Annotated in this window: 85 protein-coding genes and 2 pseudogenes; 37 read left to right on the top strand and 50 right to left on the bottom strand. The window is 71.4% G+C overall.

The annotated features are described in order from the left end of the window. The first annotated feature begins 59 nt into the window (after positions 1 to 59). Positions 60 to 773, top strand: coding sequence for a wHTH domain-containing protein (locus V6U90_RS17575; RefSeq protein ID WP_442933605.1), 714 nt, complete (start codon positions 60 to 62; stop codon positions 771 to 773). A 6-nt stretch (positions 774 to 779) separates the two neighbouring features. On the opposite strand, the gene V6U90_RS17570 is transcribed toward V6U90_RS17575, so the two are convergent. Next, entirely contained in the window at positions 780 to 2,072 is a 1,293-nt protein-coding gene (locus tag V6U90_RS17570) for an acetyl-CoA C-acetyltransferase (protein ID WP_334437337.1), read from the bottom strand. A gap of 91 nt (positions 2,073 to 2,163) precedes the next feature. Here V6U90_RS17570 and V6U90_RS17565 point away from each other — a divergent pair, with 91 nt between their 5' ends. Both V6U90_RS17565 and V6U90_RS17560 read left to right on the top strand, forming a co-directional pair. Next, positions 2,164 to 3,549: a 3-oxoacyl-ACP reductase gene (locus V6U90_RS17565; RefSeq protein ID WP_334437334.1), complete on the top strand. Its 1,386-nt coding sequence runs from the start codon at positions 2,164 to 2,166 to the stop codon at positions 3,547 to 3,549. Between the two features lies 1 nt (position 3,550). Next, positions 3,551 to 4,438, top strand: coding sequence for a MaoC/PaaZ C-terminal domain-containing protein (locus tag V6U90_RS17560; RefSeq protein ID WP_334437331.1), 888 nt, complete (start codon positions 3,551 to 3,553; stop codon positions 4,436 to 4,438). A gap of 45 nt (positions 4,439 to 4,483) precedes the next feature. On the opposite strand, the gene V6U90_RS17555 is transcribed toward V6U90_RS17560, so the two are convergent. The 3 genes from V6U90_RS17555 to V6U90_RS17545 all read right to left on the bottom strand — a co-directional run bounded on the left by V6U90_RS17555 (position 4,484) and on the right by V6U90_RS17545 (position 7,770). Continuing rightward, positions 4,484 to 5,458 carry a zinc-binding dehydrogenase gene (locus V6U90_RS17555; protein ID WP_334437328.1) on the bottom strand — a complete coding sequence of 325 codons (975 nt, stop codon included), beginning with the start codon at positions 5,456 to 5,458 and terminating at the stop codon, positions 4,484 to 4,486. Positions 5,459 to 5,614: 156 nt separating this feature from the next. Beyond that, the gene (locus V6U90_RS17550; RefSeq protein ID WP_334437325.1) at positions 5,615 to 7,033 is read right to left on the bottom strand and encodes a hypothetical protein; all 1,419 of its coding nucleotides are present in this window, start codon (positions 7,031 to 7,033) and stop codon (positions 5,615 to 5,617) included. 98 nt (positions 7,034 to 7,131) lie between these two features. Then, positions 7,132 to 7,770 (bottom strand): TetR/AcrR family transcriptional regulator, encoded by a 639-nt coding sequence (locus V6U90_RS17545; RefSeq protein WP_334437323.1) that lies wholly within the window; start codon positions 7,768 to 7,770, stop codon positions 7,132 to 7,134. Between the two features lie 72 nt (positions 7,771 to 7,842). Here V6U90_RS17545 and V6U90_RS17540 point away from each other — a divergent pair, with 72 nt between their 5' ends. From V6U90_RS17540 to V6U90_RS17525, 4 genes are all read left to right on the top strand, one after another. Further along, on the top strand, positions 7,843 to 8,295 hold the full coding sequence (locus V6U90_RS17540) for an SCP2 sterol-binding domain-containing protein (RefSeq protein WP_334437320.1): 453 nt from the start codon (positions 7,843 to 7,845) through the stop codon (positions 8,293 to 8,295). Between the two features lies 1 nt (position 8,296). Next, a complete protein-coding gene (locus V6U90_RS17535; RefSeq protein WP_334437317.1) occupies positions 8,297 to 9,511 on the top strand; it encodes an acyl-CoA dehydrogenase family protein in 1,215 nt (404 codons plus the stop codon). Positions 9,512 to 9,661: 150 nt separating this feature from the next. Further along, positions 9,662 to 11,227 (top strand): AMP-binding protein, encoded by a 1,566-nt coding sequence (locus V6U90_RS17530; RefSeq protein ID WP_334437314.1) that lies wholly within the window; start codon positions 9,662 to 9,664, stop codon positions 11,225 to 11,227. Then, positions 11,224 to 12,534 (top strand): MFS transporter, encoded by a 1,311-nt coding sequence (locus tag V6U90_RS17525; RefSeq protein WP_334437311.1) that lies wholly within the window; start codon positions 11,224 to 11,226, stop codon positions 12,532 to 12,534. The genes V6U90_RS17530 and V6U90_RS17525 overlap by 4 nt, the downstream gene beginning before the upstream one ends. Before the next feature lie 202 nt (positions 12,535 to 12,736). Here the strand turns inward: V6U90_RS17525 and purD are convergent, their stop codons facing one another. From purD to V6U90_RS17510, 3 genes are all read right to left on the bottom strand, one after another. Further along, positions 12,737 to 13,987: a phosphoribosylamine--glycine ligase gene (gene purD / locus V6U90_RS17520; protein WP_334437308.1), complete on the bottom strand. Its 1,251-nt coding sequence runs from the start codon at positions 13,985 to 13,987 to the stop codon at positions 12,737 to 12,739. Positions 13,988 to 14,140: 153 nt separating this feature from the next. Next, on the bottom strand, positions 14,141 to 15,073 hold the full coding sequence (locus V6U90_RS17515) for a type IV toxin-antitoxin system AbiEi family antitoxin domain-containing protein (protein ID WP_334437306.1): 933 nt from the start codon (positions 15,071 to 15,073) through the stop codon (positions 14,141 to 14,143). Positions 15,074 to 15,314: 241 nt separating this feature from the next. Further along, on the bottom strand, positions 15,315 to 16,604 hold the full coding sequence (locus tag V6U90_RS17510; protein WP_334437304.1) for an adenylosuccinate synthase: 1,290 nt from the start codon (positions 16,602 to 16,604) through the stop codon (positions 15,315 to 15,317). Between the two features lie 129 nt (positions 16,605 to 16,733). Here V6U90_RS17510 and V6U90_RS17505 point away from each other — a divergent pair, with 129 nt between their 5' ends. Then, positions 16,734 to 17,819, top strand: a complete 1,086-nt coding sequence (locus tag V6U90_RS17505; RefSeq protein WP_334437302.1) for a hypothetical protein — start codon at positions 16,734 to 16,736, stop codon at positions 17,817 to 17,819. Between the two features lie 353 nt (positions 17,820 to 18,172). Beyond that, complete coding sequence (locus tag V6U90_RS17500; RefSeq protein ID WP_334437299.1) at positions 18,173 to 20,500, top strand: MinD/ParA family ATP-binding protein; 2,328 nt, start codon at positions 18,173 to 18,175, stop codon at positions 20,498 to 20,500. Positions 20,501 to 20,600: 100 nt separating this feature from the next. Here V6U90_RS17500 and V6U90_RS17495 read toward each other — a convergent pair whose 3' ends face one another. Further along, entirely contained in the window at positions 20,601 to 21,029 is a 429-nt protein-coding gene (locus tag V6U90_RS17495; protein WP_334437297.1) for a DUF3151 domain-containing protein, read from the bottom strand. A gap of 246 nt (positions 21,030 to 21,275) precedes the next feature. Between V6U90_RS17495 and V6U90_RS17490 the strand changes: the two genes are divergently transcribed. Then, positions 21,276 to 22,496 (top strand): LOG family protein, encoded by a 1,221-nt coding sequence (locus tag V6U90_RS17490; RefSeq protein ID WP_334437295.1) that lies wholly within the window; start codon positions 21,276 to 21,278, stop codon positions 22,494 to 22,496. A gap of 137 nt (positions 22,497 to 22,633) precedes the next feature. On the opposite strand, the gene fbaA is transcribed toward V6U90_RS17490, so the two are convergent. After that, positions 22,634 to 23,659, bottom strand: a complete 1,026-nt coding sequence (gene fbaA / locus V6U90_RS17485) for a class II fructose-bisphosphate aldolase (RefSeq protein ID WP_334437293.1) — start codon at positions 23,657 to 23,659, stop codon at positions 22,634 to 22,636. Between the two features lie 178 nt (positions 23,660 to 23,837). Continuing rightward, positions 23,838 to 24,221 (bottom strand): phage holin family protein, encoded by a 384-nt coding sequence (locus V6U90_RS17480; RefSeq protein WP_334437291.1) that lies wholly within the window; start codon positions 24,219 to 24,221, stop codon positions 23,838 to 23,840. 130 nt (positions 24,222 to 24,351) lie between these two features. Between V6U90_RS17480 and V6U90_RS17475 the strand changes: the two genes are divergently transcribed. Continuing rightward, the gene (locus V6U90_RS17475; protein WP_334437289.1) at positions 24,352 to 24,564 is read left to right on the top strand and encodes a hypothetical protein; all 213 of its coding nucleotides are present in this window, start codon (positions 24,352 to 24,354) and stop codon (positions 24,562 to 24,564) included. A 79-nt stretch (positions 24,565 to 24,643) separates the two neighbouring features. Here V6U90_RS17475 and V6U90_RS17470 read toward each other — a convergent pair whose 3' ends face one another. Both V6U90_RS17470 and V6U90_RS17465 read right to left on the bottom strand, forming a co-directional pair. Then, positions 24,644 to 25,711 carry an LCP family protein gene (locus V6U90_RS17470; RefSeq protein WP_334437287.1) on the bottom strand — a complete coding sequence of 356 codons (1,068 nt, stop codon included), beginning with the start codon at positions 25,709 to 25,711 and terminating at the stop codon, positions 24,644 to 24,646. Continuing rightward, the gene (locus V6U90_RS17465; protein ID WP_334437285.1) at positions 25,712 to 26,191 is read right to left on the bottom strand and encodes a SigE family RNA polymerase sigma factor; all 480 of its coding nucleotides are present in this window, start codon (positions 26,189 to 26,191) and stop codon (positions 25,712 to 25,714) included. 106 nt (positions 26,192 to 26,297) lie between these two features. Here V6U90_RS17465 and V6U90_RS17460 point away from each other — a divergent pair, with 106 nt between their 5' ends. The 3 genes from V6U90_RS17460 to V6U90_RS17450 all read left to right on the top strand — a co-directional run bounded on the left by V6U90_RS17460 (position 26,298) and on the right by V6U90_RS17450 (position 31,169). Continuing rightward, the gene (locus tag V6U90_RS17460) at positions 26,298 to 27,788 is read left to right on the top strand and encodes a 3' terminal RNA ribose 2'-O-methyltransferase Hen1 (protein WP_334437282.1); all 1,491 of its coding nucleotides are present in this window, start codon (positions 26,298 to 26,300) and stop codon (positions 27,786 to 27,788) included. Further along, positions 27,785 to 30,313, top strand: a complete 2,529-nt coding sequence (locus V6U90_RS17455; RefSeq protein ID WP_334437280.1) for a polynucleotide kinase-phosphatase — start codon at positions 27,785 to 27,787, stop codon at positions 30,311 to 30,313. Before V6U90_RS17460 ends, V6U90_RS17455 begins: the two co-directional genes overlap by 4 nt. Before the next feature lie 142 nt (positions 30,314 to 30,455). Next, positions 30,456 to 31,169, top strand: a complete 714-nt coding sequence (locus tag V6U90_RS17450; RefSeq protein ID WP_334437278.1) for a DedA family protein — start codon at positions 30,456 to 30,458, stop codon at positions 31,167 to 31,169. Between the two features lie 128 nt (positions 31,170 to 31,297). On the opposite strand, the gene V6U90_RS17445 is transcribed toward V6U90_RS17450, so the two are convergent. The 13 genes from V6U90_RS17445 to clpB all read right to left on the bottom strand — a co-directional run bounded on the left by V6U90_RS17445 (position 31,298) and on the right by clpB (position 43,038). After that, on the bottom strand, positions 31,298 to 31,675 hold the full coding sequence (locus tag V6U90_RS17445; RefSeq protein ID WP_208813944.1) for an ArsR/SmtB family transcription factor: 378 nt from the start codon (positions 31,673 to 31,675) through the stop codon (positions 31,298 to 31,300). 57 nt (positions 31,676 to 31,732) lie between these two features. Next, positions 31,733 to 32,272: an orotate phosphoribosyltransferase gene (gene pyrE / locus V6U90_RS17440; protein ID WP_208813945.1), complete on the bottom strand. Its 540-nt coding sequence runs from the start codon at positions 32,270 to 32,272 to the stop codon at positions 31,733 to 31,735. A 178-nt stretch (positions 32,273 to 32,450) separates the two neighbouring features. Beyond that, on the bottom strand, positions 32,451 to 33,242 hold the full coding sequence (locus tag V6U90_RS17435; RefSeq protein WP_334437270.1) for an SDR family NAD(P)-dependent oxidoreductase: 792 nt from the start codon (positions 33,240 to 33,242) through the stop codon (positions 32,451 to 32,453). A 58-nt stretch (positions 33,243 to 33,300) separates the two neighbouring features. Continuing rightward, entirely contained in the window at positions 33,301 to 34,026 is a 726-nt protein-coding gene (locus V6U90_RS17430; RefSeq protein ID WP_334437267.1) for a hypothetical protein, read from the bottom strand. A gap of 228 nt (positions 34,027 to 34,254) precedes the next feature. Next, a complete protein-coding gene (locus tag V6U90_RS17425; protein WP_334437264.1) occupies positions 34,255 to 34,992 on the bottom strand; it encodes a hypothetical protein in 738 nt (245 codons plus the stop codon). Positions 34,993 to 35,122: 130 nt separating this feature from the next. After that, on the bottom strand, positions 35,123 to 36,745 hold the full coding sequence (locus V6U90_RS17420; RefSeq protein ID WP_334437261.1) for a polyamine aminopropyltransferase: 1,623 nt from the start codon (positions 36,743 to 36,745) through the stop codon (positions 35,123 to 35,125). A 21-nt stretch (positions 36,746 to 36,766) separates the two neighbouring features. After that, complete coding sequence (locus V6U90_RS17415; protein WP_334437258.1) at positions 36,767 to 37,453, bottom strand: hypothetical protein; 687 nt, start codon at positions 37,451 to 37,453, stop codon at positions 36,767 to 36,769. 38 nt (positions 37,454 to 37,491) lie between these two features. Continuing rightward, complete coding sequence (locus V6U90_RS17410) at positions 37,492 to 37,917, bottom strand: DUF350 domain-containing protein (RefSeq protein WP_442933604.1); 426 nt, start codon at positions 37,915 to 37,917, stop codon at positions 37,492 to 37,494. A 110-nt stretch (positions 37,918 to 38,027) separates the two neighbouring features. Then, positions 38,028 to 38,453: a DUF4247 domain-containing protein gene (locus V6U90_RS17405; protein WP_334437256.1), complete on the bottom strand. Its 426-nt coding sequence runs from the start codon at positions 38,451 to 38,453 to the stop codon at positions 38,028 to 38,030. Continuing rightward, positions 38,450 to 38,983, bottom strand: coding sequence for a DUF2617 family protein (locus tag V6U90_RS17400; RefSeq protein WP_334437253.1), 534 nt, complete (start codon positions 38,981 to 38,983; stop codon positions 38,450 to 38,452). Before V6U90_RS17400 ends, V6U90_RS17405 begins: the two co-directional genes overlap by 4 nt. Positions 38,984 to 39,040: 57 nt before the next feature. Then, a complete protein-coding gene (locus V6U90_RS17395; protein WP_334437250.1) occupies positions 39,041 to 39,673 on the bottom strand; it encodes a DUF4178 domain-containing protein in 633 nt (210 codons plus the stop codon). A gap of 142 nt (positions 39,674 to 39,815) precedes the next feature. Further along, positions 39,816 to 40,295 carry a hypothetical protein gene (locus tag V6U90_RS17390; RefSeq protein ID WP_334437247.1) on the bottom strand — a complete coding sequence of 160 codons (480 nt, stop codon included), beginning with the start codon at positions 40,293 to 40,295 and terminating at the stop codon, positions 39,816 to 39,818. A 151-nt stretch (positions 40,296 to 40,446) separates the two neighbouring features. Then, a complete protein-coding gene (clpB, locus tag V6U90_RS17385; RefSeq protein WP_334437244.1) occupies positions 40,447 to 43,038 on the bottom strand; it encodes an ATP-dependent chaperone ClpB in 2,592 nt (863 codons plus the stop codon). Positions 43,039 to 43,229: 191 nt separating this feature from the next. Between clpB and V6U90_RS17380 the strand changes: the two genes are divergently transcribed. Then, positions 43,230 to 43,490, top strand: coding sequence for a hypothetical protein (locus V6U90_RS17380; protein ID WP_334437242.1), 261 nt, complete (start codon positions 43,230 to 43,232; stop codon positions 43,488 to 43,490). Positions 43,491 to 43,770: 280 nt separating this feature from the next. Then, positions 43,771 to 45,258, top strand: a complete 1,488-nt coding sequence (locus V6U90_RS17375; protein ID WP_334437240.1) for a hypothetical protein — start codon at positions 43,771 to 43,773, stop codon at positions 45,256 to 45,258. On the opposite strand, the gene V6U90_RS17370 is transcribed toward V6U90_RS17375, so the two are convergent. Continuing rightward, entirely contained in the window at positions 45,259 to 47,841 is a 2,583-nt protein-coding gene (locus V6U90_RS17370; protein ID WP_334437237.1) for an NACHT domain-containing protein, read from the bottom strand. 186 nt (positions 47,842 to 48,027) lie between these two features. Between V6U90_RS17370 and V6U90_RS17365 the strand changes: the two genes are divergently transcribed. The 3 genes and pseudogenes from V6U90_RS17365 to V6U90_RS17355 all read left to right on the top strand — a co-directional run bounded on the left by V6U90_RS17365 (position 48,028) and on the right by V6U90_RS17355 (position 50,389). Continuing rightward, entirely contained in the window at positions 48,028 to 48,528 is a 501-nt protein-coding gene (locus V6U90_RS17365) for a cation:proton antiporter regulatory subunit (RefSeq protein ID WP_334437234.1), read from the top strand. 5 nt (positions 48,529 to 48,533) lie between these two features. After that, positions 48,534 to 49,739 carry a cation:proton antiporter gene (locus tag V6U90_RS17360; RefSeq protein WP_334437231.1) on the top strand — a complete coding sequence of 402 codons (1,206 nt, stop codon included), beginning with the start codon at positions 48,534 to 48,536 and terminating at the stop codon, positions 49,737 to 49,739. A 235-nt stretch (positions 49,740 to 49,974) separates the two neighbouring features. Further along, positions 49,975 to 50,389, top strand: a pseudogene (locus V6U90_RS17355) (hypothetical protein). A 162-nt stretch (positions 50,390 to 50,551) separates the two neighbouring features. On the opposite strand, the gene V6U90_RS17350 reads toward V6U90_RS17355, so the two are convergent. The 6 genes from V6U90_RS17350 to dnaK form a co-directional block, all read right to left on the bottom strand. Beyond that, complete coding sequence (locus V6U90_RS17350; RefSeq protein ID WP_334437228.1) at positions 50,552 to 50,683, bottom strand: hypothetical protein; 132 nt, start codon at positions 50,681 to 50,683, stop codon at positions 50,552 to 50,554. Positions 50,684 to 51,022: 339 nt separating this feature from the next. After that, positions 51,023 to 51,220: a hypothetical protein gene (locus tag V6U90_RS17345; protein WP_334437225.1), complete on the bottom strand. Its 198-nt coding sequence runs from the start codon at positions 51,218 to 51,220 to the stop codon at positions 51,023 to 51,025. A 138-nt stretch (positions 51,221 to 51,358) separates the two neighbouring features. Further along, a complete protein-coding gene (locus V6U90_RS17340) occupies positions 51,359 to 51,808 on the bottom strand; it encodes a heat shock protein transcriptional repressor HspR (RefSeq protein ID WP_334437222.1) in 450 nt (149 codons plus the stop codon). Between the two features lie 27 nt (positions 51,809 to 51,835). Then, on the bottom strand, positions 51,836 to 53,032 hold the full coding sequence (gene dnaJ / locus V6U90_RS17335; protein ID WP_334437220.1) for a molecular chaperone DnaJ: 1,197 nt from the start codon (positions 53,030 to 53,032) through the stop codon (positions 51,836 to 51,838). Positions 53,033 to 53,104: 72 nt separating this feature from the next. Then, positions 53,105 to 53,872 (bottom strand): nucleotide exchange factor GrpE, encoded by a 768-nt coding sequence (gene grpE, locus V6U90_RS17330; protein ID WP_334437218.1) that lies wholly within the window; start codon positions 53,870 to 53,872, stop codon positions 53,105 to 53,107. Next, on the bottom strand, positions 53,869 to 55,734 hold the full coding sequence (gene dnaK, locus V6U90_RS17325; RefSeq protein WP_334437215.1) for a molecular chaperone DnaK: 1,866 nt from the start codon (positions 55,732 to 55,734) through the stop codon (positions 53,869 to 53,871). Before dnaK ends, grpE begins: the two co-directional genes overlap by 4 nt. A 224-nt stretch (positions 55,735 to 55,958) precedes the next feature. Between dnaK and V6U90_RS17320 the strand changes: the two genes are divergently transcribed. From V6U90_RS17320 to V6U90_RS17310, 3 genes are all read left to right on the top strand, one after another. Further along, the gene (locus tag V6U90_RS17320) at positions 55,959 to 57,794 is read left to right on the top strand and encodes a GTPase domain-containing protein (protein WP_334437213.1); all 1,836 of its coding nucleotides are present in this window, start codon (positions 55,959 to 55,961) and stop codon (positions 57,792 to 57,794) included. A gap of 17 nt (positions 57,795 to 57,811) precedes the next feature. Further along, positions 57,812 to 59,476, top strand: a complete 1,665-nt coding sequence (locus V6U90_RS17315) for a GTPase (protein WP_334437343.1) — start codon at positions 57,812 to 57,814, stop codon at positions 59,474 to 59,476. Between the two features lie 95 nt (positions 59,477 to 59,571). Then, entirely contained in the window at positions 59,572 to 60,798 is a 1,227-nt protein-coding gene (locus V6U90_RS17310) for a hypothetical protein (RefSeq protein ID WP_334437211.1), read from the top strand. A gap of 20 nt (positions 60,799 to 60,818) precedes the next feature. On the opposite strand, the gene V6U90_RS17305 is transcribed toward V6U90_RS17310, so the two are convergent. Together V6U90_RS17305 and V6U90_RS17300 are read right to left on the bottom strand one after the other, a co-directional pair. Next, the gene (locus V6U90_RS17305; protein ID WP_334437209.1) at positions 60,819 to 61,730 is read right to left on the bottom strand and encodes a hypothetical protein; all 912 of its coding nucleotides are present in this window, start codon (positions 61,728 to 61,730) and stop codon (positions 60,819 to 60,821) included. Then, a complete protein-coding gene (locus V6U90_RS17300; protein ID WP_334437207.1) occupies positions 61,727 to 62,902 on the bottom strand; it encodes an SPFH domain-containing protein in 1,176 nt (391 codons plus the stop codon). Before V6U90_RS17300 ends, V6U90_RS17305 begins: the two co-directional genes overlap by 4 nt. 78 nt (positions 62,903 to 62,980) lie before the next feature. Here V6U90_RS17300 and V6U90_RS17295 point away from each other — a divergent pair, with 78 nt between their 5' ends. Then, positions 62,981 to 63,679, top strand: a complete 699-nt coding sequence (locus V6U90_RS17295; protein ID WP_334437205.1) for an NUDIX hydrolase — start codon at positions 62,981 to 62,983, stop codon at positions 63,677 to 63,679. A 45-nt stretch (positions 63,680 to 63,724) separates the two neighbouring features. Here the strand turns inward: V6U90_RS17295 and V6U90_RS17290 are convergent, their stop codons facing one another. Both V6U90_RS17290 and V6U90_RS17285 read right to left on the bottom strand, forming a co-directional pair. Continuing rightward, positions 63,725 to 64,327 carry a phosphoesterase PA-phosphatase gene (locus tag V6U90_RS17290; protein WP_334437203.1) on the bottom strand — a complete coding sequence of 201 codons (603 nt, stop codon included), beginning with the start codon at positions 64,325 to 64,327 and terminating at the stop codon, positions 63,725 to 63,727. Then, positions 64,324 to 65,196: a hypothetical protein gene (locus V6U90_RS17285; RefSeq protein ID WP_334437201.1), complete on the bottom strand. Its 873-nt coding sequence runs from the start codon at positions 65,194 to 65,196 to the stop codon at positions 64,324 to 64,326. The genes V6U90_RS17290 and V6U90_RS17285 overlap by 4 nt, the downstream gene beginning before the upstream one ends. Positions 65,197 to 65,669: 473 nt before the next feature. On the opposite strand from V6U90_RS17285, the gene pdhA reads away from it, so the two are divergent. The 7 genes and pseudogenes from pdhA to V6U90_RS17250 all read left to right on the top strand — a co-directional run bounded on the left by pdhA (position 65,670) and on the right by V6U90_RS17250 (position 75,248). Then, entirely contained in the window at positions 65,670 to 66,854 is a 1,185-nt protein-coding gene (pdhA, locus tag V6U90_RS17280) for a pyruvate dehydrogenase (acetyl-transferring) E1 component subunit alpha (protein WP_334437199.1), read from the top strand. Further along, positions 66,854 to 67,844: pseudogene (locus tag V6U90_RS17275) on the top strand (alpha-ketoacid dehydrogenase subunit beta). Before pdhA ends, V6U90_RS17275 begins: the two are co-directional and overlap by 1 nt. After that, entirely contained in the window at positions 67,841 to 69,358 is a 1,518-nt protein-coding gene (locus V6U90_RS17270) for a dihydrolipoamide acetyltransferase family protein (protein WP_334437197.1), read from the top strand. The pseudogene V6U90_RS17275 and the gene V6U90_RS17270 overlap by 4 nt, the downstream one beginning before the upstream one ends. Before the next feature lie 225 nt (positions 69,359 to 69,583). Beyond that, positions 69,584 to 69,721, top strand: a complete 138-nt coding sequence (locus V6U90_RS17265; RefSeq protein ID WP_208812230.1) for a hypothetical protein — start codon at positions 69,584 to 69,586, stop codon at positions 69,719 to 69,721. A gap of 477 nt (positions 69,722 to 70,198) precedes the next feature. Continuing rightward, a complete protein-coding gene (locus V6U90_RS17260) occupies positions 70,199 to 72,658 on the top strand; it encodes a hypothetical protein (RefSeq protein WP_334437192.1) in 2,460 nt (819 codons plus the stop codon). A gap of 222 nt (positions 72,659 to 72,880) precedes the next feature. Further along, a complete protein-coding gene (locus V6U90_RS17255; RefSeq protein WP_334437189.1) occupies positions 72,881 to 73,345 on the top strand; it encodes a hypothetical protein in 465 nt (154 codons plus the stop codon). 73 nt (positions 73,346 to 73,418) lie between these two features. Continuing rightward, positions 73,419 to 75,248, top strand: a complete 1,830-nt coding sequence (locus V6U90_RS17250) for an NHL domain-containing thioredoxin family protein (protein ID WP_334437187.1) — start codon at positions 73,419 to 73,421, stop codon at positions 75,246 to 75,248. A gap of 53 nt (positions 75,249 to 75,301) precedes the next feature. Here V6U90_RS17250 and V6U90_RS17245 read toward each other — a convergent pair whose 3' ends face one another. Genes V6U90_RS17245 through V6U90_RS17235 form a run of 3 tightly spaced genes read right to left on the bottom strand, consistent with a single transcriptional unit; the run spans position 75,302 to position 77,539 of the window. Continuing rightward, positions 75,302 to 76,051, bottom strand: coding sequence for a LamB/YcsF family protein (locus tag V6U90_RS17245; RefSeq protein WP_334437184.1), 750 nt, complete (start codon positions 76,049 to 76,051; stop codon positions 75,302 to 75,304). Beyond that, positions 76,035 to 76,886, bottom strand: coding sequence for a biotin-dependent carboxyltransferase family protein (locus V6U90_RS17240; RefSeq protein WP_334437181.1), 852 nt, complete (start codon positions 76,884 to 76,886; stop codon positions 76,035 to 76,037). Before V6U90_RS17240 ends, V6U90_RS17245 begins: the two co-directional genes overlap by 17 nt. After that, entirely contained in the window at positions 76,883 to 77,539 is a 657-nt protein-coding gene (locus V6U90_RS17235; protein ID WP_334437179.1) for a 5-oxoprolinase subunit B family protein, read from the bottom strand. The genes V6U90_RS17240 and V6U90_RS17235 overlap by 4 nt, the downstream gene beginning before the upstream one ends. Before the next feature lie 74 nt (positions 77,540 to 77,613). Here V6U90_RS17235 and trhA point away from each other — a divergent pair, with 74 nt between their 5' ends. After that, on the top strand, positions 77,614 to 78,291 hold the full coding sequence (trhA, locus tag V6U90_RS17230; RefSeq protein WP_334437176.1) for a PAQR family membrane homeostasis protein TrhA: 678 nt from the start codon (positions 77,614 to 77,616) through the stop codon (positions 78,289 to 78,291). Between the two features lie 102 nt (positions 78,292 to 78,393). On the opposite strand, the gene V6U90_RS17225 is transcribed toward trhA, so the two are convergent. Next, positions 78,394 to 78,666 (bottom strand): DUF6458 family protein, encoded by a 273-nt coding sequence (locus tag V6U90_RS17225; protein ID WP_208812247.1) that lies wholly within the window; start codon positions 78,664 to 78,666, stop codon positions 78,394 to 78,396. A 117-nt stretch (positions 78,667 to 78,783) separates the two neighbouring features. Between V6U90_RS17225 and V6U90_RS17220 the strand changes: the two genes are divergently transcribed. Then, entirely contained in the window at positions 78,784 to 79,326 is a 543-nt protein-coding gene (locus V6U90_RS17220; protein ID WP_334437170.1) for a SixA phosphatase family protein, read from the top strand. 50 nt (positions 79,327 to 79,376) lie between these two features. Here V6U90_RS17220 and V6U90_RS17215 read toward each other — a convergent pair whose 3' ends face one another. The 4 genes from V6U90_RS17215 to V6U90_RS17200 all read right to left on the bottom strand — a co-directional run bounded on the left by V6U90_RS17215 (position 79,377) and on the right by V6U90_RS17200 (position 83,689). After that, positions 79,377 to 79,646: a DUF6458 family protein gene (locus V6U90_RS17215; RefSeq protein WP_088996804.1), complete on the bottom strand. Its 270-nt coding sequence runs from the start codon at positions 79,644 to 79,646 to the stop codon at positions 79,377 to 79,379. A 145-nt stretch (positions 79,647 to 79,791) separates the two neighbouring features. Further along, on the bottom strand, positions 79,792 to 81,648 hold the full coding sequence (locus V6U90_RS17210) for an acyl-CoA dehydrogenase (protein ID WP_334437161.1): 1,857 nt from the start codon (positions 81,646 to 81,648) through the stop codon (positions 79,792 to 79,794). 177 nt (positions 81,649 to 81,825) lie between these two features. Beyond that, positions 81,826 to 82,953, bottom strand: coding sequence for a PP2C family protein-serine/threonine phosphatase (locus V6U90_RS17205; RefSeq protein WP_334437159.1), 1,128 nt, complete (start codon positions 82,951 to 82,953; stop codon positions 81,826 to 81,828). Positions 82,954 to 83,044: 91 nt separating this feature from the next. After that, on the bottom strand, positions 83,045 to 83,689 hold the full coding sequence (locus tag V6U90_RS17200; protein WP_334437157.1) for a septal ring lytic transglycosylase RlpA family protein: 645 nt from the start codon (positions 83,687 to 83,689) through the stop codon (positions 83,045 to 83,047). Between the two features lie 163 nt (positions 83,690 to 83,852). Between V6U90_RS17200 and V6U90_RS17195 the strand changes: the two genes are divergently transcribed. Both V6U90_RS17195 and V6U90_RS17190 read left to right on the top strand, forming a co-directional pair. Further along, positions 83,853 to 84,401 carry a phosphoribosyltransferase family protein gene (locus V6U90_RS17195; RefSeq protein ID WP_334437155.1) on the top strand — a complete coding sequence of 183 codons (549 nt, stop codon included), beginning with the start codon at positions 83,853 to 83,855 and terminating at the stop codon, positions 84,399 to 84,401. Between the two features lie 168 nt (positions 84,402 to 84,569). After that, the gene (locus V6U90_RS17190) at positions 84,570 to 84,992 is read left to right on the top strand and encodes an ASCH domain-containing protein (protein ID WP_334437153.1); all 423 of its coding nucleotides are present in this window, start codon (positions 84,570 to 84,572) and stop codon (positions 84,990 to 84,992) included. A 107-nt stretch (positions 84,993 to 85,099) separates the two neighbouring features. Here V6U90_RS17190 and V6U90_RS17185 read toward each other — a convergent pair whose 3' ends face one another. Next, on the bottom strand, positions 85,100 to 85,996 hold the full coding sequence (locus tag V6U90_RS17185) for an LLM class flavin-dependent oxidoreductase (protein WP_334437151.1): 897 nt from the start codon (positions 85,994 to 85,996) through the stop codon (positions 85,100 to 85,102). A gap of 241 nt (positions 85,997 to 86,237) precedes the next feature. Between V6U90_RS17185 and V6U90_RS17180 the strand changes: the two genes are divergently transcribed. Continuing rightward, positions 86,238 to 86,657, top strand: coding sequence for a VOC family protein (locus V6U90_RS17180; protein WP_334437148.1), 420 nt, complete (start codon positions 86,238 to 86,240; stop codon positions 86,655 to 86,657). Between the two features lie 57 nt (positions 86,658 to 86,714). Here the strand turns inward: V6U90_RS17180 and V6U90_RS17175 are convergent, their stop codons facing one another. From V6U90_RS17175 to V6U90_RS17155, 5 genes are all read right to left on the bottom strand, one after another. After that, the gene (locus V6U90_RS17175; RefSeq protein ID WP_334437145.1) at positions 86,715 to 87,533 is read right to left on the bottom strand and encodes an immunity 22 family protein; all 819 of its coding nucleotides are present in this window, start codon (positions 87,531 to 87,533) and stop codon (positions 86,715 to 86,717) included. 59 nt (positions 87,534 to 87,592) lie between these two features. After that, on the bottom strand, positions 87,593 to 87,967 hold the full coding sequence (locus V6U90_RS17170) for a hypothetical protein (RefSeq protein WP_334437143.1): 375 nt from the start codon (positions 87,965 to 87,967) through the stop codon (positions 87,593 to 87,595). Positions 87,968 to 88,057: 90 nt separating this feature from the next. Next, the gene (locus tag V6U90_RS17165; RefSeq protein ID WP_334437140.1) at positions 88,058 to 88,309 is read right to left on the bottom strand and encodes a hypothetical protein; all 252 of its coding nucleotides are present in this window, start codon (positions 88,307 to 88,309) and stop codon (positions 88,058 to 88,060) included. Between the two features lie 113 nt (positions 88,310 to 88,422). After that, complete coding sequence (locus tag V6U90_RS17160) at positions 88,423 to 88,776, bottom strand: hypothetical protein (RefSeq protein WP_334437137.1); 354 nt, start codon at positions 88,774 to 88,776, stop codon at positions 88,423 to 88,425. A 319-nt stretch (positions 88,777 to 89,095) separates the two neighbouring features. Further along, positions 89,096 to 89,500: a hypothetical protein gene (locus V6U90_RS17155; RefSeq protein WP_334437135.1), complete on the bottom strand. Its 405-nt coding sequence runs from the start codon at positions 89,498 to 89,500 to the stop codon at positions 89,096 to 89,098. Between the two features lie 457 nt (positions 89,501 to 89,957). Here V6U90_RS17155 and V6U90_RS17150 point away from each other — a divergent pair, with 457 nt between their 5' ends. Together V6U90_RS17150 and V6U90_RS17145 are read left to right on the top strand one after the other, a co-directional pair. After that, positions 89,958 to 90,437: an immunity protein Imm33 domain-containing protein gene (locus tag V6U90_RS17150; RefSeq protein WP_334437133.1), complete on the top strand. Its 480-nt coding sequence runs from the start codon at positions 89,958 to 89,960 to the stop codon at positions 90,435 to 90,437. Positions 90,438 to 90,777: 340 nt separating this feature from the next. Further along, positions 90,778 to 91,383, top strand: a complete 606-nt coding sequence (locus tag V6U90_RS17145; RefSeq protein WP_334437130.1) for a hypothetical protein — start codon at positions 90,778 to 90,780, stop codon at positions 91,381 to 91,383. Positions 91,384 to 91,859 lie beyond the last annotated feature (476 nt).

Raw genomic sequence — 91,859 nt, 5'->3', positions numbered from 1 at the left:
CGACCTCGGCGGCAGGCAGCGCGAGCGTGAACCACTGCCCGCGATAAGCAGCGCCTCGTATAGGGAGATCGGCTACCCGACCAGGCATCGGCCACCCGACCTCACCCCTGACCGGCACCGACGCGACCCTGATCAGCAGGGATCTGGACGGTGCTGATCCCTGGTTGACCGACGACCGTGTCGTCCCCCTGAGTCACCTGCTGGGCGCCTCCGTCGCCACCAGGCTCACCGTCGGTCAGATCACCCGACGCCTCACCGAACTCGGCTACACCGTCCGGCACCACCTGCCGGAGCACGTCATCGCTGACTCTTCGGATCAGCTGCTCCTGGATCGACAACGGGCTGTCACGGCGCCCCGAGAAACCATCCCCCGGTTCACCCCAGGCCGGATCGGTGACCTGCTCGATCCGGCGCAACCCGTGCCAGCCGGGCATCTCATCGCGGCAGCGGCCACCACCGGACTCACCATCGGCCAGGCTCTCCGACGCCTACGGGAGTTCGGCTACACCGTCCAGCACCGGTTACCGGACGAACTCCGGACAAGCCACACCGACGCAAGACTGGTGAGTACGAAACTCATGCGACCTGGCTCCTGGCTCGACCCTGGGCAACCGGTCCCGGCCGCACACCTGATCGCCGCGATGAACTGGACCGGCCTCCCGATCGACCAGCTCGTCCGGCGCTTCACCGAACTGGGCTATCAGGCGTCGGACGTCGTCGACATCCCACCCGGGCTCGGGCTACCGGAGGGCGTACGGATCAGGTTGCGGTAGTGCCCGTCAGCGCTCCAGGATCGCGGTGACGCCCTGCCCACCGGCGGCGCAGATCGAGATCAGCCCCCGACCACTGCCCTTCTCCGCGAGCAGCTTGGCCAGGGTGGCCACGATCCGCCCGCCGGTCGCCGCGAACGGGTGCCCGGCGGCCAGCGACGACCCGTTGACGTTGAGCTTCTCCCGGTCGATCGCGCCGAGCGGGGCGTCCAGGCCGAGCCGCTCCTTGCAGAACTCCGGCGACTCCCAGGCGGCCAGGGTGGCCAGCACCTGCGAGGCGAATGCCTCGTGGATCTCGTAGTAGTCGAAGTCCTGGAGGGTCAGGCCGGCGCGGGCCAGCATCCGGGGCACGGCGTACGCCGGGGCCATCAGTAGGCCCTCGTCGCCGTGCACGAAGTCGACGGCGGCCACCTCGCTGAACGAGAACCAGGCGAGCACCGGCAACCGGTGCGCGGCGGCCCACTCCTCGCTGGCCAGCAGCACAGTGGAGGCACCGTCGGTGAGCGGGGACGAGTTGCCGGCGGTCATGCTCGCCTTCTCGGCATCGGCGCCCCGGGTCCCGAAGGCTGGCTTGAGGCTGCCCAGCTTCTCCAGGCTGGTGTCCGGCCGGAGGTTCTGGTCCCGGGTGAGCCCCAGGTACGGCGTGATCAGGTCGTCGAAGAAGTCGCGCTCGTAGGCGGCGGCGAGGCGCTGGTGCGAGCGGAACGCCAGTTCGTCCTGGGCGGCCCGGTCGATGCCCCACCGCACGGCCGTGATCGCGGCGTGGTCCCCCATCGACAACCCGGTACGCGGCTCGGCGTTGCGCGGAATCTCCGGCCGGAACGGCTGACTCGGGCGGAGCTTCGCCGCGATCCTCAACCGTTCGCCGAGCGTACGGGCCGAGTTGAGCCTGATCAGGTTGCGCCGCAGCTCCTCGTTGACGGCCAGCGGGGCGTCCGAGGTGGTGTCCACGCCACCGGCCACCCCGACCTCGATCTGCCCGAGCGCGATCTTGTTGGCCACCAGGATGGCCGCTTCGAGACCGGTACCGCAGGCCTGCTGGATGTCGTACGCCGGGGTGTGCGGGTCGAGCCGGGAGCCGAGCACCACCTCCCGGGTCAGGTTGAAGTCCCGGGCGTGCTTGAGCACCGCACCGGCCACCACCTCACCGAGCCGCTGGCCGGCCAGCCCGAACCGGGCGATCAGCCCGTCCAGGGCGGCGCCGAGCATGTCCGCGTTGGAGGCGCTGGCGTACCGGGAGTTTGACCGGGCGAACGGGATCCGGTTGCCACCGATCACCGCGACCCGACGGATGGTCTGCACGATCCCGCCTCCTCGAAACTCGGCCCGGCGAATCGGAAACTCAGCCGGGTGAAAGCCTTGCCGATACCCTACTCGCCAGTAGGCTACGCCTATGAGCGACAGGTACGCGAGCTTCGTCCAGTCGGGCCCCGGCCGCGCCTTGGTCAAGCGCCTCGGACTCCCCGACCCGCCCCGACTGCGCCGGCACCGACCCGGCGACCCGCTCGTCACCGCCCCGGTGGTGCTCGGCACGGCACCCGGCGGTCGACTCGCCGGACAGGTCGGCGCACTGCTCACCGCCGCCGGGGTCGAGCTGCGCGACCCCGCTGCCGTCGCACCCGGACCGGCCACCGACCCGGCCGCCCGGAACGCGGCCCTGGTCTACGACGCCACCGGCATCACCGACTCGACCGGGCTACGCCCGCTCTACGACTTCTTCCACGCCCACGCCCGGACGCTGCACCCGTCCGGCCGGGTGATCGTGCTCGGCACCCCACCCGAGGAGTGCGGCTCGCCCCGCGCGGCCACCGCCCAGCGCGCCCTGGAAGGGCTGACCCGCAGCATCGGCAAGGAGTTCGGCCGGGGCAGCACCGCACAACTCGTCTACGTGACCCGGGAAGCCGACGCCGGCACCCTGGTCAGCCTCGAATCGACCCTGCGCTTCCTGCTCTCCGGCCGCTCCGCGTACGTCTCCGGGCAGGTCGTCCGGGTCGGCCGGCCGGCCGGCCCGGGCCAGGCGGTCGCGCCCGCCGACTGGGACCGTCCACTCGCCGGCAAGGTCGCCCTGGTCACCGGTGCCGCGCGGGGGATCGGCGCGGCGCTCGCCCGGCTGCTGGCCCGCGACGGCGCGCACGTCGTGGTCCTGGACATCCCCGCCGCGGGCGACGCGCTCGCCGCGGTGGCCAACGACATCGGCGGTACGGCGGTACAGCTCGACCTGACCACGGCGGACGCCCCGACCCGGCTGGCCGAGCACCTGGCCACCAGACACGGCCACGTCGACATCGTGGTGCACAACGCCGGCATCACCCGGGACAAGACCATCGCCCGGATGGACGCCGACCGGTGGGACCAGGTCATCGACGTCAACCTCGCCAGCCAGGAGCGGATCAACGACGTGCTACTGGAACGGGACCTCATCCCGGCCGGCGGACGAATCGTCGCGGTCTCCTCCATCGCCGGGATCGCCGGGAACCGGGGACAGACCAACTACGCCACCAGCAAGGCCGGAGTGATCGGGCTGGTCCAGTCGATGGCCCCGGTGCTCGCCGAACGCGGCATCACGCTCAACGCGGTCGCCCCCGGCTTCATCGAAACCCGGCTGACCGCCCGCATCCCGCTGATGATCCGCGAGGCGGGCCGCCGGATGAACAGCATGTCCCAGGGTGGCCTGCCGGTCGACGTGGCGGAGACGATCGCCTGGTTCGCCTCGCCGGCGTCGGGCGGGATCACCGGGAACGTGGTCCGGGTCTGCGGCCAGAGCCTGCTGGGGGCGTGAGATGGCCGCCGCCGCAGAGTCCCCGCAGACCCGCCGGACCGTCGTACTGCCCGCGATGCCGGCCACCGGGGCGCTCTACCGCCGGGCGCTGACCGGGCTGCTGCCGGGGGTCGGCTCCCGCCGGGCCGACACGCCGCCGGACGTGGAGCTGACCGTACGCGGGGCCACCGTCGACCGCTCCCACCTGGCCGAGTACGACCGGGTGTGCGGTTTCCGCCTGACCGAGACACTGCCGGCGACGTACCCGCACATCATGGGTTTCCCGCTGGCCCTGCGCCTGATGACCGCCTCCGACTTCCCGTTCCCGCTGATCGGCCTCGTGCACGTGGGCAACCGGATCACCGTGCACCGGCCGATCGGCGCGGACGAGACCCTCGACTTCGCGGTACACGCCACCGACCTGCGCCCGCACGACCGGGGGCGGCAGCTCGACGTCATCCTCACCGGATCGGTGGACGGGACGGTGGTGTGGCACGGCGTCTCGACGTACCTGAGCCGGGAGCGGGGGGCCACCGTCGGCGCCCGGCGCGACCCGGGCGACCGACCGGCCCCGCCGGCCCCCACCGCCCGTTGGCGGGTCGAGCCACGCGTCGGTACGGACTACGCCCGGGTCTCCGGCGACCACAACCCGATCCACACCTCCCGGGCGGGCGCCCGGCTGCTCGGCTTCCCCCGCCCGATCGCACACGGCATGTGGAGCAAGGCCCGCTGCCTGGCCGCGCTCGCCCCCCGCCTGCCGGACGCCTACACGGTGGACGTCTCCTTCAAACTGCCCGTCCCGCTGCCGGCCACGGTCGCCTTCAGCGCCGGCACAACCGGCACCGGCTGGGAGTTCGCCCTGCACGACGCCCGCAGCGGCAAACCCCACCTCACCGGCACATTGATGTAAGGAAGGGCCCCCTATTAACGCTTTCGGTAGAGGAAGGGCCCCTTCTTAACAGGTGGTGATGCCCTGCACCATCAGCAGGGTCTTGCCGAGGGTGGCCCGGGACTGCATCGCCGCGTGCGCGTCCGCCGCCCGCTTTAGCGGGAAACGCTGCCCGATCACCGGCCTCAGCCGTCCCGCCGCCGCCTCGGCCAGCGCACGTACGGTGTCCGCGCGCAGCTCCTGCGGGGACGGCCGGGGGCGGACCAGGGTCACCCCGCGCGCCTGCGCGACCTCGTCCGGAATGTCGGCCCACTCCCCGCTGGCCAACCCGAAGCTGACCATGCGCCCACCCGGGCCGAGCAGGTCGAAGGCGGCGCGTCCCAGCCCGCCACCGACCCCGTCGAAGACCACGTCCACCATGGCGACGGTGGCGCGCAGCCGTCCGGTCCAGTCCGGATCGTGGTAGTCGACCACCAGGTCGGCACCGAGGTCCCGGACCAGCTCGACCTTGCGGGATCCGCCGGCCGCCGCGATCACCCTGGCCCCGGTCGCCCGTACGAGCTGGATCAGCAGGGTGCCCACCCCGCCGGCCGCCGCCTCGATCAGCACCCGGTCACCGGGCCGTACCCTGGCCGCCCGGACCAGCATCGTCGCGGTACGGCCGTCCGCCAGTAAGGCCACCGCCGCGTCCAGCCCCAACCCGTCCGGTACGTCGTACAGCCCGGCCGCGTCGACCAAGGCCCGTTCGGCGTACCCGCCGTTGCCGCCGGTCGACCCGACCACCTGGCGGCCGATCAGTCCCCGGTCTACGCCCGGCCCCACCCCGACGACGGTCCCACCGACCCCGTTACCGGGGATCATCGGCGGTTCGCCCCGGAACGGCCCGGACGCCAGACCCGCACGGAACTGGGTCTCCACGAAGGTGATGTTGGCGTAGGCGACCTCCACCACCACATGCCCGGGGCCGGGGGCCGGTTCCGGGGCCTCCCCCGGTACGAGCACCTCCGGCCCACCGAACTCCGTCAACCACACCGCGCGCACGAGCCCTCCCGAGGTCCGATCCCCGGTCAGCCTCCAACCTCAACCGTGGTTGATGTCAACGCCTGCCACCGCCGGGCCCGGCGACTGTCGCCTGCCAGGCACCGTCGCGGCTGTCGCCTGTCAGGCACCGTCGGGCGCCACCGACGGTTGCTGCCGTCAGGCACCGTCGATCGCTCCGGCGGCGAGGTAGGCGCGCAGCCCGTCCCGGCTGGTTGGCAGCCCGTACGCACCGACGAGCCCGATGAAGTTGCCGAACAGCCGGCCGTCGATCAGCCACGTCTCCGGGGACCGTACGAGCACCTCGACCAGCCGCTGCTGCCGGGCGGTCAGGGCGGTGAACGGGGTGCCCTCCGGGATGCGACCGTCGGGGAACGCAACCCGGAACGCCTCCCCCGCCACAGGCATCGCCTCGATGCCGGAGACGGTGGGCAGCCGGCTCAGCAGCGCGTCGAACGCCCGGTCGGTGTGCTCCGGCCCCACCTGTTGCAGGGCCAGCCCGGCGTGCCCGGACAGGTCACCGCCGAGGAAGGGCACATACCCACCCAGCTGGTCCGGCCCCACGCCCGGCTCGTCCGGTGGCCGGGCCGTCCAGGTGACGAGTTCCGCCACGGTGCCCGGGTCCACGTCGACGCCGAGGGCACCCGCCCGACCAACCGCCGCAGCCCAGCGGACCGCCGGGCGCGGATCGGCCAGCAGAGCGGCATCCGGTACGCCGCCCAGCAGCCCGGTCGCCACCAGGCCGGTCGCGACGACGCCGGCCTGACCAGCGGCAGCAGTGGCAGCGGTGCCGGCCTGACCAGCGGCAGCAGTGGCAGCGGTGCCGGCCTGACCAGCGGCAGCAGTGGCAGCGGTGCCGGCCTGACCAGCGGCAGCAGTGGCAGCGGTGCCGGCCTGACCAGCGGCAGCAGTGGCAGCGGTGCCGGCCTCGTCACCGGCAGCGGCTTCACCCGTGGCGACGGCGGACCGGACGAGGGCGGACAGGGCGGACAGGCTGCCGGTCGCCTCCTCCGGGAACCAGGCCAGGACGTACGCGGCCGAGATCCGTACCGCCGGATCGGCGTGGGTCAGCAGACTGCGGAACAAGGGCACCCCGACCCGCACCGCGTCGTACGCGGCCAGCGCCACGTACGTCCCGAGCCGCTCCTGATCCGCGCCACTCAACGATTCCACGTAGTCGTATTCGCTGTAATCCTCGTCGTACCCCTCGTCACCGGGACGCGGTGCGGCGGCGAGCAGTGCCGCCTCCGCCGCCCGCCGGAACTCGGCGACCGGCAGGCCGGTCGGCAGCCAGGTTTCGTCGTACCCGATCGCGATGGAGACCAGCAGCTCGATCAGGGGCGCCGGTTCCGGGGTCGCCGGATCCGCGAGCAGCTCCAGCAGGAACGGCACCGCGTAGGCGGTCGCCTCGTAGCGGGTGCCCTGGTGGAAAATGTTCCCGTACAGCTCCCAGCGGGCCCGTTCCCGGTCCTTCGGGTCCGTGGAGCGGAGCCTCCGGATTTGCCCCGGCACATCGTCGGCGGGCCCGTAGGCGTGGACCAGCCCCGCCCAGTTGATCTCATCAAGCGTGTCAAGCACGGACGTCATCGTGCCAGCCGCGTGCGACACCACCCGACAGCAAGGAAGGGCCCCTTCTTAACGCTTTCTGCGGTAAAAGGGCCCCTTATTAACAACGCTCATTCGCTGGCCGGACGCCAGACCGCGCCCTCGATCAACTGACCGGCACCGAGCCAGGCCACGTTCATCATCCGGGTGGCGGTCTTCTCCGGGTCGGCCGTCGGGTGGTCGGCGAGCCAGTCGGCCAGCGACTCACTCGCGCCGACCAGGGCGTACGCGATGACCTCCAGATCGGTCTCGCGGGCCTCGCGCCCCTGCGCGCGCAGCGCGTCGTCGAGCATCCCGGCGATCACCTCGACCATCCGGGCGCGCATGGTGGCCAACTGTCCCGCGAACGGCGGCTCGCCACGGGTCTGGCGGTAGAGCACCGACCAGCCGTCCCGGTGGGCGCCGACAAAACCGAAGAACGCCCGGAGGCCACGCCAGAGCCGCTCGTCGGGCGGCAGGTCGGGGGCGGCGGCCCCGGCGATCGCCTCGATCATCCGGGTGCACTCCCGGTGCAGGCAGGCGACGAAGAGATCCTCTTTCGGCCCGAGGTACGCATAGACCATGGGCTTGGAGATGCCGGCGTCCTCGGCGATCTCGTCCATGCTGGCGGCGTGGTAGCCGCGGCGGGAGAAGACCTTTACGGCGGCGTCGAGCATCTGCTGCTCGCGGACCGCGCGGGGTAACCGCTTGAAAGCGGGGGTGGTGGACACCTTGCCAGCATACCTACTCGTGCGTAAGGTTACGCCAGAGTAACTAATGTCCCGCCCGGAAGGTGCACACCGATGACGGACTTCGATCCGGAAACCCTGGCCACGGCCGACTCCAAGGAGCTGCTCAAGATCGTCAAGTCGACCCCGGATTCCAAGATCGCCGAGGTCATGCAGAGCGACCTGCGCAGCAAGGTGCTCGACGAGGTGTTCAACCGGATGCCGACGCTGTTCCGGGCCGACCGGGCCGGCTCCACCAACGCCGTCATCCACTGGAACATCACCGGTCGACCGGACGGCGGGACCGACACCTACGAGGTGGTCATCGAAAACGGCACCTGCACCGCCTCGTCGGCCCCGGCACGGGACCCGAAGCTCTCCCTCACCATGGGCCCGCTGGAGTTCCTCAAGATCGTCTCCGGTGGCGCCAACCCGGTAATGATGTTCATGACCGGCAAGCTGAAGGCCAAGGGCGACCTCGGCCTCGCCGCCAACATCGCCAACCTGTTCGACATCCCCAAGGGCTGACATGGCCGAGTTCTCGCTCGACCTGACCGAGGAACAGCGGGATCTGCGCGACTGGGTGCACGGCTTCGCCGAAGAGGTCGTGCGCCCGGCCGCGGCCGAATGGGACGCCCGCGAAGAGGCTCCCTGGCCGATCATCCAGGAGGCCGCCAAGATCGGCCTCTACGGATTCGAGTTCCTCGCCAACTGCTGGGCCGACCCCACCGGCCTCTCCCTCCCGATCGCCAGCGAAGAACTCTTCTGGGGTGACGCCGGCATCGGGCTCGGGATCTTCGGCACCTCGCTCGCCGTCGCCGCCATCTACGGCTCCGGCACCCCCGAACAGCTCGTCGAGTGGGTTCCCCAGTGCTTCGGCACCATCGACGAGCCGGCTGTCGCCGCGTTCTGCACCACCGAGCCGGAGGCCGGCTCGGACGTCGGATCGATGCGTACCCGCGCGACATACGACGAGGCCACCGACGAGTGGGTACTGCGCGGGCAGAAGGCGTACGCCACCAACGGCGGGATCGCCGGCGTGCACGTGGTCACCGCCTCGGTGGACCCGTCCCTCGGCTCCCGTGGGCAGGCCGCCTTCGTGGTACCACCGGGTACCCCCGGACTCGTCGCCACGAAAAAACTCAAGAAGCTGGGGCTGCGTGCCTCGCACACCGCCGACGTCTTCCTCGACGACGTACGCATCCCTGGGCGCTGCCTGCTCGGCGGCCGGGAGGCCCTGCTGGAGCGGCTCGACCGAGCCCGTTCCGGGCAGCGGGCCGCCTCGCAGGCGGCGATGCGGACCTTCGAGCTGTCCCGCCCGACGGTCGGCGCACAGGCGATCGGCGTGGCCCGCGCGGCCTACGAGTACGCGCTGGACTACGCCCGGGACCGGGTGCAGTTCGGTCGACCGATCATCGAGAACCAGGCGATCGCGTTCGCGCTGGCCGACATGAAGATGGAGATCGACGCGGCCCGGTTGCTGGTCTGGCGGGCCTCCTGGATGGGCCGGAACAACCGGCCGTTCGCCGCCGGTGAGGGCTCGATGTCCAAGCTGAAGGCGGGCGAGGTCGCCGTCGCCGTGACCGGGCAGGCGGTACAGATCCTCGGAGGTGCCGGTTTCCTCCGCGAGCATCCGGTGGAGCGCTGGTACCGGGACGCCAAGATCTACACGATCTTCGAGGGGACCTCCGAGATCCAACGTCTGGTGATCTCCCGCGCGATCTCCGGAATGCAGATCCGCTGACGGTACAGACGGCAGTGCCGGCGGTGTCGCCAGCCGACGCACCACGGGCGACACCGACCACCGGCACTGCCGACGGTGCCACCGACTGACCGGGCCGCTGGTTAAGAAGGGCCCCTTCCTATACCGAAAACGATAAGAGGGGGCCCTTCCTTGCAGGACCTCGCCTTTGTCGTCGCCACCCTGGCCCGGCGCGGGCTGCTCACCCCGGGCCGGCCCGTCCGGGTCGCCGCCCAGCTCAACGCGCTGCGTAAATGGGGCTGGAGCATCGCCGGTGAACTGCGCCAGGCGACGGCCCGGGACCCGGACCGGGTGGCGGTCGTCGACGAGAACGACCGTGAGCTGACCTACCGGGAGCTGCTGGACCGCACCGAACGGCTGACCCGGGCGCTGCGCACGGTGTACGGCGTACAACCCGGGGACCGGATCGGGGTGCTCTGCCGCAACCACCACGGTCTCATCGAGACCATCGTCGCCGGCACCCTGCTCGGCGCCGACACGGTACTGGTCAACAGTGGGCTCTCCGCCGCCCAGCTCACCGTCGTCGCCACCGAGCAGCGGCTCAGACTGCTGGTGCACGACGACGAGTTCGCCGACCGGGTGCTCCCACTGCCGGCCGAGGTGCAGCGGGTCGACGAGCAGCAGCACGCCGGGCTGATCGCCGGTGCGTTGTCGAGCACGCTGAAACCCCCGCCCCGGGACGGCCGGACGATCGTGCTCACCTCGGGCACCACCGGCACGCCGAAGGGTGCCCGCCGCCCGACCCCGAACGGGTTCGGCCCGCTGGTCTCCATCATCGACCGGATCCCGCTGCACGCCCGCGACCGGATGATGATCGCCGCACCGATCTTCCACACCTGGGGGTACGCCGCCCTCCAGGTCGCCTTCGCGCTGCGGGCCACCATCGTGCTGCACCGCCGCTTCGAACCGGCCACCGCACTAGACGCACTGGTCCGGCACCGCTGCGACGCCCTCTTCGCCGTACCGGTCATGCTGCAACGGATGCTGGAGGTGACGCCGCCCGACCCACGGCCGCCACTGAAGGTGGTCGCGGTCAGCGGATCGGCCCTGCCCGGCGGCCTCGCGCCGCGGTTCATGGACACCTACGGCGACGTCATCCACAACCTGTACGGCTCGACCGAGGTGTCCTGGGCCTCCATCGCCACCCCGGCCGACCTGCGCCGGGCGCCGACCACGGCCGGTCGTCCGCCACACGGCACCCGGCTGGCGATCCTGGACGCGGTCGGCGGCCCGGTGCCGACCGGCCAGGTCGGCCGGATCTTCGTCGGCAACGAGATGCTCTTCGAGGGGTACACCTCGGGTGCCGGCCGGGAAAGCCGGGACGGCCTGCTCAACACCGGCGACCTGGGTAGGATCAACGCCGACGGCCTACTCTTCGTGGATGGCCGCGAGGACGACATGATCGTCTCGGGTGGAGAGAACGTCTTCCCGTCCGAGGTGGAAGACCTGATCGCCCGGCTGCCCCAGGTCCGCGAGGTCGCCGTCATCGGCGTACCGGACCCGGAGTTCGGCCAGCGTCTCGCGGCGTTCCTGGCCCTGCATCCCGGGGAGACGCTGGACCCGGAGGCGGTACGCGAGTACGTCCGCCACCACCTGGCCCGGTTCTCCGTACCCCGGGATGTGATCTTCGTGAATTACCTGCCCCGTAACGCCACCGGCAAGGTGCTCGCCCGCGAGTTGCGCCGGTACGTCGGTTGAGCGTGCCGGCACCCCGCCGTCGTCTCCCCCTCCTTCTTGTCGAGGGCGCCACCCTGCTCTCCGGTACCGGCAACGGGGTCGCCACCGTCGCGCTGCCCTGGCTGGTGCTGGAACGTGGTGGCGGCCCCACCGCAGCCGGGCTGGTGGCGGCGGCCACCGCCCTGCCGCTGCTGATCGCCAGCCTGGTCTCCGGCACCGTCGTCGACCTGCTCGGCCGGCGCCGTACCGCGCTGTTCTCGGACGCTCTCTCCGCCGCCTCGGTGGCCGCCATCCCGCTCGTCGATGCCACCATCGGCCTCAACCTGGCGTGGATCGTCGTGCTCGCCGCCCTCGGGGCGGTCTTCGATCCGGCCGGCCTGACCGCCCGGGAAACGCTGCTGCCCGCCGCCGCCCAGGCCGCCGGTTGGCGGATCGAGCGGGCCAACGGGGTACACGAGGCGACCTGGGGCCTGGCGTTCCTGGTCGGACCGGGCATCGGCGGCGTACTGATCGCCACCATCGGCCCCGGGTCGACCCTCTGGGTCACCGCGGCGGGGTTCGCCCTGGCCGTACTGCTGATCGCCGCTGTCCGGCTACCCGGCGCCGGCCGTCCGGAGGCTCCGCCCGCCGGGGTCTGGCAGGGCACCGTGGAGGGACTGCGCTTCGTCTGGCGGGACCGGCTGCTGCGTGCCGTCGCCCTGCTGACCATGGCGCTGGTCGCGCTCTATTTGCCGGTCGAGGGGGTGGTACTGCCGGCGTACTTCGTGGCCGAGGGGGCACCGGCGCGGCTCGGCAGCGTCCTGATGGCGATGAGCGCCGGCTCGATCCTCGGCGCCCTCGCCTCCGGCTGGGCGGTACGCCGGCTCCGCCGCCGGACCCTGTTCGTCGTCGCGCTGGTCGTCACCGGTCTGGCCCTGGTCGGGCTGGCGGCACTGCCGCCGTACCCGGCGATGCTCACCTTCGCGGTCGTCATCGGGCTGGCGTACGGGCCGATCAACCCGCTGGCCAACTACGCCATGCAGACCCGCACGCCGGAGCGGCTGCGCGGGCGGGTGGTCGGGGTGATGACCTCCTTCTCGTACGCCGCCGGACCCGCGGGCTACCTGCTCGCCGGGCCACTGGTCGAGTGGCTCGGTCTCCGGGCGGCCTTCCTGGCGCTGGCCGGCACCCTGCTGGTGGTGGCGGTGGCCGCCGTGCCGATGCGGGTACTGCGGGCCCTGGACGACCCGCCGCGTCACCCGCCCGCACCGCCCGGCGGCACCAGCGGACGTACCGAGGGACCGGTGCCCCTCGGGGAGCAGTGGGCGCCCTCCGCCCACCGCGACTGACCGCCCACCGCGACTGACCGCCGATTCGGCGCCCGCAGGCCCGGCCGCGAACGACCGGCGTCGCAAACGATCGACGTCGTGCCCGATCGGCATCGCGAATGATCGATGTCGCGAACGATCGACGCCGTACCCGGTCGGCATCGCGAACGGTCGACATTGCGAGCGACCGGTGTCGTGCCCGGCCGGCGTCGTGCCCGGTCGGCTACCGCCCGGGTATCTCGATCCGCCCGTCGACCGCTGCGGCGGCGATGTCCCGCCGGTGGTGCGAGCCGTCCAGGCGTACCCCGTCCACCAGGGCGTAGGCCGCGTCCCTGGCGGCGGCCAGGTCGGCGCCGGTCGCGGTGGCGCAGATCACCCGCCCACCGGCGGAGACCAGTTCCCCGTCGGACCGCCGGGTGGTCCCGGCGTGGATGATGCCGGGCCGGTCGGCCCCGGTGATCACGTCACCGGTACACGGGGTATCCGGGTAGCCGGCCGAGGCGACCACCACGGTCACCGCCGACCCGTCCCGCCAGCGCAACGGCGGGTGCGCGGCCAGTGTCCCGGTCGCGGCGGCGTGCAGCAGCCCGGCGAGCGGAGTCTCCAGCAGCGCGAGGACGACCTGCGTCTCCGGGTCGCCGAACCGCGCGTTGAACTCGATCACCTTCGGCCCGTCGGCGGTCAGCGCCAGCCCGACGTAGAGCAGCCCGGCAAACGGGGTACCCCGACGGCGCAGCTCGGCCAGGGTCGGGTGAACCACGCTGGTCAGCACCTCGTCGACCAAGCCGGGCGGGGCCCAGGGCAGCGGCGCGTACGCCCCCATGCCACCGGTGTTCGGCCCGGTGTCGCCCTCACCCACCCGCTTGAAGTCCTGCGCCGGCAGCAGCGGCAGGGCCGCCTCACCGTCGGTGACCACGAAGAGGGAGACCTCCGGGCCGGCCAGGTACTCCTCGATCACCACCCGGCCGCACTCCCGGGCGTGGGCCAGGGCAGCCGCCCGGTCCCCGGTGACCACCACACCCTTGCCGGCGGCAAGCCCGTCGTTCTTCACCACGTAGGGCGGGGTGAAACTGTCCAGTGCGGCAGCCGCGCCCGCCTCGTCGGTGCAGGTCACCGCGCGGGCGGTCGGTACGCCAGCCGCCGTCATGATCTCCTTGGCGAACGCCTTGGAGCCCTCCAGCCGGGCCGCCTCGGCAACGGGTCCGAAGACCGCGATGCCCTTGGCGCGTACCGCGTCGGCGACCCCGGCGACCAGCGGCGCCTCCGGCCCGATCACCACCAGGTCGGCGGCGGTCTCCACCGCCAGCCCCACCACCGCTGCCGGATCCATCGGATCCACCGAGCGCAGCTCGGCGATCGACGCCATTCCCGGGTTCCCCGGTGCCACGGTCAACTGCTCGACGGCCGGATCCGCGGCCAGGCCCAGGGCGAGCGCGTGCTCGCGCCCACCACCACCCAGAAGAAGTACGTGCACGAGCCCCGATCCTACGCGCCCCACCCTGGACAGGCTCTGATCATGGCCTCGCCGTCCCACTGACCGGGTTGATCATGAAGTTATTGTCACGACACGCCGGGTGGGCCAACAACAACTTCATGGTCAACGGAGCAGAGGGTCAGCAGCGGACGGTCAGGCACTCCGGGCGGCAGTCCGGGCGGCAGCGATGGCCTGCCGCACCGTGTACGGGATGTAATCCGGCCGCAGCGTGTCGACCCAGGTGAAGCGGAGCACCGTCCAACCGGCGTTGACCAGTCGGTTCTGCCGCCGACGATCGGCGAAGACCGCCTGTGGCGAGTCGTGCGCCGCTCTGCCGTCTGCCTCGGCGATCACCCTCGGTGCCCGCCAGCCCAGGTCACCGACGCCGAGCAGGTAGCCGTCGCGGTCACGGACGGGCAACTGGAGTTCGTCCGGCGGCACTCGGCCGTCTACGCAACGCAGTCGGGTACGCGTCTCCAGCGGAGACTGCGCCCGTCCGTCCGCCTCGCCGAGACAGCCCCGGGCCGCCACAGCACCCCGGCGGCCCCTGATCAGAGCTGGCACCAGCGCCAGGTCTTCCGGAACGAGAAGCCCACGGTTCAACGCCGAGTCGAGCAGTGCGACAGCACGGTACCGGTCCTGGCGAAGTATCAGGTCAGCCACCGTCCGGAGCACATCGGTGACCGGAATCCCACCGACCCGGCAGAGCTGGCCAGGATTGATCACCAACTGATGGACCACCACCTCGGAATGAGCCACCCGGACTGGCCGTGCGGCCGGACCCGGCACCGAGAGATGGATCGCCCCGGTCGTGGGCAGACCGGCAATGTGGTGCAGTTCCGCAGCCGTGTCGAGCACCGCCACCGCACCCGGACCGTACGACCCGACCACCGCCCGGATCCGGGCACGCCGTGGGACCTCGTCGTACACATCGGCATCCACCAGATACCCGGCCCTCGCCAACGGACGCCACCGGCCCGAGCGGCACAGCCGATGCACCTCGTGCACCGTGAGGCCGGCTGCCCGGGCCTGCGTCAGCGTGACTGTGCCGTCCTGGTCGGCAGCGATCCGTCGGACGATCGACATGGCATCCATGCCGACGATTTGTTCCGAGGCTCAGAGATCAATCAAGCCCCTGTGGACAACCCGCCCCATCCGCCGCAGGACGCCCTGTGGATAACTCCTCAGACCTGGGTGTTGATCATGAAGTTGTTGTCACGACACGCCGAAGGGAGTGACAACAACTTCATGATCAACGACCGCAGGCGAACGCAGGCAGACGTCAACGACGGTCACCGACCGTGGGTGAGGGTGGGCGAGTGGGGTCTCAGGGGAGGAGGGGGTGGCGGACCACGTTCTCCTCACGGCCGGGGCCGACACCGACGATGCTGACCCGGGTGCCGCACAGCTCCTCGATCCGGGCGATGTACCGGCGGGCGTTCTCCGGCAGTTCCTCCTCGGTACGCGCCTTCGTGATGTCCTCCCACCAGCCGTCCAACTCCTCGTAGATCGGCGTGGCATGGTGGAAGTCGGTCTGCGTCATCGGCATGTCGTCGAACCGCTCGCCGTTGATCTCGTAGCCGACGCAGATCGGCACCTTCGACATGCCGGTGAGCACGTCCAGCTTGGTGACGACCAGGTCGGTGACCCCGTTGAGGCGGCAGGAGTACCGGGCGACGACGGCGTCGAACCAGCCGCACCGGCGCTCCCGACCGGTGGTGGTGCCGTACTCGTGGCCGATCTTGCGTAGGTGCTGGCCGTTGTCGTCGAAGAGCTCAGTCGGGAACGGGCCGGAGCCCACCCGGGTGGTGTACGCCTTGCTGACCGCGATCACCTGGTTGATCGCGGTCGGCGGGATACCCGCGCCCACGCACGCCCCACCGGCGGTCGGGTTCGACGAGGTGACGAAGGGGTAGGTGCCGTGGTCCATGTCGAGCATGGTCGCCTGGGCACCCTCCAGCAGCACGGTCTCGCCGCGGTCGAGCGCGTCCCAGAGCATCACCCGGGTCTCCGCGATGTACGGCCGCAGCCGCTCCGCGTACCCGAGGTACTCCTCGATCACCGCGTCCACGTCGAGCGCCTTGCGGTTGTAGACCTTGAACAGGAGCTGGTTCTTCTCCCGCAGCGCCAGTTCCAGCTTCTTGCGCAGGATGCCCGGGTCGAGCAGGTCCTGGAGCCGGATGCCCATCCGGGCGACCTTGTCGCCGTAGGCCGGGCCGATACCGCGACCGGTGGTGCCGATCCGGGACGAACCGAGGTACCGCTCGACGACCCGGTCCAGGGCCCGGTGGTGCGGCATGATCAGGTGCGCGTCACCGGAGATGCGCAGCCGGGAGACGTCGACGCCGCGTTCGGCGAGCCCGTCGATCTCGGCGAGCAGCACCTTCGGGTCGACCACGACACCGTTACCGATGATGATCATGGCGTTGGGCGAGAGCGCTCCGGACGGCATCAGGTGCAGTGCGTACTTCTGCCCGTCCGGAGTGATCACCGTGTGCCCGGCGTTGTTGCCGCCGGAGTACCGGACGACGTAGTCGACCCGCTCACCCAGCAGGTCGGTAACCTTGCCCTTGCCCTCGTCGCCCCACTGTGCGCCGATGAGCACGATCGCTGGCATCTCTTACCCGCCTCCACGGGGGCCCGGGTGCCAGGTGGCGACGCATGGCGAGCCCGAGAAGCCAGGCTAACAAGTAGTGACGGCACGGCCCGCGCGGGCCGTGGGCAACGAGGCAGGAGGCCCCTTCCGGTGTACGACGTGGTGCTGCTCACTCTCGTCTCGGAGCGGGAGGCCGGCTCCGGCTGCGGCAGCGGTGACTCGTGCTGCGGTTCCTCCGCCGGGAGCTGCGGTCCCGTGGACCGAGCGGACGCAACCAACCGCGATCCCGCCAACGGGGCCGATCAGGATGGCCGTCCCGTCGTCGCGGCCGACTCGCCCACCGGGCCCGCTCCGGACATCTGCGGCACGCCCCGGGTACCGGTCCTGACCTGCGCGGATGCACTCACCGCCCGGGGCGCTCGGGTGGAGACGGTCACCGCCTGCTCGGACGCGGAGATCGACGCCGTACTCGCCCGGCTGGACGGCCCGGCCCGCGACGACGGCCTCACCTGGCCCGACCCGGACCCGAAGACCAGGCTCGTGGTGGCTACCGCCAGTGACGGTCAGTTGCGCGCCGTCCTGCGCCGCCTGGTCCGCCGGTACGCCCCACCGCCCAGCCGCCGCCCGGCCGGCCTGCCCGGCAACCGGACCGTACCCGACCTGCCCGCGATCGGGGTACTGCCGCTCGATCCCGCCCGCGGTGCGGCTCCCCGCGACCTCGCTGCCCAGCTCGGGCTGCCCCGTGACCCGGTGGCGGTGGCGAACGCCGTACTCGACGGTCCGGTCCGGCGTCTCGACCTGCTGCGCAACGACGCCGGTTCGGTCACCCTGGACGGCGCGCTGCTGGGTGCGGCGGACGAGGCGGGCCGCCCGCTCGCCTGGCGGGGCCGGGTCGAGGTGGACGACGCGGTCCTCTCCACCGGTGACGACCCGCTGCTGGCCTGCGCGGTGGGCAACGCCGCCGGGTACGCCACCCTCGACGGGTTGCCGCTGCTGACCGCGCCGGACCCGGGCGACGGTGTGCTGGAGGTCGCGGTGGCCGTTCCCGTGTTCGCCCGATCACCGTTGGGTAGGAAGCGGGTCCGGGTGGAGGTACGTCGGGCCCGGGGACGTGCGGTCTCGGTGACCCCGCGGGACGAGGATGTTCCCTTCCTCGACGACGGGGTCGAGGGGAAGCTGAACCGGAAACGTTCCTGGTGGATCGAGCCGGGTGCGTGGGGGGTTCACACCAACTGACCGGCGCGGGCTGACGCAGCGCCCGGCTGGCATCGTCCGGGGGGCATATCCTCGCCGCAGGAGGAGGGGGAGGAAGCGTGGTAGACGAGAACGCCGACCGGGTCCAGCGACCAGGCCAGGAGACACCGGTACCGAAGCGGGACGTCGAACCGTTCTGGCCGCCGGAGCAGATCGAGACCGGTGGGTCCACATCCACACCGTCGGGCTCATCCGGATCGGGCTGGCCGGGGGACGCGTCGGGCTGGCCGCCCGTACCCGGGTCGCCCTGGCCCTCCGTGGCGTCCGGACCCTCCGTGGCGCCTGGGCCGGCACAACCCGCCTCCACGCCCGGGGGCCGGACCACGGGGGACCAGGTGCCGCCGAAGGCACCCGGCGCCTTCGTGGACGACGCCACCCGGGCCTGGCCGCTGGTCGGGCCGGCGAACGGCGCGGCCGGACCGGCCGGGGCCGGTGCCCCGGCCTCCCCGGGATCCGGTGCGCCGGATGCCGTCGCCCCGCACGCCCCGGAGCCGGTCGGCCCGCCCGGAACCTCCGGTCCTGGCGCCACCTCGCACGGCGCGTCCAGTCCCGGCGCCACCCCGCACGGCACGTCCAGTCCCGGCGCCACCCCACCGGCGGTTGATCTCGACCAGCCGTTCACCCTGGACGAGCCGGTGACCATGCCGTTCGTCCCGGTGCAGAGCAGGAGCCCGGAACCCCGCTCGGTCACCGAACCGCCGAGCACCCCGACGGGCACGACCGCCGACACCGAGCCCGAGGCGGCTGCCCCGGATGAGACATTCGACACTCCCGATACCGCACCGGCCACCGGCCGCGCACCGGTGACGCCACCGCCCCTGTTCCACGGTGGCGGTCCGGTACCGGCCGAGTCAGCCTCGGGCCGGACCAGCGCCGCCGTCTCGCCGTGGGCCCAGCCACCGCAGCGTCCACCGGGCGAACAGGGCGCCCGGCCAACCGGCTCACCGGGACACGCCCGTGCCACCGGTACGGCCCGACGGCCGGTCCCGGAGTCCGGCGCGGCAGCCGGGCAGGCTCCGGTCCAGGGCAGTCACCCGGTGCCGCCGTACCACCAGCAGTCGGGCGCGCCGGTCGTACCGCCACCGACCCCACCCGCTCAGCCGGGAGTGGCCCGGCACGGTCAGGGCACCCAGCCGGGAGTACCGCAGTACGACCAGGGCAGCCCACCGCCGCCCGACCCGCAACCGGGTGGCTGGGGCGTACCACAGCCGGAGACCCACCAGCCGGTCGGTCGTCATCCCGCACCGCCCTACCCGAACGGCTGGGCGGCACCACCGCAGCCCGCCCCCACCTATCCGGCACCGCAGCAGCCGGGCGGTTGGACGCCGGCACAGGACCCGGCCGCCGGTCAGCCGGTGCCGTACCAGCAGACCGGCTGGGCGACGCCCGCCAGCCCCGTCCCGCCGCCGGTACACCAGGCCCCGCCGGCGCACCAGGTCCCGCCCCCGCCCCCGGCCCCGGCCCCGCCGCCGGCCAGTCCGGCCGAGCCGGCCACTCCGGCCCCGGCTGCGGAGTCACCGACCGAGCCGAGTGGCTGGACCGCCCAACCGGCCGCCTCCTGGCCCGGCGAGGGCTGGCGACCGGCCCCGCCCTGGCAACAGGCGCCGCCGCCCGTCCCGCCGCAGCACCCCGGTGTGGTTCCGGTGCCGCAGCAGCCGTACCAGGAGACACCCGGTGTGGTCCGGGTGCCGGCGGCCGGCCAACCGGACCCGGCGTGGCCGGCGGAGGGCCCGGCCCCCACGGCGGAGGACTTCGCCCGACGGCGGGCGGCCCGACCGGTGGACCCGGTCGCCACCATGGGGCTGCGGGCGGCGGTCAACAAGACCACGCTCGGCCTGGTCAAGCTCGCCCCGGGGCGGCAGGAGCAGGAACTCAAGCGGGACATCGACATGGTCCGCCGCAACTTCGGCGGGCTGCGCCAGGTCACGGTGGTCAACCCCAAGGGCGGTGCCGGGAAGACGGTGGCCATCCTGCTGCTCGCCATGACCTTCGGTCAGAAGCGCGGCGGGTACGTGCTGGCCTGGGACAACAACGAGACCCAGGGCACCCTGGGGATGCGTGCCCAGCAGGACTTCCACTCCCGGACCGTGCGGGACATGCTGCGTGACCTGGGGCAGTTCCAGGGTGCCCACGGGCGGGTCGGTGACCTGTCGCAGTACGTCCGCTCGCAGGGCGAGGGGATGTTCGACGTGCTGGCCTCGGACGAGTCGGCGACCGGTGGCGAGATGCTCACCGCCAGTGCGTTCGCCGAGATCCGTGAGGTGGTCAGCCGGTTCTACAAGTTGATCTTCGTGGACACCGGCAACAACGTCCGGGCCCAGAACTGGCAGGCCGCGATGGATGCCACCGACCAGCTCGTGATCACCATGTCCGCCCGGAACGACTCCGCCGAGACCGCCGCCCGAATGCTCGACCACCTGGAGCAGAGCGGCCGGCAGCGGCTGGTCCGGCAGGCGGTCACCGTGGTCTCGATGCCCCCGTCCCGCAAGGAGATCGACCTACCGGCCATCCAGCAGCACTTCGCCGCCCGGACCAGGGCGGTCCTGCTGGCGCCGTACGAGCGGCTGATCGACTCGGGTGAACCGATCCGGTACGGGCAGCTCTCCGCCGCGACCCGGGACGCCTGGCTGAAGATCGCGGCGGCGGTGGCCGAGGGCCTCTGACCGCAGGCCGTCCGGGGTCGGGCCACCGGGTGGGTACCGGCGGCCCGACCAGGATCGGCCGGGCCGGGTCGGCGACCGGTCGGGTGACGCCGGCCCGGTGTCAGCTACTGGGCAGGGCGTCGGCCGCCGCCGGGTCGCAGTCCCGCAGGAACTGGGCGCAACGGGCCGCCTCGTCCGCCTCCCCGATGGCGTCGGCGGCCCGGGAGAGCAGGTAGAGGCAGCGCAGGAAACCCCGGTTCGGGGTGTGCGACCACGGCACCGGCCCGTGGCCGCGCCAGCCGTTGCGTCGGAGCTGGTCCAGGCCCCGGTGGTAGCCGGTACGCGCGAAGGCGTACGCGGTCACCGTCGCGCCCTCGGCCAGCGCGCGTGCCCCCAGCGCACCCCAGGCGGCGCACGAGGTGGGAAAACGGGCGGCGACCGAGGCGTACGCCTCGTCGGTGTCCGTCCCGGTGGCCTCGGCGAGCGCAGCCTCGGCGGCTTCGTCGGCGGGTAGGAGCGTGGCCGGTGGTTCAGGCAACAGGTTCTGCATCTGCCCATTCAACCCGTCCCGACCATGGCCCGGTGCGCGGGGCGGCACGTTGACGCTGGCTGAACGGTTGAGCACCGGTAGCGCGTGCGGCCGGTGTGGCCGGCGGCGCCGTCGACTACAAATGGAGATCCGGAGCCTCCCCAGGACCCGGTTGAAAGAGAGCCCGGTGGCGTGAGCCGCCGGGCTCTCGACTTTCCGGCCGCCGGCCGGTGCATGGCGGTTGCCGGTGCAGGGCACGATGACCGGATGCCGACCCCACCCCCCGCCGACGTGATCGACCTGCACGACACCACCGAACACGAGATCGAGACCCGGGCGGAACTGGACCGTCACCTCGCCGCCGGCAGCCTCGCCGGGCTGACCGTGCAGGGGCTGTACCTGGACGTCACCCCGACGCCCGACCTCTCCGCCGTCGACCTGACCGACACGCTCTTCGTCGGGTGCCACTTCCCGTCGACCGAGGTCGAGGCGGAGATGGTCCGCCGGGGTGCACACGTCGTACCGCCGTTCCGGGACCTGCCGTACCCGACCCAGCCGACCCATCTCTACCGGCCAGAGGAGCTGGCTGAGGGCTTCGCGACCGCAGGCTTCGACGGGATGTACGACACCCGGGTGTACCGGCATTTCCGCGAGCAGGGCGGGGCTGTCCCGGAGGTCCGCGAGGCGCTGGCCCAACGGATGCACGACCACGGCATCGACAATGCGCTCGCCGACGCCACCCGGTCGTGGCTGGCCGTGCACGGCCCCCAGTCGGTGGTCGGGGTGATGGGTGGGCACGCGGTCCCCCGGGGTAGCGCGGCGTACCGGCTGGCCGCGCGGCTGGGCTGGGAGCTGGCCCGCGCCGACCGGCTGGTGGTCACCGGCGGCGGGCCGGGCGTGATGGAGGCGGCCAACCTGGGCGCGTACCTCGCCGGGCACGACGTCGACGCGCTGGCCGAGGCGATCGACCTGCTGGCCGGGGCACCGGACTTCACCGACCACGAGCGGTACACCGCGACAGCGCTCACGGTCCGGGAGCGGTTCGGTGACGCCGGGGCACCGGACCGGGACCCGGGTTTCGCCAGCGGCCCGCACGACTGGGCCCGCTGCGGCGGCCTGGCCATCCCCACCTGGCTCTACGGCCACGAGCCGGCGAACCTCTTCGCCGGCCGGATCGCCAAGTACTTCTCGAACGCGATCCGGGAGGACATCATCCTGCGCCTGGCCCGGGGTGGGATCGTCTTCGCCCCTGGCCGGGCCGGGACGGTACAGGAGGTCTTCCAGGCGGCCACCAAGACGTACTACGGCACGGACGGCGCGAGCGGGGCGTACGTCTTCCTGGACCGGGAGTTCTGGACCACCACCCTGCCGATCGGCGCCCTGCTCCAGCCGCTGCTGGCGGCGTCGCCGTTCGGGGACCTGTCCGGCACGGTGCACCTGACCGACGACGTGCACGAGGCGGTACGGCTGCTCACCGCCGCCCCCTGAGCGGAGCTGCCCCCAGGAGCCCCACCGCCACCTGAGCCGGGCCGGCCGGTCGGCCGGTGGTCGGGGCCTGCGGGCCCGGAACGGCCGTGCGGCCGGCCCCCGGACGGGGACCGGCCGCACGGACCGGGTAGTAAGAACTACTTGGCCAGGGTGGTACCGGTCGAGCGCAGGTGCTCGCACGCCTCAGCGACGCGCGCGGCCATCCCGGCCTCGGCGGCCTTGCCCCAGACCCGGGGGTCGTACAGCTTCTTGTTGCCGACCTCGCCGTCGACCTTCAGCACACCGTCGTAGTTGCGGAGCATGTGGTCCGCGACCGGGCGGGTGAAGGTGTACTGCGTGTCGGTGTCGATGTTCATCTTGACCACGCCGTAGTCGAGCGCCTCACGGATCTCCGACAGCAGCGAGCCGGACCCACCGTGGAAGACCAGGCTGAGCGGCTTCTCCTTGCCGTACTTGGCGCCGACCGCCTCCTGGATCTGGTTGAGGATCTCCGGGCGGAGCTTCACGTTGCCCGGCTTGTAGACGCCGTGCACGTTGCCGAAGGTCAGCGCCGCCATGTAGCGGCCCTTCTCGCCGAGGCCGAGCGCCTCGACCATGGCCAGTCCGTCCTCGATGGTGGTGTAGAGCTTGTCGTTGATGGCGTTCTCGACGCCGTCCTCCTCACCACCGACGACGCCCACCTCGATCTCCAGGACGATCTTGGCCTGGGCGGCGTCGTCGAGGAGCTGCGCGGCGATCTCCAGGTTCTCCGCGACCGGCACGGCGGAGCCGTCCCACATGTGCGACTGGAACAGCGGCTCCTCGCCGCGCGCGACCCGCTCCTTGGAGATGGCCATCAGCGGACGGACGAACTTGTCCAGCTTGTCCTTGGGGCAGTGGTCGGTGTGCAGCGCGATGTTGACGTTGTACTTCTTGGCCACCTCGGTGGCGTACGCGGCGAACGCCACGGCGCCGGTGACCATGTCCTTGATGGTCGGGCCGGAGAGGTACTCGGCGCCACCGGTGGAGACCTGGATGATGCCGTCACTCTCGGCGTCGGCGAAGCCCCGCAGCGCGGCGTTGAGGGTCTGCGAGGACGTCACGTTGATCGCGGGGTACGCGAACCGGCCGGCCTTGGCGCGGTCGAGCATCTCGGCGTAGACCTCAGGGGAAGCGATGGGCATGTCAAACGCTCCTTACTTACCGCTCTCGGCCGTGTGGCCGCTGTCGTTCCATGGCTGCGCCGGACCGCGCTGTCCTCCGCCGGAAGTATCCCGTAGCCGGCCTGTGCCGGCACAACCGGGCCGGACCCGGCCGACCGGCCGCTCAGCTCCACCCGGGTGTACCCGGCCGGCCGGCCGCTCAGCCCCGCCCCAACCGGTCCGGCACCGCGACGCTGATCAGCCAACTCACCACTGCCATCACGATGGCACCCCAGAACGCCGGCCAGAAGCCGTCGACCTGGAACGGCAGGTCCAGCTTGCCGGCTATCCAGTCGGTCAGCAGAAACAGCAACGCGTTGACCACGAGCGCGAACAGGCCGAGGGTGACCAGGTACAGGACGCAGCCGACCAGGTGGATGACCGGCTTGAGCACGGCGTTGACGACGCCGAAGATCAGGGCGACGGCGAGCAGGGTCAGCGCCTTGTTGCCACCGGTCCGACCGCCCACCTCGATCCCGGTGACCACCAAGGTGGTGATCCACAGCGCGATCGCGTTGATCACGAGCCTGACCAGGAATCCCACCGCCCCATCGTGGCACCGTCCAGTGGCCCGGGGAGGCCAATCGGGCGACTGGCGTTTGCCGTGGCCTCCCGGCGGGCAGCAGGGTCTACCCGTACGGTGGATTGGACTGCCGATATCTCAGGGAGGCGACATGGGTCAGCCCGACGAGGACTTCGCCCCGGGTGACCATCTGAGCCCGGACGAGCGGGACCCGGAGGCACCGGCGCACGATGCCGTCGAACAGGCGACCGTGGCCAATCCGGCCGAGGAGGAGCCGGTACCGCACCGGGGCCTGGAGGTGGACGACTGGGATGCCATGGAGCAGGCCCGGGTGGTCGGCCCGGACGAGGACGACTACCGCTGACCTGACCACCCGGTCGGGCCGGCGCTGGACGGTCGCCCGGTCCGGGCCGGCGCTGCGCTGGACTGTCACCCGGTCCGGGTCAGCGCTGGACGGTCACCCGGTCCGGGTGCGTTCGGGCCCACTCCGCCAGCCGGTCGGTACGCAGCGCGGCCAGGAGCGGTTCGGCGAGCGTGGCGTCGAGGCGCATCTCGAAACGCTGCCCCGGGCCGGTCACCCTGGTGGGCAGGTCGACCGCGACCACCGGGATGTCGTCGGTCAACCGGGCAGCCTCGGTGACCAGCAGTTCCAGACCCGTCGCACCGCCCGCCAGGGTCAGGTGGTCACCGAGCGTACGGAGCAGGGTGGACAGGCCGACCGGCTCGCTGAACAGGTCGCGTTCCCCGGCCCGGCGGAGTAGCGCGGCGGCAAAGAGCTGGGCGTGCCGGTCCCGGTCCTGGGCGCCTTCGGGCAGGCCCCGGCGTTGCCGGAGCAGGTCGAGCGCCGCCGCCCCGTCGAGGTGCTGGCAACCGGCCGGGAAGGTTCGTCCGGTGTGCATCGAACGGACCTGCCGGGGCAGGCAGAGCGGCACCCCGTCCAGCTCGTCGGTCAGCTTCCGCAGCGCGGAGTAGGTCAGTGCCGCGCCGGCACCGATCCGTACACCGGTCAGGTCGGTGACGGCCTGCCGGGTGAGTTCCCACCCGCCGCTGCGGTCGGCGCCCCTCCCCATTCCGGCGGTGAACGCGCTGTTCAGCTTCTGTTCCCCGCGCCCGGGGACCGGCACGGTCAGGTCGCGGGGCAGGGCGATGAGATACACCCCGCTACGGTCGGCCGGCAGGTGCACGAGCAGTACGGAGTCGGCCCGCAGATCCGGGTCGCCACTCCCGCCGTCCAGGCCGAGCAGCAGCAGGTTCAGCGGGCCGGCCGGTGCCGCCGGGGTGGCCCGGTCAAGGAGCAGGTTGGCCGGTACCCGGTCCCGATCGGCGACCGCCACCGGGATCCCCACCAGGCCGGCCAGCAGCATGGCCAGCGCGGCACCGGCCACCCGCAGCCGGGACCGCCGGCGGCGGCGGCGCTGCGCGGTGCGGTCGATGGCCGCGCGGAGCGGCCCGACGGGCGGGGCCAACCGCTCGTGCCGGACGAAGGCCGAGCGGAGGTCATCCTCGATCATCTAAGCCTCCACGAGTTCGGCGCGCAGGGTGGCCAGGGCACGGGAGATGGAGGCGCGGACGGTCCCGACCGCGCAGCCGAGGATCTCCGCGATCTCCGCGTCGGGCAGGTCCTCGTAGTAGCGCAGCACGAGGGTGGCGCGCTGGCGTCGGGGCAGCCGCGCCAGCCAGGACCAGACCTGGTCCCGGTCCGCCGCAGCCTGGGCGTGATCGACGGGTACGACCACCGTCTCCGCCGGCTCGGCTCGCAGCAGTACCCGGCGCATCCACGAACCCCGCCGCCAGTCGATGTACTGGTTGGTGAGCGTCCGGCGGACGTACCGATCCGGGGAGTCCGCTCTGGCGACCCGGCGCCAGTTGAGCTGGACCCGCACCATGGTCTCCTGCACCAGGTCCTGCGCCTGGTGCGGATCCCCGGTCAGCATGACCGCGTACCGCAGCAGCGCGGTCAGCCGCGAGTCGGCGAACTCCTCGTACGTCACTGCACCTCCCAGGCCTCACCCTGCTGACGGGTGGAGGGGCCGGAATCACTGCGGCTGACCCGAAACTGGGAGGACGCAAGATCGAGCGGGCTGACACCATGATCCGGTGCTGCTCACCGTCACCACCACCCACCGGCCGGCGACCGACCTGGGCTACCTGCTGGTCAAGCACCCGGACCGGCTCCACCCGTTCGACCTGCCCACCGGCACGGCGTACGTGTTCTACCCCGAGGCGGGCAACGAGCGCTGTACCGCGGCGCTGCTGCTCCACGTCGATCCGCAGCGGCTGCTGACCGGTGCGCGGAACCGGGGCGGCCGGAAGGGTTCCGCCCCGGACGGCTTCACCCTCGGCCAGTACGTCAACGACCGCCCGTACGCGGCGTCGAGCCTGCTCGCCTCCGCGCTGGCGAAGGTGTTCCGGTCGGCACTGCGCGGCGAGTCCCGGGACCGGCCGGAGTTGGCCGCCGCGCCGATCCCGCTGGAGGTACGGGTGCCGGTGCTGCGGTGCCAGGGCGGGCCGGAGCTGGCCGGACGGCTGTTCTCGCCGCTCGGGTGGACGGTGGCCGCGACCGCCGTTCCGCTGGACGAGGAACACCCGGACTGGGGGGCGAGCCGCTACGTCGACCTCACCCTGACCGGCTCGCTGCGCCTGGCCGACGCGCTGAACCACCTCTACGTGCTGCTGCCGGTGCTGGACGACGCGAAGCACTACTGGGTCGCCCCGGAGGAGATCGAGAAACTGCTCCGGGCCGGTGCGGGCTGGCTGGCCGACCACCCGGAACGCACCCTGGTCACCCGGCGCTACCTGGCCCACCAGCGGGCCCTGACCCAGACCGCACTGGCCCGCCTGGCCGAGTTGCGGCTGGCCGACGAGCCGGCTGACCCGGACACGGTCGCCGCCCCGGACACGGTCGCCGGACCGGATGCCACGACGGGTTCGGACCGGACCGTCCGGCTGCCGTCGCTGGCGGCCCAGCGCCGGGCCGCCGTCCTCGCCGCGCTCGCCGACAGCGGCGCCAGCCGGGTACTGGACCTCGGCTGCGGTGGCGGCGCGCTGCTGGTGGAGCTGGTCGCCGACCGCCGGTACACCGAGATCGTCGGTACCGACGTGTCGACCGCTGCGCTGGCCATGGCCGAACGCCGGCTGCGCCTGGACCGGCTACCCGAGCGGCAACGGGACCGGATCCGGCTGTGGCAGTCCGCGCTGACCTACCGGGACGACCGGCTGCGCGGGTACGACGCGGCCGTGCTGATGGAGGTGATCGAGCACGTCGACCCGTCCCGGCTGGACGCGCTGGGGGCGGCGGTCTTCGGGCACGCCCAACCGGGCACGGTCATCGTGACCACCCCGAACGTCGAGTACAACGTCCGCTACGAGGGACTGCCGGCCGGGCAGGTCCGGCACGCCGACCACCGGTTCGAGTGGACCCGGGCCGAGTTCGCCGGGTGGGCGCACCGGGTGGCCGACGCGTACGGCTACCGGGCCGCGTTGAGCGGGATCGGCGGGGACGACCCGGAGGTGGGTGCCCCCACCCAGCTCGCCGTCCTCACCCGCGCCGTCAGCACCGCCACCAAGGAGAAGGAGGTACCGGCGTGACCGTCGTCGAGATTCCCGAACTCGCCCTGGTCGCCCTGGTCGGGGTCTCCGGCTCGGGCAAGTCGACCTTCGCCCGGCGGCACTTCGCCCCGACCCAGGTGCTCTCCTCGGATGCCTTCCGGGCAATGGTCGCCGACGACGAGAACGACCAGTCGGCGTCGGCGGTGGCCTTCGACGTACTGCACTACGTGGCCGGCAAGCGGCTGCGCGGCGGGCGGTTGACCGTGGTGGACGCGACCAACCTCCAGCCGCACGCCCGGGCCGGGCTGGTGAAGGTGGCCCGGGACCACGACGTGCTGCCGGTGGCGATCGTGCTGGACGTGCCGGAGGCAATCGCCTGGGAACGGACCGAGGCACGCGGGGACCGGACCTTCGACCGGCGGGTGATCACCCGGATGCAGCGGGACCTGCGGCAGTCGCTCGGCCGGTTGGCCCGGGAGGGCTTCCGCAAGGTGTACGTGCTGCGCGGGGTCGACGAGATCGATGCGGCCGAGATCCGGTACGAGAAGCTGTTCAACGACCGGCGGGAGCTGACCGGGCCGTTCGACATCATCGGCGACGTGCACGGCTGCCGGGCCGAGCTGGAGGCGCTGCTGGTCCGACTCGGCTGGACGCTGGACACCGGCACCGACGGGCGTCCGGTCGGCGCCACCCACCCGGAGGGTCGTACCGCGGTCTTCGTGGGTGACCTGGTGGACCGCGGCCCGGACTCGCCCGGGGTGCTCCGCCTGGTGATGGGCATGGTGGCCGCCGGCACCGCGATCTGCGTACCGGGCAACCACGAGCAGAAGCTGCTGCGCCGGCTGCGCGGCCGGGACGTGCAGCTCACCCACGGGCTGGCCGAGACAATGGCCCAGCTTGACGCCGAGGACCCGGCGTTCGTGGCCGGGGTGGCGGCCTTCATCGACGGGCTGGTCAGCCACTACGTGCTCGACGGCGGGCGGCTGGTGGTCGCGCACGCGGGTCTGAAGGAGGAGTACCAGGGCCGCGCGTCGGGCCGGGTCCGCTCGTTCGCGCTGTACGGGGAGACCACCGGCGAAACCGACGAGTACGGGCTGCCGGTGCGCTACCCGTGGGCCCGGGACTACCGGGGTTCGGCGATGGTCGTCTACGGCCACACCCCGACCCCGGTCCCGGAGTGGGTGAACAACACCATCTGCATCGACACCGGCTGCGTCTTCGGTGGCTCGCTCACCGCGCTGCGCTACCCGGACCGGGAACTCGTCTCGGTCCCGGCCGTGCAGGAGTACTACCCGCCGGTCCGGCCGCTGGTGCCGACCGGCCCGCAACGGACCGACGACACGCTGGAGCTGACCGACGTGACGGGGCGCCGGCATGTCGAGTTCGGCTACGGGAAGGTGACCGTACCGGCGGAGAACTCGGCGGCGGCATTGGAGGTGATGAGCCGGTTCGCGGTCGACCCCCGGTGGCTGGTCTGGTTGCCGCCGACCATGGCACCCTGCTCGACCTCCACCGTGCCCGGCTACCTGGAGCACCCGGCCGAGGCGTTCGCGGACTACCGGGCGGCCGGGGTGGACCGGGTGGTCTGCGAGGAGAAGCACATGGGTTCCCGGGCGGTGGTCCTGGTCCGGCGGGTGCCGGACGCCGGCCCGTTCGGCCCGGGCGGTGGGGTGGTGTACACCCGGACCGGCCGGCCGTTCTTCGGTGACCCGCTCGACGGGCAGCTCCTCGACCGGGTCCGCCGGGCGGTGGACACCGCCGGACTCTGGGCCGAACTGGACACCGACTGGCTGCTGCTCGACTGCGAGCTGCTGCCCTGGTCGGCCAAGGCGGCCGGGCTGATCCGCAGCCAGTACGCCAGCGTCGGCGCGGCGGGTCGGCACGTGCTGCCGGCGGTGGACCGGGTCCTGGCAGCGGCCGGGGGACGGGGGCTCGACGTGGCCGCACTGCGGGACCGAACGGGTCGCCGGGCGGCGGACGTCGAGCGCTACTCGGCCGCCTACCGACGCTACGTCGGGCACACCGACGGGCTGACCGGGGTGACCCTGGCGCCGTTCGCGGTGCTCGCCGGGGCGGGCCGGTCGTACGCCGACCGGGACCACGGCTGGCACCTGGCCCTGGCCGACCGGCTCTGCGCGGCGGACCCGGACCTGTTCACCCGGACCCGGCGGCTGGTGGTGGACCTGGCCGACGGATCGGCGGTGGACACGGCGACGGACTGGTGGCTGGCGCTGACCGCCGACGGCGGGGAGGGCATGGTGGTGAAGCCGTACGCCGGTCCGGGGGCGGTCAACGCGAAGGGCCGGTTGCTCCAGCCGGGGATCAAGTGCCGGGGCCGGGAGTACCTGCGGATCATCTACGGACCGGAGTACACCGAGCCGGCGCAGCTCGCCGCGCTGCGGAAGCGGTCGCTGGGGCGGAAACGGGGCCTGGCGCTGACCGAACACGGGCTGGGGCTGGCCGCCCTGGACCGGCTCGCCGAGGGGGCGCCGCTGTGGCGCCGACACGAGCTGGTCTTCGCCATCCTGGCCTGCGAGTCGGAGCCGGTGGATCCGCGCCTGTGACCCGGCCGGCGTCGGCCGCCCGGGGCCCGGCCCGGGGTCTGTGACGCCGAGCACCGGCTGACCCGGCGGCCACCTAGACTACGGGCGTGCCGACGCCGGGGGCGGACAGTCCGCCCGGACGGCAGACATCGGAGGTCAACTCGTGTCGACGCCCACCACCGTCCTGGCTCTGGGTCCTGACTGGCTCGACCCGGAGTGGCTGATTTCGACGTTCGGGCTGCTCGGCATCCTGGCGATCGTCTTCGCCGAGTCCGGCCTGCTGATCGGGTTCTTCCTGCCGGGTGACTCGCTGCTCTTCACCGCCGGCCTGCTGACCGCAGACGGGCAGTACATCACCTACCCGCTCTGGCTGGTCTGCCTGCTGATCACCATCGCGGCGGTGGCCGGCGACCAGGTGGGCTACCTGTTCGGCAAGAAGGTCGGGCCGGCGCTGTTCCGGCGCCCGAACTCGCGCATGTTCAAGCAGGAAAATGTGATCAAGGCGCACGAGTTCTTCGAGAAGTACGGCGCCCGGTCGATCGTGCTGGCCAGGTTCGTACCCATCGTGCGGACCTTCACGCCGATCGTGGCCGGGATCAGTGGGATGCGGTACCGCACCTTTGTGATCTACAACATCATCGGCGGCGTCCTCTGGGGCACGGGCGTGACCGTGCTCGGCTACTTCCTCGGCCAGATCCCGTTCGTCAAGACGAACATCGAGATGATCCTGATCGGCATCGTGCTCGTGTCGGTGGTGCCGATCGCGATCGAGCTGCTCCGGGCGCGCATGGCGGCGAAGCGTGGCACCACCGCTGCGGAGCGCGCGGCAGCCGAGGAGGCGATCCGGGAGACCCGCGAGCACTACGGCCGGTACTGACCGGTCGTCGGGCAGCGCAGGCCCACCGGGGGTCGGCCGGCGGGTCCGGCCTGTTGCCTGTCCCCGTACCCATCCCGGTCAGGTCCGGTGTCCCCCGGTGAGGGGACACCGGACAACCGGATGATGAGTCAGCGAGCCTTCTTGGTGGCGCGCTTACGGGGCGGAGTCAACAGGTCCGCGATCGTCGCGATCGCGGTCGGCACCAGCCGGTAGTACGCCCAGACACCACGCTTCTCCCGCTCCAGCAAGCCGGCCTCGGTGAGGATCCGCAGGTGGTGGCTGACCGTCGGCTGCGAGAGGCCGAGGGGCGCGGTCAGGTCGCACACGCACGCCTCGCCCTCGGGCGCCGACTGGATCAGGCTGAGCAGCCGCAGCCGAGCAGGGTCGGCGAGGGCCTTGAGCACCCCCGCGAGCCGCTCAGCGTCGGCACGTTCGATCGGCTCGCCGGCAAGCGGCGAGATCTGAGGCATAGTCATTTCAGCCAACGCAGTTCCCACGTAATACATCCTTCCACCAGCAGCATCGACCCGCCTGCATATCCGCAGATCCGAATCGGCAAATTTTTAGGCCACAAGGCCGAGGTCAGCCAACGTGTAGGCAGCGCGATAAGGCAATCCGGCGGCTTGCACCGCGTCGCCCGCACCTCGATCAACAATAACCGCCACGCCCACGACCTCAGCCCCGGCCTCTTGTAGTGCCTCGACCGCGGTGAGCACACTGCCACCCGTTGTCGAGGTATCTTCCACCGCCAATACCCGGCGACCGGCTACTTCAGGCCCCTCAATCCGCCGTTGCAGACCGTGCGCCTTACCTGCCTTGCGAACCACGAAGGCATCGAGCTGGCGTCGCGTCCCGGCGGCGGCGTGCAGCATCGCGCATGCCACCGGGTCCGCGCCCAGCGTCAGTCCCCCAACCGCGTCGTAGTCCCAGTCAGCGGTCAGATCCAGCAGCACCTGCCCTACCAACGGTGCCGCCGCGTGATGAAGTGTCACCCGCCGGAGATCGACATACCAATCCGCTTCTCGGCCGGAGGAGAGCACCACCCGGCCATGCACCACAGCCAGGTCGGAGATGAATTTACGCAGGTCGTCGTGGGCCCCCATGGCGCCCAAGGGTACTGCGCAAGTCTGGGAGACGTACGCAGGGTCCACCGGGATCAGCCTTTAAGGCGACCGGTACGCGTCGATGAGCGGTCACGCTCCGCAACGGACGGTCCCGTCCGGGTGCCGGCCGGTCGGCCTGGGCCGCCCCGCCCCTCGCTGGGACCAGGTCAGCTACGGGTCAGTAACCGTCCCGATCGATACGGCCCCGCGCGTCCCGGGTCACCGCGTGCACCAGCCGCTGCGGGGCGTGCCGCAGCGCCGCCACGGCGAGCTTGTACTTCCAGTCCGGGACACTGACCAACTTGCCTTTCCGCAGGTCACGAAGGCTTTCGGCGACCACATCGTCGGCCGCCAGCCAGATCCAGCGGGGCATCTTCGACATGTTGATGCCGGCCCGCTGGTGGAACTCGGTCCGGGTGTAGCCCGGGCAGAGCGCCATCACCCGCACGCCGTACGCCCGTACGGACTGGCCGACCGACTCGCTGAAGTTGGTCACCCACGCCTTGCTGGCGGAGTACGTCGAGCCGGGCATCACCGGACCGAACCCGGCCACGGAAGAGACATTTATCACTGCCCCGTGTCGCCGTCCGGTCATCGTCGGCAACGCGGCGAAGGTCAGTCGGAGCACCGCGTGCACGTTCAACTGGAGCAGCCGGATCTCGTCGGCGACCGTGGAGCGCAGGAAGGGCTGGTTGAGGCTGATCCCGGCGTTGTTGACCAGCAGGTCGACCGGGGGATCGGCGGTGAGCCGCCGCTCCACCGACGCACAGCCGTCGTCGGTGGACAGGTCGGCCGGGAGGGTCTGCACCGCGAGCCCGTGCCGTTCGGTCAACTCCCCGGCGAAGCCGGTCAGCCGGATGGCGTCCCGGGCCACCAGCACCAGGTCGTAGCCGTCCGCGGCGAGCCGGCGCGCGAAGGCCGCACCGATACCGGCGGTCGCTCCAGTAACCAGCGCGGTGCGGCCGGTCACCGGGGAACCGGCAGCGGGCGGTGGGCCTTGGTCCGGCGATGCGGGCACGGTCTGGTCCTCACTGCGGCGGCGCCGTCCCATCCCGGTACGACGGCTCGGTGGTCGAGGGCTGCTGCGGTGCTGCGGTCGGTGCGGAGTGCTGCGGTGGGGCGCTCCACGGCTGGTGCGGTGGTGGTGCAGTGGTCGGTGCGGCCTGCTGCCCGGGAGGCCGACGACGGAAGTGGGCGTTCGCCGGAGGCGACCCCAGCAGCAGGGCTACCACAAGGTGACCGAGCGCCTGGGCCACCGAAAGCCCCGCGTTGAGCGGGAGCCACCAGGACGGGTACGCGCCGGTCGCGGCCGCGACCAGGTCCGCCGTCACCGCGCCGCCGGTCCCGAGGCGCAACGGCACCGCCCGCTGCACACCCAGCAGGGTGAGGGCACCGCAGCCGCAGAGCAGACCCAGACCGCAGACCAGCCAGGTGACGGTCCGGCTGCCAGCGCCACCGCGTAGCAGCCCGAGCGCCAGAACCACCAGCAACACTGCCGCAGCGACGGAGAGCAGGGTGGCCGCGGTGGCCAGCCCACGCAGCAGCAGGACCATCCCGTCGATCTGGTCCGGGCCGGCGGCCGTACCGGTGGCAGCCGCCCGGAACCGGTTGACGGTGCCGTTGAGGCTGAGCAGCACCACGACCGAGGCGAGCAGCCCGCCGGCCGCCAGCACCACCAGCAGCCCGGCAGCGACCGTGACCACCGTCGGCCGACGCACCGGCGCCGGTTCGGGCGTCCAATTCGGGTACGACATCGCCGATCCCTCCGAGCAGTCGTTCTGCTGGAACCTACCCGGAGGGATCGGCAGATCAGGTGATTTAGAGCGACCGGCAATAGGACTAGCGGGGCTGCGGCGCGCCCTGGCACATCGGCTGGCGGCGTTGTCGTCGTCGGCCATGCAACACCGGCATGGCCTCCTCCTCCGCCTTGCCACCCTCGGCCAGACCCCGCCTCGCCTCCACCGCCCTATTGCCGGTCGCTTTTAGCTCGTCGGCGGCGGGGCCGACGGCCCCGGCCGGTCGCCCGACGGGTTGTCGCCCCCGGCTGGCGGGTACCCCGGCCCGCCCGACGGCGGCGGCCCCTGCTGCGGGTACCCGGGCTGGCCCGGGGTCTGCGGGTAGCCGGGCTCACCCGACTGCGGGTACCCCGGCGCGCCGTGCGGCGGGTAGCCGGGGTAGGTGGCACCCGGCACCGGCGGCTCCCAGACCTGCTGCGGCTTGCGGAAGAACTCGTTCGACGCCGGCAGCGCCAGCAGGATCAAGGCCACCAGCAGGGAGAGCAGGGAGAGCACGGTCAGCAGGGTGCTCACCGGCTCGTACCAGGACGGCAGTGCCGCCTCGAGCCGGCGGTTGATCTCGTCCTGACTCGGCACGTCGCCGCTGGTCTGGCCGCCCATCGAGTTGCCGATCGCGGTGCCCACCAGACTGAAACCGGTGCAGCAGAGCGCGATGCCACCGACCACCCAGGTGACGATCCGGGAGGCGTTCTTGCCCCGGTTGTTGAGCACGGCGAGCACCACGAAGCCGATGGCGAAGAGCAGGCCGATGACGGCCGCCCCGATCCCGGCGAACGTCGTGATCGTCTCGGCGCCCTCCATCGACGTACCGGCGAAGGCGTCCCGGTAGACGTCCTGCATCCTGCCGAGCACGCTCAGCGTGACGATCAGGCCAAGCACCTGGAGCAGGGCGAACAGAATGAGTAGATAGCTGGAAACCGTCACGCTGCTCGGGCGTGTCCTAGCCGGCGGTGCGGCGGGGTTCCTCGGGTCCGTCACAACTCTCCCTTCGTGGATCGATGACTCACGGTATCGATACCCGACCAGTCAACCCCACCAAACGGCACGGGGCAGCTCAGTAACCCCGCCACTCCGCGCGGGCGTACTCCAGCACCCGGGGTTGCAGCAGGGTGGACGCCGGCACGTCGATCCGGCGCCGGTCGGCCGGGAAGTTCGCCGCCAGCCGCAGCGTCTCGGGGTCGAGGAACCGCAGCACCGGCGCACCGGCCGGCAACTCCAGCGCGGGCGGGGTACTCCCCGGCGCGGCGAGCAGGAACCCCCAGTCCCCGAAGGAGGGCACGTCCACGTGGTACGGCGTGGTGGCGAAGCCCGCCTCCCGCATCGACCGTTCGATCGACCAGTACGACCGGGGTGCGAAGTACGGCGAACCGGCCTGCACCACGATCCGGGCGCCCGGGGCGAGGACCGCCCGCACCAGCGCGTAGAACTCGACGGTGTAGAGCTTCGCGGTGGCCGTCTCGTCCGGGTCGGGCAGGTCGATGACCACCGTGTCGAAGCGTTCCGTGGCGGTACGCAGCCAGGCGAACGCGTCGGTGTGCACCAGGCGGACCCGGGGATCGTCGAACGCGCCCCGGTTCAGCTCCCGCAGCACCGGCTCGGTACGCGCCAGCGCCACCACCGCCGGGTCCAGCTCCACCACGGTCACCCGGGACACGTCCGGGTAGCGCAGCACCTCGCGTACCCCGAGCCCGTCGCCGCCGCCGAGGACCAGCACCTCCGCATGGGGACCACGCAGCACCGGATGCACCAGCGCCTCGTGGTACCGGTACTCGTCGATCGAGCTGAACTGGAGGTCGCCGTTGAGGTAGAGCCGCAGGTCGGTGCCGCTGCGGCCCGGCTCGGACACGGACCGGGTCAGCACGATCTCCTGGTACCGGCTGCGTTCGGCGTGCACCACCGGATCCCGGTAGAGCTGCTGCCGGGCGGTCACCTCGAAGTCCTGCGCGGTCACGTAGGCGTACCCGAGGCAGAGCGCCACCACGACGGAGCCGACGGTCAGCGCGGCGCGGGCACGCCGGCCCAGCTCCCGGCGGAACACGGTGAAGACCAGCGCCAGCCCGGCCAGCGCGTTCACCGCACCGACCACCAGCGCGCCCCGGAGCTGACCGAAGACCGGCATCAGCAGGAACGGGAAGGCCAGACCACCGAGCAGGGCACCCACGTAGTCGGCGGCGAAGAGGTCGGCCACCGCGCTGCCGGCGGCCTGCTTCCGGATGCGTTGCAGCAGCACCATCAGCAGCGGGATCTCCGCACCGATCAGCAGCCCGAGGACGAACGCGGTGGCCACCAGGGCCGGGGCGTACAGATCCAGCCAGGCGAACGCGGCGTAGAGACCGAGTACCGAGAGCCCGCCGAGCAGGGCGAGCAGCAGCTCGATGGCGGCGAACGCGGCGGCAGCCCTGGGCTGCAACGGCTTGGCGGCCAGCGCGCCGACGCCCATCGCGAAGACCATCACCCCGAGCACGATCGACGCCTGCCCGACGGTGTCCCCGATCAGGTAACTGCCGAGAGCGACCAGCGCGAGTTCGTAGACCAGACCGCAGGCGGCGCAGACGAAGACCGCAGTCAGCACCCCCGCCCGAGCCAGCCGCCGACGCGGCCGGCCCGGTGGGTCGGCACGGCGGGTCGCCGCCTCCGGCGCCGGTTCCGCCGTCTGCTCCGCTGTGGCACTACTCATCGGATCTCCACTGCCCGGCGGTCACGCCCGGGCCCGCTGCCGGCTGATCCAGCCGACAGTCAGCAGCAGTACGGTGAGCAGCAGGATCAGGCCACCAGCGACGAAGAAGCCCCGCCGGTCCCGCCAGTGGTCGTTACCGGCGTCCGGCAGTGCCCGCACCGACGCGGTTGGATCAGTGCGCACCGGAGCCGGGGTGGCGGCCCCGATCTCGGCGGTGAGCAACGGCAGCATGGTCGCCGCCCGGGTGATCGCCCAGCCCGGGTCGTCGATGAACGCCTTGTCCTCCAGACCGAGCCGTTGCAGGCCCGAGGCGATCCGGTACTCGGCCACGTCACCGGAACTGTTCACGTTGATGCTGGCCCAGTCCTCGGACTCGCTGCTCTCCGAGGTGTAGTAGACGACCGCCGAGATCTCGACCCAGCGGGGGCAGCTTTCGGAATTGTCCACCGGCACCCCGTCGCCGAGGTTCGAGCCGACACTGATCACGTCGTCGTAACTTTTTTGGAGCCGCCAGCCGTAGCAGATGCCCTGGGCCTGCGCAGCGCGTTCCAGGATCGGTACGGTGTCCGCCCGCTCGGCAGCGGTCGGCGGCGGTACGACGGTGCTGCTGTTGCCGCCACAGGCACCGACGGTCAGCAGCACGGCCGCCGCCAGCGCCAGTCCGGACCAGCGGCGTCTCCGCGCGCGGCCCGGCACGGCACCTGTCATCCGGTCACGGCGCCCGCCCGGGCGCTTCACGGCGCCCATCAGCTGATCGCGGCGGCGATGACCGCCCCGGTGGCGAGGTGGACGACGGCGGAGACCCAGACCGCGGGGTGCGACTCCGACTCCACCAGGATCTCCCCGAGCTTGCCGGGGGTGACCACGTCCAGCAGCACGAACGCGCCGGCCATGATGACCAGACCGAGGATGCCGTACGCCGAGGCACCGACGATGCCGGCCACGAAGTCGTCCTCGCTGGCGGCGATCGCGGCGACCACGATGATGCCCACGCCGGCCAGGTTCGAGGCCAGCAGCAGGGCGGCGTTGCGGTTGCGCTGCACCCAGATCAGTTCGTTCAGCCGACCAGGCGTGGCCACGTCGACAAGCGCGTAGCCGATGCCCATCAGCACCACACCCACGACTCCGTAGGCGAGTGTGACCAGCAGGTCGGTGGCGAGGTTCGGCAACATTTCAACTCCCGGGGGTGGGTTCTGCTCGTACGAGGGGTGTCACGTGCCGCTGCCGGCCGTCGGTGTGATGTGCGATTGCCGTGTCAGGGGCCGCTGCCGGCCGGTGGGTGTCACTTGCCGCTACCGGGGCCGCCGCCCCGGACGGTGTTGCCCCGGCCCCAGCCCCAGCCGTTGCCGACCGTCGAGTGGTAGCGCGGATAGGCGGTCGACACCTTCTCCAGCAGGATCAGCGAACCGGCGGCCAGCGGCAGGATCACCACCGAGTCGTCGTCGTATCGCAGGTAGACACCGCTGCCGTCGACGTACTGATCGGCCGGCTGCCACGCGTTGGTGACCTCCTGGGCGACCTGGCTCGGCCGCTTCGCGGAGGTGTACGCAACGGCGTTGCCGCTGATGTCGTACTGGGCCGTCCGGCGGTAGCGGTCCTCTACATAGCCGCGTGGAGAGAAGTTGCCATACAGGATGGCGAAGGCGGCGATCAGGCCGCCCACCAGGGCGAAGATCGTCCCCAGTACGAACCACCTGCGGTAGGTCATGACAGGTTCACCGCCGTTTCGGTCTGGACCAGCTCACCGGTCTGTGGGTACGCGTGCCAGGTCTGCCAGTGCACCGTGGCCCCCGGCTCCCCCGCGCCGTCGGCCAGGCCGGCGGGGTCCAGGCGGACCCGCAGCGCGGTGATCGCGTCCTGGTCACCGGGGAAGACCCCGATGAGGGCGTACGGGTCGTTGACGAGTTCGGTGCGCAGGACGGCCATCCGGGCGGCCAGCTCGGTCCGGCTCAGCCGCAGCACCTCGGCCGCGAAGCGGTACCGGCCGTCCGGGTCCTCCACTCGGGAGGGCAGGCTGGGCGGGGCGCCCGGCAGGCAGGCCACCGTCTCGGACCGGTTGGTCCCGGGCGCGTCGAGCAGCACCTGGTGGGAGGCGCCGAGCAACCGCAGTCGTACCGCCACCTGGCCGGGCAGCTCGACCGCAAGTACGTGTAGGGCCGGCCGCTCTGGCCCGTCGAGCGCCAGGGAGAGGTCGGCGGCGGTGGTGTCGGCGTACGGGGTGTCCAAACTGACCAGCATCGGGTCGTCAGAGCCTCTCGGTCATCGGTCGTCGGAACCTGTCCGTCATCGGGGTCGTCAGAGCCTCTCGGTCGAGTCGGCCTGCGGATAGATCCGGACCTCGGCCCGGTGCAGCACCTCGCCCCGGGCCACCTCCCAGGCCCCGCCCTCGAAGGACTCGAAGGAGAGCCGGGTGCCACCCGGGCCACGGAAGTCGTGGTAGCTCATCGAACCGGAGGGGTTGAGCCCGGTGTTGCCGACGCCCTTGAACCGGGCCTGGCCGGACTCCCTGCTGGTGTAACGCTGGCCGTCCAGGGTGACCTTCTTCGCACCGGGGTTGAGGTCGCTGCCGGGCACGGCCGTCCAGAGCACCAGCTCCAGGTCGGGGTCCTCCTCCACGGAGATCCAGCACTTCGTGCCGTTGGCATCGTCGAGCAGATGCTCGTACCAGACCCAGGCGCCCTCCTTGATGCGCAGCGTGCCGCGTACGCCGTACGGGGTCTGCCGGATCTCGACGATGTCGCCGGGGCGCAGCTTGCGGGGGTCTCCGCGCAGCGCATCCGCATCGTCGTCAACGAGGCGGAACGGATCCCTGGGGCGCCGGCTGCCCGCAGCGCCGGACCGGCGCAGCGCCAGAACCGCGACCACCACCCCGGCCACACCGGCCAGGCAACCCACCGTGGCCACCAGGTACGCCATTGCGCCGTCCATCGTCACCGCCTCCCCGAACCCGCTCGGCCGAAGACGGTAACAACCCCGCGCACCTGCGTAAACGCGGGCACATCTGAGCAACCGATCAGCTACCGAAAGTGACGAACCACGATCGCTTCAGGTCACTTCCGCCGTACCCGGGTCAGCGGAGATAGCCGGCGGCGTACTCCGCAATCGTGGCCTGGCGTATGACGCACCCACTGAAGAGGGTGAACCCGGCCGGATCGGCGCGCAGCGCCGCCCAGGCGGACCGACCCACTTCGGGGTCGAGCCGGTCGAGCAGGGTTGCCGCGTAGACACGACCGGCCGGGGAGGCCCCGGCGAGCAGGGCGGTCAACCGGGGCTGCAACTGTTCACCCTGCTCGGGGAGCAGCCGCTCGATCACCCGGTACGCCTCGGTGACCGGCAGGACCGTCGAGGCGATACCGACCCCGCCGAAGGCCACGATCTCCGCTCCGGTCAACTCCCGAAACGCCGCCTCGATCACCTGGTCCAATTCCGGGCCCACCGCGTCCGTTCTCCCGCCCCGCTCCCGGTCCACCGGGTCGGTCTCCCGCTCCCGTTCCCCGCCCACCGCCACGTCGGTCTCCCGCTTCCGGTCCCGCTTCCCACGTCCCAGCATGGCGCCATCCTTACCCCGCACCCACCACCCCACCCACCCTGTCGATCATGAAGTTATTGCCATCCACATCGGCGTGTCGTGACAACTACTTCATGATCAACCCGGGCAGGTGGGCGCGGGGCGGGGCGGGGCGCGGCGGGGCGGGGGCCGGTCAGGTGGTGGCGATGGTCAGGGCGTCCTTGCTGTCGGCCAGGTCGACCCGGACCGTGTCGCCGTCCCGGACCGCGCCGGAGAGCAGCGCCTTCGCGAGTTGGTCGCCGATGGCGGTCTGCACCAGCCGACGCAACGGGCGGGCACCGTAGATCGGGTCGTACCCGTGCTCGGCCAGCCAGCTCCGGGCCGCCTCGGTCACCTCCAGGCCCAGCCGGCGGTCGGCGAGCCGTCGCCGCATCCGGTCGAGCTGGATGTCCACGATGGATCGAAGCTCCTCGCCGGTCAGTGTGGCGAAGACCACGATGTCGTCCAGCCGGTTGAGGAACTCCGGCTTGAAGTGCGACCGGACCACCGCGAGCACCGCCTCCCGACGCTGCTCCTCGCCGAGGGTCAGGTCGCTGACCACCAGCGAGCCGAGGTTGGAGGTGAGGATCAGGATGGAGTTGCGGAAGTCGACCGTACGCCCCTGCCCATCGGTGAGCCGGCCGTCGTCGAGCACCTGGAGCAGCACGTCGAAGACGTCCGGGTGGGCCTTCTCCACCTCGTCGAGGAGGATCACCGAGTACGGCCGGCGCCGCACCGCCTCGGTGAGCTGCCCACCCTCCTCGTACCCGATGTACCCGGGCGGCGCACCGACCAGCCGGGCGACCGAGTGCTTCTCGCCGTACTCGCTCATGTCGATGCGGACCATGGCCCGCTCGTCGTCGAAGAGGAACTCGGCGAGCGCCTTGCCCAGCTCGGTCTTACCGACACCGGTCGGACCGAGGAACAGGAAACTGCCGGTGGGGCGGTCCGGATCGGCGATGCCGGCCCGGGCCCGGCGGACCGCGTCGGAGACGGCGGCTACCGCCTGCGCCTGACCGACCACCCGGGCGGTCAGCGACGACTCCATCCGGAGCAGCTTGGCGGTCTCGCCCTCCAGCAGCCGGCCGGCCGGGATGCCGGTCCAGGAGGCGACCACCGCGGCGATGTCGTCCGCGCCGACCTCCTCCTTGAGCATGGCACCGTCGGCCTGGAGCGCGGCCAGTTCGGCCTCGGCCCGGGCCAGGTCGGCTTTGAGCTGCGGGATCCGGCCGTAGCGCAGCTCGGCGGCGCGTTCCAGCTCGCCGTCGCGCTCGGCCCGCTCCGCCTCGCCGCCGAGCCGCTCCAGCTCCTCCTTGGCGGTGGAGAGCCGGGTGATGTGCTCCTTCTCCAGCTTCCATCGGTCGGAGAGCGCGGTGAGCTGCTCACGCTTGTCGGCCAGCTCCTTGCGGAGCCGTTCCAGCCGCTCGGCGGAGGCGACGTCCGGCTCCTTGGCCAGCGCCATCTCCTCGATCTCCAGCCGGCGGACCGCCCGCTCGATCTCGTCGACCTCGACCGGCCGCGAGTCGATCTCCATCCGGAGCCGGGACGCCGACTCGTCGACCAGGTCGATCGCCTTGTCGGGCAGGAACCGGTCGGTGATGTACCGGTCGGAGAGGCTGGCCGCGGCGACCAGGGCGGCGTCGGTGATGCGGACGCCGTGGTGCACCTCGTAGCGCTCCTTGAGGCCACGCAGGATGCCGATGGTGTCCTCGATGGTCGGCTCACCGACCAGGACCGGCTGGAAACGGCGCTCCAGGGCGGGGTCCTTCTCGATGTTCTCGCGGTACTCGTCGAGGGTCGTGGCGCCGACCATCCGCAGCTCACCCCGGGCGAGCATCGGCTTGAGCATGTTGCCGGCGTCCATCGAGCCCTCGCCCTTGCCGGCACCGACCACCGTGTGCAGCTCGTCGAGGAACGTGATGACCTGGCCGTTCGATCCCTTGATCTCCTCCAGGACGGACTTGAGCCGCTCCTCGAACTGTCCCCGGTACTGGGCACCGGCGACCATCGCGCTGAGGTCGAGCGAGATCAGCTTCTTGTCGCGGAGCGACTCGGGGACGTCCCCGGCCACGATCCGCTGGGCCAGACCCTCGACGATGGCGGTCTTGCCGACACCCGGCTCGCCGATGAGGACCGGGTTGTTCTTGGTACGCCGGGACAGCACCTGGATGACCCGGCGGATCTCCGAGTCCCGGCCGATCACCGGGTCGATCTTGCCGGCCCGGGCGCTGGCGGTCAGGTCGACGCCGTACTTCTCCAGGGCCTGGTAGGTCTGCTCGGGGTCGGCGCTGGTCACCCGGCGGTCCCCGCCCCGGACGGTCGGGAACGCGGCGACCAGGTTCTCCTCGGTGGCACCGGAGTTCTTCAGTGCGACGGCGACCGCCCCACCGACCCGGGCCAGACCGGCGAGCAGGTGCTCGGTCGAGGTGTACTCGTCGCCGAGGGGCCGCGCGATCTGCTCGGCGGCGCCGATCGCGTTGGCGAACTCCCGGGACAGGCTCGGCTCGGCGACGCTGGACCCCCGGGCGGCCGGTAGCGCGTCGACCGAGCGCAGGGCGACGCGACGCAGCTCGACAGGGTCGGCACCGGCGGCCCTGAGCAGGCCGGCGGCGGTGGAGCCGGCGGTGTCCAGCAGCGACAGCAGCAGGTGCCAGGGCTCCACGGTCGCGTGCCCGCGCTGGTTGGCGAGGGCGACCGCACCGGTGATGACTTCGCGGCTCTTGGTGGTGAGGCGTTCGGCGTTCATGGGCTCCCCTGGATCGGCGTTCTCACTGGGAACGACACAACCAGAGTTGAGTCTATTCCACTCAACCTTGAACCGCGTACTGGGTCACCGTCAGCTCCGCCTGGGTTCCTGTCGGAAGACCGCTGGATGCATCGGGGAACTTCGATCACACAGCTAGCATCTGGACACCGACAGCTCAGGAAGGTGCCGAGATGGCGAAGTTCCTCCGCAACATGCTTGCCGCCACCGCGCTCGCCGTGGCCACCGGCACGGTGATCGTCGCGAGTCCCGCCCAGGCCATCCCCTACCCGGGGACGAACGAGAGCATCACCTACACCTACTTCTCGGACTCCAGCAAGACGGTGCAGGTCGGCATGTGGGTCTACGGCAACTGCCTGGAGGACTTCCAGTACGGGCAGAAGACCGCGTACTACACGATCACGCGCATCACCTGCAACGACCCGTCCTGGTAGGACGACCCGCACCACCCTGCCCGGCGGAACGCGCCATGCCGTTCCGCACCGGTGACACCCCGCCCGGCCCACTGCTGCCACCACCAGTTGTTTTCCCTCTGCGACGGTGGGCCGGTCACGGGGAGTTCCGGGGGCAGGACAACGACGCTGCGGCGTTGCGCCCGGTCGGCATTCCTGGACCCGGCCGAAATGCGCCGGTCAGTGAGCCGACTCATCGACGATCTGGCACCGGATCGAGCCGTGGAGGATGATGACTGCCATCTGAGCCGGAAAGGTAACGATGAGCCCAGCATCCCGTTTGCCGAACCGTCGGGTCATCTATCTCGCCGCCATCCCGATCGCCGTGGCCCTGGTCGCGACGGCGGTTTTCGTCGTCGTGTCGCGCGGATGTGGCGGGCTGTTCTCCAGTCGGTCGACCACCGACACCGGCGAATGTGTCGGACTGATCGAGGAAAGTGACGCTCTTGCCCCCGAACTACGCAAGGCGGCCGAGCAGATCCTGCGCGAGAACGAACGGGTGGCGGAGTCCCCCGGCCGGTACGTGAAGGTCGCCCTACTGACGCCGCTGAGCCTGGCGGAGAACTCCGCGTCGGCGATGAGCATCGACCAGGTCCGGTACAGCCTCCAGGGCGCCATGACCGCCCTGCACCGGATCAACAGGGGGCAGGACTTCGGTGATCCCTCCGCGATGCGGGTCCAACTGCTGCTGGTCAACTACGGCAGTCGCCAGGAGCATCGCGAAGAGATCATCAACGAGATCGTCGCCGAAACGAAGTCCGATGAACACCCCCTGGTGGCCGTGGTCGGCCTGGGGTCGAGCTTCAGCGGCACCGAGGCCACCGCCCGGGAACTCTCGGAGCGGGGGATCCCCATGGTCACCGGGGTCGCCTCGGCGGACAGCCTGACCGCCCGTACCGCCCCCACCCTCTACAGCGTCTCCCCGAGTAACACCGACTACGCGCTGGCCCTCAGGGAACTACTGCGGGGCAGCCTCGGGCTCCGGTCCGGGATCATCGTCGCCGACCAGAACGAGGATCCCTATGTCCGCACCCTGCGGGATGCCTTCGAACAGATCCTCGAACCGTACGTGAAATTCCCGCTGCTACGGTTCCAGGGTGGGACCGTGGCGAGCCCCGCCACACCGAATGTCTTCAATCCGGTGGTCACCAACATCTGCACTGCGGTGAACAACCGGAAGACCCCCCTGGACATGGTCTTCTTCGCCGGGCGGGTGGCGGATTTCCGAGCCTTCGCCGGCGCGCTGGAACAACGGATCTGCCGTGACGACCCATTGGCCGTACTGGTCGGGGCGACCGGATTCCAGGAGGCGCAGCAGTATGCGGATGTTCTCGAACGGGGCAACATCACCGTCATCTACGCGTCCTCCACCGACCCGCCCGCATGGATCAACGGTCGCAACAGCCCGCCCGACGGGTTCGGCCCGTTCCACGAGCGATACCAGCAACTCGGCTTCGACAACGCATCGCTGGCCGACGGCTACGCGATCATGTACCACGACGCGCTGGTCAGTGCCGCCCTCGCGATCCGGGTCGCCACCCTGGGCAGCCCCATTCCGAAACCCGCCGACGTGCAGGGGCAGGTGGCGAACCTGACCGGCGCGTACGTGGTCCGGGCCGCCTCCGGGACGTTGTCCTTCGCCGAGCGGGAGGACGGGCGGGCAGCCGGCAAGGTGGTCACCTACCGGCAGGTCGGCCGGAACCGGGCAATCCACCTCCCACCCGACCTGCCGCCGTACCTGACCAGGTAGTCACCCGCCGGTGAGGGCGCCTCCACTCGCGTCCCCGCTGCCGGCCGGCGCCGTTTCGGTGCCGGCCGGCAGCAGCCAGTGCCGGCTCCGCTCGTCGTGGTACACGTCGAGGAACGGGTTGGGCCGCAGGAGATGCACCTGCCGCTCCGGTCCGCGCCGCACCTGAACCCCGAGCAGCGGCAGCGAAAGGCAGCCCTCGGCGGCGACCAGCAGCAGTACGACGGCCCATACCGACGGGGCCAGGGCACCGTCGGGACGGCCGAGATCGACGGCGGCCAGCCCGCCCACCAGTACCGCGAGGGCCAGCAGGACCCAGCCGACGACCCGGTCGGTCCTGCTCCGCTCCAGCAGGTGCAGCCGGATACCGGGCAGGCGTACCGACCCGGTACGGACCCGGTCGGTCTCGATCCTGGCCCAGGCGGAGCGGTCGGCGGCCATCGCCACCAGGAACCGGTTCGGCGCCGGCAACGTGATCGAGAGCTTGTCCGCCCAGCAGAGCAGGGTCACCAGGTTGGACGACAGGTCGAGACCGTTGCGGAACGGGTAGACCTGGCGACGCAACTCGGCGGTGGCGAACGCCGGCTGCTGGGCCGACTGACGCTGCAACTCCGCCCAGGACTGCCTGTCCATGGCGAGGGTCAACAGTCGCTCGACGATCTCCCTGAGGTGCTGGTCCGCGTCCGGGTCCTGGTCGGGTACCCACCCGGCCGCCGCCTGTTCCAGGCACCGCCACAGCGGTTCGACCAGGCGGGCGTCGTCCGGGACGATCGCGATGAGCCGGGTGACCAGGGTCCGGCTGACCGAGGCATCGGGCATGCCGTCCGCCAGCAGCGAGACGATGCCCAGCAGACCCTCGACGTCGCCACCGAGCGCGCTGACCGCGCCCGCCTCGTCGGTGATGTTGCCCAGGCAGCGGTGGATGAGATTCTTCGCAGCGTCCTGGATCTTGGGTCGGGGCGAGGTGGTGGCGGCCAGCAGGGCGGCGAGCGCCGGCAGTCTCAGGTCGGCCCGACCCTGGCTCAGCATGTCGGCCAGCGTGTCCAGGATCGGGAGGGCATCCGAGTCCAGGCAGTCGGCACCGGCCAGGCAACTACCGGCGGTGACCGGGTCGACCATCGCGAGTTCCCGGAGGAACGGGCTGACCGTACGCTGGTCGGCAGCGGCGGTGAAGAAGAGGACGACCTGGCGCCACTCCCGGCTCACCGCACGCTCCCGCAGCAGGCGGGTCCCGTCGTCGCCGGCCCGGAGCAGCTCGGCGGCGACGAGGTGCTCCTGGATCGAACGATGGGCGAACTCGTACGACTGTTCGGTCACCACGCTGAGCAGACCGGACCGGTCGATGATCTCGTCCACGAAGTCGGGCACCTGGTCCGCCGCGACGTTGCGCAACTTCGGTTGCAGCTGCTCGCTCAGCCCGACCATGGCCGCGCGGTCGAAGGGGCCGAACCCGGTGGGCCCCTCGGCCAGTTCGAGACTGAACTCCTGAAGCAGGCGCTGCTTGTCGTCCCGGAAGAACCGGTTCGCGCCGCCCCGGTCCCCGCCGTGCCGCCCGTGCCGGCCCAGCATCTCGCGGATCATGGCGTCGTACAGTTCGGCGATAGAGTGCGGGATCTCGAAGGCCTCCCGCGATGCGTAGAGGCCGACCGACATCGAGAGCACCAGCGGATTGCGGTGCAGGTGCAACGCCCGGGCCGCGCGGACCGCGGCCAGGAAGTACTCGGGACCGTCGACTCGCCGGAACCGGTCCCGGAACCGGTGGAGATAGTCCACGATCTCCGCGTCGCGCAGCGGTGCCAACGCGTAGACCCGGTCGGCCGCGAACGGGCTCGGCGACGCCACCCAGTCGTCCCGGACCCGGAGAAAGTTGTGGTGCCGGCAGGTGATGAAGAACCGGGCGTTCACCGTGGGCAGTTCGGGGCTGAGGTTCCGGGTGAACCGGTGGACCTCGTCACGCACCGCCTGGTAGTCGTCCGGGTTGACCTCGTCCAGGCCGTCGAGCAGCACCACGCACCGGTTCTGCTGCAACGTCTGCGCCAGGAACCGCCGGGACTCCTCCCCGGTCAGGCCGACGTTGGCGTTGAGCACCCGCTCCAGGAGATAGCCGTCCAACGTGCCACCCTGGCGGAGCAGACCGGCCAGGACCCGGACCGGTACGAAGAACGGGATCTCCCGGGGTCGTCGCCGCCTCGACCCGCCGGCCGGGTCCCGCAGCAGGGACACCCCGTACGCCATCAGCATGGTGGTCTTCCCCGAACCGGCGTCCCCCACCACGATCGCCCGCGCCACGTTCAGGTCGGCGACCGTGACCGTCGCGCCGACGGCGTGCTCCGGTTCGGGCAGCTCCTGCACGAATGACAGCGGTATGTAGGTGCGGTCGAGTTCGAGCCGCTCAGCCGAATCCAGGTAGGGGTTCCAGTACGTGCCGTACTGCTCGACGAACCACCGGATGTACCGGTGACCGGGGTTTCCCCGCCGGATGCTCCGCAGCTTCGCGAAGAGCCACGAGCCGATGAGGGCGAGCGCCGTCAGGATGCCGATGAGCGTCTCGATGTCCTCCAGGAAGGCGGGCAGTACGACGGACACGCGGTCTCCTCAGGGCTACACGGGAACCATGCGGTCTACGCCGATCTCTTCGACGTGCCCCAAGTATCTCCATGCGCCGCTGGATTAATCGGCCCTGCGTAACCGCGGATTCCACCTGCGTAACCGCCGGACCTGCGGGCCCGTCCACCGGGATCGGTGTGATCCCTCCGCCGGTACCTTGGAGTGGTGAGAGTACGTGTTGAACAGACCGCCCTACCCGGGATCGGAGTGCGTCATGATCTGGTGACCGAGTCCGGTCGCCGGATCGGCGTGGTGTCCCACCGCAACGGACGCCGCGACCTCGTGCTGTACGACCGGGACGACCCGGACGCCTGCACCGCCGACATCCCGTTGACCGACGACGAGGCGGAGGCTCTCGCCGACATCCTCGGCGCCTCGCTGATGCTCGGACAGCTCTCCGGGCTGCGCCAGCAGGCTGCCGGCCTGCTCACCGAACAGATCGCCATCCCGGCCGGGTCGGCGTACGTCGGCCGCAAGCTCGGTGACACCAAGGTGCGTACCCGGACCAGTGCCTCCATCGTCGCGGTGCTCCGCGACCGGGAGGTCATCGTCTCGCCCGACCCGTCGTTCCGCTTCGAGGCCGGCGATGTCGTGGTCGTGGTCGGTACCCGCAAGGGGCTCGACGGCGCCACCGCCATCTTCGCCGACTCCGACCCGGACGGCTGACGCGTATGCACGAAACCACCATCCTGCTGATCGAAGTCGGTGCACTCCTGCTGGGACTCGGCCTACTCGGCCGGCTCAGCCGCCGGATCGGGCTCTCCCCGATCCCGCTCTACCTCCTCGCCGGGCTGGCCTTCGGGCACGGCGGTCTGCTGCCGCTCACTGCCAGCGAGGAGTTCTTCGCCGTCGGTGCCGAGATCGGCGTGATCCTGCTGCTGCTCATGCTCGGTCTGGAGTACTCGGCCGGCGAACTGGTCGGCAACCTGCGCGCCGCAGCCCCGGCCGGGCTGATCGACGCCCTGCTCAACGCCCTGCCGGGCGCGGCGTTCGCGCTGCTGCTCGGCTGGGGTTGGGTCGCGGCCGTGGTGCTGGCCGGCATCACCTGGGTCTCCTCGTCCGGGGTGATCGCCAAGGTCCTCGCCGACCTGGGCCGGCTCGGTAACCGGGAGACCCCGGTGGTCCTGTCGGTGCTGGTGATCGAGGACCTGGCGATGGCCCTGTACCTGCCGCTGGTGACCGCGTTGCTGGCCGGTACCGGTCTGGTCGGTGGCAGTCTCGCGCTCGGTATCGCGGTCTTCACCGTGGTGCTGGTGCTGGTCGTGGCCATCCGGTACGGGCACTTCATCTCGGCGATGCTCTCTGCGAAGGACGCCGAGGCACTGCTGCTCGGCGTCCTCGGGCTGACCCTGCTGGTCGCCGGTATCGCCCAGAAGCTCCAGGTCTCGGCGGCGGTCGGCGCGTTCCTGGTCGGCATCGCGCTCTCCGGGCCGGTCGCACACCACGCGACCGAGCTGCTCACCCCGCTGCGGGACCTGTTCGCCACGGTCTTCTTCGTCTTCTTCGGGCTGGCCACCGACCCCCGGGAGATCCCCCCGGTGCTGTTGCCCGCCCTCGCGCTGGCCATCCTCACCATGGCGACGAAGACGCTCACCGGGTACCTGGCAGCCCGACGGGTCGGTATCGCGGTGCCGGGACGCTGGCGTGCCGGCCTCGCACTGGTACCCCGGGGAGAGTTCTCCATCGTCATCGCAGGACTGGCCGTGGCCGCCGGCAGTGTGGAACCGCAACTGGCTCCGCTCGCCGCGACCTACGTGCTGATCACGGTGGTGACCGGTCCGCTGCTGGCCCGGGTACCGGACCTGGCCTGGTTCAAGAGTTGGCTCCGGCAGCGGGCGGCGGCCCGCGCCGCCGTACCGGTGGTCTCGCCGGAGTAGCGGACCTCCCGGGCCGCTCCCGCGTGCCCACTCGGCCCCACCCGGGCCGAACCCTCCCGCTGGCTGCCCTGACCTGCCCGTACGGCCAGGTCAGGGCGTCCAACGGCTGATGCGAATCCGATCGTCGTGCACTTCCCCCGGCTGCCCGTACCGGGTTACGGTGGCGCCGCAGCAGCTGGTCCTGCGGATGTTGGGTGTCCTGCCCGCGCGGCCACGAGCGAGAGGGTCTGCATCGGTGAGCGTGCCGCAGTCCGCGTTCCGCGGCTTCGCCAACCCGGTCGACCCCTCCCCGGCCGAGCTGCGCGCCTGGGCGTACCAACCCGATTCGGTCCCGTTGCAGGCAATGCCGCCGGACTGGGACCTGCTGGTGGCCGGTGACCAGCTGGTGCAGACCCTCTTCGAGCTGGCGATGGATCCCGCCTGCCCGGCCCGCCGGTTCGCCCTGCACTGCCTCTACATCTACGCCGCGGACGGCAGCGCATCCCAAACGACGCTTCCGTAAGCTGGTCGAGCAGGCCGAGCGGCACGGCGACGAGCTGATGACGACCTGGGCGCACAACAGCCGGGTACTGCTGGCCCGTCCGGACCTGTTCAACTATTACGACTGGTGCGAGGGCGGTCTGGTCCGCCAGGAACGCCGGATCGGTTAGCCGACGCCGCCACAGGACGGCGGCGGTCACCTGGTTTTCCCCGGGACACGATCCACTTCGCCGATCACCCGGCCCACCAGCCTGATCCAATATGGAGTCCGGACTCCGCAGGGAGCCGGCGACCGGAGAGGGGCGCTGGCGCCCGCGCCGTACCCCGGCCGGTCAGATCGCGGCGATGCCCCGGACCGGGACGGCTGCGGCCCGGCGCAGCTCCGCGATGAGCTGCGCCGGGTCGGCGTTGAAAAGCCCGGCCGACTGGTCCGGTTCACCGGCCAGGGTCATCAGGGCATTCATGATCGCGCCGACCGGCGCACCCACCATGGCCGCCGCGCCGACCGGGTCCAGCTCGTCGGGGTACGCCGCGTTGCGCCAACTTTGCTCTGCTTCAGCGACGGCTACAGAGAGGCCCGCTCAGTGTTGCCTCCGCTGAAGCAGGGCAAAGCATCGGGCTGAGGAAGAGCGGAGCCGTCAGGCCGAGGAGAAGCGGAGCCCAGCCGGGGGATGGGAGCGGCGGGTCGGTCCAGCCGGCCAGGGTGTGGCGTAGCCCTCACCGTCCGGTCGGCAGGAAGCCGCACAGAACGGGCCGGGACCCCCCGTGGATCCCGGCCCGCCCGTCTCGGCACCCGCCGCAGATCAGCGGGCGGATTTCCCGCCCTGGCTCTCCTGCGCAGGCTGCCGTGCCTGGTCCTGCCCTTTGCCGACCTGGTCGGTCTGGTCGGTGAGCCGGCCGCCCGAGAGTTGGTCGAACTTCTCCTTGACCGTGTCCGCGACCTTGCCCAGTTGGTCTTCGGCCTTCTCGGCGATCTTCCTGGCCTGTTCGGATCCAGCCATCACCCCTCCTCGCCGAGCCCCCATTAGGCCTGAATTAGGTGCTTTGAAGCTGAATTAAGGCTACCCGACGGGGAGACGTCGGCGGACCGGAATCCGGGAGCGCCGCGACAGCCAGGCCGCCGCTGCGGACGGAGTCGGTCAGCCCCGACCGTCCCCGGTGGGCCGGGTCTGCCGCCACACCACCATGGCGGTCGAGGTGCGGGTGGTCGGAACGAGATCCCGTCGGGGGAAGGCCGAGATCGACTCCAGTTCGGCGATCCGCCGGTACGCGGCGTCCAGCTCCGCCTCCAACCGGGCGACCCGCTGCTGGGCCTGCTCCAGCAGCCGTTCCAGCCCGATGATCCGCTTGATGCCGGCGAGGTTGACCCCGTCGTCCTGACTCAGCCGCTGCACCTCACGCAGCAGTATCACGTCCCGCACGCTGTACCGGCGACCGCCGCCGGCCGCCCGGCCGGCCTGCACCAGGCCGAGCCGGTCGTACTGGCGCAACGTCTGCGGGTGCATCCCCGCCATTCGGGCCGCCACCGAGATCATCAGTACCTTGGCCTCGTACGCCGGGTCCGATGAACCGACGAACTCCTCCGCCATCCTGGTCACCTCCGCCTGCACCGACCGTCAGTTGAACCGACGCAACCGCGCGTCCAGATGTTCCCGCGAAGCAGCCGGCGAGTGCTCGGCGAACGTCTCCAACGCCGCCCGCGCCTCGTCCGACACCCGCGCCGGAACGACCACGTCCAGGGTCACCAGCAGGTCACCGGCCTGCCCGTCCTTGCGGGCGACACCCTTGCCCCGGGCCCGCAGCACCCGGCCGCTCGGGGTACCCGGTGGCACCCGCAGGGTCACCGCGCCGTCCATGGTCGGCACCCGCAGATCCACCCCGAGTACCGCCTCCGCGAACGTGATCGGGACGGTGAGGGTCAGATCGTCACCACTGCGCCCGAACAGCTCGTCGGGGCGTACCTTGACCATGACGAACAGGTCGCCGGCCGGTCCGCCCCGGTCGCCCGGTTCACCCCGGCCGGCCAGCCGGATGCGCTGCCCATCGGCCACCCCGGCCGGGAAGCGCACGTTGAGGGTCCGAGTCTTGGTCACCCCGCCGGTACCGTGGCACTCCGGGCACTTCTCCTCGACCACCGTGCCCACGCCCTGGCACTCCCGGCACGGCTCAGAGAAGCTGAACGAACCCTGGTTGCGGGTCACCACCCCGGACCCGTGACACTGCGGGCAGGTCTTCGGCCGGGTACCCGGCTTGGCGCCGTCACCGTGACAGGTGTCGCAGACCCCCGCTGCGCGCAGCGTCAGCGGAACCGTGACCCCGCGTACCGCGTCGCCGAAGTCGAGCACCACCTCGGCCTCGACATCCCGCCCCCGGGCCGGACCTCGGGTCCGACCGGGACCGGGACCGGCACCACCGGTGAAGAGCGAGCTGAACAGGTCGGAGAAGCCGGCACCACCGCCCGCACCAGCGAACCCGCCACGCGGCTGCGCCCCGGCACCGCCGAACAGGTCGGAGACGTCGAACGGAACCCCGCCCGGACCGCCGGCACCCCGGGCGTTCCGCCGGAACGCACCGGAGCCGAAGAGCGAGCGCATCTCGTCGTACTCCCGACGCTTACGCTCGTCGGCCAGCACGTCGTACGCCTCGGAGGCGGCCTTGAACCGCTCCTCGGCCGGCGTGTCACCCGGGTTGTGGTCCGGATGCGACTCGCGCGCGATCTTCCGGTACGCCTTCTTGATCTCATCAGGGGTGGCGGACTTACCCACCCCCAGTACGGCGTAGAAGTCCTTTTCCAGCCAGTCCTTGGAACTCACCGGTCCACCCCCTCCCGATTCGCGTGGTCGAGGTGCCCGCCCGACGGGGTGGGCACCTCGACCACGACGGTGCTATTCCGGATCGGCAACCGCGACCATCGCGGGCCGCAGCAACCGGTCGCCGAGGGAGTAGCCCCGGCGCATGACCTGGACGCAGGTCGGCTCGGTCACCTCGGCGGAGGTCTGGTGCGCCACCGCCTCGTGCCGGGTGGGGTCGAACGGGTCGCCCTGCTCACCGAACACGGTCAACCCGAACTTGCCGAGGGCGCTGGTGAGCTGCTCGGCCACCGTGCCGAACGGCCCGACCAGGTCGCCGTGCTCCCGGGCCCGGTCCAGGTCGTCCAGGATCGGCAGCAGCGCGGAGAGCACCTGACCGGTGGTCTGCTCCGCGGCCACGGCCCGGTCCCGATCCACCCGCTTGCGGTAGTTGGCGTACTCCGCAGTGATCCGTTGCAGGTCACGGGTGCGCTCGTCCAGCTCCGACCGGAGGGCGACCAGCTCCGCACCGAGGGCGCCACTCCCGGCCGGCCCGCCTTCCGCAGGCTCGGCCGGCGCGTCCACCACCGGCGGGCCGGTCGGCGCGGGCTCGGTCTCGACGACCTCGTCCACCACCACCTCGACCTCCTCGACGAGCCCCTCGGTGGCCGGCTCGGCGTCCGAACCGATGGTGCCGTCGACCGGGGTACCGGCGGAGTCACCGTCCACCGGCACGCTGTCGGTGATCTTCCGGTTGTTCCGGATGACGACGCGCGGACCGGCCTCACCGTCGGGTGCGGAGCCATCCGCCGCCGGCCCGGTGGTCTTCACCCCCGGGTCGGTGGCTCCTGGCTTGTCCGTCACTTCTTGCCGTCCTCGTCGACAATCTCCGCGTCCACCACGTCGTCCTGGCCACCGGCCTTGGCGCCGGTCGCACCGGGACCGGCGTCAGCCTGCGGAGCCTGCTCGGCCTGCTGCGCGTAGAGCAGCGAACCGGCCTGCTGCGAGACCTGGGCCAGCTTCTCGTGCGCCGACTTGACCTTCTCGATGTCGGTACCGCCGAGCGCGCTGCGCAGGTCGCCCAGCGCCTCGTTGATCTGGTCCCGGGACTCGGCGGGGAGCTTGTCACCGCTCTCGGCCAGGAACTTCTCGGTCTGCCACTGGAGAGCCTCGGCCAGGTTGCGGGTCTCCGCCTCCTCACGCCGACGCTTGTCCTCGTCGGCGTGCTCCTCGGCGTCGCGGCGCATCCGCTCGATGTCGTCCTTCGGCAGCGAGGAACCGCCGGTGATGGTCATCTTCTGTTCCTTGCCGGTACCGAGGTCCTTGGCGTGGACGTTCACGATGCCGTTCGCGTCGATGTCGAAGGTGACCTCGATCTGCGGCACGCCGCGCGGCGCCGGGGGCAGCCCGGTCAGCTCGAAGGTGCCGAGCTTCTTGTTGTAGGCAGCGATGTCCCGCTCGCCCTGGAAGACCTGGATCAGCACCGACGGCTGGTTGTCGTCGGCGGTGGTGAAGACCTCGGAGCGCTTGGTCGGGATGGTGGTGTTGCGCTCGATCAGCTTGGTGAAGATGCCGCCCTTGGTCTCGATGCCCAGGCTCAGCGGGGTGACGTCGAGCAGCAGGACGTCCTTGACCTCGCCCTTGAGCACACCGGCCTGGAGCGCGGCGCCGACCGCGACGACCTCGTCCGGGTTCACGCCCTTGTTCGGGTCCCGGCCGATGAGCTGCTTGACCAGGTCGGTGACTGCCGGCATCCGGGTCGAGCCACCGACCAGGATCACGTGGTCGACATCGGCGACCTTGATCCCGGCGTCCTTGATCGCCTGCTCGAACGGGCCCTTGCAGCGGTCCAGCAGGTCCTGGGTCATCCGCTGGAACTCGGCCCGGGTCAGGGTCACGTCCAGGTGCAGCGGGGCGGACGGCGCACCCTCCGCCGAGGCCGGGCCGGCGGTGATGTACGGCAGGTTGATGCTGGTCGTGGTGGCCGCAGACAGCTCGATCTTGGCCTTCTCGGCCGCCTCGCGGAGCCGCTGCATGGCCATCTTGTCCTGCGACAGGTCGACCCCGTGCTGACCACGGAAGGTCTTCACCAGGTGGTCGATGATCCGCTCGTCCCAGTCGTCACCACCGAGGTGGTTGTCGCCGCTGGTCGACTTGACCTCGACGACGCCGTCGGCCAACTCCAGCAGCGACACGTCGAAGGTGCCGCCACCGAGGTCGAAGACCAGGACCGTCTGCTCCTTGGAGCCCTTGTCCAGCCCGTACGCCAGGGCCGCCGCGGTCGGCTCGTTGACGATCCGCAGCACGTTGAAGCCGGCGATCTCACCGGCCTCCTTGGTGGCCTGCCGCTGGGCGTCGTTGAAGTACGCCGGCACGGTGATGACCGCGTCGGTGATCTGCTCGCCCAGGTACGCCTCGGCGTCCCGCTTGAGCTTCATCAGGGTCCGCGCGGAGATCTCCTGCGGGGTGTACTTCTTGCCGTCGATGTCGACGGTCCAGTTGGTGCCGACCTCACGCTTGACGGACCGGATGGTCCGGTCGGGGTTGGTCACCGCCTGGCGCTTGGCAACCTCACCGACGAGCACCTCGCCGTTGCGGGCGAACGCGACGATCGAAGGAGTCGTCCGCGAGCCCTCGGCATTGGCGATGACGGTGGGCTCGCCGCCCTCCAGGACGCTGACGCAGGAGTTCGTCGTGCCGAGGTCAATGCCGACCGCACGTGCCATCTTCGCTTCCTCGCTTCGTTACGTAGAGCAGGTGACGGGCACCGCCCGCAGCACACCCACCTCAAGTTGAGTGGACTTGACTCAATATTGCCATGCCCGCCGCGATCGTCAAATCGGACTTGAGTCACCCCGACGCAACTCTACCGACACCGGCCGGTGGGGAAGCCAACGGGCATAGGGGGCGTCAGTTGTTTGGCTTGCCTGATTCGGGCACGCTTTATCCCGTGACGACGCATGGCGACGACGCCTCGGCCCCCGGTGCGCCACCCGTCGTACCCGGAAACCATCCACCGGTCCCCAACCCCGGCCGGACCGCCACCACGCCCGGGAAGGGACAGCCGGCGGAACTGCCGGCCGCGCTCACCGGCCTCCGGGCCGCCGTGGGGGCGGCCCGCTTCCCGCTCGCCCTGCCGTCGGCCGAGCCGGCCCGCCGGGACGCCGCCGGGCTCACCGCCCAGCTCGACGACTACCTGCTGCCCCGACTCGCCCGGCTCGACGCGCCCCTGCTCGTGGTCGTCGGCGGCTCCACCGGAGCCGGGAAGTCGACCCTGGTCAACAGCCTCGTCCAGGCCAGGGTCAGTGCCGCCGGGGTACTCCGCCCGACCACCCGCTCCCCGGTGCTGGTCTGCAACCCGGCCGACTCGTCCTGGTTCCGTTCGGGGGACCTGCTGCCCGGCCTGACCCGGACCGGCGAGCCGAGTGAGGACCCGCGCACCCTGCAACTCGTCGCGGCACCCGCGCTCCGCCCCGGGCTGGCCTTCCTCGACGCACCGGACATCGACTCCGTGGTCGACGCGAACCGGGCCCTGGCCGGGCAGCTCCTGGCCGCCGCCGATCTCTGGCTCTTCGTCACCACCGCCGCCCGGTACGCCGACGCGGTCCCGTGGGAGCTGCTGCGGACCGCCCGGGCCCGGGGCACGGTGACCGCTCTGGTGCTGGACCGGGTACCCACCGGGGCAGCCGACGAGATCACCGCGCACCTCGGCGAGATGCTCACCGCCAACGGCCTCGGCACCGCTCCGCTCTTCGTGCTGCCGGAGACCGTGGTCGACGGTCAGGGCATGCTGCCCGAGTGGACCGTGGCACCGCTGCGGGACTGGTTCGGCCAGCTCGCCGCCGACGCCGGTGCCCGGGACGCCGTGGTCCGGCAGACCCTCGACGGTGCCCTCGCCGCCCTGCAACCTGCGGTGGCCGGGCTCGCTGCCGCCGCAGACGAGCAGGTCACCGCCGCCGAGGCATTGGACGAACGGGTCCGGGCGGCGTACCGCAACGCGCACCGCACGGTCGAGCAGGGGCTGCGCGACGGCCGGCTGCTGCGGGGCGAAGTGCTCGCCCGGTGGCAGGAGTACGTCGGCACCGGCGAGCTGTTCCGCACCCTGGAGGCCCGGATCGGCCGGCTCCGGGACCGGGTGCTGGCCGCCGTGAGCGGCCGGCCGGCTCCCGCCGCAGAACTGCGTACCGCGATCGAGTCGCAGCTGGTGACCCTGCTGCGCGGGGTCGCCGCCGAGGCGGCCGAGCACGCGCACACCGGATGGCGGGCGCACCCGGCCGGGGCGGCCCTGCTCACCCCGGAACTCACCCGGCCCTCCGCCGAGCTGACCGAACGGGCCGAACGCCTGGTCCGGGACTGGCAACGGGGGGTACTGGAGCTGGTCCGCATCGAGGGTGGGGACAAGCGGTTCGTGGCCCGGACCGCCGCGTACGCGGTCAACGCCACCGGCCTCGCCGTCATGATCGCCGTCTTCGCCTCCACCGCATTCATCCCGACCGGGTTGGAGGTGGCCACCGGCGCCGGTACGACCGTCGCCGCGCAGGCCGTACTCCAGGCCGTCTTCGGTGACCAGGCGGTGCGTACCCTGGCCACCAGGGCCCGCGCCGACCTGCTCGACCGGGTGACCGCGCTGCTCGACGGGGAGGCCGCCCGCTACCTGGAACGGCTGGCCGAGGTTGAGGCGACCACCGGGACCCCGGAGGCGCTGCGGGAGGCCGGCGCCCGGGTGGAGGGCGCGCGTACCCGGGCCCGCCTGACGACCGCCGCTGTGGAAGGTGTCGATCCTTGAGCAACGTGGTGGGCCGGATGCGGGACGCGCTGCGCGGGGAGCACCGGATCGACGCCGACACACTGCTCACCCGCCTCAATGCGGTACGCCGGTTCCTCGACACCACCGACGGCTACCTGCCCGACGAGCGCCTGGTCACCGCGCACACCCTGGTGGAACGCGCCGGCAGCCGGCTCGCGCTCTCCCGGGACCACACCGTCGTCGCGCTCGCCGGAAGTACCGGCAGCGGCAAGTCCAGCCTGTTCAATGCGCTCGCCCGGCTCGACCTCTCCCCGGTCGGCGTCCGCCGCCCCACCACCGGGGTCGCCCACGCCTGCGTCTGGGGGCCCCTGGCCGGGGCGACGAAGCTGCTCGACTGGATCGGCGTACTGCCCCGGCACCGGTTCGTCCGGGAGAGCGCGCTGGACGCCGACGACGAGTCCGCGCTGCACGGGCTGATCCTGCTCGACCTGCCGGACTTCGACTCGGTGCAACGCTCGCACCGGCTGGAGGTGGACCGGCTGCTCGGCCTGGTCGACCTGGTGGTCTGGGTGGTCGATCCGCAGAAGTACGCCGACCGGGTGGTGCACGAGAGCTACCTGCGCCAGTTCCGCCGGCACCGGGACGTCACCGTGGTGGTGCTCAACCAGGTCGACCGGCTGCCCCCGGCCGAGCTGCCCCGGGTCCTGGCCGACCTGCGCCGGCTGCTCGACACCGACGGGCTCGACGGCGTGCCGCTGCTGGCCACCGCCGCCGTGGACCAGGCCGCGATCGGGGAGCTACGGGCCACGCTGGAGCGTACGGTGGCCGGACGCCAGGCCGCCCTGCGCCGGCTCTCCGGCGACGTGGACACCGTGGTCGCCGGGCTGACCGAGTTGGTCGCGGCCGAGCCCGGCGCCGGTGAGGTGGACCGGGAGAGCCGGCGGACCCTGGCCGCCGCGCTGGGGGACGTGGCCGGGGTGCCGGCGGTGGCCGGGGCCACCGAGGAGGCGTACCGGCACCGGGCGGCGGGAGCCACCGGGTGGCCGGTGGTGCGCGGCTGGCGCCGGCTCCGGCCGGACCCGCTGCGCCGGCTGCACCTGACCGGCGCCGCGCCGGCGGAGGAGGAGTCGGAGAGCCTGGTCGCCGCGACGTCCGTACCCGATCCGACCGCCACCCAGCGCTCGGCGGTCGGCCTGGCGGTCCGGGCGGTGGCCGAGCGGGCCGGGACCGGACTGCCGGCCCCCTGGCCGGCGGCGGTGACTGCGGCGGCCCGGTCCCGCCAGGCCGACCTGCCGGACGCGCTGGACCGCACGGTCGCCGGTACCGACCTGGGTCTGGGCCGGCAGCCGGTCTGGTGGCGGCTCGTCGGTGGTCTCCAGTGGCTGGTCACCCTGACCGCGCTCGCCGGGCTGCTCTGGCTGGTCGCCGGGTACGCGCTGCGCGCCCTCGGACTGCCACCGCCGGACAACCCGACCGTGGGCGTGGTCCCACTGCCCACCCTGTTGCTGCTCGGCGGGCTGCTCGCTGGCGTGCTGGTCGCGGTGCTGGTGAAACCGGTGATCCGGTGGGCAGCCGGGCGGGCCGGTCGGCGGGCCCGCAAGCGGCTCGACGCGGCGGTGGCCGGGGTCGGCGAGGAGTACGTCGTCACCCCGGTGCAGGAGGTGCTGAGCTGCTACGCGCAGGCCCGGACGGCGCTCGCCGAGGCGGCCGCCCGGAACTGAGCCAAGGGGGGCCGCCCGGAACTGAGCCGAGGGGGCCCGCACACCGTGGGCACGTGCGGATGCCCTCCCGGGCGCTCTCAGCGTAGGGTCGGTCCATGGCCACGCCACAGACCCCCTATGACGCGGTGCTGCACGCCGCCCGTGACGTGACGCGGCTGGACTGCGCGCTGGACGCCGAGATCCTCGGCACCGCCCTGTTGGGCAGCGTCTACGCGATCGCCGAGGACGACCGCGAGCGTGCCGTCCGGGAGTTCGTCAGCGGTTTCCTCGCCGCCACCAGCCGGCGCCGGTCGGCTGCCGCGACCACCATCCGCCTGGTCTTCGCCACCCTCGTGCCGGACGCGGAGGGCGCCGCCCGGGTCAAACCGGGCGCCCACGCGCCGTCCTGGGCCACCCAACTCGGCCGGGTACACCTCACCGGCACCTACGCCTACGGCGACGTGTACGGCGACCAGACCTCCTACCTGGCCACCTTCGCGTACGGGGACTCCAGCGGTGGCCCGGAGCACGCGGTGGTGGCCCTGATCGACCACAACATCGGCATCGCGAAGGACATCTTCGTCGGTGGCCCGGCCGACCGGATCCTCGACCAGGTCCGGCAGATGTGCGCCGACGACGAGCTGACCTGGTTCCGTACCGAGGACCCGGCCCGGCTGCGCCGGGAGGTGGCCCGCCACCTGGCGGTGACCGACGCGCTGGGCGACCTGCCCGACGAGGGGTCGCTCGCCACCGACCGGGCCCTGTTCGGTGCCCGGCTCGCCCTGCTGCCGGCCCCGGCCGGGGTACCGGTGGCACCCGCGCCGGTCGAGCCACCCTCCCCGGCCGAGCGGACCGAGCTGATCCGGGCCTTCCTCGCTTCGCCGGAGGCGGCCCGGCACGGGCTCGACCGGGTGGACGGCGACGACCTGGCGTCCCTGCACTTCTGTCTCAGCCTGCTGCTCGACCATTCGGCGAGCTTCCCGGACGCCGATCCGCTGCGGTGGAGTCCGGCGGTGGCCGGGCTGTTCCTGCTGGACTGGGTACACCGCCGGGCCGTACTGGACATGGACGACGCCGCGATGCTGCCCCGGGTACTGCGCGCCTGGGCCACCTACGCGGCCCGGCGACGGGGTCTGCCCTCCGCCGCCGTCGAGCAGACCGACTCCGCGATCGAGGAGATGATCCCGGAGTTCGCCCGGCTCTACAGCACCGGTGAGCGGCGCAGTCCGGCCACTGCGGCGGTTGCCCAGTTGATCGCGGACGGGGTCGACCCGAACGATCCGGAAGCCCTGGACGCCTGGATCGAGGCCAACCGGCAGCGGCTCGGCGACGACAACGCCTGACGGACCGGCGGCGGGGCCGGTCAGGGGGCGACCAGGGCGAGCTGGCGGGGGGCCACGGTGACGGTCACCCGCTGCCCCCAGCTCAGCGTGAGCCGGTCGGCCTCCAGCCCGTCGGCGAAGACCACCAACCCGTCGGATTCGCTGACCAGCTCCAACCGCCCGTCACCGGCGAACCGGCCGCTGGTCAGCTCGACACCGGTGGCCGGGGACGGCCACGCCTCCCGGACGAACCAGCAGAGCGCCTCCTCGCCGGGCGCGGGCAGTGGTGGTGCACTCGTCCGGTCCCGCGCGATCGACGCGCACCACCCGGTCACCCCTGTTCCGCTGCCGACGACCACACCGGAGGAGGAGTGCCGTTCCCGGCGGGTGGCCGTACCGGCCTGCGCGGTGAGCAGGTACCGGGCGGACTGGTGGGAGGCGTGCCCGATGTACACCTCGTTGAGCCCGACCAGTTCCTGGCCGTCGTCCAGACCGGCGCGGACCATGATCCGGTTGTCGGTAGGAGCCCGGCCGGCGACCACCGCCGGCAGCAGCCCGGCCACCGCCCCGGCCGGGAAGCGGACCAGTACGCCCGCGTTGCGGCCCGGCTCCGGGTCGACGCCGATCACCGGCTGCCGGTCGAGGTACTTGGCGACGTTGGCCACCAGCCCGTCCGGGCCGATCGCGATCACGACGTCCTCGGGTGCGAAGAGAAACCGGGGCAGGTCGTCCCGGTCGACCCGGCCACGCCGCCAGTCCACCGGGATGGCGGCGCCGATTGTGGTCAGCGCCGCCTCCAGCCGGTGGTGCCGGTCCGCCACCTCGGCCAGGTCGCGGCCACGCTCGCGCAGATAGCGGTCGGCGGCGGCCCGGGTACCGTGCCGGGCCAGCAACTCGTCCAGCTCGCTGCGCCGGCTCACCACCACCACCCGGGGGGCGAGGGTCCCGCTCACCGGCCGGTGTCCCCACCGCCACGGGGCCTCGGCACCGCACCCCGCCCGGCCGCCGGCCCGGTCCTGCCGCCCGCCGCTGCCGTCCCGGCCCCGCCGGCCGGGTTCCCGCCGCCGTGGGTCGGGGCGAGCCGGGTGAGCAGGTCGGTGAGCACGTCCGGGGTCACCGTGAGCTGGCCGATCGCGGGCAGCTGGCCGGCGAGTTCACGCAGTGTGAGGGCCTGGAGCACACCGGCCGGGAGCTGGGCGTACCCGGCCAGCTTGGCCGCCTCCGCCTCGGCCTCGGCGAGACCGACCTCGCGTACCCCCTCGGCGCGGGCGGCGGTGAGGATGCGTTCCTTCTCGGCCTCGGCGGCGGCCAGCACCCTGGCCCGCTCGGCGGCTGCCGCGTTTGCCACCTTCTCCCGCTCGGCCTTGCCCTGCGCGGCGGCCAGCTCGGCGGCGGCGTCCAGCTCGACCTTGCGCCGGGAGTTCGCGCCGTGCTGCTCGACGAGCTGCTGCTCCCGTCGGGCCAGCTCGATCTTGTTCTGCAGCTCGTTCTCGGCGATGGCCCGTTCCTGCTCGACGGCCTGGGCCCGGCGGGCGTACGTGGCCCGGTCGGCCTGGACCTGCACCGCTTCCCGGGTGGGCGTCTGGAGGGCGCGCTCCAGCTCGGGCTCGGGGCGGATCGCGACCACCCGGGCGCTGACCACGGCCACCCCGACGTCGGCGAGCCTCGGCTCGTCCCGCAGGGCGGCCGAGACCGCCTCCCGGACCGGGGCGATCCCGGTCAGCGCCTCGGCCAGCGGCACCCGCGCCAGCAGGTCCAGCGCGGGCTGCTGGGCCAGCTCGGCGAGGAGGGTGGCGATCTGGTCCAGCGGGCGGGACCGGGACTTGCCGGTGCGCGGATCGATGGAGAAGTCGAGGCGGGCCGAGGCGAGCGCCGGGTCGGCCACCCGGTAGGTGACGGTCGCCTGGACGGTGACGTCGGCGAAGTCGGCGGTGTGCGCGTGGAACAGCAGCGGCAGCTCGCGGTCGTCGACCGGCACCTCGCTGAGCACGGCGGTGAGTGGCCGGTACCAGAAGCTCTGACCGATCCCCTCCCGGCGGACCCGGCCCCGGTCGTGGTGGCGTACCCAGCTCGTCGGGGCACCGCGCAGGTGTCGCAGGAACAGTCGGCGGGTCACGTCGGCCATGGTCTTCTCACCCTCCCCGTTTTCGTCTAGCCGACGATAAACGTCGTGATAGTTTCTCGTCAAGGTGGTGATAATTCGATGGATCCGCAGGCCGGCTACCCCCCGTTCGCGGTCACCGTGGACCTGGTGGTCCTGACCGTCCGCACCGAACAGCTCAGCGTCCTGCTGATCCGCCGAGGTATCCCGCCGCACCGGGGCGCCTGGGCGCTACCCGGCGGCTTCGTCCGTACCGACGAGACGCTGGCCGGGGCCGCCGCCCGGGAACTGGCCGAGGAGACCGGGCTGACCGGCCCGGTCGGGCACCTGGAGCAGCTCGCCACGTACGGCGACCCGGGGCGGGACCCGCGCGGCCGGGTGGTGACCGTGGCCCACCTCGCCCTGCTGCCGGACCTGCCCACCCCGGTCGCCGGCACCGATGCGGCCTCCGCCGAGTGGCAGCCGGTCGACCGGGTACGCACCGACCGGCTCGCCTTCGACCACGCCCGGATCCTCGCCGACGGGGTGGAACGCGCCCGCGCCAAACTGGAGTACACCCCGCTCGCCACCGCGTTCTGCCCGCCGGAGTTCACCGTGGCGCAGCTCCGCACGGTCTACGAAACGGTCTGGGGCACCCGCCTCGACCCACGCAACTTCCACCGGAAGGTCACCGGCACACCCGGTTTCGTGGTCCCCGCCGGCCGGGCCACCGAGGGCGACCGGGGTCGGCCCGCCCAGCTCTTCCGGCGCGGCCCGGCGACCCTGCTGTATCCGCCGATGCTCCGCCCCACGAACCCGTAAGGAAGGGCCCCCCATTAACGCTTTCGGTATAGGAAGGGCCCCCTGTTAACGCCCGAGCCCGAAGACCAGGCCGGTCACCGCACCGCCCACGATTCCGCCGACAACGACCTGCCCGACCGTGTGGTCACCCAGCCGCACCCGGGACCACCCGACCAGCACGGGTAACGGCAGGCTGAGCAGCAGCCCCGGCCCGAAGACCAGCACCAGCACTGCGGCGGCCCCGGTCGCCACCGCCACGTGGACCGACATCTTCCACCTGGGCCCGAGAACCGCACCGACGAGCAGGCCGACCGCCCCCGCCGTGACGAGTGCGCGTACCGGCCCCGGCGCTCCCAGCAGGGTCAGCGCGAGCAGCCCGGCCAGTACCGACGCCAACCCGACCAGCAGCGGCAGCCGCCGCTGCTCGCGTACGCCCACGTGGTGGTCGGTCAGCCGGCCCCGCCGTACCCCGCCGACGATGTAGGCGAACGGGATGACGCTGGCGAAGAGCGCGGCGAACAGCCCCCAGGCCAGGCCGGTACCGCCCGGCGTGCTGTGCCAGCCGATCACCACCAGCAGCAGGGTGGCCAGGACAGCAGGCGCCGTGAACTCGGTGACCAGTCGGGCCAGACGTAGGGCCGGCCCGGTGTCGTCACCGCGCCCCGTCACCGCGCTTCGGCGGATGCCACCCGGGGCGTCGGCCCCGGCGACGGCGCCGGAAACCCCGTCGGGACCGGGGCCACCGTCGGGACCGGGGCCACCGTCAGAGCCGGAGACGGACGGAGCGCCGGGGAGGGCGGCCCGGCGTGGTCGCTGCCGGCTGCCATCGGGAACGTGTCCGGGCGACCGGCGTGCGGCGTCCGGGGCCCGCGTGGTGGGGTGGTGCGTTCCGGCGTGACCGGAACCGGCGGTGGCGCGGTCAGGGTGGGCACGGGTGGCGGGGGTGTCGGACCCGGTTCCGGGTAGGGCTCCTGGCTGGGCGGGGGCGACGGATCCGGGCTCCCGGTCGGACCCGGCCCGGGAGTGTGGCTCCCGGTGGGTCGTGGCGAAGGATCGGGAGACGGTCGCGGCGAAGGATCGACCGGCGGGCTTGGCGCCGGGCTCCCGGGTGGGGACGGCGACTGCGCCGGGGGCCGGAGCGGGCCGGTCAGGCGGTCCGGTGACGCCGCACCGGCGAGTGCACGCCACCCGGTGGAGGCCGCCGGTTCCGCAGGCAGGTGCGGCAGGGGAGGCGGGGCCGGTACGGCGGTCGGCGGCTGCGGGACGACCACCGGCCCGACCGATGGTGGCGGGATGAACGGGGTCACCCCGTCCGGCAGGGCCGTCCCTCCGATGGTGGCCGAATCGGCGCTGATCGCCGCGAGGATCGGCATCGAGGCGGTGCCGGCGAGTAGAGCGACGGTGAGCAGGTAACCGCGCGGCGGCCCGGCCAGCCCCTGCGCGCGGTGGGCGCCGATCACCCGACGGTAGCTGGTCCCACCACCCACCCGGTGCCGGCCGAGCAGGGGTGCGTTCAACTCCTCGTCGTGTTCCGACACCGCCCGGGCTCCTCGTCTCGATCCTGCCGCCTGCCGGAGCGGTCACACCATGGGTGACCGGTTCCGTCACCCAGAGTGTCCCAGTCACCCTGGGTTGGCTAGATCCTCACAGCGTGTCGACACGCGGTTTTGTTCGGGCGAGCCGACCCGACCGGATTATCCGCCGATATGGGGATCAATCGGGCCGTTTTCTGGTTCTTCGCCAGGCCGTTATGTGGGACCGCTCACCTGCTCTGCGAATATGGGACCCGACGGCAACGCAGCCGTGGCCTCCGCGCACCCTGCGGCAGGCGCGGCTGGGCGCCGGCGCTCCCGAACCGGGTTCAGCCAGAATCCGGCTCACGCCGCGTGGCAACCCCTACCGGGGCTAGGCGCGGCCGCCAGGAAACCGGTCCGGCAGCAGCCGGGCAGGCGCACGAGTTGCGCGGTCGGGTCACCCCCGGTGCCGACGCACACATCACAGGGAGAGACGGATGGCAAAGGGCGACCCCGGGGTCACGGCCCGCGGCAGGCGGGCCGCACCCCGGTCGAAGCGAGCGGCGGCGGGTCGCGTGGGCGACCCCGAACTGGTCCAGCTACTCACGCCGGAGGGCGACCGGATCGAGAGCGCGACCGGCCCGGACGGTACGGAGTACCGCGTCGACTTCACCGACGAGGAGTACCGCGGGCTCTACCGGGACCTGGTCCTGGTCCGCAAGCTCGACGCCGAGGCGACCGCGTTGCAGCGGCAGGGCGAGCTCGGTCTCTGGGCCAGCCTGCTCGGCCAGGAGGCCGCCCAGGTCGGCTCCGGGCGGGCGCTGCGCACGCAGGACATGGCCTTCCCGACCTACCGTGAGCACGGCGTGCTCTACTGCCGCGGTATCGACCCGATCATGCCGCTCAGCCTGTTCCGTGGCGTCGACCAGGGCGGCTGGGACCCGAACGAGTTCAAGTTCAACATGTACACGATCGTGATCGGGGCGCAGACCCTGCACGCGACCGGGTACGCCATGGGCGTCACCATCGACGGCCGGACCGGCAGCGACGACGGCGAGGCGGTGATCGCCTACTTCGGCGACGGCGCCACCAGCCAGGGCGACGTGAACGAGGCGTTCGTCTGGGCCGGCGTGTTCAACGCGCCGCTGGTCTTCTTCTGCCAGAACAACCAGTACGCCATCTCGGAACCCCTGGAGAAGCAGACCCGGATCCCGCTCTACCAGCGGGCCGCCGGCTTCGGCTTCCCCGGTGTACGGGTGGACGGCAACGACGTACTCGCCACCTACGCGGTCACCCGGGCAGCGCTGGACAACGCCCGGCACGGCCAGGGTCCGAGCCTGATCGAGGCGTACACCTACCGGATGGGGGCGCACACCACCTCGGACGACCCGACCCGGTACCGGATCGCCAGCGAGGTCGAGGCGTGGCAGGCCAAGGACCCGATCGCCCGGATGCGGGCGTTTTTGGGCAAGCAGCAGCTCGCCGACGACACCTTCTTCGCCGAGGTCGACGAGCAGGCCCGCCGGGAGGCGGTGGACCTGCGCGAGCGGGTGCTGGCCATGCCGGACCCGGATCCGGTCAGCATGTTCGACCACGTCTACCCGAACGGTTCCCCGCTGCTCGACCAGCAGCGTGAGCAGTTCAGCCGGTACCTGGAGTCGTTCGAGGGGAGCGCGCACTGATGGCCACGGAGACCCTCACCCTCGGCAAGGCCCTCAACACGGGCCTGCGGCGCGCCCTGGAGAACGACCCGAAGGTCGTCATCATGGGCGAGGACGTCGGCAAGCTCGGCGGCGTCTTCCGGATCACCGACGGTCTGCAGAAGGACTTCGGCGACCAGCGGGTGATCGACACCCCGCTCGCCGAGTCCGGCATCATCGGCACTGCGGTCGGCCTGGCCATCCGGGGCTACCGGCCGGTCTGCGAAATTCAGTTCGACGGCTTCGTCTACCCGGCGTACGACCAGATCGTGTCCCAGGTCGCCAAGATGCACTACCGGTCCCGGGGCAAGCTCAACATCCCGATCGTGATCCGGATCCCGTTCGGTGGCGGCATCGGCGCGGTGGAGCACCACTCGGAGTCGCCGGAGGCGTACTTCGCGCACACCCCCGGGCTCAAGGTCGTCTCCTGCGCCTCACCGCAGGACGCGTACGTGATGATCCAGCAGGCGATCGCCTCGGAGGACCCGATCGTCTTCCTGGAGCCGAAGCGGCGCTACTGGGAGAAGGGGGCGGTCGACCTGGACGCCCCGCTCGACGGCGCGTACCCGCTGCACTCCGCCCGGGTGGCCCGCCCCGGCACGGACGCCACCGTGCTGGCGTACGGGCCGATGGTGCGGACCTGCCTGGACGCGGCGACCGCGGCGGCGGAGGACGGCCGCCAGTTGGAGGTGATCGACCTGCGCTCGATCTCCCCGCTCGACCTCTCCTCGGCCTACGAGTCGGTACGCCGTACCGGTCGGTGCGTGGTGGTGCACGAGGCCCCCGGGCAACCTGGGTCTGGGCGCGGAGATCGCGGCCCGGATCACCGAGGAGTGCTTCTACTCCCTGGAGTCCCCGGTGCTGCGGGTGACCGGTTTTGACACCCCCTACCCGGCCGCCCGGGTGGAGGAGGAGTACCTGCCGGATCTCGACCGGGTGCTCGACGCCGTCGACCGTGCCGTCGGCTGGTGAGCGCGATGTCCCGGATCAAGGAGTTCAACCTGCCCGACCTGGGCGAGGGACTGACCGAGGGCGAGATCCTCAAGTGGCTGGTCGCGGTCGGTGACGTGATCGAGCTCAACCAGCCGATCGTCGAGGTGGAGACGGCCAAGGCGGCCGTCGAGATCCCGGCGAAGTGGGCCGGTCGGGTGCAGACGATCTTCCACGAGGAGGGTACGACCGTCGAGGTCGGCAGCCCGATCATCTCGATCGACACCCAGCCGGACGCCGGGCCACTTGAGCCGGCCAGCACCACCGGTCAGCCGGACGCCGCCCTGCCGACCCCGTCGGCCGCCGCGCTGGCCGCGGTGGAGGTCGCCCCGGCCGAGGGTGCCGTCGAACCGGGTCTGATCGGTGGTCCTGCGCCGGGTGGCCGGACCGCTGTGCTGGTCGGGTACGGCCCCCGCACCACGGCCGCCAAGCGGCGCCCCCGCAAGGGCGCCGGCCCGGTCGCCCCGGCACAGTCGGCGCCGGCCCAGCCGACCCCACCCAGCGCTGCCGATCATGGAGTTGTGATGGGTGACAAACCTGTCCATAGCTCCCCGAACCAGGCACCACAGGTCCATGATCGACGCAACGGGGCGGGCGCACCGGGCGGTGGCCTGGTGCTCGCCAAGCCGCCCGTACGCAAGCTCGCCAGGGATCTCGGCGTGGACCTGAGCATGCTGACCGGGTCCGGGCCGCTCGGCTCGATCACCCGGGAGGACGTACAGCGGGCGGCTGCCGGGGCGACGGCGGAGGCGGCGCCCGCGCCGGTCCGCACCACCGTGGCGCCGGTCTTCGACGCCAGTCGGGAGCAGCGCATCCCGGTCAAGGGTGTCCGAAAGTTGACGGCGGAGAACATGTCCGCGTCGGCGTTCACCGCGCCACACGTAACGGAGTTCCTGACCGTCGACGTGACGCGGGCGATGAAGGCACTGGACCGGCTACGGGTCCGGCCCGAGTGGCGGGACGTCCGGGTGTCGCCGTTGCTGCTGGTCGCCAAGGCGGTCCTGCTCGCGGTCCGTCGGCACCCGATGGTCAACTCGACCTGGGCCGGGGACGAGATCGTGGTCAAGGACTACGTCAACCTCGGTATCGCTGCGGCGACCGAACGCGGGCTGATCGTGCCGAACATCAAGGACGCCGGCCGGCTCACCCTGCGTGAACTGGCGGACGCGATGACGGCGCTGGTGCAGACCGCCAAGGCGGGCCGGACCTCCCCGGCGGACATGTCCGGGGGGACGCTGACCATCACGAACGTGGGGGTGTTCGGCGTGGACACGGGTACTCCGATCCTGCCGCCCGGCGAGTCGGCGATTCTCGCCTTCGGTGCCGTCCGGGAGATGCCCTGGGTACACAAGGGCAAGGTACGCCCACGTCAGGTGACCACCCTCGGCCTCTCCTTCGACCACCGGATCATCGATGGCGAGTTGGGCTCGAAGTTCCTGCGGGACATCGGCGCGTTCCTGACCGATCCGGAGGCGGCACTGCTCGCCTGGACCTGACGCCACGCGGCTGAACAGTTACGGCCGGTGTGCCGGGTTAACTCCCGGTACACCGGCCGTAACCATGAGATGGCCGCAATCCTTCGCTGGACACTCTCCCAAACCTTTGATTCTTCGGCTGGTGGCACAGCTCACCTAACAATCGTTGGCGCGGAAGGTCCCTGGTGCGCTTCAATAGAGACATCAACGACGGGCTGACAACCGAATAGCCAGGGGGAGAGACCAATGAGCATGATCGACCGCATCCGCCACCGCCGCGACGCCAACCGCCGGGCCCGGGCCATCGAGCGCGCCCTGCGCTCCGCCAACTCGCCGGCCGTCCGCGACGAGATCATCGCGATCGCGCAGCGGCAGTACAGCTGACCCGCACCGCAGCAGTACAGCGGCAGGACAGCCGAGCCGGGAGTACCGGCAGCACCGCCGAATCGGAGGGCCGCAGCGTAGCGGCGCCCGAGCCGGCCAAGGAGCGGCCGACGCACCGGCTGAGCTGAACGGACGTGACTCGCCTCCTCCAGATCGACGACCCGCCCGGACCCCCGGGCGGGTCGTCGGCGTTTCGGGCCGTTTGACACCGGGATTCCCCCTCATCGCACCGCCCGGTACGGTGGGGCTCGGTCGTCATCCCCGGCCACGGAGGTTGTCAGGCGGATGCCAACCGCCCGGCACCGGACCGTGGCAGAAGGTGACGGCCGGCGCTCCCCGGCCGCGATGGGCGGGCACCGGCTACGGTGCGGGGAGCCGACCCGGCCGGCAACGCCGGCAACGCCGGCAACGCCGGCAACCCTGCCGACAGAAGCTGGTCGGTATCGGCGGCCGACATGTGATGGAGGAGGCGCACGCATGACGTCCGAGGGCCCGCACCACCCCGGCCAGGAGCCGGACGAGGTCGCGCCGGGCGCCGGCGGATCGGCGCCGTTCGGCGGACAGCCGACAGCAGCACCCCGCCCCGGCGGCGTACCGGACCTGGGTTGGGCACCACCACCGCCGCCCCCGATGGAGCAGCGGCAGCAGAACGGCTGGGAGAGTGCCCCGGCACCGGGCCACGGATCGGCCGGGCAGCAGCCGGGCTGGAGGCCCGGCCACGGACCGGACCACGGCCGCGCCGAACAGCCCGCCTGGGACGTACCCGCCGAGCCGGCCCGACCTATCCGGGCGACCGCATCGGTCCCCGTACCCGGCGCGGACAGCAGGCCGTCCTGGGACACCCCGGCACCCGCCGGTCAGCCCCACTGGGCTGGCCCGGGTGGTCCGGGTGGCACGGACCTTCCCGAGCGGCCCGAGGTACCCGCCGTGGAACCGTGGGACCCCGGCGAGGCGTGGGGAGCAACCGCCCCCGCGTCAGGACCGATTGCTTCCCCGGCACCGACTGCGCAACCCGCCGACACCTGGGGCTCGGCGCCCTCCGCAGGTGCTCCGCAGCCCGCCGACACCTGGGGACCGACGCCCTCGGCACCGGTCTCCGGCGGCAACCCGCAGTCCACCGAGCCCTGGGGGTCCGCACCCCAGGCGAACGGCTGGGAATCGGTTCCGCAGCCGGTCAACAGCCCGGAGCCGAGCGGTTGGGAGCCCACTCCCCGCGCCGAGGACAACCCGGTCTACCAGCCGGCACCGGCACCTGGCTTCTCCCCTGCCGGAGCGGTCCCGCTCCCACCCCAGGAGCAACGCATCCCCGGTGCGAGCCTGGCTGCGTCACCCCCGGCGGACTACCAGTCGCAGATGGACTACCAGGCTCCGGCCGGATACCAGCCACCGATGGATCACCCGTCGCCCACGGGGTACGCCCCACCGCAGCAGCGTGGCCCGGTTGACGACGGCTATTCCGGTGGCAACGGTTTCCCGGGCGGCAGCGGCTATCCGGGGGGTGACACCGACCACCGCGCCGAGGGCGGTTATCCCGGCCCGGCCCAGCAGCGGAGCGACAGCGGCGGGTACCCCGTCGACAACGGCCAGGACCACCAGGGCCACACCGTCGACCAGCACTGGCCCGGCGCAGAGGCGACCCCCGGTGGCTGGGAGGCCGAGAGTCACCAGGCCCCGGTGGTACCGCAGCCACGTACCTCGCCCGAGTCCGCCGGTTCGGCCCGGGTGGCCGTACCACCCGCCGACCAGTCGGTGGGTGCCGATTCCGCCGCTGCGGGTGGCAGTATCACCGCGAGCGCTTCGGTTCCGATGCCGAACCGGGCGATGCCGCCGACCGACATGGCGGTGCGGCCGGCACAGCCGCCGCAGCCCCGGGTGTACGGGCGGCCGACCCGACCGGAGCCGGAGCCGGAGGAGGTCCCGCTCCCCGGTGACCCAGGTGACCATCGACCCGGCACCGAACACGGTGCCCCGGCCGGATACGGCTACGACCAAGGCCCGTCACACGGCAACGGGTACGACCAAGCTCCGTCGCACAGCGGGTACGACCAGAGCCCGGCACACGGCGGATACGACCCAGCTCCGTCGCACAGCGGGTACGAGCAGAACCCCCCGCACGGCGGCGGGTACGACCAGGGTGCTCCGCACGGCGGCTACGACCAGCAGCCGGCGAGCGCCAGTGCCCGGGTGGCCCCGCCGGCCACCCCGATCCCGGATTTCTCCCAGGGTCACGCCCCCTTCGGTGACCTGGTTGGCAACAGCCGACCGGTCAACGGCGTGAAGCCGAACACCCCGGGCGCAATGGGCACGGCCCGCACCGGTGGGCCCGAGCGCTTCGGTGATCCCGAACCTTTCGGTGAGCCCACCGCCCAGTTCAGTGGCGGGCTGCCCGGGTACCAGGAACACTCCGGACCGGGACGGTCGCCGCAGGACGGGCCGGACGCCACGGCGTTCGCGCCAGCGGTGCCGTCCCCTGCGTCCCGGCCGGCCGAGTCCTCCGGCGACGCGTGGGGCCAGGCGACCGAGGCGTGGCACCCGGGTGGCGAGCCGGAGCAGGGCCGCTTCGACGCCTTCAAGCCGGACGCCGAGCCGAAGAACGAACCGGCTCCGGCGCCGAAGGTCCGTAACGGGCGGGTCCTGCTGGCCGTGCTCACCGCGGCTGTCCTGCTGCTGGCGGTACCACTCGGTGCGCTCTGGCTACTCGGCAAGATCGGTAACGACGGGGACGGGACGGCCTTCGACCCGGCGGTCAACTCCTGTGTCAAGCAGTCCGGCAACTCGGCGGTCGCCGCCACCTGCGGGGAGCCGGGTACCTTCTCCATCGTCTCCAAGGTGGACGCGAAGGAGAAGTGCACCGACAAGACGCAGCCGCACGTCGTCCTGCCCGGCAGCGGGACGAACCGGGTGCTCTGCCTGAAGCCGGCCACCGCAGCCCGCTGACCCATGCCGTCGGGGTCACGCATTCCGCGTGGCCCCGACGGCACCAGCGGTACGCCGACGCGACGGTCCGCCCTGACCCGCCGCCTTGTCCGATCCGGACCGGCTAGGGATCGGCTGCCCAGCAACCGACTGGACCGACGTACCGCGTGGGTCGTCCTCGCGACCGTACCCGGAGCGCCCGACCCGTGTAATGATGGCGTCCTGACGGAGCGGAGGACCGCCATGCCGGACATAAGCAACGGACCCATCGGTCTCCAGCGCCGTCGGCTCGGCCACCCAGGTCTGCTGCACGCCCTCGCGGTGCTGGTGTTCGGGCTGCTGGCCTGGTCCGGGGCAAATGCGTGGGGCCGGGAGGTCGACGGGCTCGCGGTACCGTCGCTCATCACCGGATCGGCGGGATCGCTGGGCGCTCTGGTCATCGTGGCGGTGCTCCTGAGCCGGCGCCGCCATGGGGCAGGGCCGACTGTGGGCGCACCGGCTGCTGGGCCTGGGGTGCACGTGCAGGCGGCGACGCGGGTGTCGATGGGAGTGGCCGCCGTGGTGGCCCTCGTCATGGGCGTCGCCCTTGCCCCGAGCGGGACCGACCGGGGGTTCGTCATCTCGGTGGCCGTGTTCCTCTCCGGAGCGCTGGCGCTGTTCGCGCTGCTGGCCGGCGACCCGCCGGGTCGACCGGGGCGCCGGCCCTGAGGCAGTCTCCCGCGTGCCGTTTCCTGCGCCACGCCGAGCCGGATGGTCGCCGATGGTGCGGCAGGATAAGGGCATGAGTGCACGGGTACGGGCGCCGGAGCTGCGCGGTCGGGGCTGGCTGAACACCGGCGGGAAGGATCTCTCCATCGCCGACCTTCGGGGTCGGATCACCATCCTGGACTTCTGGACCTTCTGCTGCATCAACTGCCTGCACGTCCTGGACGAGCTGCGCCCGCTGGAGGAGAAGTACGGCGACGTCCTCGTCGTCATCGGGGTGCACTCACCGAAGTTCGAGCACGAGAAGGATCCGGACGCGCTGGCTGCTGCGGTCGAGCGGTACGGCGTGCACCACCCGGTGCTGGACGATCCGGAGCTGCGGATGTGGCAGCAGTACGCGGCCCGGGCATGGCCGACCCTCTGCGTGGTCGACCCGGAGGGGTACGTCGTCGCCACGATGGCCGGCGAGGGTCACGCCGAGGGCCTGTCCCGACTGATCGACGAGTTGATCACCACGCACGAGGCGAAGGGCACCCTGCACCGGGGCGACGGCCCGTACGTCCCGCCGGGCGAACCGGCGACCACCCTGCGCTTCCCCGGCAAGGCGGTGGCGCTCGACGACGGTGGCCTGCTGGTCTCCAATTCGGCCCGACACTCGATCGTGGAGTTGGACGCCGACGGTGAGACGGTCCGGCGCCGGATCGGCTCCGGCGGACGGGGCAGGACGGACGGGTCGGCCGGCACCGCCCGGTTCTCCGAGCCGCAGGGTCTCTGCCGGCTGCCTGCCCATACCGCCGAGGTGGCCGGGTACGACGTCGTGGTCGCGGACACCGTCAACCACCTGCTGCGCGGGATCCGGTTGGTCACCGGCGAGGTGGTGACCGTTGCCGGCACCGGTCGGCAGTGGCGTTCGACGGTCGACGACCACGCGCACGACGCGCTCTCCGTCGACCTCTCCTCTCCGTGGGACGTCGCCTGGTACGACAACCGGGTGGTCATCGCGATGGCCGGCATCCATCAGCTCTGGTGGTTCGACCCGATCCGGCGGACCGCCGGGATGTACGCCGGCACCACCGTGGAGGCGCTGCGGGACGGCCCGCTCGCCGAGGCGTGGATGGCCCAGCCCTCCGGTCTCTCCGTCTCCGCCGACGGGAACCGGCTCTGGATCGCCGACAGCGAGACCAGTGCCCTCCGGTACGTCGAGAACGGCACCATGGGTACCACCGTCGGGCAGGGTCTCTTCGACTTCGGGCACGTGGACGGCCCGGCCGACAGCGCCCTGCTGCAACATCCGCTCGGGGTGTGTGCGCTACCGGACGGCTCGGTACTGATCGCGGACACCTACAACGGGGCGGTCCGCCGCTTCGACCCGGCGGGCGGCACGGTCGCGACGGTCGTCGACGGGCTGGCCGAGCCGAGCGACATCGTACTGACCGCCGACGGTGGCGTGGTCGTGGTCGAGTCGGCGGCGCACCGGCTGACCCGCCTGGCTCCGGGTGCCCTGTCGGCTGCCGGGGTACGCGTCGACGGGCCCCGGCACCGCACCGAGCGCCCGCCGACCGACGTGGCGGCCGGCGAGCTGACCCTGGACGTGATCTTCACCCCGGCGCCGGGGCAGAAGCTGGACGAGACGTACGGCCCGTCCACCCGGTTGGAGGTGTCGGCCTCCCCGCCCGAGCTGCTGCGGGAGGGGGCGGGTACGGGTACCGACCTGTCCCGGCGGCTGGTGGTCGACGGGGCGGTGCCCGGTGGGGTGCTCCAGGTGACCGCGCAGGCGGCCACCTGCGACGTGGACAACGAGCACGGCGCCTGCCACCTGACCCGGCAGGACTGGGGTGTCCCGGTACGCGTCGTACCGGGTGGCGCCGCCCGGCTGCCCCTGGTGCTGCGGGGGCTGGACGCCTGAGGTGTTAAGCGGGGGCCCTTCCTATACCGAAAACGTTAATAGGGGGCCCTTCCTTACACGAACGCAGTGAGCCCCACGCCCGCCTCGACCAGCGCCGCCCGGACCAGCTCGGCGGCGTGCACCGCCCCGGGGGTGTCGCCGTGCAGGCAGATCGACTCGACCGGGCAGGGGATCGTGCTGCCGTCCACGGCGGTCACGGTCCCCCGGGTGGCCATGTGGACCGCCTGGGCGGCGACCGCCGCCGGGTCGGTGAGCAGGGCACCGGGTGCGGAGCGGGGCACCAGCATCCCGTTGGGCTGGTAGCTCCGGTCGGCGAAGCCCTCGGCCACCACCCGTAGGCCGGCGCCGGCGGCGAGTTGGGCGAGCACCGAGCCGGCGAGGCAGAGCACCGGCAGTTCCCGGTCGTACCCGGTGACTGCGGCGACCAGGGCCGCCGCCTGCGCCTCGTCGGTGGCCGCCGCGTGGTACAGCGCCCCGTGCGGTTTGAGGTAGCGGACCCGGGTACCGGCGATCCGGCAGAACGCCTCCAGTGCCCCAAGCTGGTAGACCGTCTCGTCGCGCAGGTCGGCGAAGGCGTATGCGATGTGCCGCCGGCCGAAGCCGGCGAGGTCGCGGTAGCCGACCTGGGCGCCGACCGCGACCCCACGTTCGGCGGCGAGGGCGCAGACCCGCCGCATGGTGGCCGCGTCCCCGGCGTGGAAGCCGCAGGCGACGTTGGCGGAGGTGATCAGGTCGAGCAGCGCCGCATCGTCGCCGAACTGCCAGGCACCGAAGCCTTCCCCGAGGTCAGCGTTGAGGTCCATGGAACCGGACGATAGTCCCCGGGCGGGCCTGCGCGAGCGGAGTCGGGTCGTCCACGACGGCGATCACCGGGTATCCCCCGGTGGTGGGGTGGTCGGCGAGGAAGATCAGGGGTTGGCCGTCGGCCGGTACCTGCACGGCGCCGAGGACCAGTCCCTCGCTGGGGAGTTCCCCGGCGACCGCGCGGGGCAGGGTCGCGCCGGTCAGTCGCGCGCCGACCCGGTTGCTGACCGGGCTGACCGTGTACGCGGTGCGCAGCAGCCGGTCGATCGCGGTGGCGGTGAACCAGTCGTGGCGGGGGCCGAGGTGGACACGGAGCCGGATCCGGTCCCCGGGTGGCGGCCCGGTGGGGGTGAAGTCCACCGGGGCGGGTGCGCCGGTGACCGGGCCGAGGGGCAGCCGGTCGCCGTCGCGGAGCGGCGCCGGACCGAGGCCGCTGAGGGTGTCGGTGGCACGGCTGCCGAGTACCGGTTCGACGGCCACGCCCCCGGCCACGGCGAGGTACGACCGCAGCCCGGTCTCGGCGGGCCCGATCTGCACCTGCGCGCCGGCCGGTACGGCAAGCGGGCGACCGCAGTCGCCGGGCCGGTCGCCGATCCACACCCGGGCCGGGGCGCCGGTGACCGCGACGGTGCTGGCCACCGTGCAGCGCAGTACGCAGCCCGTCAGGGTGATCTCCAGGCCGGCGGCCTGCTCGGGGTTGCCGACCAGCCGGTTGGCCAGCGTCAGGGCGGGCCGGTCGAGGGCGCCGGAGCGCGGTACGCCGAGGTGGGCGTACCCGGGGCGGCCGAGGTCCTGGACGGTGGTGAGGGCACCGGCGCGCAGGACCTCGATCACGCGTCCACCAGCCGGACCCGGGTGCCGGGGCTGAGCAGGGCCGGAGGCTCCCGGTGGATGTCGAACAGGGACACGTCGGTCCGGCCGACCAGCAGCCAGCCGCCGGGTGAGGTACCCGGGTAGATGCCCGCGTACGGTCCGGCGAGCGCCACCGAGCCGGCCGGTACCCGGGGTCGGGGGGTGGCGAGTCGGGGTACCGCGAGGTGTGGGGGGAGCCCGGTGAGGTACCCGAAGCCGGGGGTGAAGCCGCAGAAGGCGACCCGGAACCCGGTGCGCCGCAGCCGGTCGACCACCGCTGGCACGTCGACCTGCCAGTGACCGGCGACCACCGGCAGGTCGGCACCGTCGAAGGTGACCGGGATGTCGACGGACGGCCCGGTGGCCTGTGTGCCGGTGGCCAGGGCCTGCGTGCCGAGGACCGGGGCCTTCGTGCCGGTGGTCGGGGCGGGGGTCCAGCCCGCGATGGCCCGGCTGGTTGCGGCGGGGTCGGTAACCCCGTCGAGCAGTACCGTGCGGGCGGCCGGCACGATTTCGTCGACCGGCAGGTTTCCGGTATCGCGGCGGCGGCACAGCTCGTCGTGCCAGGCCTGGACCTCGTCCTGGTCGGCGCAGTCGAGCAGGAGGGCGTACGCCCCGACGGGCCGGATCCGCATAGGGCCATCCTGCCGTAACCATCGTGACGAGTTGCACTACCTGGAGGTAACCTACGGTGCCGTAACCTAAGGAGGTGACCACCTCTGCCCCGTTGCGGCTGAAGCCGGTCGACATCGGTAAACCCCGGATGCGCGGCTGGCTGCACACGTACGCGTTCTTCGTCGCACTCGTCTGCGGCATCGTCCTCTGTTCCCTGGCCGCGGCCCGTCCCGGCTGGGCGCCGCTGGTGAGCTGCGCCGTCTACAGCCTGACCGTCTGTGGGCTCTTCGGCACCAGCGCGCTCTACCACCGGCGGGTCTGGTCCGAGCGCGGCTACCAGATCATGCGCCGGATGGACCATTCGATGATCTTCGTGTTCATCGCCGGCACGTACACCCCGCTCTGCGTCCTGCTCCTGCCGTCCGGCAAGGCGACGCTGCTGCTCTGCCTGGTCTGGGGCGGTGCACTGGCCGGGGTGGCCCTGAAGCTGGTCTGGCCGCACGCACCGCGCTGGGTTTCCGCGCCGCTCTACCTCGCCCTCGGCTGGGTGGCGGTCGCGGTACTGCCGGACATCCTCGGCAACGGCGGGGTGACCACGCTGGTGCTGCTGATCGTCGGGGGCGCGGTCTACAGCGTGGGTGCGGTCTTCTACGCGCTGCGCCGGCCGAACCCGTGGCCGACCGTCTTCGGTCACCACGAGTTCTTCCACGCCTGCACCCTGGTGGCCGCGATCTGCCACCACATCGCGATCTACTTTGCCCTGTTCGCCTGAACCCGCACCCCCGGATGACCGGCGGTCACGACGGAGGCCGGGGACCCGTTGCGGGTCCCCGGGCCTCCGTGGTTCAGTCAGCAGGTGCGGCCCGTCGCCGGGTCAGTAGGTGCGGCCCGGGCGGCGTACCTCGCGGTACTCCTCGACCACCCGGTCGTCCTGGACCGGGACCACCCGCTCCTCCCGGACCGGGGCGGCGACGACGGTACGTCGACGGCTCTGCCAGAACCACGCGGTCATGATCAGACCGACCAGCCCGGCGAGCATGAGCACCCAGCCAACGGTGCTCAGGCTGAGCCAGCCCAGGTCGGCGTCCACCGCGAACGCGAGGATCGCACCCAGCGCGATCAGGAAGATGCTTCCACCGATGCCCACTTCTTCGCCCTCCTTGGCTTCAAGCTGGCGTCCAGTACCCGCCGCGGCCACGGATGAGGTTGCGGCACACATCGACTTACCCCGACACTGCGATTCCCAATCAGGCAGGCTGAAGCCATGACGGAGGGCACGGGTACGGAACGGACACTGGTCCTGCTGCGGCATGCCAAGGCGGAGAGCCCGCCGGGGGTGGCGGACGTGGAGCGCCCGCTGGCGGTCCGGGGACGGGCCGACGCCGTCGCCGCCGGGGCCTGGCTGACCGACCACGGGTACCTGCCGACGCTGGTGATCTGCTCGCCGGCCGCCCGGACCCGGCAGACCTGGCACGGGGTGGCCCTCGGATTGTCCGGTAGGGCGGACCAGCCGGCCGGGCACGTCCCCTCCACCGGCCCGCAGGTCCGCTACGAGACGACGGCGTACGCGGCCAGCCCGGGGGAGTTGCTGGAACTCGTCCGGGCCGTTGATCAGGCCACGTCCACCGTGCTGCTCATCGCCCACAACCCGGGCATCTCGCTGCTCTCCGGGCTGCTCGATCCCGGACAGTTACGCGACGAGGGGCTCCGCACGGCGGGACTGGCCGCGCACCGGGTCGGTACCGCCTGGGCGGATCTCGGGCCGGGCACGGCGCCACTGGTCAGGGCGCACACCGCCCGGGCCTGACCGAAGAGCCGGTCAGCTCCGAGGCGCCGCACGTGGGCGGGCGCGTCCGGTCAGCTCGGTGGCGCGGTAGGCGGTGGCGGGTCGGGTGGTGGCGGCATCATCGCGGTCGGATGGGAGAGCCGGTTCTCCTCCACGATGAGTGTGCGGGCCCGCTTGCGCCGGTCCTGCCAGAACCAGAGCGTGGTCAGCAGTACGGCGAGACCGGCCAGGATGAAGACCCAGCCGACTGCGCGCAGATCGATCCACCAGACATTCGCCCTGATAGCAAATGTCAGGATTGCTCCTATTGCGATGAGAAAGATGCCGCTTCCGATGCCCATGTGCGCTGCACTCCCCCGTGCGGTGGCTCTGGGCTTTCTTGTACTTTTCGGGACAAAGCATGATGCTGCTGCCTCCACCATAACGCGGCGGCCGGCGAGCATCAGCTCGCCGTCCGCTTCGTGACTCAGCAGATCGCCGTCCCGATCAGAACGCGTCCTCCGGCAGGTCCATCACGTCCAGGTCGGTGGACTGGATGATCCGGCGGTCGGCGCCGATGCGGGGCAGCACCTCGCGGGCGAAGAACTTCGCCGCCGCCACCTTGCCGGCGTAGAACGACCGGTCGGTCGCCGGCACCTCGCCCGCCAGGGCCCGCAGCGCCACGTCGGCCTGCCGCTGGAGCAGCCAGCCGACCACCAGGTCACCGACGGCGAGCAGGAACCGGCGGCTACTCAGGCCGACCTTGTAGAGCGCCCGGGCGTCGCCGCCCTGGGCCTCGCCCAGCCAGCCGGTCATCGTGGCCAGCATGGTCTGCACCTCGGCCAGGGCCCGGCCCAGCGCGGCCCGCTCCTCCTTGAGCTGGCCGTTGCCGCCCTCGGAGGCGATGAACTCCTGGATCTCGCCGGCCACCGCCGTCAGCGCCTTGCCGTTGTCCCGCACGATCTTGCGGAAGAACAGGTCGAGGCTCTGGATCGCGGTGGTGCCCTCGTACAGGGTGTCGATCTTCGCGTCCCGGACGTACTGCTCCAGCGGGTAGTCCTGGAGGAAGCCCGAACCACCGAAGGTCTGCAGGGCCTCGTGGCCGAGCAGCTCGTACGCCCGCTCCGAGCCGACCCCCTTGACCAGCGGGAGCAGCAGGTCGTTGACCCGCTTGGCGAGCTTGGTCGCCTTCTCGTCACCGGCCGACTCGGCCAGCGCCACCTTGTCCTGCCAGCTCGCGGTGTAGCAGACCAGGGCGCGCAGGCCCTCGGCGTACGACTTCTGCAGCATCAGCGACCGGCGCACGTCCGGGTGGTGGGTGATGGTCACCCGGGGTGCGGTCTTGTCGGCCATCTGGAGCAGGTCGGCGCCCTGTACGCGGTTCTTCGCGTACTCCAGCGCGTTGAGGTAGCCGGTGGAGAGGGTGGCGATCGCCTTGGTGCCGACCATCATCCGGGCGTACTCGATGATCAGGAACATCTGCCGGATGCCCTCGTGCACCCCACCGAGGAGCCAGCCCTTGGCCGGTACGCCGTGCTCGCCGAAGGTCACCTCGCAGGTGTTCGAGACCTTCAGGCCCATCTTGTGCTCGACGTTGGTGGCGAAGACGCCGTTGCGCTCGCTCAACTCGCCGGTCTCCTCGTCGAAGTGGAACTTCGGCACGACGAAGAGGGAGAGGCCCTTCGTACCCGGGCCGCCGACGCCCTCGACGCCGACCGGACGGGCGAGCACGTAGTGGATGATGTTGTCCGCGAGGTCGTGCTCACCCGAGGTGATGAACCGCTTGACGCCCTCGATGTGCCACGAGCCGTCCGGCTGCGGGATGGCGCGGGTACGACCGGCGCCGACGTCCGAGCCGGCGTCCGGCTCGGTCAGCACCATGGTCGAGCCCCACTGCTTCTCCACCAAGAGCTTGGCCCACTTCTTCTGCTGCTCGGTGCCCTCGCGCAGCAGGGTGGTGGCGAAGGACGGGCCGGAGGCGTACATCCAGATCGGGGCGTTGGCACCGAGCACCAGCTCGGCGAGGGACCACCAGAGGGCGCGCGGCGCGTTGGTGCCGTCCAGCTCCGGCGGGAGGTCCAGCCGCCAGAACTCGGAGTCCATGAAGGCCCGGTACGACTTCTTGAAGGACTCGGGCAGCGGCGCGGTGTGCGTCGCCGGGTCGAAGACCGGAGGGTTGCGGTCGCTGTCGGTGTAGCTGGCCGCCAGGTCCTCGCGGGCCAGGCGGTCCACCTCCGCGATGAAGCTGCGGGCCGTGTCCAGGTCGAGATCGGCGTACGGCTCCTGGCCGAACAACCGGTCGACACCGAAGACCTCGAAGAGGTTGAACTCAAGGTCCCGGAGGTTGCTCTTGTAGTGGGTCATGTTCGCTGGCCCCGCTTCCGGACAGGTGTTACCGATCAGTAACCCCGACTCTATTACTCACGGGTAGGTATCGACAAGCCGCCGATAGAAGTGACGACGATCACAAAGTTGACATTGCACGTGATCCGGACCGGACAGCGGCCCTGGTCGCGCCGGTCAGGGCCCCGGCAGCGCTGGTCACGCCTCGGCGGCGCCCAGCTCCCAACTCGGCACCGGACAGCCACCCCCGGTACGCGGACCGGTGTACTCCATGAGCACCAGCGCGATGTCGTCGTCGAGCCGCCCGTGCACCCACTCGACGAGCGCGGTCTCCAGCGAGGCCAGCCCGTCGCCGACGGTACCGTGCCCGAGCAGCCGCCAGGCCCGGTCGGCGGTCGGGAAGAACTCGCCGTCCCGCCGGGCCTCGCCCAGACCATCGGTGAAGAGCAGCAGCCGGTCACCGGGCTCCAGCCGCTCCACCCGTGGGCGGACCACCGGCATGAACCCCAGCGGTGGTGCCGGGGCGGGCGGCTCCAGCGGGATCACCTGCCCGCGCCGCAGCAGCAGCGGCGCCGGGTGCCCACAGTTCACGATGGTCAGGGTGCCGCCCCGCTCCTCGACCAGGGCGGCGGTGACGAAGTCCTCGTCACCGACGCTGCGCGCCACGGCCCGGTCCAGGTCCGCCACGATCGCCCGCAGGTCGGCCCGCTCGAAGGCGACATGCCGGTAGGAGCCCAGCACGATACTGGCCAACCGGACCGCGTCCAGCCCCTTGCCCCGTACGTCACCGATGATCATGCGGACCCCGTACGGGGTGTCGATCACCTCGTACAGGTCGCCACCGATGTCGGCGGTCGCGGTCGCCGAGATGTACCGGCCGGCGACCGTGAGGGTGCCCACCTGCGGGCCGAGGGGCCGCAGCACCGCCTGCTGGGCCACGGCGGCCAACCGGGACAGCTCGGCGATCTGTTCCGCCTGCCGCTGACGGACGGCTGCGACCGCCGCGGCGATCCCGGTGGCCAACGCGATCACCACCACACTGACCGCGTTGTCCAGCGAGACCCGCTCCTCGGCCAGGACGAACGCCGCCCCGATCATGGTCGCGCCGGCGCCCACCCCCAGCACCACCCGCCAGGGCGCGAGCGCGGCGGCCAGGAACGGCGCCGCCACGAACAGGGCGATGTAATGGGCCTGGGGTCCGTCGGCGATCTCCACCGCCGAGACGAGTGCGAGCAGGACAAGGGCCGCGCCGAGACCGGCGCGGGATCCAGGGCTCAGCGGGCGGCGGCCCGACTGGAATGCATGCATGCGTACGCCGAACAGCATGCCTGATGGATGTCCAGGAGGGTATGAACCTGACCCCTCGTCCGATCCGGTTCTGTCCACCCGGCGTACCTGCGACATCCCTGACGAGCGGTTATCCGAGCACCTCGTAACGGACCGTCAGATGTCCGAGGTCGAGCGAGGCGATCGCGGCGAACGCCGCCCGGGACAGGTCAAGGCAACGACCATCGATGAACGGGCCACGGTCGTTGATCCGGACGGTGACCGATTCACCGGTCGACGGGTTGGTCACCCGGACCTTCGTACCGAACGGCAGCGTCTTGTGCGCGGCGGTCATCGCCGACGGGTCGAAGTTCTCACCGTTGGCGGTCAACTGACCCTCGCTGTAGAACGACGCGCCACAGGAACCGGTCTCCACCGCCTTCGGGGCGGCCGGCTTCGCGGTGCTCCCCGTCGCCTTCGGGGTGGGCCGGGGCGCCGCCGTCCGGGTCGTCGCCCGCGACGCCCGCTGGGGCGACCGGGTCACCTTCGGGCTGGCCGGCGTGGCGGTGACACTGGCACTCAGGGTGGCGGCCGGCGTGGTGGCCGCCGGGCTGCTCGCCGCCGGAACCGGCCAGCCGCTGCTCTCCACCGGTGCCGGCGCGGCACCGCCCTCGGCGGAGGTGAGCTGGATCGCGCCGAAAGCGCCGCCGATGGTCACCACCGTGGCCACTGCGGCGGTCGCCACCATGCCCACCGGCGTACGGAAAATGCCTGCTCGGGAGTGCTTTCCGGTCACGATCCCGTCCCTTCTCGTACGTCGGATCGGGTCGGACCGTAACGAGAGAAGCACTTCCGAAGTCAACGTGATCACGCAGATTGATCCGCATTTGCGCGGAAACGTGTAGCCGATCATCCGAGGGCGCGTGGGTCGGACGACCCGGGTGGTCGAGGATGGGCGGGTGACCGCGCAGCTGAGCCGACGCCTCGCCGAGCTGTTCACCTGGGTGGACCCGGGACCGCACAGCAGTCACCTGGTGAGCGACACCTCCGGCTGGTGGCGTGATCCGGAGATCCTGGCCGGAATAGGACCCGCCCTGGTCGCACCGTTCCGCGCCGCGCAGCCCACCGTGGTGGTCGCCCCAGCCGTCACCGGACTGCTGCTCGGCCCGCTGGCCGCCGCCGCCCTGGGCACCGGTTTCGTGGTCGCGCACAAACCCGCCGACCGGCGGCTACCGGGGTCGGTGACCTGGGCCGACAGCCCACCCGACTACCGGGGGCGGCGGGTCCGGCTCGGCATCCTCGACCGGCACCTCGGCGCCGGTGACCGGGTGCTGGTGGTCGACGACTGGGTGGCGAGCGGTGCACAGTTACGGGCGGTCCGGGACATCTGTGCGGTACGCGACGCACAGTGGGTGGGGTCCGCCGCCCTCGTCGCCGACTGCCCGACCGATGCGGTACGGGAGCTCCGGCTGCACGCCCTGCTCCGGGCCACCGACCTGCACCCTTGACCTCAACCCTGATCCAGGTTCGACGATCCATTCATGGCTACCGGAACCCTGGACGAGGCGTACCACCGGCCGACGTACACGCCCGCACCGGCGACGACCAGGTGATCGTGGCGATCCACCACGCCGCCCAGCTCATCGGACCCACCCCGGCCGCGTACCGTACCGGTCATGTGGCCCCGGATCGACGGACTACGCACGCTGGCCCTCGGCACGCCGGGCGGGCTACGCGACCGGCTCAACACGCTGGTGCTGACCGGCGCCAAGACCGCCACCGCCGGCCTGCTCACCGAGTACGCCCACGAGGGCGAGGAACTGGAGCACGTCGGCGAACGACTCGTCCTGGTCGACGACGCCGACGCCCCGATCGGGGTCGTCGAGATCACCGACGTTCAGGTGCGACCCTTCGCGACCGTGCCGTGGGAGTTCGCCCGGGCCGAGGGGGAGGGTGACAAATCCCTCGACGCGTGGCGCGCCGGCCACCTGGCCTACTGGGCCCGGCAGGGCGAGACGGTCATCGACACCACCGGGATCGTCTGCCTCCGGTTCCGGCTGGTTCCGGCTGACGAGAAACAGCACAACCGGACCGGCTGACCCGACCGGCTGACCGGACCAGATGACCGGACCAGCTGACCGGCCCGGCGCAAGCTGACCAGGGGTGTCCGCCGGTCACCCCCGGGATTCCGCCCCTTATCGAGCGCTCATCCGCGCTCGGGGTCGAGGCGCCGCAGCTCGGGCAGCAGCCCGGTCGCCACCTCCGTCAGCACCGCCTCGTCACCGGCGTACCAGCTGGACGCGCGCGGCCAGTGCGTCATCACGTCGGTGAAGCCGAGCCGGGCGGCCCGGGCCACCGCGTCGGCGAAGAACGTCGCGCTGGTCAGCGAGAAGACCGGGGCGGAGTCGAGTGAGAGATAGCGGTCCAGGGTGGCCGGGTCCCGCCCGACAGCGGCCAGGATCTTGTCCATCCGCTCCGTCAGATCCGCCACCGAGTCCCACCAGGTCTCCAGATCGTCCCCACCCGCTCCGGTGGTCACCCAGCCCTGCCCGAAGCGGGCCGCGAGCCGCATCGAGCGCGGCCCGTTGGCCGCCACCACGAAGGGCACCCTGGGGGTCTGCACGCAGCCCGGGTTACGTCGCGCGTCCACGGCGGCGAACCAGTCGCCCCGCCAGTCGACACCGTCCTCCCGCAGCACCAGGTCGAGCAGTTCGACGAACTCGGCGAACCGGTCGACCCGCTGCTTCGGCGGCAGGGTCTCCCCACCGAGTACGGCGGAGTCGAAGCCGATCCCGCCGGCACCGACGCCGAGCAGCACCCGGCCGCCGGACACGTCGTCGAGGGCGGTGACCTGCCGGGCAAAATGCACCGGATGACGGAAGTTGGGCGAGGCGACCAGGGTGCCGAGCCGGATCCGTGAGGTCACCATCGCGGCGGCGGTCAGCGTCGGCACCGAGTCGAACCACGGCCCGTCGACCAGGTCCCGCCAACCCAGGTGGTCGTACGTCCAGGCGTGGTCGAACCCCCACTGCTCGGCCTGCCGCCACCGGTGCTCCGACTCCGACCAGCGCCGGTCGGGGAGAATCACGATGCCAATGCGCATGATCTGGAGCCTACGGTCCGGCCGAGCCCTCGGGAATCGGGTTCACCGGACGGTACGGCAGCCGACCGGACACCCGGTTAACCAGGAGAAACTCTCTGCGGACCGACCGTGGGGGCGCGATCCGGGGCAGCATAAGGGATCCGGGCCCACATTACGGGTCGGATGAGCCTCCGGAACTGCCGTAGGTTCTAGCGTTGCGACCGCGTTCGAGCGGTCGCAGCGGCGATGAAAGGCGCGATACGTGTCCGACACGAACCTCTCCGGGATCCACCACGTCACCCTCAACGTCCGTGACCTCGGCAGATCGGTGCAGTGGTACAGCGACGTCCTGGACTTCTCGGTGGTGTTCGAACTGAACACCGACGGTTTCGAACGGCGCATCATGCGGCACCCGAGCGGAGTCCTCATCGGGCTGACGAAGCACCGGCACGCGGATGCGGACGCGGAGTTCAGCGAGCGCCGGACCGGTCTCGACCATGTGGCGTTCGCCGTGGACACCATGGCGGAACTGGAAGCCTGGGTCGCCCGGCTGACCGGGGCCGGCGTGACGCACTCCGGGATCAAGGTCACACCGGTCGGCTTCACGCTGATCGCCTTCCGGGACCCCGACGACATCCAGCTTGAGCTGTACCTCGCACAGGCTCCCCGGCCCGCGCAGTGACGACCGCCGTCGGGCTGCGGTTGTGACCGCAGCCCGGCGGTGCACGGCGGGGGCAGGTCAACGGGTGTAGCGGTAGGCGCCGAGGAACCGGAGCAGACCACCCCGGCCGGCGAGCGCCGTCGCATCGAGGTCGTAGATCAGATAGAGCGCGTTGACCTCCGGGTACCCGGCCAGATCGGCCCTGGCCGCCGCCGCGAAGCTCGGGCCGTAGCTGTGTTCGACGAGAGAGACCGCCGGGTCGGTGGAAACACTGCCCTCCGCCAGATCCTCGTCGTACCAGCCGAGCCCGGTCTCGGTACCGAACCGGCTGGTCGGTTCACCGGCCGCCGGGTAGCGGATCTCCACATGGTCGAACAACTGATCCTCGTCCCCGACGGTCCCGACCCAGATGGACACCGTCCCTGGCACCTCCGTGGCCTGCCGGACGGGCCGGGCGCCCTCGGGCTCTGCGACCATGGCCAGCAGAAAACCGCCGAAGCTGTCAGCGTGGACCTCGGTGGTGCCGGAGACAAGATCATGGCGGAGGACGGCGACCTCACCCTCCGTCGTCGGCCGGTCCAACGCCAGGACGTACCGTTCATCGCCGTCCGGAACGAATACGGTGAGTTCCGTACCCGACCACGCCGGATCGAGCCGGGGACGGTACCGGATGTCCGTGTCGGCGTCCCGGGCGAACTCGGGTGGCGCCAGGCACAGCACCGGTTCACCCGCGATCCAGGTGTCGTTGAGTTCCGCCAGCCAGCGGCGGTACGACATCGGGAAGCGGATGCCGAGTTCCGTCTCGGCGGCAACGATCCACTCCTCCGGCGCACCGGAGCCCGGATGGACTGTCACGGCGGGCGATGAACGCAGCACCTCGATCAGGTCGTCACGCACACCATGATTGTCGGCCGGACCGGCCCGGCCCCTGCCAACAGCTCGCTGAGTCACGGCGGCTACTTCTCCCGGGGCGTGGGCCGGAGGCGACCTTCCTGCGGGTCGAAGCAGACGAGTCCGTGTTCCTCTGCCAGGCGCGCGGCACCGGCTGACACCTCTACGCACCGGCTGTAGACCATCGGGAAGTAGATGAACGGCCCCGATGCCTCGTTGATGAGCGGCCCCGTCGACCAAGGGCTCAGCTCCTCGTCGTCGTCCTCGGTGAGGTCGATCCACCGATCGAGGAGGGCACCGACATAGGCACGGATGCGCGGCGTCGGCGGTGTCGGATATCCCTCGTCGACGTACGCGCGGTAGAGCCGCTCGTACACCGCGCCCGCCTCGGCATCGCTCGCCGGTCGATCGCCTTCCCACACCGCCAGGTCGTAACTCATGGGCATAGCCTGCCGTGGAGGTCCGACGCCTCTCGACGGCGCCCCAAAGATGCGCTGGCGAGCCGGCAGGGCCGCCGGGCTCGTCCGGCCCTATTCGTCCGCGAAAGGCTTGTCGTGCCAGCGGAAGCCTGCCTCATCGCCCTCGATACCGAGCATGAACTCGGGGACCGGGCGGCCCGCTGGATCGGTCATCGTGACGGCCGCGCGGATCGCGTCGTAGGCCTGTTCCACTGCCTCGTCGTCCTCCGCGTCAACCGCCTCGGTCCAGGCCACAAAAAGCGGACGCAGCGGCTCGAACGCCGGCTGCGGATGAAAGCGGCCGTAGGTCCAGGGGGAAGTCATTGCTCTGCTCGTCGATCTCACCGACCAGCTCGCCCCGGTGGTACAGCCGCCACACCACGCCCACGTCCACGCAGGGCAGTGTAAAGGCGACCCCCCTGAACCCGGTCGCGCTGCTACCGGAACTCGTGCACGACCTCGATCAGCCCGACGATGTGCGCGTTGAACTCGTCCAATTCCTCAGCCGGTACCCACAACTCCAGGATCGTCCTACCGCCGACCTGCTGGACCGGGTACCGGCTCAGGAACTCCGACTCGACCCGGAAACGGGTCACGTAACCAACGCCGGAACTCGGTACGTTCCAGTCCCGGGCAATCATGATCGCGTAATCCTCGTTCAGGACCGGGTAGAAGATCGGCTGATCCGGCAGGCGCGGCGGCCACTTCCGCCACCCTGACTCACGGACAAGATCCAGCTCTGCCGGCCCGGTCGGGCGCCACAGCACCGTCGTACCGTCATTACTGCTCATGTCGCCTCGCTGCTCGGAGTGATGTTGAGCCGCGACAGTACCGGCGGGCCGACGACCCGCACCACCACTTTCACCTGGCCACCCAATGGCACCCGGGTTGGCCGATGACCGCACCGCCGTTTGCCCGGCCTCGTCACGCCCGCGCCTTCTGGGTACGGGCCCAGGTCAGCAAGGGTCCCGGCTAACCTCGGCTACCCCTGGTGTCCTGGTCCGATGGCACGCTAATGACACAACCCTCCTACCCCGCCTCGGCCGAACCTCACAATCCAGCACCAAAAATGCCAGTTAATGCGCCGAGCATCCTCGATGGATCAGGAATCTAATCAAGTGTCCAGCCCTTCAAATGCAGCCCGAATGGCGTCATAACAAAAACGGCGCCCACTAGAGTCAAAAGGGTGGTGACCATAAGCCATCGCCACCGACCAGCAGCCAAATTATCACGTTGCCTGAACAGCAACATTGCTCCGATTAAACCTGCTGCAGCGAAAATCGGCCAACCCAGCATCGCAACAACATAGCCGGGCAATCCAAGCAGCCAGCCCGGCACGATCCACAACCACGTAGATGGATACGGCCGAGGGTTCCAGGCGTAGGGAACGATGGAAGCAGCTGCATACGAGGCCAGCAGATACGCCTGTATGCCCACAATCCAGCCGACAGCTTTCCGCGATCCAGACCTTTGATCATCCGCTAACGACGGCTTTTTAGTGTGATCCACCTGCACCAGAGGTCATCCATCCTTGAGATATTCCGGCGACCGGCAACGATAATTGGCCCGAAAGCGACGACGCCAAAGTGTACTACGAGCACCACTGGACGGATTGTCCCGCCGAGAAGCATGCTCTGCTTTTCTGAAAGCACATCCGGGTCAATACTCCAACGTCAGTCGGTTCGGCGTCGGGCGTGGCGCAGGCGTGAAGACGGCCACCGCGTGACGTGGCGCTAAGTGGCCGGGGGTTCTGTCCAGGCCACGGACGCCATTTCGATCGACTGGTACGCCACGGCACGGTCAACGATCTCAGCTGACCGCCTGGGCGTCGTTGGTGTAGTCGCCGTTGAGAATCCTGTCGACGAGCGTGATCGCGTCGTCCCGGGTCAGCTTCTGGGGCAACTCGCTCACGGGGCGAGGCTAACGACATCTGTCGCACTCGGATTGCCCCCGCTCGGTTCGACTTCACAGAATGCGCGACATGATCGGTCGGCATCGACGTACGACGGGCTCCCGAGTCTCCGCAGCGCTACGCGACATCTGTCGGCGTTTCGTGGTCAAGCCATCGCCCCCTGAACAGCGGACGATGGTCGGCTTTGCGTTGTCGCGTCCGCGCCACCTGGAGCCACTCAACGCTCTGCGGCACCCAATCGCCGGTCAAAGCAACGGCTGGTTCGTGTGGCGCGGCCCGGCGATCCCACGAGACGACGACAAGTTCTTCGCCCCGTTACATGTTGAGCACTTGGACGAGCACGCCCCGGAGCTTGGGCCGTATCTCGATCTTCCGCCAGGTTGGGGCGTGGTGCTGGCGCCCGGCTACGAGGACGTCTGGTACGACGAAAACTCCTCGACGTCTGACCGCAGCGCGCCGGACCGCCCGGCCAGCGGTGGGGCCAATGGCACGTCACACGATCGCTGGCGCTGGAACACCCAAGGCCCTGGTGGGGACTGACGTCCTGACCAGGGCCTTCGTGGTGGAGCGGGTGACGGGAATCGAACCCGCACTGTCAGCTTGGGAATCTTCGATCCGTAGGTGCTCGGAGGACCGCCGACCTGGTCAGCGATGGTCCCGACTGGCCTCGGTTGACCTTGGTTGACCTGGCCCAATGGCACGCTAATGGCACGCCGGGTTGCCCTTCTCGGCCGCCGGTTCGGCACGCTGCCGATCCAGCCTTGCCATGGCCGGACATTCTGTCTACAAGATCGCCTGACAGAACGGCCCGGCGGGGCGAAGAATCCCGGGTCCACCTGGCACTGTAAACAGCCGCAGCCACTCGACGCAGGGGAGACCAATGATCCCGCAGCACTATCCGCTCTGGCTCGCGCAGGATCTCGGCGATGACCAGGAGCCAATTGTCGGCATGGTGATCGGCTGGCAAATGCCACAGCCCGACGTCAACCCGCCGGCAGTCCAGGACCTCGACCCGGTGTTCGTCGACGAGGGCAACGAAACCGGCGGCAGCTCAGTGTTCGTGGCTGTCAAACCCTACTTCGTCGCTGCAACCCGGGATGAGGCCGTGAAGGCGCTGGAGGCGCACGTCAAGCCACGCCGCGAGGCTCGGGCCAAGGAGGCCACGCGGGAGCAGGCGAAGCGTCGGCGGGAGGCCGAGGCCACGCATGCACGCCAGAGCGCCGAGGAGGGGGTGCTGATGCCCGCCCAGGCCGTCATCGTCGACCGGCTGCGTCCGCTGATCCCGAAGCTCGCCGAGGTCGCCGGCGAGGCCGAGTGGAAGTTGGTTAAGCCGCGGCACATCGAGGTCACGGTGAAGCGGAAGACCCCCGTCATGGAGGCCCTGTCCGACTGGGATCAGGACCTGATTAAGTCGGCCACTGCGGTGCTCGGCGAGGAATGGGCGGTTACGGTGCGCAAGCCCGGCTTCCTACGTGGCCTGCGTTAATGCGCGCCGGACAGGACGCCCCACTGGTCCAGCCGCCGCACCCTGCCCGCGTCCACCGCGACCGCCTAGGCGGCGCTGGGGCGGACAGGTCCGGCGCGGTGTAGGTGAGCCGGTAAGGCCGAGGGCAAGCCGGCGTAGCCGGCGCGGCAGCCGATCGCCAAGAGCTCGACGGCGGCCAGCCACCCTGGCGATCGTCACGGCTTGGCCACCGTCGTCGTCCGGGTTCCGCATGATGCGGGCGCGGCACCCCGTCGGCTGTCGGCGGCTTCCCGCCCCGGCGTCGCAGACAGCCGGGGCGGCCTGCCGCCGGACGGGACCACCGCGCCCGCACCGCGCGCAGCGCGGTGCCTTGATCCATAACAGAGCAATTCGGCAGCACAAGACATCAGGTGCAACTGTCCGCTGTGGCGCTCAGCCTCGATCCACCGATGAATGTCGGGTCGGCGGGACCCCGGAGATAGAAAGTGCCCTCTGAG

Source organism: Micromonospora sp. CPCC 206060 (assembly GCF_036906895.1).
Taxonomy (GTDB): Bacteria; Actinomycetota; Actinomycetes; order Mycobacteriales; family Micromonosporaceae; genus Micromonospora.
This window is presented reverse-complemented; position numbering and strand designations above follow the sequence as displayed.

Bases quoted from the DNA above. Each gene is read 5' to 3' on its own strand.
- V6U90_RS17565 (WP_334437334.1), top strand. From the start codon at position 2,164: ATGAGCGACAGGTACGCGAGCTTCGTCCAGTCGGGCCCCGGCCGCGCC.
- V6U90_RS17560 (WP_334437331.1), top strand. From the start codon at position 3,551: ATGGCCGCCGCCGCAGAGTCCCCGCAGACCCGCCGGACCGTCGTACTG.
- V6U90_RS17540 (WP_334437320.1), top strand. From the start codon at position 7,843: ATGACGGACTTCGATCCGGAAACCCTGGCCACGGCCGACTCCAAGGAG.
- V6U90_RS17535 (WP_334437317.1), top strand. From the start codon at position 8,297: ATGGCCGAGTTCTCGCTCGACCTGACCGAGGAACAGCGGGATCTGCGC.
- V6U90_RS17515 (WP_334437306.1), bottom strand. From the start codon at position 15,073: ATGTCGATCGTCCGACGGATCGCTGCCGACCAGGACGGCACAGTCACG.
- V6U90_RS17510 (WP_334437304.1), bottom strand. From the start codon at position 16,604: ATGCCAGCGATCGTGCTCATCGGCGCACAGTGGGGCGACGAGGGCAAG.
- V6U90_RS17495 (WP_334437297.1), bottom strand. From the start codon at position 21,029: ATGCAGAACCTGTTGCCTGAACCACCGGCCACGCTCCTACCCGCCGAC.
- V6U90_RS17490 (WP_334437295.1), top strand. From the start codon at position 21,276: ATGCCGACCCCACCCCCCGCCGACGTGATCGACCTGCACGACACCACC.
- fbaA (WP_334437293.1), bottom strand. From the start codon at position 23,659: ATGCCCATCGCTTCCCCTGAGGTCTACGCCGAGATGCTCGACCGCGCC.
- V6U90_RS17475 (WP_334437289.1), top strand. From the start codon at position 24,352: ATGGGTCAGCCCGACGAGGACTTCGCCCCGGGTGACCATCTGAGCCCG.
- V6U90_RS17470 (WP_334437287.1), bottom strand. From the start codon at position 25,711: ATGATCGAGGATGACCTCCGCTCGGCCTTCGTCCGGCACGAGCGGTTG.
- V6U90_RS17445 (WP_208813944.1), bottom strand. From the start codon at position 31,675: ATGTATTACGTGGGAACTGCGTTGGCTGAAATGACTATGCCTCAGATC.
- pyrE (WP_208813945.1), bottom strand. From the start codon at position 32,272: ATGGGGGCCCACGACGACCTGCGTAAATTCATCTCCGACCTGGCTGTG.
- V6U90_RS17430 (WP_334437267.1), bottom strand. From the start codon at position 34,026: ATGTCGTACCCGAATTGGACGCCCGAACCGGCGCCGGTGCGTCGGCCG.
- V6U90_RS17420 (WP_334437261.1), bottom strand. From the start codon at position 36,745: ATGAGTAGTGCCACAGCGGAGCAGACGGCGGAACCGGCGCCGGAGGCG.
- V6U90_RS17415 (WP_334437258.1), bottom strand. From the start codon at position 37,453: ATGACAGGTGCCGTGCCGGGCCGCGCGCGGAGACGCCGCTGGTCCGGA.
- V6U90_RS17410 (WP_442933604.1), bottom strand. From the start codon at position 37,917: ATGTTGCCGAACCTCGCCACCGACCTGCTGGTCACACTCGCCTACGGA.
- V6U90_RS17405 (WP_334437256.1), bottom strand. From the start codon at position 38,453: ATGACCTACCGCAGGTGGTTCGTACTGGGGACGATCTTCGCCCTGGTG.
- V6U90_RS17400 (WP_334437253.1), bottom strand. From the start codon at position 38,983: ATGCTGGTCAGTTTGGACACCCCGTACGCCGACACCACCGCCGCCGAC.
- V6U90_RS17395 (WP_334437250.1), bottom strand. From the start codon at position 39,673: ATGGACGGCGCAATGGCGTACCTGGTGGCCACGGTGGGTTGCCTGGCC.
- V6U90_RS17390 (WP_334437247.1), bottom strand. From the start codon at position 40,295: ATGCTGGGACGTGGGAAGCGGGACCGGAAGCGGGAGACCGACGTGGCG.
- clpB (WP_334437244.1), bottom strand. From the start codon at position 43,038: ATGAACGCCGAACGCCTCACCACCAAGAGCCGCGAAGTCATCACCGGT.
- V6U90_RS17380 (WP_334437242.1), top strand. From the start codon at position 43,230: ATGGCGAAGTTCCTCCGCAACATGCTTGCCGCCACCGCGCTCGCCGTG.
- V6U90_RS17375 (WP_334437240.1), top strand. From the start codon at position 43,771: ATGAGCCCAGCATCCCGTTTGCCGAACCGTCGGGTCATCTATCTCGCC.
- V6U90_RS17360 (WP_334437231.1), top strand. From the start codon at position 48,534: ATGCACGAAACCACCATCCTGCTGATCGAAGTCGGTGCACTCCTGCTG.
- V6U90_RS17350 (WP_334437228.1), bottom strand. From the start codon at position 50,683: ATGAATGCCCTGATGACCCTGGCCGGTGAACCGGACCAGTCGGCCGGG.
- V6U90_RS17345 (WP_334437225.1), bottom strand. From the start codon at position 51,220: ATGGCTGGATCCGAACAGGCCAGGAAGATCGCCGAGAAGGCCGAAGAC.
- V6U90_RS17340 (WP_334437222.1), bottom strand. From the start codon at position 51,808: ATGGCGGAGGAGTTCGTCGGTTCATCGGACCCGGCGTACGAGGCCAAG.
- dnaK (WP_334437215.1), bottom strand. From the start codon at position 55,734: ATGGCACGTGCGGTCGGCATTGACCTCGGCACGACGAACTCCTGCGTC.
- V6U90_RS17315 (WP_334437343.1), top strand. From the start codon at position 57,812: ATGCGGGACGCGCTGCGCGGGGAGCACCGGATCGACGCCGACACACTG.
- V6U90_RS17310 (WP_334437211.1), top strand. From the start codon at position 59,572: ATGGCCACGCCACAGACCCCCTATGACGCGGTGCTGCACGCCGCCCGT.
- V6U90_RS17300 (WP_334437207.1), bottom strand. From the start codon at position 62,902: ATGGCCGACGTGACCCGCCGACTGTTCCTGCGACACCTGCGCGGTGCC.
- V6U90_RS17295 (WP_334437205.1), top strand. From the start codon at position 62,981: ATGGATCCGCAGGCCGGCTACCCCCCGTTCGCGGTCACCGTGGACCTG.
- pdhA (WP_334437199.1), top strand. From the start codon at position 65,670: ATGGCAAAGGGCGACCCCGGGGTCACGGCCCGCGGCAGGCGGGCCGCA.
- V6U90_RS17265 (WP_208812230.1), top strand. From the start codon at position 69,584: ATGAGCATGATCGACCGCATCCGCCACCGCCGCGACGCCAACCGCCGG.
- V6U90_RS17260 (WP_334437192.1), top strand. From the start codon at position 70,199: ATGACGTCCGAGGGCCCGCACCACCCCGGCCAGGAGCCGGACGAGGTC.
- V6U90_RS17255 (WP_334437189.1), top strand. From the start codon at position 72,881: ATGCCGGACATAAGCAACGGACCCATCGGTCTCCAGCGCCGTCGGCTC.
- V6U90_RS17250 (WP_334437187.1), top strand. From the start codon at position 73,419: ATGAGTGCACGGGTACGGGCGCCGGAGCTGCGCGGTCGGGGCTGGCTG.
- V6U90_RS17245 (WP_334437184.1), bottom strand. From the start codon at position 76,051: ATGGACCTCAACGCTGACCTCGGGGAAGGCTTCGGTGCCTGGCAGTTC.
- V6U90_RS17235 (WP_334437179.1), bottom strand. From the start codon at position 77,539: ATGCGGATCCGGCCCGTCGGGGCGTACGCCCTCCTGCTCGACTGCGCC.
- V6U90_RS17220 (WP_334437170.1), top strand. From the start codon at position 78,784: ATGACGGAGGGCACGGGTACGGAACGGACACTGGTCCTGCTGCGGCAT.
- V6U90_RS17215 (WP_088996804.1), bottom strand. From the start codon at position 79,646: ATGGGCATCGGAAGCGGCATCTTTCTCATCGCAATAGGAGCAATCCTG.
- V6U90_RS17210 (WP_334437161.1), bottom strand. From the start codon at position 81,648: ATGACCCACTACAAGAGCAACCTCCGGGACCTTGAGTTCAACCTCTTC.
- V6U90_RS17205 (WP_334437159.1), bottom strand. From the start codon at position 82,953: ATGCTGTTCGGCGTACGCATGCATGCATTCCAGTCGGGCCGCCGCCCG.
- V6U90_RS17190 (WP_334437153.1), top strand. From the start codon at position 84,570: ATGTGGCCCCGGATCGACGGACTACGCACGCTGGCCCTCGGCACGCCG.
- V6U90_RS17185 (WP_334437151.1), bottom strand. From the start codon at position 85,996: ATGCGCATTGGCATCGTGATTCTCCCCGACCGGCGCTGGTCGGAGTCG.
- V6U90_RS17170 (WP_334437143.1), bottom strand. From the start codon at position 87,967: ATGAGTTACGACCTGGCGGTGTGGGAAGGCGATCGACCGGCGAGCGAT.
- V6U90_RS17165 (WP_334437140.1), bottom strand. From the start codon at position 88,309: ATGACTTCCCCCTGGACCTACGGCCGCTTTCATCCGCAGCCGGCGTTC.
- V6U90_RS17160 (WP_334437137.1), bottom strand. From the start codon at position 88,776: ATGAGCAGTAATGACGGTACGACGGTGCTGTGGCGCCCGACCGGGCCG.
- V6U90_RS17150 (WP_334437133.1), top strand. From the start codon at position 89,958: ATGCGCGACATGATCGGTCGGCATCGACGTACGACGGGCTCCCGAGTC.
- V6U90_RS17145 (WP_334437130.1), top strand. From the start codon at position 90,778: ATGATCCCGCAGCACTATCCGCTCTGGCTCGCGCAGGATCTCGGCGAT.